Genomic DNA, 115,343 nt, shown 5'->3' with positions numbered 1-115,343 from the left:
GACATCGCCACCGTCTTTCACTGGCCGCCCTCCGTTACCGAGTCCATGACGCTGACCGAGGTTCTGGAGTGGCGGCACAAAGCAATCCTGAGACACAGGGCCAGCGATGAGTGATAAAAATCTGCGTTTACAGGTCTTGCTGGGCGCGGTCGATAAGCTGACGCGCCCCTTCCGCAGCGCCCGCGACAGCACGCGCGAGCTGGCCGGCACACTGCGCGACACGCGCAACACCCTCAAGGCGCTGGACGCACAGGCCGGGCGCATTGACGGCTTCCGTAAAACCCGCTCACAGCTTGCCATCACTGCTAACAACCTTAAAGCCGCCCGCGAAGAAGCGGCGCGGCTGGCCGTGCAGTTTGCGGAATCAAACAAGCCCACCGCTGCACAGGCCCGCGTGCTGGAGCAGGCAAAAAACCGCGCCAGCCAGCTGCAGCAGACTTACAACGGGCTGCGCCTGTCGGTGCAGCGTCAGCGTGAGGCGCTGGGCGCTGCCGGTATCGACACGAAGAAACTGAGCCAGGCACAGCGCGAACTTAAAAGTCAGTCGGACGAGGCGCGCGCCGCCATTGACCGGCAGCAGCAGTCGCTTAAAAAGCTGGGAGATCGGCAGGCAAAAATGCGCGCGGTACGTGAGCGCTATTCACGCTCGCTTGAGGTGCGCGACCGCGTGGCCGGTGCCGGTGCGGCAACATCCGCCGCCGGGCTGGCAATGGGCGCACCGGTGCTGGCCGCCGTGAAGTCTTCAGCGGCAATGGAAGACGCCATGAAGGGCGTGGCAAAGCAGGTCAACGGGCTGCGCGACGACAGCGGCAACCGCACAAAGCAGTTTTATGACATGCAGGCCGCCATCAAGGCCGCCAGTGAGCAGCTGCCGATGGAAAACGGCGCGATTGACTACGCCGCGCTGGTTGAGGGCGGCGCGCGCATGGGCGTGACGAACCAGAATGATTCTTATGAGGACCAGAAGCGCGACCTGATGGCCTTTGCCACCACGGCGGCGAAGGCGTCCACCGCGTTTGAACTGCCTGCCGGTGAGCTGGCCGAAGGGCTGGGCAAGATTGCGCAGCTGTATAAAATCCCCACGCGCAACATCGAGCAGCTGGGTGATGCGCTGAACTACCTGGACGATAACGCCATGTCCAAGGGTTCCGACATCATCGACGTACTGCAGCGCATGGGCGGCGTGGCCGACAGGCTGGACTACCGCAAGGCGGCTGCGCTCGGCTCAACCTTCCTCAGCCTGGGCGCAACGTCGGAAACCGCCGCCAGTGCGGCGAACGCGATGGTGCGCGAGCTTTCCGTTGCCACCATGCAGAGTGACCGCTTTATGGACGGCATGGATCTGCTGAAACTCGATCCGAAAAAGATTGAAAAGCAGATGACCACGGACGCCATGGGTACCATCCAGCGCGTGCTGGAAAAGGTCAACAACCTGCCGAAAGACAAACGCCTGACGGCTATGACAATGGTCTTCGGCAAGGAGTACGGCAAGGACGCGGCCAAACTCGCTAACAACATGCCGGAGCTGAGGCGACAGCTGCAGCTGACGCAGGGCGACGGGGCGAAAGGCTCCATGCAGAAAGAGTCAGATATCAACAAGGACTCGCTTTCTGCACAGTGGATGCTGACCAAAACCGGCGTTTCCAACACCATGAGCGGCCTGGGCGATTCGCTGCGCACGCCGCTGATGGACATCATGAACATGGTGAAGAAAGTCACCGGCGTAACCCGTCGCTGGGTGGAAAACAACAAGGAGCTGGCGGGCGCGCTGGTGAAGACTGCCGCCGTTCTCTCATTACTGGTGCTGGGTGCCGGGGCTTTTCTGGTGAGCCTCGCGGCTTTTTTTGGGCCGCTTGCGTTGCTCAGGTTCAGCTTTAACGTGCTGGGGATAAAAGCATTCAGTGCCTTCGGGCTGATTAAAAGCGCCATCGGCATCGTGGGGAACGGCGTGCTGTGGCTGGGGCGGCTGATGTTTGCAAACCCGATTCTGGCCGTTATCGGGCTGATTGCCGCCGGGGCGCTGCTTATCTGGCAGAACTGGGACACGCTGGGACCGAAACTTGCCGCCATGTGGGACGCTATCAGCACAAAGGTCAGCAGCATCTGGACCGCGATCCGCACCTACATCAGCACAAAGTGGGGGGAGATTGTTTCCGACGCGAAGGCGCTGCCCGCGCGTTTTCAGGAAGCGGGTTCACAGATGATTGACGGCCTGATGGCTGGTATCAGCCAGAAATGGGATGCGATTAAAAATAAGCTGTCGTCACTGACCGACTACCTGCCGGACTTCCTGAAGCCGGGCGCCGATAAGTCCGGCGGGCCGCAGCTGCCGCGTGCGGCGCAGGCAAAAACGGGCGGCGGTGTATCCCTGCCGCCGGGCGGGTTCCCCGGATTTGCGGGCATGTACGACAGCGGTGGCTTTATTCCGTCCGGGCAGTTCGGCGTTGCTGGTGAAAACGGGCCGGAACTGGTCAGCGGTCCGGCGAACGTGACCAGCCGCCGGAGCACTGCACGGCTGGCAGCACTGGCGGCGCTGACGCTGGGCGGTGCAGGAGCGACGGCGGAGGCTAAGCCACTGCACCCGCTCAGCCTGCCGGTTCAGGCGTACCGGCAGGAAGCACCGCGCATGAGAGGCAGTGCTGCACAGGGAGCTGCGCCGCAGATTCACGCCTCCTTCACCATTGTGCAGCAGCCGGGGCAGAGCCAGCAGGATCTGGTTGATGAGGTGATGCGCAGGCTGGAGGCAAAAGAGCGGCAGGCGCAGGCCCGCGCCCGCAGCAGTTACCGGGACAGGGGAGGATTTGAGGAATGATGATGACGCTGGGCTTATTTGTTTTCATGCTAAAAACGGTGCCCTATCAGGAACTGCAGTATCAGCGCAGCTGGCGTTTCCCGTCAAACAGCCGCGTGGGCGTGAGGCCGTCGCTGCAGTTTTTAGGCCCGGACAACGACACGCTGACGCTTTCCGGCGTGCTGCTGCCGGAGATTACCGGCGGCAGGCTGTCGCTGTTCGCGCTGGAGCAGATTGCGGAGCTGGGCCGTGCGTGGCCGCTTATCGAGGGCAGCGGGACGATTTACGGCATGTTCGTGATTGAAAGCCTGAGCCAGACCAAAGCGGAGTTCTTCAGCAGCGGTGTATGCCGCCGCATTGAATTCACGCTGACGCTGAAGCGCACCGATGAATCGCTGGGCGAGATGTTTGGCAGCCTCAGCGATCAGCTGTCTGCCATGCAGGGCGCAGCCGTCACCGCCGCCGGTAAGGTGAGCGCCGCAGCGGGAGGATTATTTTCATGATGACCATCCCGTGGATTAACGGCCAGCAGAACTCACCGGCGTTCCGGCTGACGATGGACGGCGCAGACATCACGCAGAAGCTGGAAAAGCGCCTGCTGAGCCTGACGCTCACTGACAACCGGGGCTTTGAGGCGGATCAGCTGGACATCGAGCTGGACGACGCGGACGGCCAGCTGCAGCTGCCGCGCCGGGGCGTCGTGCTGTCGCTGGCGCTGGGCTGGCAGGGTGAGGCACTTTTTCCGAAAGGCAGCTATGTGGTTGATGAAATCGAGCACAGCGGCACGCCTGACCGCCTGACGCTGCGGGCGCGCAGCGCGGACTTCCGGCAGACCCTGAACACGAAGCGGGAGAAGTCCTGGCACAAAACCACAGCGGGCGAAATTGTCCGGGATATCGCCGGGCGGCATAAGCTGAAGACGGCGATGGGTGAGGACATGGCTGCCGCAGAAATTGACCATATCGATCAGACCAACGAATCAGACGCCAGCTTTCTGATGCGCCTGGCTAAACAGTGCGGTGCGGTGGCCTGCGTCAAGGACGGAAATCTGCTGTTTATCCGGCAGGGACAGGGAAAAACGGCAAGCGGCAAGCCGCTGCCAGTGATGACCCTTCAGCGCAGGGACGGAGACAGCCACCGCTTCACCCTGGCGGACCGCGACGCTTACACCGGCGTGATAGCCAGCTGGCTGCACACACGCGAACCGGCAAAGAAGCCTGTGGCGAAGGTTAAGCGCAGACGACGAAAGACCACGACGAAGAAAAAGAAAGAGCCGGAGGCGAAGCAGGGGGATTACCTGATCGGCACGGACGAAAACGTGCTGGTACTAAGCCGCACTTACGCGAACCGGGGCAACGCCGAACGGGCGGCGAAAATGCAGTGGGAGCGCCTGCAGCGCGGTGCAGCGACGTTTTCCATTCAGCTGGCAAAGGGTCGCGCGGAGCTTTACACGGAAATGCCAGTGAAGGTCAGCGGCTTCAAGCGGCAGATTGATGATGGAGAGTGGATCATTACTACGCTGACTCACAGCCTTAGCGCGGATAGCGGCTTTACTACCAGTTTTGAACTCGAAGTGAAGATAGATTCATTGAATATGGAATAAGCCTTTAAAAAGTACGCAAAAACATTACAATCCATAGTAAAGTTCGTAAATGAGTTCAAATGCGAGGTGTATCAAAAATGATGAATTGTCCAATATGCGGGAATGCGGCACACACTCGCAGTAGCAGCCAAATTTCAAAGGAGACAAAAGAACGTTACAACCAGTGCCAGAATATAAACTGCAGTTGCACTTTCAAGTCCTTAGAAACTGTGTCATCAATCATTATGATGCCTGGAGAGGTAAAGCCTGTACCCCCACACCCTGGCCGAAATCATCAGCAAACGCTTTGGCTATGAGCGTTTGGCAAAAAAAAACACCCGCATATGCGGGTTTTTTTCTGTCAGAAAGCAATGAATTCTGCCGCCAATTTGCCGCCAATGGCGCTTTTTTGTTTACTTAAATTATTGTTTTAAATGGTTATAGTTGTGTCAGATTAAAATAGACCGATTTTCATGCAGATAACACTCTGTAAATACTGACTTTGGCGCAATTGTACCAGAAGCACCGCTGAATCAGGCATAATGAGCATGATTTTACACCAGACGGCGGAGATAACGTGCAGGACAGTGAACTGACAGAACAGTTTCTTGATGCGCTCTGGATTGAACGCAATCTGGCGCAGAATACTCTCTCCTCTTATCGTCAGGATCTTCAGACGCTGACCGGCTGGCTGACGCATCACCAGCTGACGCTGCTCAGCGTGACGCCGCTGGATCTGCAGCAGTTCCTGGCCGAACGGCTGGAGGGCGGCTACAAGGCGACCAGCTCAGCGCGGCTGCTCAGCGCGATGCGTCGCCTGTTCCAGTATCTTTATCGCGAAAAGCTGCGCCCGGACGATCCCAGCGCGTTGCTGTCCGCGCCAAAACTGCCGCAGCGTCTGCCGAAAGATCTCAGTGAAGCCCAGGTTGAGCGGCTGTTGCAGGCACCGGATACCAACATTCCGCTGGAGCTGCGCGACAAGGCGATGCTGGAGGTGCTCTATGCCACCGGCCTGCGCGTCTCTGAACTGACTGGACTGACGCTCAGCGACATCAGCCTGCGCCAGGGCGTCGTGCGGGTTATCGGTAAAGGCGATAAAGAGCGGCTGGTGCCGTTAGGTGAAGAAGCGGTTTACTGGCTGGAGCAATATATGGAACATGGTCGCCCATGGCTGCTCAATGGTCAGACGCTGGACGTGATGTTTCCCAGTAATCGGGCACAGCAGATGACGCGCCAGACCTTCTGGCATCGCATCAAGCATTACGCCACGCTGGCGGGGATCGACAGCGAAAAGTTATCGCCGCATGTGATGCGTCACGCCTTTGCGACCCATCTGCTGAACCACGGCGCGGATCTGCGTGTCGTACAGATGCTGCTGGGACATAGCGATCTCTCTACCACCCAAATTTATACGCACGTTGCCACTGAGCGCCTGCGTCAGTTGCATCAACAACACCATCCGCGAGCCTGATTCGCGGCCATAAGGATAAAAATGAACAAGCATTTTGCCATGCTGGCCCTGTTAGCCAGCGCCTTTTCCGGTCTGGCACAGGCCGATGACAGCGCCATTCAGCAATCTCTTAAAAAGCTCGGTCTGAACCAGACGGAGATCAGCCCGTCACCGCTGCCGGGATTTAAAACCGTGCTGTCGGAAAGCGGCGTGCTCTATGTGACCGATGACGGCAAACATATGATTCAGGGCCCGCTCTATGATGTCAGCGGCAAACAGCCGGTCAACGTCACCAACCAGCTGCTGGACAAAAAAGTCGAGGCGCTGGTGCCGGAAATGATCGTCTATAAAGCGCCAAAAGAGCAGCATGTGATCACGGTCTTCACCGACATCACCTGCGGCTACTGTCACAAGCTGCACGAGCAGATGGCGGACTACAATGCGCTGGGCATCACCGTGCGCTACCTGGCGTTTCCGCGTGAAGGGCTGAATGGTCAGATCGAACCAGCGATGAAAGCGATCTGGTGCAGCGCTGATCGCAATAAAGCGTTCGATGAGGCGATGAAAGGCAATGCACCGAAAATGGCCGCGCCGGACAGCTGCAAAATCGATATTGCTCAGCACTACAAACTGGGCGTGCTGTTCGGCATTCAGGGCACTCCCGCGATGCTGACCGACACCGGCATGATGATCCCGGGTTATCAGTCGCCGCAGGAGCTGAAGCAGGTGCTGGACAATCAGAAGCGTGGTGGTTAATCGGTGTTAAAACAGGAAGTGGAACTGCGTCGCCGGGAGGTGACGGTTGATGATGCGCTGCCGGCTACGCTGCCGCCGCTGCTGAAACGACTCTATCTGCAACGCGGCGTGTGCGACGCCGCGGAACTGGAGCGCGGTGCGAAAAACCTGCTGCCGTATCAGTCCTTAAGCGGGATTGAGAGCGCTGTGGCGCTGCTGCACCAGGCGCTGCTGGATGGGCGTCGCATTATGGTGGTGGGCGACTTTGATGCCGATGGCGCAACCAGTACTGCGCTGACGGTGATGGCGCTGCGCAGCATGGGGGGCGGCAACGTGCAGTATCTGGTGCCTAACCGCTTTGAAGATGGTTATGGCCTCAGTCCGGAAGTGGTTGAGCAGGCGCGCGCGCGCGGTGCCGCGATGATCCTGACGGTCGATAACGGCATCTCCTCTCATGCCGGTGTGGAATGCGCACATCAGCACGGTATTCCGGTGCTGATTACCGATCACCATCTGCCGGGCGAAACCTTACCGGCCGCTGAGGCGATCGTGAATCCCAATCTGCCGGACTGCAACTTTCCCTCACGTGCGCTGGCGGGCGTTGGCGTCGCGTTCTATCTGATGCTGGCACTGCGCGCCCATCTGCGTACCCAGGGCTGGTTTGGCGCTACCCGCGCTGAACCGAATCTGGCGGATATGCTGGATCTGGTGGCGCTCGGCACGGTAGCCGATGTGGTGCCGCTCGACGTTAATAACCGCATTCTGGTGTGGCAGGGGCTCAGCCGTATCCGGGCCGGAAAATGTCGGCCAGGCATCCGGGCGCTGCTGGAGATTGCGAATCGCGATGCGCGTCAGCTGGCGGCCAGCGATCTCGGTTTCGCGCTGGGGCCGCGGCTCAACGCCGCAGGCCGCCTCGACGATATGTCGGTGGGCGTAGCGCTGTTAATGACCGACGATCTCAGCCAGGCGCGCATGCTGGCCAGTGAACTGGATGCGCTGAACCAGACGCGCAAAGAGATAGAGCAGGGCATGCAGAGCGAAGCGCTGGCGCTGTGTCAGGCGCTGGAGCGTGAACAGAGCGATCTGCCGCTGGGACTGGCCTTTTATCATCCCGAATGGCATCAGGGCGTGGTGGGCATTCTCGCCTCTCGTCTGAAAGAGCGTTTCCATCGTCCGGTCATTGCCTTTGCGCCGGCCGGCGACGGCACGCTGAAAGGTTCGGGCCGTTCGATTGCCGGTCTGCATCTGCGCGACGCACTCGAGCGTCTGGACACGCTGAATCCAGGCCTGATGCTGAAGTTCGGCGGTCACGCCATGGCGGCCGGTTTATCGCTGGAAACCGCACGTTACGAGGAGTTTCGTCAGCGCTTTGCCGACCTTGTCGGTGAGTGGCTGGATGGCGAATCGCTGCAGGGCATCATCTGGTCCGATGGCGCGTTACAGCCGCAGGAGTTTTCGCTGCAGACCGCAGAGATGCTGCGCGAAGCCGGTCCCTGGGGCCAGGCGTTCCCGGAACCCGCGTTTGACGGCAAATTTAAGCTGCTGCAACAGCGTCTGGTGGGCGAGCGTCATCTGAAAGTGATGGTCGAGCCGCTTAATGGTGGGCCGCTGATCGATGGTATCGCCTTTAATGTCGATACCACGCTTTGGCCCGACAGCAGCATTCGTCAGGTCGAACTGGCGTATAAGCTGGATATTAATGAGTATCGCGGTAACCGCTCAGTGCAGCTGATCATCGACCATATCTGGCCGCTGAACTGAGTCAGACAGGCTGTCGCGACTCTCCGGCCACGGCAGATGCGCGACAGCCTGATTATCCCCTGCATTAACCCGCTACCTGCGAGCATGTCGACGCGCTGCAAGACGCAAATGCGACACGTCACACAACCCCGGCATCCGCCCGCTGTCTCAGCGCTACAATCTGCCGCCAGTTTCGGGTAAACTTGTGCGTTAATTTTCCTGTCCCATCGAACATAAGAAAGACGCTAAAGCCATGTTTGAAATCAACCCGGTCAAAAACCGTATTCAGGACCTCAGTGAGCGCAGCGACGTTCTTCGGGGGTATCTTTGACTACGATGCCAAGAAAGAACGCCTCGAAGAAGTAAACGCCGAGCTGGAACAGCCCGATGTCTGGAACGAACCTGAGCGTGCTCAGGCGCTGGGCAAAGAGCGCTCCTCGCTGGAAGCCATCGTGCAGACGCTGGAACAGATGTCGCAGGGCCTGGAAGATGTGCAGGGTCTGCTTGAGCTGGCCGTAGAAGCGGAAGACGAAGAGACCTTCAACGAAGCCGTTGCCGAGCTGGATGTCCTTGAGGGCAAGCTGGGCGAACTGGAATTCCGCCGCATGTTCTCCGGCGAGTATGACAGCGCCGACTGCTACATCGATCTGCAGGCGGGTTCCGGCGGCACCGAAGCGCAGGACTGGGCCAGCATGCTGATGCGTATGTATCTGCGTTGGGCCGAAGCAAAAGGCTTCAAAACCGAAATTATCGAAGAGTCTGAAGGTGAAGTTGCGGGCATCAAGTCGGTGACCATTCGCGTGTCAGGCGACTACGCCTTTGGCTGGTTGCGCACCGAAACGGGCGTGCATCGCCTGGTGCGTAAGAGCCCATTCGACTCCGGCGGCCGTCGTCACACCTCCTTCAGCTCAGCCTTTATTTACCCGGAAGTGGATGACGATATTGATATCGACATCAACCCAGCCGATCTGCGCATTGACGTCTATCGTGCGTCGGGTGCGGGCGGCCAGCACGTTAACCGGACCGAATCTGCGGTGCGTATTACCCATATTCCAACCGGTACCGTCACCCAGTGTCAGAACGACCGTTCTCAGCACAAGAACAAAGATCAGGCAATGAAGCAGATGAAAGCGAAGCTGTACGAGCTTGAGATGCAAAAGAAAAATGCTGAGAAACAGGCGCTGGAGGACAACAAGTCCGACATTGGCTGGGGAAGTCAGATCCGTTCTTACGTTCTCGATGATGCACGCATCAAAGATCTGCGCACAGGCGTAGAGACGCGTAACACCCAGGCGGTGCTGGACGGCGATCTGGATCGTTTCATTGAAGCTAGTTTAAAAGCAGGGTTATAGACATGTCTGAACAACAACCGCAGAGCGCTGATGCCGCCGTTGAGTTAAATAACGAACTGAAAACGCGCCGTGAAAAGCTGAGCGCGCTGCGTGCCAACGGTCTGGCGTTTCCCAACGATTTCCGTCGTGACAGCCTTTCGAACCAGCTGCTGGAAAGCTATGGCGAGAAGAGCAACGAAGAGCTGGAAGCGCTGGGTATCGAAGTCAGCGTCGCCGGCCGCATGATGACCCGCCGTATCATGGGTAAAGCCTCTTTCGTCACCCTGCAGGATGTGGGCGGCCGGATTCAGCTTTACGTTTCACGTGACGATCTGGCGGAAGGCATCTACAACGAGCAGTTTAAGAAATGGGACCTCGGCGATATCCTGGGTGCGCGTGGCAAACTGTTCAGAACCAAGACCGGCGAACTGTCGATTCACTGTTCAGAACTGCGTCTGCTGACCAAAGCACTGCGCCCGCTGCCGGATAAGTTCCACGGCCTGGCCGATCAGGAAACCCGTTACCGTCAGCGTTACCTTGATCTGATCGCCAACGAAGAGTCTCGCAACACCTTCAAAATTCGTTCGCAGATCATGGCCGGTATTCGCCAGTTCATGGTGGGCCGCGACTTTATGGAAGTGGAAACCCCGATGATGCAGGTGATCCCGGGCGGTGCCTCTGCGCGTCCGTTTATCACCCATCACAATGCGCTGGATATCGACATGTATCTGCGTATTGCGCCAGAGCTCTACCTGAAGCGTCTGGTGGTGGGCGGCTTCGATCGCGTATTCGAGATCAACCGTAACTTCCGTAACGAAGGTATTTCGCCACGTCATAACCCAGAGTTCACCATGATGGAACTCTATATGGCTTATGCGGATTACAAAGATCTGATCGAGCTGACCGAAAGCCTGTTCCGTACGCTGGCGCAGGATGTGCTGGGCAGCATGGTTGTGCCTTACGGCGAGCAGGAGTTTGATTTCGGCAAGCCGTTTGAAAAACTGACCATGCGTGAAGCGATTAAGAAATACCGTCCGGAAACGGATCTGGCCGATCTGGAAGACTTCGACAAAGCCGTGGCGATTGCACAATCCCTGCACATCAAAGTAGAGAAGAGCTGGGGTCTGGGCCGCGTCGTGACCGAGATCTTCGAAGAGACGGCAGAAGCGCATCTGATTCAGCCAACCTTCATTACCGAATATCCGGCTGAAGTCTCTCCGCTGGCCCGCCGTAATGACGAGAACCCGGAAATCACCGATCGCTTTGAGTTCTTCATTGGTGGTCGTGAAATCGGCAATGGCTTCTCCGAGCTGAACGATGCAGAAGATCAGGCTGAGCGTTTCCTGCAGCAGGTGAATGCCAAAGATGCGGGTGACGACGAAGCGATGTTCTACGACGAAGACTATGTCACCGCACTGGAACACGGTCTGCCGCCAACCGCGGGTCTGGGCATCGGTATTGACCGTATGGTGATGCTGTTTACCAACAGCCACACTATCCGTGATGTGATCCTGTTCCCGGCATTGCGTCCAGGCAGCAAGTAAGTCTGACTGTTCTCAGAAAAGGCCGGGCATCCCGGCCTTTTTTATATCTGCTGTTCGCCTCGCCATGCTTGAGTCATGCCGCTTCCTCTGCCAGGCTGAATGTCTCAACCTGGAGCCATCATCATGACGCAACGTCCCGACTGTATTCGCCACTGGCAGGCGCTGGAAGGCGAAGATAACGAACACTATGCCGACAGCGATGAGCGCATGTCGATTGGTGCGCCACTGGGGAGATTGCTGGGATTAACCCGCCTTGGCATTCACCATGAAAGGCTGTTGCCCGGACGCCGCTTGTCTTATCCCCACGCGGAGAGCGCGGAAGAAGAGTTCATTTTTGTGCTTGAAGGACATCCTGACGCCTGGATTAACGGCGAGCTTTATCCACTGTCGCCGGGCGATGCAGTGGCCTTTCCGGCGGGCACGGGCATTTGCCACACCTTTATCAATAACAGCGAGCACGAGGCACGCTTTTTAGTGGTGGGGGAGACCAGCAAGCCTGAAAATCGTATTACTTATCCTCTTAACCCGGATTACGAAGCAACCCGTAAAGACAGATGGCTGAATCCGCCCGAACATCCTATGGGCAACCATCCCGGTTTGCCCGACAAAAAAACTTAAGATTTTATCGCCTGATCCAGCCAGGTCTGGAACCGTGAATAGGGCACATAGAGCGCAACGTTCTTATACAGCGTCTTACCGCTGGCATTGTCATTGATGTTATTGCTGTAGCCAATAATTACACCTGCCAGCGTGTCGTCTGAGGCGTTATAGACCGCGCCGCCCGACATCCCTTTCACCACACCCGCATTCGCCGCGACGACGACACAGTCTGGCTTGTTCCAGCTGTTTGCCAGCGTGGTATTAATCAGGTTCTGTCCGCTGGAGCTGACCGGCATGGCCGAAATAAAACTGTAGCCGTAGAGATTCACCTGGTCGCCGATATGACTGTTGCGGAAGCTGGGTGGCAGGTTCATTTCGCTGTTTTTGTGGTAGACCACCGCCAGATCGCATTGCGGATGCCAGGCTTTGACGCGGTAAAGTGAAAACTTCGCCACGTGCGCGGCGGTCAGACTGTACTCCGGCGTCAGCGGGATAGTGGTACCGAGCGTACCAAAGCCCAGCACGGTGGGAATGCCGGTGACGGTCATATCAACCCGTTTTTCAGCCTCTTTACTGTACTCATAATGACCCACCGAGCAGCCGGTTAAGCCAAACACCATTAAGGCTATGAGTCGTTGCATTCTCTCTCCCTGCGTCAGAAGTTGATTACATCACCTGGCAATTGATTAGGGATATATCGGCAACGTTAAAGATTTATTAATTAATTCCGCATTAAAAAGCGTAACCGGTTAACAGAAAATGACAACCTGACAGTGGGGGAATGAGGCTGTGCGGGCCTGGCCTGCAGGCTGGAGACGAAAGATTTTTACGATAACGCGGCAGGATTATTGCGGCGGCGGCAATAATCCTTTGCTGCACGCAGGCTATGTCGCAAATCAGTGCTGTGCTGTAATACTCAACGTGACGCAGATCAAATTCTAACAAGCGTCGAGGGGCGGCGCGTCTGCGCGGTTCACCTGCAAATAAAACCGGGAGAGTGTTATGCCTGTAGCATTAATGGCGCTGGCGTTGAGTGCGTTCGCCATCGGAACCACCGAATTTGTCATTATGGGGTTGCTGCCGGAGGTGGCACGTGACCTTCAGGTGTCGATTCCGTCGGCGGGCTGGCTGATCAGTGGCTATGCGCTGGGAGTGGCGATTGGTGCGCCGATTATGGCATTGCTCACCGCCAGATTGCCGCGCAAAAAAACGCTGATCCTGCTGATGGTGATCTTTATTGTCGGCAACCTGCTGTGTGCGCTGGCTTACAACTACAACCTGCTGATGCTGGCGCGAATCGTCACCGCGCTCTGTCACGGTGCTTTCTTTGGTATCGGCGCGGTGGTGGCCGCCAGCCTGGTGCCGGCCGGTCGTCAGGCTTCTGCTGTGGCGCTGATGTTTACCGGGCTGACCCTGGCTAACGTGCTGGGCGTCCCGCTGGGAACCAGCTTCGGACAGATGTTTGGCTGGCGCGCTACGTTCTGGGGCGTAGCGGTGATCGGCGTGCTGGCGTTTATCGCCCTGATCGTGAGTCTGCCGAACAATAAAGAAGAGAAGCCGGTTCATCTGGCGAGTGAAATCGGTGCGCTGGCCAACGGCAAACTCTGGCTCTCGCTGCTGATGACGGTGTTCTTTGCCGCGGCGATGTTTGCCCTGTTCAGTTACATTGCGCCGCTGCTGTTAGAGGTAACGGGCATCAGCGATCGGGGGGTCAGCTGGACGCTGTTCCTGATTGGCGCGGGCCTGACAGTGGGTAACATTCTTGGCGGCAAACTGGCCGACTGGAAAGTCTCCTTCAGTCTGATCCTCAGCTTTTCTCTGATCGCCATCTTCTCGCTGCTGTTCAGCTGGACCAGCCATGCGCTGTGGCTGGCGGAGCTCACCCTGTTCCTGTGGGCAATGGCGACCTTTGCCACGGTACCGGGCCTGCAGATCAACGTGGTCCGTCACGGCAAAGAGGCACCGAATCTGGTCTCAACCCTGAACATTTCGGCGTTTAACGTCGGTAATGCGCTGGGTGCCTGGGTCGGCGGGGCAGTCATTGGCCGTGGTTTTGGCCTGACGGCGGTGCCGGTTGCGGCAGCTGCGCTTGCCGCTATCGGCCTGCTGATCTGCCTGATGACCTTCCGTAAATCGGGCAGCGCAGCCGCCAGAGTTCGCGCTTAAGCCAGGCGGGCGGCAATACGTGCCGGAAAGTCAGCCACCTGCTGCTGCAGATGGCTGACAAAGGCATCGACCAGCGCTGACGCGGGACGGTGTTGTGGCCTCACCAGGCTGACGGTAAACGGCACCGCCACGCTGAATTTTCGCATCACCACACCGCTGTCGGCGTAATCCAGCGCCGTCAGCGGATTTACAATCGAAATACCCACGCCCGCTCTGACCATCGCGCACACCGACGCGGCGCTGTGCGTCTCCATCACCAGCCGCCGTTCGACGCCCTGATCCTGAAACAGCGCATCCAGCAGTTGACGATAGCTGTCGTTGCGCGACAGGCTGACATACTGTTCGCCCGCAAAGTCGTGCGGTGTCAGTTCTGCACGCTGACTCAGAGGATGATGCTGTGGCAACACGCATACTTCATCACAGGTCAGCAGGGCGAGGCGGTCAGTGCCAGCCGGCGCGTGCTGGGTTTCGGTTAAGCCGATATCGTAGCGCTGTGCCGACAGCCACTCCTCCAGCAGCGGCGACTCCTGCGGAATCACATTCAGGCTCACATCCGGGTAGCGCTGTAAAAAAGGCTGACACAGCGGTGGCAGCAGCGACTGCGAAAAAACCGGCAGGCAGGCGATCGACAGCTCACCCTGACGAAACTGACGCAACCCTTCTGCCGCTTCCATGATGCGATCCAGCCCATACCAGGATCGCTGTACCTCTTCAAACAGACGTAACCCCTGCACCGTCGGCTGCAGGCGACCGCGTACCCGCCCGAACAACGCTAATCCCAGCTGCTGCTCCAGTCGTGCCAGCTCCCGGCTTACGGTCGGCTGTGAGGTATGCAGCAGCGTAGCAGCCTGGGTCAGGTTGCCGCTGGTCATCACCGCATGAAAAATTTCGATATGCCGCCAGTTAATGTTCGCCACGCCGCCTTCCTATATCTATTCTGAATAGATGCTATTAAAACAGATATTTTTCGCTATGGCATGATTCTGGCTTAATGCGGTTATCGCCACAGGAGAATTGCTATGCCACGTTCATTACAGAGTACCGACACCACCCTCAACGCCACTAACCTGCTGCCGCTGGCACGCCGTTATGCCGGTCCATTCTGGGCTTATGACGCACAGATTATTCAGGCGCGTATTGCTCAGCTGCAGGCGTTTGATGTGGTGCGTTTTGCGCAGAAAGCCTGCTCAAATATTCATATCCTGCGCCTGATGCGTGCAGCGGGTGTGAAAGTGGATTCGGTATCGCTGGGTGAGATCGAACGTGCGCTGGCTGCTGGCTACCAGTCTGGCGGTGACGAGATCGTCTTCACTGCGGATCTGTTCGATCAGCCGACACTGGCGCGGATTACTGCGTTGAAGGTGCCGGTCAATGCCGGTTCGATCGATATGCTGCATCAGCTCGGCGCGGTGTCACCGGGACATGCGGTGTGGCTGCGGGTCAACCCAGGTTTTGGTCATGGCCACAGTCAGAAAACCAATACTGGCGGCGAAAACAGCAAGCACGGTATCTGGCACGACGACTTAGACGAGGCGCTGGCGGCCATTAAACAGCACGGCCTGAAGCTGGTGGGTATTCACATGCACATCGGCTCTGGCGTGGATTATTCGCATCTGCAGCAGGTCTGTGATGCGATGGTGGAACTGGTGATGGCATCGGGTCAGGATCTGACTGCGATCTCTGCGGGCGGTGGCCTTTCTATTCCTTATCGCTACGGCGAAGAGGCGATCGATACCGATCACTACTTTGGACTGTGGGACGCGGCGCGTCAGCGTATCGCTCAGCATCTGGGTCATGCGGTCAAACTGGAGATCGAACCGGGCCGTTTCCTGGTGGCCGAAGCGGGCGTGCTGGTGTCGCAGGTGCGGGCAGTGAAATCGATGGGCAGCCGTCACTTCGTGCTGGTCGATGCCGGTTTCAGTGATCTGATGCGTCCCTCCATGTATGGCAGCTATCACCATATCTCGCTGATGGCAGGCGATGAACGGGCGATTGATGAGCAGCAGACCATCGACACGGTAGTGGCCGGTCCGCTGTGCGAATCGGGCGATGTCTTTACCCAGCTGGAGGGCGGCATGGTCGAACCGCGCGCGATGCCGGCAGCAAAAGTGGGCGATTATCTGGTGTTTCACGACACCGGTGCTTACGGTGCCTCTATGTCCTCAAACTACAACAGCCGTCCGCTGATCCCGGAAGTGCTGTTTGAGCAGGGCCAGCCGCGCGAAATCCGTCGCGCGCAGACGATTGAGTCGTTGCTGGCGCTGGAAATCGATTAACTTATGAAAATCGTCCCGCTCAGCGATGTGCCGCAGTTTGCCGATCAGATCACCGACTGGCAGTGGCGCGCTTTTGGCGAAGCCAGCAGCCAGGCGTTCTTCGCCAGTGTGGTAAACAGCAGCCTGACCGGCGCTGATTTTCCGGTCACCTTTGTCGCCGTAGAGGCGGGCAGGGCAATCGGCACGGCGGGATTCTGGCGCTGCGATCTGATCAGCCGTCAGGATCTCTATCCGTGGCTGGCGGCGCTCTATGTGGATGAGTCGGCGCGCGGCAAAGGTGTCAGTGAGGCGCTGCAGCAGCATGTCATTGCTTATGCACAGGCTCGCGGCTATCCACGGTTGTGGTTATGGTCAACGTTTGGAGGTTACTACGAACGGTCTGGCTGGCTGGCGCAGGGAGAGGCGCTGGAGTATCCCGATAAGCCGGTGAAACTCTATTATCGTGACCTGTGAGAGAGGCCAGCCGCCCTGCGGCAGCTGGCAACAGAGTATTTATGGCGCAGGATAGGTGTAACGGCGGTGGATCGCCTCAATACCTTCCAGAATCTCTGCATTTAAAGTCAGATTGAAACTGTCGATATTAATCTGCAGCTGCTCAAGCGTTGTGGCACCCAGCAGCGTGCTGGCCACAAACGGCTGCTGACGCACATAGGCCAGCGCCATCTGCGACGGGTCAATCTGATGCTGTTGCGCTAACGCTACATATTCGGCAATCGCCTTCTGAGACTGCTCGCCGCTATAGCGGGTAAAGCGGCTGAACAGCGTGTTACGTGCGCCCGCAGGCTGCGCACCGTTCAGATATTTGCCGCTCAGCGTACCAAACGCCAGGCTGGAATACGCCAGCAGCTCGACGCCTTCATGCTGGCTGATTTCGGCCAGACCCACTTCAAAGCTGCGGTTCAGCAGGCTGTAAGGATTCTGAATGCTGATAATGCGCGGCAGTTCATGCTTCTCCGCCAGCTGCAGATAGCGCATCACGCCCCACGCGGTTTCGTTCGACACGCCGATATAACGGATTTTACCGGCGCGCACCTGCTCGGTCAGCGCTTCCAGCGTCTCCAGCAGCGTCACCTGGGCCGTGGTCTCGCTGTACTGATAGCCCAGCTTGCCAAAATAGTTGGTCTGGCGCTGCGGCCAGTGCAGCTGGTAAAGATCAAGGTAATCGGTGTTCAGACGTTTCAGGCTGGCATCCAGTGCGGCGCGGATGTTTTTACGGTCCAGTGCCATATCCGGGCGAATCGACGCATCATTGCCGCGTGACGGACCCGCCACTTTACTGGCCAGAATGATTTTGTCGCGGCTGCCGCGCTGTTTAAGCCAGCTGCCAATGTATTGTTCGGTCAGACCCTGGGTTTCCGGGCGCGGTGGCACCGGATACATTTCAGCGGTATCAATAAAGTTGATGCCGGAACGGATAGCCAAATCCAGCTGAGCATGGGCGTCGGCTTCGCTGTTCTGTTCGCCAAACGTCATAGTGCCCAACCCCAGCTGACTCACTTCCAGCGTGCTGTGGGGAATACGATGATAGTGCATTGCCAGCTTCCTTTTTTTATGGAATGGAATGTTGTGTCCTCAGGGACTATAGCGCGAGCAACGGCGGGGAAGGAAGGGGCAAAAGTCGGGGAAATTACCTGCCAGCGCGGAATCGGTGGCAGGTAATTAAATCGGGCACTTAACGTTCAATGATCGTTGAGACCTCATCGCTGTTAATCTGCACCTCGTGACCCGTCTGGTCGGTGTACTGCACCAGGCCGGTCTCTTTATCAATGCTCGGCTTGCCCTCGGTCATGATCATCCGGCCATCTTTGGTCGCCATGACATAATCAGAACTGCATCCACTCAGTAACGCTGCGGTTACCATCACCAGTGCTACGCCTGCCAACCCTTTCATCACGCCTCTTCCTCACAAATCGTTAATTGCAAAAAGTGTAGTAATAAATGGTTTTGCCGGCAGGGTTAATCGTAGGATTCTGAAAATAATCGGGCGAGCAGGCTCGCCCTTGACTTTCTCAGGCGTGCTTTTTCTTACTGCGCATAAGGTTAAGGCACTCAACCGCCATGGAGAAGAACATAGCGAAATAAATGTAACCTTTGGGTACGTGGACCGCAAAACTCTCCAGAATCAGGGTAAAACCGACCAGAATCAGGAAGGAGAGTGCCAGCATTTTCACTGACGGATGGCGCTCGACAAACTCACCAATGGCGCGTGCGGCAAACATCATCATCAGCACCGCAATCACGACGGCTGCCATCATAATGAACAGATGATCGGAGAGACCGATAGCAGTGATCACCGAGTCGAGGCTGAAAATAATGTCGAGCATCATGATCTGCACAATCGCGCCAAGGAACGAATGAACGCGGGTGTTGTGTTCGCCTTCGCTGCCTTCAATCGTTTCATGGATCTCCATGCTCGATTTCCACAGCAGGAAGAGACCGCCAAACAGCAGGATCAGATCGCGCGCCGAGAACGCATGATCCATCAGCGTAAACAGCGGATTAGTCAGACGGGCGACCCAGGCGATGGAAGCCAGCAGGCCAAGACGCATTAACATCGCACCCATCAGACCAATGCGGCGTGCACTGGCTTGCTGGTGTTTTGGCAGTTTAGCGACCACCAGCGACAGGAAAATGATGTTATCAATACCCAGTACCACCTCAAGGATGGTCAGGGTGCCCAGCGCCAGCCAGGCGTTGGGATCGGAAATCCACTCAAACATACCGGCATTCAATCCTAAACGAAAAGTAAACGGCGATTATACGCATTGAATTCGCCAATCTCCCACAAAATTGCGACGATGGTCGCGCAGGATAAGCGATTTACAGGAGAAAATGGCGCGCCAGCAGGGGACCGGTGAAGCTCTTCTTCAGGTAGAAGCCGCGCGGCAGGGTCATGATGGGCTGGCCCTGATCGCCAATTCCCTCGGTCAGTGCCTTGCTGTTGGCGGCTTTGGGCCGGATTTGCAGCCAGGCACCATGCCGTGCGGTAATCTGCTCAACGCGCCCCAGCACGATCATATCCATTAGTTCTTCCCAGTCCTGACGCAGCATCTCATCTTCTTCCGCATTCGGGCTCCATAACAGCGGCGCGCCGACACGGCGTTCCCGCAGCGGAATCTCCCGCCCGCCTTCAACCGGGATCCACAGCACCCGCGCCAGCTTGTGACGCACATGGCTGGTGAGCCACGTCACGCCGCTGTTACCGGTCAGCGGTGCGACGCAGACAAAGGTGGTTTCCAGCGGTTTACCCTGTGCATCAATCGGGATGGTTTTCAGTTCGATACCCAGATGGGCAAAGTCCTGTTCCGCTTTGCTGCCCGCGCTCGCCCCAAGGTGCCACTCCAGCAGCATGCCGACCCACCCTTTATCGCGTTTAAGATCCGCAGGCATGGGCAGACCGGCACGCGCAGCCAGCGTTTCCATAGGTAATCCGGCTAAATCCTGCGCGCGTGCCAGCAGGCTGGCTTCATCTTCGGGTGGTCCTGGGGGATAACGCATGTTGATAACTCGCAATGGTTAAAATTTGTACAGCTGCGGGTGGCTAAGTTGTCCCGCTAAAATAAATCGTGTCCGTGATCGATAATAACATGATAGATCATGCTTTTTTAGATGGATTGCCCTTGCGCTATCCGCAGTGGGACAGGGTTATCCCAGCTTACCCTCAACAATGAACAGGATCTCCAGCCCGGTTATCCACAGAAAAGTGGGATAACCCCCTTATGTTTGCGGTACTGGTTCCATTTACAGCCTTGACTTTTCGCTATTTGACCAAATTTTCACCGCCATGACCTAACCCTGAGCAATTATCTGTGGATAAAAAGCACTGTGCTTATAATTTATCCAATTGTCAGTGGGCGTAAAAATATTCGCTGTTTATAAAAAGCCGATGAAGCGAGATTCTTTATTAATTTAATTATTAATCAATAAGATAATAAACTAACTCTTTTTGGCATTCCCAGGTGTGATGGCAGGGTTATTCAGTTAACTCCCGCGTTCTGCACAAAGCTATCCACAGAAAAGGTGAATAAGATCGATCTTTTTTGCGGTCTTTGTTTATAACTTTGCCCTTTTCTGTGAGTTATCCCGCTATTGATGGCTCAACCCCCCATGAATCCAGTGGTTTACCGCCTGTAAGGAGTGTGAAACAATCAGGCCATTCAAATTTTGCTTTGAGGTAGTCCGGTGATCGATGATGATGGCTACCGCCCGAATGTTGGTATCGTAATCTGTAACCGGCAGGGACAAGTGTTATGGGCCAGGCGCTTTGGACAGCACTCCTGGCAATTTCCTCAGGGAGGCATCAATCCCGGTGAAACCGCAGAACAGGCGATGTATCGCGAACTGTTCGAAGAGGTCGGATTACACCGGAAAGATGTTCGAATACTTGCCTCTACCCGTAACTGGTTGCGTTACAAGTTGCCAAAACGTTTGGTGCGTTGGGACACAAAGCCGGTATGTATCGGCCAGAAACAAAAGTGGTTTCTTCTGCAGTTAATGTGTAATGACGCGGATATCAATGTGCAGCACAGCAGCACGCCGGAATTTGACGGCTGGCGCTGGGTCAGTTTCTGGTATCCGGTGCGTCAGGTTGTCTCCTTTAAGCGCGATGTCTATCGTCGGGTAATGAAGGAATTCGCTGGCGTGGTGATGTCTATGCAGGAGAGTGCGGGGCAGCGAAATAATCCTGCCCATCGACGTAAGAGAGGATAGGCCACGCCCTTTATGCTCACTCAGTTGCGCGAAATTGTAGAAAAAGTGGCGAGTGCGCCGCGTCTCAATGAAGCACTCGACATCCTGGTCAATGAGATCTGTCTGGCGATGGATACGGAAGTCTGTTCCGTTTACCTCGCCGACCACGATCGTCGCTGCTATTACCTGATGGCGACGCGCGGCCTCAAAAAACCGCGTGGCCGCACCGTGACGCTGGCGTTTGACGAAGGTATCGTCGGTTTAGTGGGCCGTCTGGCCGAACCGATTAACCTTGCTGACGCCCAGAGTCACCCCAGCTTTAAATATATCCCCGCAGTCAAAGAGGAGCGTTATCGCTCCTTCCTCGGCGTGCCCATTATCAGCCGTCGCCAGCTGCTTGGCGTGCTGGTGGTGCAGCAGCGCGAACACCGTCAGTTTGATGAAAGCGAAGAGTCATTCCTGGTGACGCTCGCCACCCAGATGGCGGCGCTGCTGTCGCAGTCTCAGATGGGTCAGCTGTTTGGTCAGTTCCGGCAGACGCGCGTGCGCGCCATTGCGGCAGCGCCTGGCGTAGCGGTGGCACCCGGCTGGGTCGATGAGACGCAGCCTCTGCTCGATCAGGTTTCGGCCGCCTCGACGCTGGATGTGCAGCGTGAACGTGAGCGTCTGTCGCTTGCCATGAGCGAAGCGGCCAGTGAATTCCGCCGCTTCAGCAAACGTTTCAGCGCCAGCGCACAGAAAGAGAGCGCGGCCATTTTCGATCTCTACTCTCACCTGTTAACCGATGCCCGGCTGAAGAAAGATCTGTTCGACGAGATCGAGCGCGGATCGGTCGCGGAGTGGGCCGTTAAACAGGTGATCGAGAAGTTTGCTGAACAGTTCGCCAGCCTGACTGACAACTACCTGCGTGAACGCGCAGGCGATCTGCGGGTGCTGGGTCAGCGTCTGCTGTTTCACCTCGATGATACTCTGGTCGGCACGAATGCCTGGCCGGAACGCTTTGTGCTGGTCGCCGATGAGCTGACTGCCACTACCTTAGCGGAGCTGCCGCAGGAGCGGCTGGCGGGTGTGGTAGTGCGTGACGGCGCGGCTAACTCCCATGCGGCGATCCTGACCCGTGCCATGGGCATCCCGACGGTGATGGGCGCTGACATCCAGCCTCATCAGCTCAACAAACGCCTGCTGATCGTTGATGGCTATCGCGGTGAGCTGCTGATCGATCCCGAGCCGGTGCTGGTGCAGGAGTATCAGCGGCTGATCAGCGAAGAGAACGCGCTGAGCAAAATGGCGGAAGGCGTGGTCGATCAGCCGGGTGAGCTGAAAAGTGGCGAACGCGTGCAGGTGATGCTCAATGCCGGATTAAGCCCGGAACATGAACAGGCGCTGGGCAGCTGGGTGGATGGTATCGGCCTCTACCGCACCGAAATCCCGTTTATGCTGCAGAACGGCTTCCCGTCGGAAGAGGAGCAGGTGGCGCAGTATCAGGGCATGTTGCAGCTGTTCCACAACAAGCCGGTAACGCTGCGAACGCTGGATGTGGGGGCAGACAAACAGCTGCCCTACATGCCGATCAGTGAAGAGAACCCCTGCCTGGGCTGGCGTGGCATCCGCCTGACGCTCGACCAGCCGGAAATTTTCCTGGTACAGGTGCGCGCGATGCTGCGCGCCAATGCCGCCTCCGGCAACCTCAGTATCCTGCTGCCGATGATCAGTCATATCGACGAAATCGACGACGCAAAACAGCTGATCGATCGTGCCGGACGCGAAGTGGAAGAGATGCTGGGCTATGCGATTCCCGCGCCGCGTATCGGCATCATGATCGAAGTGCCGTCGATGCTGTTTATGATCCCGCATCTGGCGTCCCGGGTCGATTTTGTCTCGGTCGGCACCAACGACCTGACGCAGTATCTGCTGGCGGTGGATCGTAACAATACCCGCGTCGCGAACCTGTACGACTCGCTGCATCCGGCGATGCTGCGCGCACTGAATGCGATTGCGCAGGAAGCCCGCCTGGCCAATCTGGAATTGTGCCTGTGTGGTGAAATGGCAGGTGATCCGATGTGCGTCGCGCTGCTGGTCGGCCTGGGTTATCACCATCTCAGCATGAACGGTAAAAACGTACCGCGCGTTAAGTACCTGTTGCGTCATCTGGATCATGAAGAGGTACAGAAGCTCAGCGAACAGGGAATGAATGCCGACACTGCCACCGAAGTTCGCCATCTGGTCTCGGCCTTTATGGAGCGGCGCGGATTAGGTGGGCTTATCCGTGGTGGTCGTTAGACGCTGAAGCAGGCTTTACGCGTTATCCGCGTTTACATTTGCAAGACAATTCACAAAACCGGCTGTGCTATGATGCGCAGCCTTAATTTATGTGCCTGACAACGCCCCTTTTCAGGGTTGAAAAATAGACGGTGAATGATGAATAACGGCTATATTGCATTTCCGCAGTTCGATCCGGTGATCTTCTCGATCGGACCGGTTTCGCTGCACTGGTACGGTCTGATGTATCTGGTGGGCTTTGTTTTCGCCATGTGGCTGGCAGTACGCCGCGCCAATCAGCCTGGCAGCGGCTGGAAAAAAGAGGAAGTTGAGAACCTGCTTTACGCTGGTTTCCTGGGCGTCTTCCTGGGCGGCCGTATCGGCTATGTCCTGTTCTACAACTTACCGCTGTTCCTGGAAAATCCTCTCTATCTGTTCAAAGTCTGGGATGGCGGCATGTCGTTCCACGGTGGCCTGATCGGGGTGATTGTGGTGATGCTGATTTTTGCCCGCCGCACTAAACGTAATTTCTTCCAGGTTTCGGATTTCATTGCGCCGCTGATTCCATTTGGTCTGGGTGCCGGTCGTCTCGGCAACTTCATTAACGGCGAGCTGTGGGGACGTGTCGATCCGGGCTTCCGTTACGCCATGCTGTTCCCTGGCTCCCGCAGCGAAGATGTCGCGCTGGCCGCCACCAATCCGCAATATCAGGAACTGCTTAATACCTACGGCGTACTGCCACGTCATGCTTCGCAGCTCTATGAACTGGCGCTGGAAGGTGTGGTGCTGTTTATCATTCTGAACCTGTTTATTCGCAAGCCGCGCCCGATGGGCAGCGTCTCTGGCCTGTTCCTGATTGGCTACGGCGCCTTCCGTATCATCGTTGAGTTCTTCCGCCAGCCGGATGCCCAGCTTGGCCTGTTTGAAGGCGGAATCAGTATGGGACAGATCCTCTCTGTGCCGATGATTATTGCCGGTATTATTATGATGATCTGGGCGTATCGTCGTCGCCCGCAGCCACAATTTCGCGAGGAAAAATGAAACAGTATCTGGATTTAATGCAACATGTGCTGCACGAAGGCACACCAAAAGCTGACCGTACCGGCACCGGTACGCTTTCAATTTTTGGTCACCAGATGCGTTTCAATCTGCAGGATGGTTTTCCGCTGGTCACCACCAAGAAATGCCATATCCGCTCCATTATTCATGAGCTGCTATGGTTCCTGAAAGGTGACACCAACATCGGTTATCTTAAGGAAAATAACGTCTCCATCTGGGACGAGTGGGCAGATGAGAATGGCGATCTCGGCCCGGTGTATGGCAAACAGTGGCGCAGCTGGGGCACGGCCAGCGGTCAGGAAATTGACCAGTTAAGCCAGGTGATGGAGCAGCTGAAGCGCGATCCTGACTCACGCCGGATTATCGTTTCTGCCTGGAACGTTGGTGAGCTCAGCGAGATGGCGCTGGCACCGTGCCATGCGTTCTTCCAGTTCTATGTGGCGGACGGCAAGCTCTCCTGCCAGCTTTACCAGCGCTCGTGCGACATCTTCCTGGGTCTGCCGTTTAACATCGCCAGCTATGCGCTGCTGGTGCATATGGTGGCGCAGCAGTGCGATCTGCAGGTGGGCGACTTCGTCTGGACGGGTGGTGACACGCACCTCTACAGTAACCATCTGGAGCAGGCGCGCCTGCAGCTGACCCGCGAGCCGCGTCCGTTGCCAAAGCTGGTGATCAAACGCAAACCAGCATCACTGTTTGACTATCAGTTCGACGATTTCGAGATTGAAGGCTACGATCCGCATCCCGCGATCAAAGCGCCTGTCGCCATCTGATCCGCAGTAAACGATAACGCCCTGGCAACTTCGCCGGGGCTTTTTTTTGCCTGCATACCGGTAAATCTGCGGCACCCCTCGCACGCTTCTGCCACTGCCTGTGTGGGGGGGAAGATTCTCTGCGGCACGCTTTCCAGCCTGTCACAACACCTGTTGTTTCGACTGTTCATCACCCGCACTCTGACGCCATGAAAACAGCACACTTACGCGGTTTTACCCTGCCGGAGCTGCTGCTGGTAATGGTGATTGCCGGCATTCTAAGCCTTGCCGCGCTACACGGCTGGCAGCGCTGGCAACAGCGGCAGCAACTGCGCGACAGCGCTCAGCAATTGCAGGGATTCCTGCTACGACTGCGTGCCCAGGCCAACCGGCAAAATAGCGACCTGGTGTTATGGTCACTGCCTGGCGATCCCTGGTGCATCGGTGCCGGCAGCCACCCCATTGCGGGGTGCGTTCACGGGAAACGGCTGCATTTCATCGCGCCGCACACGGGCGTGGCGCTCTATGACATTCGGGGCGAGCCGGGTTTCTATGGCCGCCGCAATGTCGCTAAGGCGGGCAGTATAGAGCTGGGAAACAGCGCCGGACGCATGCGGCTGATTATCTCAGCCAGAGCCCGTATTCGCCTCTGCATGATGGATGAGGAGACGTGCCGTTGAAAATCGCCGGATTCAGCCTGCTGGAGATGCTAATCGCCATGGCAATCAGCGCGGTCGTCATGTTAAGTACCGGGCGTTTTCTGCCGCTGTTGCTGGCGGAGAGTGCTGGCGTACTGCAACAGGCGCAGCTGCGTCAGGAGTTACAGCAGATGATGGCCACGCTGGAAAAGGCAGTGCGGCGTGCCGGTTATTGTCACGGTGAGTGCGGCAGTGGTGCGCTGAAAATCAGCGAGAACTGCCTGCTGCTGCGCTGGGATGAGAACAGCAACGGTAAATGGGAACCGGTGGGCCATACGGAGAGTGACTATTACGGCTTTCGCCTGCGCCAGCAGCAGCTTGAGATGCAGCGCGGCGTTGACCAGTGTCAGTCAGCGGGCTGGGAACGGCTCTCCGATCCCGCATTCATGACAGTGGAGCAGTTCCGCATCAGCCAGCAGGGTACACAGGTCAGGATCGCGCTGCAGGGACGGGCCGGACGCTGGCTTGAAACGGTGGAGAGCTGGATAGAGGGCGTGAACCTGTGAAGCAGCGAGGCAGCAGTGCGCTGGGCATGGTGCTGATGATTATGGTGATCGGCAGCTTTACGCTGCATGCCAGCCGAAAGATGTCTGAGCAGGGAATGCGACTGCTGGCGGATGAGCAGCAGTTTATTCAGGATTTCTGGCGGGCGCAGTCGGCGCTGCAATGGGGTCTTTCTCTGAGTTGGCCAGCGACGGAGTCAGCACTGTGTCAGCAGGATGATCGTCAGGGCTGGCGCAGCTGTTTACAGCGAGGTGAAAGGGATGAAGGTCTGCTTAAAGGTGAGGCCAGCGGCAGTGGCATGGCGGTATGGCATTGGGTGCATTTACGGGGCAATCAGATTAGTGCGCTGCCGCACGGCTGGATTGATTACTGTCCGCTCACGTCCCCGGCAACCTGCCAGTAAATGCGGCGGATTCAGTCTGCCGGAAGTGTTGTTTGCTCTGCTGTTAATGGCATTAAGCAGCAGCACGCTGTTGCACTATCATCGCGCACTGGCGCTGGGATTCAGTCAGCAGTGGTATCAGCGCGAGGCATGGCGGGTGGCTGAGCAGCGCCTGGCAGGGCATGACGTTGCGGGCTGGACATCGACGCTGCAGCAGCAGAGCGGCCCTTCAGGCTGCACCCTGGAGCGGGCTGACGTGACGGGGCCTTATCAGCGCCGCGCTACTCTGACACGGCTGCGATGTTAAAGGTCGCGGGTCGCCCTTTTGATGGGTTTCAACCGCGATACGCGGTAAAGTGACAGAGCCGCAATACCGTAGTCACGTTCTGAGTTATCACAGGAGTTTTCATGTTTCACGTTTATCACTCAAATCAGCTTGATGTGCTGAAGATTCTGGCGGCGGCGGTGATTAAAGATGATCCTCTTGATGATCCTTTCGCCTCAGAAATGGTGCTGGTACAGAGCCCGGGAATGGCGCAATGGCTGCAGATGGAGCTGGCGCAAACCTTTGGCATTGCGGCCAATATCGAATTCCCGCTGCCTGCCAGTTTTATCTGGGAGATGTTCGTCCGCGTACTGCCCGATATCCCGGTAGAAAGTGCTTTCAGCAAGGCCAGCATGGGCTGGAAGCTGATGCACCGGCTGCCGGTGATGCTCGAACAGGAAGAGTTTGTCTCTTTACGCCACTATCTCCATGACGACGGCGACAAGCGAAAACTGTATCAGCTCAGTTCACGCGTGGCCGATCTGTTCGACCAGTATCTGGTTTATCGTGCCGACTGGCTCAACAGCTGGGAGCGTGGCGAAACCATTGACGGACTGGGCGAAGCGCAGCGCTGGCAGGCCGCACTGTGGCGCGATCTGGTAAGTTACACCCAGGCGCTGCGCCAGCCCGAATGGCACCGTGCCAACCTCTATTCGCGATTTATCCAGACGCTGGAGCAGGCGAAAACCACGCCGGAAAATCTGCCGAAACGGGTCTTCATCTGTGGTATTTCTGCGCTACCGCCGGTCTATCTGCAGGCGTTGCAGGCGCTGGGACGACACATCGACATCCATCTGCTGTTCACCAATCCCTGCCGCGACTACTGGGGCGACATTCAGGACTATGCGTTTCTGGCGAAACTGCAGAGCCGTCAGCGCCGACGTCATGGTGCCGATGAATCACGCGGACTTTTCCGGGATGCAGAGCAGGCTCCGGCGCTGTTTAACGACGCTGGTGAACAGCAGCTCACTAACCCGCTGCTTGCCTCATGGGGCAAGCTGGGGCGCGATAACCTTTTTCTGCTCAGTCAGATGGAGTCAAACGACGATATTGATGCGTTTGTGGATGTGGAGCCAGATAACCTGCTGCACTGCATGCAGCACGATCTTCTCAACCTGCAGGATAACGCCGTCATCGGGCTGAATGCGGCGGAACTGGCGCACAGCGATCAGAAGCGCTGTCTGGATCCGGAGGACCGCTCCATTGCGGTTCAGGTCTGCCACAGCGCCCAGCGTGAAGTCGAAGTATTGCAGGATCATCTGCTGGCGATGATGGAGGCCGATCCGACGCTGAAAGCGCGTGACATTATCGTCATGGTGGCCGATATCGACGCCTACGCGCCGTTTATTCAGGCGGTGTTTGCCAACGCACCCGCCGATCGCTACCTGCCGTTTGCGATTTCAGACCGGCGGGCCAGTCAGGCGCATCCGGCCATTGTGGCATTTCTGAATCTGCTGGCACTGCCGGACAGCCGATTTGTCTCAGAGGATGTTCTGGCGCTGCTGGATGTTCCGGCGCTGGCTGCTCACTTCTCTATTGATGAAAGCGGCCTGCGCTTACTCCGGCGCTGGGTCAGCGAATCGGGTGTGCGCTGGGGGCTGGATGATGCCAGCGTAGAAGCGCTGTCACTCCCGATTACCGGCCAGCACACCTGGCGCTTTGGCCTGCAGCGCATGCTGCTGGGTTATGCAATGGAGAGCCACAACGGTGACTGGGAAGGGATTCTGCCTTATGACGAGTCGAGTGGTCTGGTGGGGGAACTGGCGGGACATCTGGCTGAGCTGCTCTCCCGGCTTAATCACTGGCGACAGCTGCTGGCCGAACCCCGTCCGCTGGTCGCCTGGCTGCCACTGTGCCGGGAATTGCTGAACGCCTTTTTCAGCCCCGATGCAGAAACCGAGGCTGCCCTGCTGCTGGTGGAAGAGCAGTGGCAGCAATTGATCGAATATGGGATGGATGCGCGCTTTGAAGAGGCGATTCCGGTGGCGCTGCTGCGCGATGATCTGCGTAGCCGCCTTGATCAGCAGCGCATCAGCCAGCGTTTTCTGGCCGGACAGATTAACTTCTGCACCCTGATGCCGATGCGCTCCATTCCTTTTCAGCTGGTCTGTCTGCTTGGCATGAACGACGGCGTCTATCCCCGTACCCTGGCACCGTTGGGCTTTGACCTGATGCAGCAGCAGTCCCGCAAAGGTGACCGCAGCCGCCGTGATGATGATCGCTATCTCTTCCTGGAGGCGATGATTTCGGCACAGCAGCAGCTCTACATCAGTTATATCGGCCGGGCGATTCAGGATAATACGGAACGCTACCCGTCGGTGCTGGTCACAGAACTGCTGGATTACATTGGACAGAGTTTTTATCTGGAGGGCGACGGTCATCTTGAGCTGGATGAAAGTGCCGAACGGGTGCGGATGCACCTGCAGCACCTGCACAGCCGGATGCCCTTTGCTGCAGAGAATTTCCAGCCGACTGCCAGATTGCAGAGTTTTGCCCGTGAGTGGCTGCCTGCGGCGCAGGGAGCAGGGCAGCCGCAACCCGATTTTGTTCAGCCGCTGGAAGCGCCGTTAATTGATGCGCTGACGCTGGAAGCGTTTCTGCGTTTCTGGCGGCATCCGGTCCGCGCCTGGTTCCACCAGCGGCTCGGCGTGAGTTTCTGGCTGGAGGAGAACGAACTGCCCGACAGCGAGCCGTTTGCGCTCGACAACCTGGAGCGTTACCAGATCAACGCGCAGCTGCTGAATGCCCTGGTCGAAGGCGAGGACACCCAGCGGCTTTATGCGCACCATCGCTCGGCTGGTAATCTGCCTTACGGCGCGTTCGGTGAGCTGTTCTGGCAGGCGCAGCGTGATGAGATGCAGGAAGTGGCTGCTGAAGTGGTCACTCAGCGCAGTGATGGCGAGAGCTGGGAAGTAAACCTGCAGCTGGAGCAGGTCAGCTTAACCGGCTGGCTGACGCAGGTGCAGAGTGACGGATTACTGCGCTGGCGGCCGGGCGTGCTCAACATGAACGACGGACTGTTACTCTGGCTGGAGCATCTGGTCTACTGCGCGCTGGGCGGCACCGGCAGCAGCCGGATGTTTGGCCGGCAACAGAGCCGCTGGTGTTTCCTCGCCGTACCGCAGGCTGAGGCGATCGCTGCGCTGAATGAATATGTCGCAGGCTATCTCGCCGGTATGCGCCAGCCGCTGATGCTGCTTAACAAGAGTGGCGGCGCGTGGCTGACCGCCAGCTATGACAAAAAAAGCCAGCAGTTGCTGACCGATGAAGCGACGCAGCTCAAAGCGCGTAATCGACTGCTGACCGCCTGGCAGGGTAACTATCAGGTCGAGGGCGAGGGCGGCGATCCCTATCTGCAGCGTCTTTGCCGTGTGCTGGATGAGCCACAACTGCAGCAGATAACTGAGGCGGCACAGCGCTGGTATTTACCGGTGCTGGCTGCACATCAGGATGATGAATAGCAGGTCAGAAGGCATTTTTGCTAGCTGGCTTATTACACAGAAATTTTGCTCTGCTTTGAGCCGCCGTGTCAGAGATTGGCGGTTTATCGGGAAACGAGAGGGGTTTACATGCGGGTACATGCACGCTGGATAGCGGCGCTATTGTTAAGCCTGGTGGCTTGCACAACACAGGCGCAGACATCATCAGGCTGGCAGCCAGTTAACGACACTATTCGCAAAAGTGAACAGGATCCGCGCCACTATCAGGCGATCCGGCTCGACAACGGGATGACGGTGTTACTGGTTTCCGATCCTGTGGCACCGAAATCGCTGGCGGCGCTGACGCTACCGATAGGATCGCTGGACGATCCCGATCAGCAGGCGGGACTGGCACACTACCTCGAGCATATGGTGCTGATGGGCTCAAAGCGCTACCCGCAGCCGGACAACCTGGCCGAATTTCTGAAAAAGCATGGCGGCAGCCATAACGCCAGCACCGCTTCTTACCGCACCGCTTTTTACCTGGAAGTGGAAAACGATTCGCTGGAACCGGCGGTTGATCGCCTGGCGGATGCGGTGGCGGAGCCGCTGCTGGATCCGGTTAACGCCGATCGAGAACGCCACGCCGTGAACGCCGAGCTGACCATGGCGCGCTCGCGCGATGGCCTGCGCATGGCCCAGGTGGGTGCTGAAACCCTGAACCCGGCGCATCCGGCGTCACGTTTCTCGGGCGGCAATCTTGAAACACTGAAAGATAAGCCCGGCAGCAAACTGCATCAGGCGCTGCTGGATTTTTATCACACGCATTACTCCGCCAACCTGATGAAGGCGGTGATCTACAGCAACAAACCGCTGCCAGAGATGGCATCGATTGCGGCTAAAACCTTTGGCCGGGTGCAAAATCATGACGCCAGCGTGCCGGAGATTACGGTGCCGGTGGTGACGGATGCACAGCAGGGCGTCATCATTCATTACGTTCCGGCCCAGCCGCGTAAGCAGCTCAAAATTGAATTTCGCATTGCCAATAACAGCGACAGCTTCCGCAGTAAGACCGACACGCTGATTAGCTATTTAATCAGTAACCGCAGCAAAAACACGCTGACTGACTGGCTGCAAAAGCAGGGGCTGGCCGACGGGGTCAATGCGGGCGCTGACACGATGACCGAGCGTAACAGTGGGGTATTTGCGATTACCGCGTCACTCACCGATAAAGGCCTGGCACAGCGTGACGAAGTGGTAGCGGCCATATTCAGCTACATCAATCTGCTGCGTCAGCAGGCCGATGATAAGCGCTATTTCGATGAAGTTTCACATGTGCTGGCGCTCGACTTCCGTTATCCCTCTATCACCCGCGATATGGATTACATCGAATGGCTGGTTGATACCATGCTGCGCGTGCCGGTTGAACACACGCTGGATGCGCCCTATCTGGCGGATCAGTACGATGCCGCTGCGATCAAAGCCCGGCTGGACGAGATGACCCCGCAGCATTCGCGCATCTGGTATATCAGCCCGCAGGAGCCGCATAACAAAACCGCCTATTTTGTGGATGCGCCTTATCAGGTTGAGAAAATTACGCCACAAACCTTTGCCGACTGGCAGCAGCGCGCCAGCCAGATCACGCTGGCGATGCCCGTGCTGAACCCCTATATCCCGGATGACTTCACCCTGTTGCCGTCGGACGGAAAAACGTATCAGCACCCGGTGAAGCTGGATAACCATGATGGTATGCGCATTTACTGGATGCCCAGTCGTTATTACGCCAGCGAGCCTAAAGCAGCAATAACCCTGGCGTTACGCAATAAAAACGCCATCAGCGATGCCCGTCAGCAGGTGCTGTTTGGCCTGAATGACTACCTCTCCAGCCTGGCACTGGACGAGCTTAACTCGCAGGCCTCGGTGGGCGGCATCAGCTTTTCAACCGGTGAAGATCAGGGGCTGGTGTTCAGCGCCAACGGTTTCACACAACGTCTGCCGACGCTGCTGAAGAAACTGGTAGAGGGCTATGCCACCTTCCAGCCGACAGAACAGCAGCTGGAGCAGGCCAAATCCTGGTATCTGGAGCGTCTGGACGCGGCGGAAAAAGGCAAGGCGTTTGAGCAGGCAATTCAGCCGATGCAACTGCTGTCGCAGCTGCCTTATACCCAGCGCGAGACACGCCGCAAGCTGGTCAGCACAATCTCACTTAAGGATGTGACGACCTATCGCGATACGCTGTTCCGCGACGCGACGCCAGAGATGCTGGTGGTGGGTAACCTCAGTGCTGACAGCGTGACGCAGCTGGGACATGAGCTTAAGCAGCAGATGCAGAGTAATGCGACCCGCGACTGGCACAGCCAGTATGTGACGATTAAAAAACCGCTGAAAGCCAACCTGCAACAGCAGGGTAGCAGCACCGACTCCGCTCTTGCCGCTCTTTATGTTCCACTGGGATATGGTGAATATCAGAGCATGGCGCACAGCTCGATGCTGAGCCAGATCGTTCAGCCGTGGTTCTACAATCAGCTGCGTACTAAAGAGCAGCTCGGCTATGCGGTGTTTGCCTTCCAGATGCCGGTGGGCCGACAGTGGGGTGTCGGCTTCCTGCTGCAAAGTAACAGCAAACAACCGGACTGGCTGTTGCAGCGTTATAAGGCCTTCTATCCACAGGCAGAAAAACGATTACGCAGCATGAGTAAGGCAGATTTTGCCCAGTACCAGCAGGCGATGATCAACGATTTGCAGCAGCGTCCTCAGACGCTTTTTGAGGAAGCGGATCGTTTTAGCCGCGACTTTGATCGGCAGAATGATCACTTTAATACCCGGCAAAAAGTGATCGAGCAGGTTCAGCAGTTAACCCCGGCCAGCCTGGCAGACTTTTTCCGGCAGGCCGTGATTGAACACAAGGGCATGGTAATGACCTCGCAGATTGCCGGCACCGGCACTGGCAAAACTGAATTTGCCCGCCAGCCTGGCTGGAAAACCTGGAATGAAGTGGCGCAACTGCAGCAGTCGCTGCCGGTAAAGAGTGAGACCCAATGACGCAATTACCGCCCGTCTCGCTGAATCCTTTAACGCTGCCGCTCAGAGGCGAGCGGCTGATTGAGGCGTCAGCGGGCACCGGAAAAACCTTTACCATTGGTCTGCTCTATCTGCGCCTGCTGCTGGGGCTGGGCGGAGAAAACGCCTACAGCCGCCCGCTTTCGGTAGAAGAAATTTTAGTGGTGACCTTCACCGAGGCCGCCACTGCGGAGCTGCGCGGGCGCATCCGCGAGAATATTCATCAGCTGCGTCTGGCCTGTATCCGCGGCAAAAGCAGCAACCCGATGCACCAGTTACTGCTGGAGCAGATGCCCGATTTGAGTCAGGCCGCCGCGCAGCTGCTGGCTGCTGAACGGCAGATGGATGAAGCCGCTATCTTCACTATTCACGGTTTCTGTCAGCGGATGCTCAATCTCAACGCTTTTGAATCGGGCATGCTGTTTGAGCAGGAGTTAATTGAAGATGAGCAGGCGCTGCTGAAACAGTCGACCGCCGACTTCTGGCGTCGTCAGTGCTATCCACTGAGTCTGGATGTCGCGCGGATCATTGCCGCGGAGTGGAGTGGACCCGACAGCCTGCTGACCACGCTGCGTCCCTGGCTTCAGGGAGAATCACCCAGCCTGAAACGTCCGCCCGCAGCCGATGAGACGCTGGCATCACGTCACGCCCGTAACCTGGCGCGCATTGAGGCCATCAAGCAGCAGTGGCAGGCGCTTAGCGCCGATGTTGAAGGCATGATCAGTGCCTCGGGTGTGGATAAGCGCAGCTACAGCAGTAAACATCTGCCCAACTGGGTCGCAAAAGTCACGCAGTGGGCCAGCAGTGAGACGCTGGATTATCAGCTGCCGAAAGAGCTGGAACGCTTTGGTCAGCAGGTGCTGGATGAGAAAACCAAAAAAGGTGATGCTCCGCGACACTCGCTGTTTGAGGCGATCGATCAGTTTCTGGCAGAACCCTTGTCGCTGCGCGATGTGATTATCGCGCAGGCGCTGACCGATGTGCGTGCCACGGTACAGCGTGAAAAGCGGTTACGCGCGCTGTTAGGTTTTGACGATCTGCTCAGTAAACTGGATGAGGCGTTGCAGCAGCCCGGCGGCGTGTTGCTGGCAGAAACCATCCGGGCGCGTTTCCCGGTGGCCCTGATTGATGAATTCCAGGATACCGATCCACAGCAGTATCGCATCTTCCGCACGCTCTATATTAATCAGCCGGAGCAGGCGCTGTTTCTGATTGGCGATCCCAAGCAGGCAATCTACGCGTTTCGCGGCGCGGATATTTTTACCTATCTGCGGGCCAGAAGCGAAGTCAGTGCTCACTACACACTGGATACTAACTGGCGTTCTTCACCTGAGATGGTAGAGAGCGTCAACCGCCTCTTTTCTCAGCTCGATTCACCTTTCCTGTTTTCGGCGATTCCCTTTCTGCTGGTGAAACCTGCTGCGCCCAACGAGTCACTGAAGCTGATTTTTGATGAGCAGCAGCAACCGGCATTACGTTTCTGGCTGCAGCCTGGCGAGGGGGTCGGCAACAGTGACTACCAGCAGTTTATGGCGCAGCAGTGTGCCGCCGATATCAGCCGCTGGCTGGTGGCAGGACAGCAGGGACGAGCCTGGCTGGGTAAAGGTGAGGCGCTGCAGCCAGTGCGGGCTTCCGATATCACTGTGCTGGTGCGCAGTCGCAATGAGGCCGGCTTAATTCGCGACGCGCTGAATGCACTGTCGATTCCGTCGGTCTATCTCTCCAGCCGGGACAGCGTCTACACCACGCCGGAAGCGCGCGAATTACTCTGGTTGCTGCAGGCGATACAGGCACCGGAACAGGAACGGCTGCTGCGTAGCGCGCTGGCGACCTCTATTTTTGCCATCGATGCGGCGACGCTGGACGCGCTGACACAGAATGAGCGCGAGTGGGATGCGCTGGTGGAGCAGTTTGCCGTCTGGCAGCAGCTGTGGCATCAGCGCGGCGTGTTACCGATGCTGCGTGATGTGATGATCAAGCGGCAACTGGCGGAGAATATGCTGGCCTCGGAGAACGGTGAACGTCGCCTGACTGACCTGATGCATCTGGGTGAACTGCTGCAGGAGGCCTCGGTGCAGCTGGAGAGTCCGCACGCGCTGGTACGCTTCCTGGCGCAGCAGATTGCCCGGCCAAACAGCCAGGCCTCCAGCCAGCAGCTGCGTCTGGAAAGCGACCGCCATCTGGTGCAGATCATCACCATCCACAAATCAAAAGGGCTGCAGTATCCGCTGGTCTGGCTGCCGTTTGCTGCCGGGTTCCGCGAGGCGGCCAGCGCGCTCTATCACGATCGCGACAACTTCACGGCGCTGCTCGATGTGCAGGGTGATGCGCAGAGCCTGGCGCTGGCCGAAGAGGAGCGTCTGGCAGAGGATCTGCGTCTGCTCTACGTGGCGCTGACCCGTTCCGTTTATCACTGCAGCGTTGGCATTGCACCGCTGATCAAAGGCACCCGTAAAAAAGAGGGCGAAAGCGATCTCCACAAGAGCGCACTGGGCTACCTGGTGCAGCAGGGGCAGGCGGCCGATGCGCAGCAGCTCAGCCAGCGACTCAATGCATTAACCGGTGAAGGGATTGCACTGGTTGAAGAAGATCTGCTGCCGGGCGAAATGTGGCGGGACGCTGAGCAGGGTGATGAGGCGCTAAGCAGCCGCGACGTGACCCGCGCCCTGGCGGATGTCTGGCGGGTAACCAGTTACTCCGGTCTTCAACAGCATCACAGTTCGCCACTGCTGGATGCGCTCCCTAACTTCGATATCGACGCAGCGGGCGAAGAAGAAAATGGTGAAGAAGCGGCACTGACGCCGCATCACTTTCCTCGCGGAGCGGCACCCGGCACCTTCCTGCACGGTCTGTTTGAGTCGATCGACTTTACCGAACCGCCGGATCGCATCTGGCTGGAAGATCAGCTGCAGCACAATGGTTACCCGCTGAGCTGGTTACCGGTCATTGAACAGTGGATTGATCGGGTGTTACATACCCCGCTCAACGTCGAGGGGCTGACGCTGTCGGCAATCAAAAGCAGCGAACGGCTCATCGAGATGGAGTTTTATCTGCCGATCAACAATCTGCTGACGGCGGCGGATCTTGACGATCTGCTGCGTCGTCACGATACACTCTCTCAGCAGGCCGCTCCGCTGGATTTCCGCCAGGTGCGCGGCATGCTGAAGGGCTTTATCGATCTGGTCTTCCGCTGGCAGGGAAAATATTATCTGCTGGATTACAAATCGAACTGGCTGGGAGAGAGTCACGCCGCTTATACGCCCGAGGCGATGGCGCAGGCGATGATTGGCCACCGCTACGATCTGCAGTATCAGCTCTATACGCTGGCGCTGCATCGCTATCTGCAGCATCGCCTGCCGGACTATGACTATCAGCACCATTTTGGTGGGGTGTTTTATCTGTTTTTACGCGGGATGGATGGCAGCTCGGCGGACAACGGCATTTTTGCCACCCGACCTTCCGAAGCTTTTGTGGAAGAGATTAATGCGCTGTTTGGTGAAACCGGGGAGATGCTATGAGTGACATGCTGAGTCTGCTGCTGCAGGCGGTTGAGAAGCGTCTCCTGCGGCCGCTGGATATTCAGTTTGCCCGTCTGGTGGCGACAGAATCACAACCTGCGCTGCTGCTTGCCGCTGCCTGCATCAGCGCAGAGGCGGGAGAAGGTCACGTCTGTCTGCCGCTGAGCAACCTCTGTGAAGACAGTCTGTTTGCCGGGCGTCAGCCTGCGCTGGCCCAGGCCATCTGGCAGGCAGCGGGTAAGCCGGATGATTGGCCATCACTCCTGGCAGACTGGTCGGCGGTCAGTAATGGCAGTCGGGTGACGCCGCTGGTGCTGAGCAACCAACGTTTGTATCTGCATCGGCTATGGCACAGTGAAGGCCGGGTCGCCGACTTTTTTGCTGCTCAGGACGTGAAAACCGCGTTTGATATGCGTGCCGCGGGTGACGTGCTGAGCAGTCTGTTTGGTGACCAGCCGGAGAACTGGCAGAAAATTGCTGCGGCCGTGGCGCTGACCCGCAAGACAGCGGTAATTTCCGGCGGGCCGGGCACCGGTAAAACCACCACCGTGGCGAAACTCCTCGCCGCCCTGATTCGGCTGAATCCCGGCGCGCTGCGGATTCAGCTGGCAGCACCGACAGGCAAAGCCGCTGCGCGACTGACCGAGTCGCTGGGCAGGGCGCTGCAGGATCTGGCGGTCAGCGACGAAGAGCGGCGGCGTTTTCCCGCCGAAGCCACCACGCTGCATCGCCTGCTGGGCGCACAGCCCGATACCCAGAGATTGCGCTACCATGCCGGTAACCCACTGCATCTTGATGTGCTGGTAGTGGATGAAGCGTCGATGGTCGATCTCTCGATGATGGCAAAACTGATCGCCGCGCTGCCTGCCCATGCCCGCGTGGTGTTTCTGGGCGACCGCGATCAGCTCGCCTCCGTTGAAGCCGGTGCGGTGCTGGGCGATATCTGCCGCTGCACGGAAAGCGGCTACAGCCTGGCGCGGGCCGAACAGCTCGCCCTGCTGACCGGCTGTACGCTGCAGGGCAGTGACGATGGACAGGCACCGGTCGTGCGCGACAGCATCTGCCTGCTGCAAAAAAGTTATCGTTTTGACGCTTCATCCGGCATCGGCCAGCTGGCAAAAGCGATCAACCTTGGTGATGCAGAGCAGGTCAGGGCGGTATTTGCTGCGGCCCATGACGATGTCAGTTACCAGACGCTGAACAGCGCGGAAGCGTATCAGGTGATGCTGGATGAGGTCGCACAGGGCTATCAGCCCTTCCTGCAGCTTATCCACCAGCAGGCGGATCCTGCTGAGGTGATTGCCGCCTTTGGCCGTTATCAGCTGCTGTGTGCGTTACGTGACGGGCCATTTGGCGTGCAGGGCCTGAACCAGCGTATTGAGCAGCGACTGATGCAACTGCAGCGCATCCGGCGTCCTGGTATCGGCAGTCGCTGGTATGCCGGGCGTCCGGTGATGATCACCCGAAATGACAGTGCGCTCGGCCTGTTTAACGGTGATATCGGCATTACGCTGCGGGATGAAGAGGGTAACCTGAAGGTCTTTTTCCCGCTGCCGGATGGGTCAATCAAGGCGATCCAGCCGAGCCGGTTACCTTCACATGAAACGGCCTGGGTGATGACGGTGCATAAATCGCAGGGGTCGGAGTTCGACCACACTGCGCTGGTGATGCCGACGCAGTTTCTGCCGGTGCTGACCCGAGAACTGGTCTATACCGCGATTACCCGCGCACGTAAGCAACTGACCATTTACAGCGAACCGGGCGTATTTCAGCGCGCCGTGCAGCTGCAGACGCAGCGACGCAGCGGTCTGGTGGAACGACTGGGTGAAACCGGCTGAGAAGAAGGGGGACAGTCCACGCCAGGTGGCCTGTCCCTTCATGATTGAATCAGGTGAGGTCGGCCATCAGCACCTTGGAACGGCGCTGATAGTTGTACATCTCTTTTTTACTCTCGGGCAGTGACTCGATATCAACCGGCGTAAAGCCGCGCTCCTGGAACCAGTGGATGCTGCGCGTGGTTAACACAAACAGCTTTTGCAGTCCCATCTGCTTCGCCTGTAATGCCACGCGCTGCAGCAGCATTTCTCCGCGTGAGGAGCTGCGATAGTCAGGATGAACCGCCACACAGGCCATCTCGCCAATCTTCTCATCCATAAACGGATAGAGGGCGGCACAGGCGATGGTCAGATTGTCACGCTGAATAATCGTGAACTTATCGATCTCCATCTCCAGCTGCTCGCGTGAGCGACGCACCAGAATACCCTGCTGCTCCAGCGGACGGATCAGTTCGAGGATACCGCCGATGTCGTTGATATTGGCACGACGAATCTGCTCGGCCGACTCCATCACAATCTGCGTACCGATACCGTCGCGTGAGAAGAGCTCCTGCAACAGTGCGCCATCTTCCTGGTAGCTGATGAGATGGCTGCGGCGCACGCCACTGCGGCAGGCTTTCACCGCACCGCGCAGGAAGCGGACCGTGCCAGAAAGATAATCACCTTCTTTTTCAATCTCGTCGATGCGGGCCTGAGCATCGTTCGGGAACAGCTCGGAAATGATTTCACCGTCGCTGTTCAGCACACCCTGCTCGGAGCAGAAGCCGATCATTTTTTCGGCTTTGAGCTTAATCGCCAGTTGGGTAGCCACTTCTTCTGAAGTCAGATTAAAGCTCTCGCCGGTCACAGAGACCGCCACCGGTCCCATCAGCACGATGGCATCGTTATCCAGCTGGCGATGAATCGCCTCTTCATCGATACGACGGATACGCCCGCTGTGGCAGTAATCCACGCCATCATCCACGCCCAGCGGCTGCGAAATAATGAAGTTGCCGCTGACCACATTGATATGCGCGCCCTGCAGTGGGGTATTGTTAAGACTCATTGAGAGGCGGGCAGTGATATCGAGCTGCAACCGGCCGGCAGCCTGCTTCACTAACTCCAGCGATTGCGCGTCGGTCACCCGGGTAAATTTATGATAAACCGGTTCCAGCTGCTGCTGAGCCAGGCTGGCGTCTATCTGCGGCCGTGCGCCATAAACCACCACCAGGCGGATGCCCAGGCTGTGCAGCAGGCCGATGTCGTTAACGATGCCAGAGAAGTTCTCATGCTCAATCGCTTCGCCACCCAGCATGATGACAAAGGTTTTACCCCGGTGGGCATTGATATAGGGAACGGTATGGCGAAAACCCTGAACCAGTTCGGTACTACGTTCCTTCACGGCCAACCCTCAGTGAATGTTTATTCGTATTTTCTGTATTTTTATGCTTTTACGCCCGATTTTGCAAGTCTTAATCCTGACGAAAATTTACGTTTTTATGGGTGTCAAAGCCGCTAACAGCCTGCATTATTTAGGGTTTCCGGGGTGACATCATCCCGCGGATTGGATAAAGTTTTTGCCGCCATTTGATTAACTGGCGCTTTTTTAGACATAACACAGCAGCTGGAGCGGCATGTCAGACGGTAATTCCCATTTTTCACGCAGACGTTTTTTACAGGGGACAGGCGCCTTACTGCTGTTGAGCGTCAGCCGCACAGGCCTGGCGGCAAAAAACCACATTGTGGCGGTGCGTATCTGGCCCTCATCCACCTATTCGCGCATGACGCTGGAGTCCAGTGTCGCGCTGAAATACAAGCAGTTTGCGCTGAGCAATCCCGAACGTCTCGTCATAGATATTCAGGGCCTGCATCTTAATTCGGCCCTGAAAGGAGTGGATAAGCAGGTACGGGTCGACGATCCCTTTATCAAAAATGCCCGGGTCGGCCAGTTCGACAGCAACACGGTGCGCGTTGTTCTGGAGCTGAAGCGCAACGTCGCACCGAAGATCTTTAATCTGGCACCGGTCGCCGGGATCAACCACCGGCTGGTGGTCGATCTCTATCCGACCCAGAACCATGTGGAAGACGATCCGCTGCTGGCTCTGCTGAAAGATTATAATCAGGGCGATCTGGACAAGGATGAAGGGGTGCAGGCGCCGTTACCCGGCAAAGCGGGACGCGATCGTCCGATTATCATCATGATCGATCCCGGTCACGGTGGAGAAGATCCTGGCGCGCACGGCAAATATAAGACCCGCGAGAAAGATATTGTGCTGAAGATCGGACGGCGGCTCAAAGCGCTGATCGATAAAGAGCCCCATATGAAAGCCTATATGACGCGCAATGAAGATGTCTTTATTCCGCTGCGCGTCCGGGTCGCAAAAGCCCGTAAACAGCGTGCCGATCTCTTTGTGTCTATTCATGCGGATGCGTTTACCAGTCGGGCAGCACGCGGCTCTTCGGTATTTGCCTTATCCACCAGCGGTGCCACTTCAGCCGCCGCCCGTTTCCTGGCGCAGACCCAGAATGAATCAGACCTGATTGGCGGCGTCAGCAAAAGCGGCGACCGCTATCTTGATCACACCATGTTCGACATGGTGCAGCGGCAGACGATTCATGACAGCCTGAAGTTTGGTAAAGAGGTGCTGCATCGTATGGGGCGCATCAACCATCTGCACAAACGCACCGTGGATCAGGCTGGCTTTGCGGTGCTGAAAGCCCCGGATATCCCGTCAATCCTGGTAGAAACCGCGTTCATCAGTAATGTGGAAGAGGAGCGGAAGCTGCGAACCACCCGCTATCAGCATCAGGTGGCAGAGGCGATTCTGAACGGTATCAAAGCGTATGTAGAGAGTGGGGCGGCACTGGCCCATCGGTAAAGGTGTGCGGGTAGTCACGGCTATCCGCGCATTTATCTGCGGGAAAGAGGCTTAAGAGGAATTTACGAACGGCAGAAACAAAAAAACACCCTTTCAGGTGTTTAAATGATTGGTTGCGGGGGCCGGATTTGAACCGACGACCTTCGGGTTATGAGCCCGACGAGCTACCAGGCTGCTCCACCCCGCGTCCGTGGAAGCGCACTATACTCTCCGCGCTAATTCATGCAACCCCTTTTTAAAGATAAAAGCCAAATTAACAGCCAGTTGCTGAAGGATTCAGCCATCTGATTAATTATTGAACTGATATGCGCTGCGTCAAAGCGGATGCATTTCATTCTGTCGGGGGCTTTGCTATCGTCGCGGGGCGAACAGTTATAAAAAGAGAAGAGAATGAAATCACATTGGGTGAAGTATGCACTCACTGGCGCGTTAATCACGCTGCTGGCGGCCTGTAGCTCTAAACCGACCGATCGCGGTCAGCAATATAAAGATGGCAAACTGGAACAGCCGCTGGCGCTGGTGAATCAGCCCAATGCTAAAGGCGCGCCGGTTAATGGCAAAGACTTTGGCGATCAGGTGCGCCAGATTCAGTCCGCCTCATCCGCTCTTTATAGTCGTCAGAACGGCACTTACAGCGCCATTGAAAGCTGGCTGATGGCGGGTGCTGATACCCGGCAGCTTCGCCAGTATGGCCTGAATGCCTGGCAGATGGAGGGCACGGATAACTACGGTAATGTGCAGTTCACCGGTTACTACACGCCGGTCGTGGAAGCGCGCTACACCCGTCAGGGCGAATTCCAGTATCCAATCTACCGTATGCCGCCGCGCAAACGCGGAGAGAAATTACCGAGCCGCGCCTCTATCTATAGTGGCGGACTTGATGACCGTTACGTCATTGCCTACAGTAACTCCCTGATTGATAACTTCATGATGGATGTGCAGGGCAGTGGTTACGTCGACTTTGGCGATGGCCGCCCGATGACCTTCTTTGGTTACGCCGGTAAAAATGGCTGGGGCTACCACAGTATTGGTAAAGAGCTGATCGACCGTGGTGAAGTGAAACGCGAAGATATGTCGATGCAGGCGATTCGCCAGTGGGCGCAGGAGCACTCACCGCAGGAAGTGCGTGCGCTGCTGGAAACCAACCCGTCATTCGTCTTCTTTAAGGCTGAGCCGTTTACGCCGGTGCGCGGTGCCAGCGCCGTTCCGCTGGTAGCGAAAGCCTCGGTGGCTTCTGACCGCTCAATTATTCCGGCGGGCACGGTGCTGCTGGCAGAAGTGCCGCAGTTGAATGAGAAGGGCAAATTCAACGGCAAATATGAGATGCGCCTGATGGTGGCGCTCGATGTGGGTGGCGCGATTAAGGGACAACACTTTGATATCTATCAGGGTATCGGCCCGGATGCCGCGCATCTGGCGGGCTTCTATAATCACTACGGACGCGTCTGGGTAATCAAAGCCGCACCGGGTGCCGGACAGCCGCTGTTCTCCAGCCCGCAAAACGGTAATAATGGTTCACTGCTTCTCGGCTCTAACTAATGTCTTCTCTGCGGGCCTCCGGGCCCGCACGACGTAACAGGTTCAACTATGAAAGTGTTAAATGACGCCTGGCATCAGCGCTTTGGCGGCACGGCGCGTCTCTATGGCCAGGATGCGCTGCAACGTTTTGCTGACGCACACTTCTGCGTCATTGGTATCGGCGGCGTGGGTTCCTGGGCAGCGGAAGCGCTGGTGCGCACCGGCATTGGTAAAATCACCCTGATAGATATGGATGACGTCTGCATTACCAACACCAACCGACAGCTTCATGCGCTGCAGGGCAACGTCGGCAAAGCCAAAACGGAGGTGATGGCGGAGCGGCTACGGGCGATCAATCCGGACTGCGACGTGATCTGCATTGATGACTTTATTACGCCTGAGAACACCGCCGAACTGATGGCCGCCGGTTTCGACTATGTGATCGACGCGATCGACAGCGTACGCCCTAAAGCGGCGCTGATCGCGTGGTGTCGCCGGAATAAGATCCCGCTGATCACCACCGGTGGCGCGGGCGGACAGATTGATCCGACCCAGATTCAGGTCGCCGATCTGGCGAAAACCATTCAGGATCCGCTGGCGGCGAAGCTGCGCGAACGCCTGAAAAGCCTGGGCGTGGTGAAAAGCAGCAAGGGCAAACTTGGCATCGACTGCGTTTTTTCTACCGAAGCGCTGGTCTATCCGCAGGCCGACGGCAGCGTTTGTGCTTCACGCAGCACGGCAGAGGGTCCGAAGAGAATGGATTGCACATCCGGCTTTGGCGCGGCCACCATGGTGACCGCGACGTTCGGCTTTGTGGCCGTTTCGCATGCGCTGAAGAAGTTTCTGGCACGCGCCGCCCGTCAGGATGCGGTCAGCGCCTGACGCGCGGCATGCTCTACCGCAGCAGCCAGCGCCTGCAGGCCGCTGCTGCGTGAGGCGCTGAGCTGGGCGCGCAGCCCCAGCTCATCAAACAGGGTTAAGGGATCGGTGGCCAGTAATTGCTGCGGCGTCTGGCCCTCAACGGCGGTCAGCAGCACGGCCAGCAGGCCGCGCACGATCCGTCCTTCACTGTCACCATAGAAGTGCAGTGAGCCATCCTCACACAGCTGGCTGCCCAGCCAGACCCGGTTTTCACACCCGCTCAGTTCAATTTCCGCTGTTTTCAGTTCCTCCGGCAAGGCAGGTAACTGGCGGCTCAGCTGGATCAGCTGACGATAACGATCTTCCCACTGATGAAAGCGGCCAAAGCTCTCTTTCAGACTGGCAACGGTAATCTGTTCGCCAAACGGGTGTGGCGCTAACCGCGATGAACACATAGATCAAAACTCCGATAACAGCGCGATGGCGCTCTTCATGGCGCGCACCAGCGCATCAACATCCTGCAGATTATTATAGGGTGCAAAAGAGGCGCGCAGCGTGCCACTGACGCCCAGCGCCGCCAGCAAGGGCTGCGCGCAATGCTGACCGGCGCGCAGTGCGATTCCCTGCTCGGCCAGCAGCGTTACCAGGTCACTGTGATGCAGACCTGCGAATTCAAAGGCCAGCAGGCTGGCATTGCCACACCGGAAGCTGCGAAAGCCGGGCAGTTCTGCCAGTTGCTCTTCCGCCAGCGAGGCAAGCTGCTGACTCCAGCGCTCGGCTTCGGGCAGATCGTACTGCGCCAGCCAGCTCAGTGCCGCACTCAATCCCACCACTCCAGCCACATTCGGGGTGCCAGCCTCAAAACGCCACGGTACCGGCTGCGGCGTGAAACCATTGAAGTCGACATCCGTGATCATCTTACCGCCGCCCTGCCAGGGCGCCATCGCCTCCAGCAGCTCCACTTTGCCATATAACGCGCCAATGCCCATCGGGCCGTAAATTTTATGGCCGGAAAAAGCGTAAAAGTCGATATCCAGCGCCTGTACGTCAGGCGGGCAGTGCACCACCCCCTGCGCGCCATCGACCATCACTTTCGCGTCCACGGCATGTGCCAGTGAAATCGCCTGTGCGAGATCGGGGCATCCCCCGGTGACGTTCGACATCTGACCTACAGCCAGCAGGCGGGTGCGGCTGTTAAGCAGAGCGGGTAACAGGCTGATATCGGGCAGACGATCTGGCCCTAACGGCCATTTTACGACGCGGGCACCGCACGCCTGCGCAGCCATCAGCCAGGGAACCAGGTTGGCGTGGTGCTCAGCCTCACTCACCACGATCTCATCACCGGGCTGCAGGCGCGGACGCAGCCAGCTGTTCGCCACCAGGTTTATCGCTTCGGTGGTGCCACGCGTCCAGACAATCTCTCGATCGTCCGCGGCGTTAACCCAGCGGGCAACCTGATTGCGCGCCTGCTCATAGCGCTGGGTTAAGGCCTGCGCCGCAGCAAACTGGCTGCGATGAACCGTACCCGCGCTGAGGTAAAACTGCTGCGTGCTGTCAATCACGGCCTGCGGTTTCAGCGTGGTCGCGGCGCTGTCGAGGTAGACGCCGGCGTCGGCGAGCGCGGGAAACTGCTGGCGGAATGCGGTGGGATTAAATGCGGTCATGCCGGGTCCATGATAAGAAAAATTAGGACCACACTGAAAGAATGGTCTGCGTCTGGCAAAGCTGGAAAAGCGCGTTATGCTGAATATTGCAAGGTTTGAACCAAACCCGCATAACGATCGGACGTTTAATAGTCGATCTCACTTATCGGCTGCCTCTGGTTAGCGTAACGCGGGTGGTTTGATGCAATCAATCTACAAGGAGATAGCAGATGAAAAAACTTACCGCAGTCCTGGCCGTGTGTACTCTGGCTTTTACCCTGAGTGCCTGTTCAAGCAATTATGTCATGCATACCAACGATGGTCGCACCATCGTGGCTGCCGGCAAGCCAAAAGTTGATAACGATACCGGCATGATCAGCTATAAAGATGCGAATGGCAACGAGCAGCAGATCAATCGCTCTGATGTCAAAGAGATGGTCGAGTCAAAGTAAGCAGCAAAAAAAAAGCACCGCAATTTGCGGTGCTATTTAAAAATCACTATGGACAGACAGGGTAAATCTACAGGAATTAAGAGTTCGATCCGCAATCGTCGGATCAAAAATTGCAAACACAACATCACGACCACAAGCCAAAAGCTTTCAGAAAATCTGCGAACTCACTCACAAATCTAAAAACTTTTCGTTCCGGCTCAGGAAGTGCGGCAACTATAGGTATTTGCTGGAGGTTCCTCAACGGACAAATTATAATGCCTCGGATTAAAAATTCTAATACGTAAACGCTTTGTATAAGCCTGCGTATTTTTCGCCGATCCGGATACGGAAAACCATGTCGAAACGCCTTCCTCCTCTTAACGCACTGCGGGTTTTTGATGCCGCTGCGCGCCATTTAAGCTTTACCAAAGCCGCTGAAGAGCTGTTTGTCACCCAGGCTGCCGTAAGCCATCAGATTAAATCTCTGGAAGATTTTCTGGGGTTAAAGCTGTTTCGCCGGAGGAATCGTTCGCTGTTACTGACCGAAGAAGGGCAAAGCTACTATCTCGACATCAAAGAGATTTTCTCGGCAATTAACGAAGCGACCCGCAAACTGCAGGCGCGCAGTGCCAAGGGCGCGCTGACCGTCAGTTTACTGCCGAGCTTTGCTATTCAGTGGCTGGTTCCCCGCCTCTCCAGCTTTAATATGGCTTATCCGGGAATCGACGTGCGTATCCAGGCTGTTGACCGCGATGAAGAGAAGCTGGCCGACGATGTCGACGTGGCAATTTTCTACGGCCGTGGCAACTGGCCCGGCCTGCGGGTTGAAAAACTCTATGCCGAATATCTGCTGCCGGTCTGTTCGCCATCACTGATGACCGGCGATAATCCGCTGAAAACCCCGATGGATCTCTCGCGCTTTACCCTGCTGCATGATGCCTCCCGCCGTGACTGGCAATCGTATATCCGCCAACTGGGTTTACAGCATATCAATGTGCAGCAGGGGCCGATCTTCAGCCACAGCGCCATGGTGTTGCAGGCGGCGATTCATGGTCAGGGCGTGGCGCTGGCCAACAACGTCATGGCGCAGAGCGAAATAGAGGCCGGGCGATTAATCTGCCCCTTTAATGATGTATTAGTCAGTAAAAACGCTTTTTATCTGGTTTGTCATGACAGTCAGGCAGAACTGGGTAAAATAGCCGCCTTCCGACAGTGGATCCTGGAAAAAGCTGCAACCGAACAAGAAAAATTCCGCTTTCGCTATCAACAATAACATCTTGATTTATTTGCATTACGATGCAAAAGCATCCTGAGGATAGGTTAATGTCCAGTCGTGCCATGTTTGTTTTTGCGGCTATCAGCGGCTTTCTGCTGGTGGCTTTTGGCGCATTTGGTGCCCACGTTTTAAGTCAGTCGCTGGGTGCGGCTGAGATGGCCTGGATTCATACCGGGCTGGAATATCAGGCTTATCACACGTTAGCGGTGATGGGACTGGGTGCCGCGATGCTACGCCGCGCCAATATCTGGTTTTACTGGAGCAGTGCGCTGATGGCGCTCGGCACCGTTTTGTTTAGTGGCAGCCTCTATTGTCTGGCGCTGTCACATCTGAAGTTTTGGGTTTTTATCACACCGGTAGGCGGGATCTGTTTCCTCGCCGGTTGGGTATTGATGTTGATTGGCGCGCTGCGTCTTAAACGAAAGGCAGAACGCCATGAATAAAGTTTTACTCTATTGTCGTCCCGGTTTTGAAAAAGAGTGTGCGGCAGAAATCAGTGCCAAAGCAGCGGAACGTGAAATCTATGGCTTTCCGCGGGTTAAAGATGACTCCGGCTACGTGTTGTTTGAGTGCTATCAGTTTGAAGATGCTGAGCGTCTGGCGCGTGAGTTACCGTTTGACGAGCTGATCTTTGCCCGGCAGATGCTGGTTGTCGGTGAAATGCTGCGTGACCTGCCGCAGGAAGATCGCATCACCCCGATCGTCGGCATGCTGACCGGCGTGGTGGAGAAGGGCGGCGAACTGCGTGTTGAAGTGCCGGACACGAACGAAGCCAAAGAGCTGACCAAATTCTGCCGTAAGTTCACCGTGCCGCTGCGTTCAGCACTGCGTGAAAGCAAGATTCTGCTGAACTATGAAAGTCCGAAACGCCCTGTAGTGCATGTGTTTTTCATTGCGCCAGGTACCTGTTACGTCGGCTACTCGATCCGGGAAAACAGCTCGCCGTTTTACATGGGTATTCCACGGCTTAAGTTCCCCTCCGATGCACCAAGCCGCTCGACCCTCAAGCTGGAAGAGGCGTTCCACGTCTTTATTCCTGCGGATGAGTGGGATGAGCGTTTAGCCAGCGGCATGTACGCCGTGGATCTCGGCGCCTGCCCGGGCGGCTGGACCTATCAGCTGGTCCAGCGCAGCATGATGGTTTATGCGGTGGACAACGGACCGATGGCCCCGAGTCTGATGGATACCGGCCAGGTCATGCACGAGAAAGCCGACGGGTTTAAATTCCGTCCACCCCGCACCAATATCAGCTGGCTGGTGTGTGACATGGTCGAAAAGCCGGTGCGTGTGGCTAACCTGATGACCGACTGGCTGGTTAACGGCTGGTGCCGTGAAGCGATCTTCAACCTGAAGCTGCCGATGAAAAAGCGTTATGAAGAGGTGACGCAGAATCTGGCCATGATGCAGGAGCGCTTTGATGAGAATGGCATCAATGTGCAGATTCGCGCTCGTCAGCTCTATCATGACCGCGAAGAGGTGACGGTTCATGTGCGCCGTATGTGGGCAGCGACCGGTGGCCGTCGCGACGAACGTTAATCGCCGGGCTTAGTGCAACTGCACTCAGCTGGTATAACGCAGCGTATTCAGATTGCCCTGCAATACCAGATCCCGCTTTAGCGTGGCTACCTGACGGCTGATCTCAGCCATCTGCTGACCTTCTGCGAGCTTTTCCTGCCATTTGGCGGGCACCTTATCCAGTTGCTGATAGATTCCTTCAAGCGTATGAAACTCTGCCAGCAGTTGTTTCGCGCTTTTCGGGCCGATGCCGGTGATGCCTGGAATTTTACTGCTGCTGATGCCGCACAATCCCCAGTAGTCGGGGAGTAACTGGGGTGCCACGCCAAATTCAGCCTCGATAAAAGGCAGATCGAGCCAGCGTTTCTGGAAGTAGTCGCGGATGCGGATTTCGGGGGCCAGCAGCTGACAGTAACCTTTGTCGGTGGACACGATGGTGGCCAGGTGTCCGGCCTGCGCCATTTTCACCGCCAGCGTCGCCGCTAAATCATCTGCCTCATCCTCGCCCGCTATCCAGCAGCTTACACCTGCCGAACGAAAGGCCTCCTGCAACGCCGGCATCTCTGCCTGTAAATCGTCTGGCATCGGCGGGCGACCGCTTTTGTAATCGGGCAGCAGCTGATGTCGCCAGCCCTGATGACGTGCCTCGCCATCAAATACTGCGACAGCGTGAGTCGGACGGGCGTGACCCAGTACCTGGCGCAGCGCAGCCACGCAGCCGTCGACACAGGGTGAGCCCTGTACCGCATGCAGACGGCGAATCAGATTCAGCGCGTCAACAATAACAAGATGAAGAGCCATGAGCGTATCGGCAGCCCGGGGGCTGCCTCCTGGGTTATTTGATAATTTCGTAGCAGGGGATGTAGGCGGTGCCTGGCAGTTTCATGCGTTGCTGGGCAACGAATCCCTGTAGCAGCTCATCCATGCGGTGCATGATGTCGGGATCGCCATGCAGTCTGTAGCGTCCCTTCTCGCGGATTTCGCGGATGCCCATCTCTTTAACATTACCGGCGACAATACCTGAGAAGGCGCGGCGCAGGTCGGCAGCCAGCTTCTCGGGAGGCTGATTGGTATAGAGATTGAGGTTGGCCATATTTTCATGCGTTGGCATGAACGGCACCTGCAGATCGGGCTCAATGCGAATCGACCAGTTAAAGCTGTACGCATCGCCGGTTTCACGACGGTTCTCTTTCACCTGCGGCATCGCTTTCTTCATCAGACGCGCCACTTCTGCCGCGTCATCAATGATGATCTGGTAATGCTTACGCGCCTGTTCACCCAGGGTGTTAACGATGAAATCATCCAGCACGCGGAAGTAATCGGCGCTCTCTTTCGGCCCGGTCAGAATCAGCGGCAACACCTGATTGTTGTTCTGCGGATTCATCAGGATGCCCAGCAGATAGAGCAGCTCTTCAGCCGTACCGACGCCGCCAGGGAAAATGATGATGCCGTGGGCGATACGCACAAACGCTTCCAGACGTTTTTCAATGTCCGGCATGATGATCAGCTCATTCACCAGTGGATTTGGCGGTTCAGCTGCAATGATTGAGGGTTCGGTGAGGCCGATAAAGCGGCTGTCGCGATAGCGCTGCTGGGCATGGCCAACCGCTGCGCCTTTCATCGGTGCTTCCATCACGCCCGGCCCGCAGCCGGTACAGATATTCAGCTCACGCAGTCCAAGCTGCGTACCGACATTGCGGCAATACTGATACTCAACGGCGTTGATTGAGTGACCACCCCAGCAGACTACGGTGTTGGGATACTCGCCGATATGCAGAGCCCGCGCATTACGCAGAATGGAAAACACCGTGTTGGTAATGGTGGCGGAATCATTCTCTTCGGCTGCACTTAACCGGCCAGGTATGTTGAGCTGGCCGCTGACAAACAGGATGTCACGCAGCACCGCAAACAGGTTAGCCTGCAGTGAGCGGATGATGCGGCCATCCACGAACGCCTCTTCCGGCGGATTGATCAGTTCCAGTTTGACGCCGCGCTCCTGGCGCAGCACGTTGATGTCGAAATTCTCAAAGCGGGAGAGCAGTTCGTGGCTGCTGTCAGTCTGGCTGCCGGAGTTAAGCACGGCCAGAGAGCAATTGCGAAACAGCTGGTAGAGGTCGCTGCTGGCTGTGCGCTTGAGCATGTCGACTTCCAGCTGCGAGAGCAGATCCATTGAGCCAAGTGGGCTGATATGGGTAATCAAATGAACTCCTTTGCACCCGCCTGGGTGCTGATTGGCACTGCAATGGCAGTGACGAAAATCCCTGGTCGGCAACCCGCAGATTGCCGCCTTCACCAGAGTAGCCTTGTCGGCCCGCACAGCTCAAGCGGAACTGCGCTTACGGCGCCCAGCCTGAGAGAAGTCTCGCAAACTACTGACGGACCAGCCGCGAAAAACCGGGCGAGAAAGGCACATTGGTGCGCCACGGGTTAATATCCAGCCCGCCGCGACGGGTGTAGCGCGCATAAACGGTCAGCGCTTCCGGATGGCAGAATCGCATCACATCATTAAAGATGCGTTCAACACACTGCTCGTGAAATTCGTTGTGCTGACGGAATGAGACCAGATAGCGCAGCAGTGCTTCACGCGCGATACGCGGGCCTTTATAGCGGATCATCACCGAGCCCCAGTCGGGCTGGTTGGTAATCAGGCAGTTCGACTTGAGCAGATGGCTGACCAGCGTCTCTTCAACGATTTCGCTGCCTGCGGCATCCGCCAGATAGTCAGCATTGAAGCGGTAATCCTCTATGGCGATATCCTGCTCATCAATGCAGCAACCCTCAAAATGACCAATCGGCTGACCTTCTATTTCATTGAGACGGAACAACGCGACCCGCGCTTCCCCTTCAGCACAGGCACTCAGATCCCGCTCCAGCGTCTGACGAACCTCACCCCAGTCGGCAAAGCGGGTCTGATTGAAACTGTTCAGGTAGAGCTTGAAGCTTTTCGACTCGATAAGATTACGGCTTTGCGCATCCAGCACCACTTCGCCAACGGCAACCTGTGGCAGACCTTTGCTGTTGAGCCACGAGAGTTCATACAGGGTCCAGATATCGCTGCCGGTAAAGGGCAGACTGTCGGGAAACAGGCCAAGCGGTTCACGGTTCAGGCTGCGCGGCACCGCCTGCAGTAAGCTGTTGTCATACCGATCGTGATAGGCTGTGGGTTTGCCCAGCGTCAGGTTACTGAGCGCCTGATCCTGTTCGTGAGTAGTCATTGCGGTTACCACCAAAATTAATCAAAGTGGCTAAGTGTAACCTATCAGAAGTGAGAATATGAATGATGCAGCAAACTGCCGCCGCGTTGCGCGACTTTACTACCCGATACTGCCAGCACTGGCTTCAGCAGGCGGGACATGGGCCGGCCAGCAGCGATCTCTATGGCGTTCCTTCGCCCTGTGCACTGGAAGATCGCGAGCAGCGGGTCGTCTGGCAGCCGCAGCCGTTTAGTCTGCCAACGACGCTGGATGCGATTGAGCGGGCGGTCGACATCCAGCTTCAGCCGCCGATCACGGCGTTCTATACCACGCAGTTTGCCGGCGATATGCAGGCCCGTTTTGGCGAGAATCAGCTGACCCTTTTGCAGGTGTGGAGTGAAGAGGATTTCCTGCGATTACAGGAGAATCTGATTGGGCATCTGGTGATGCAGCGCCGCCTCAGACAGTCGCCTACGCTATTCATTGCCACCACCGATTCAGAGGAGGAGATCATCTCCCTGTCTAATCTCAGCGGCGAAGTAATTCTGGAGCAGCCTGGTCGTAAACAGCGCGTGGTACTGGCAGAAAGTCTTGAGATATTTCTTAAGTCATTACAACCGGTTATCATCTGAATTGCAGTGATTTGCCGCCTGGCTTGTGAGACATCTCTTACATATGCTGTGAGAGATCGCCATATAACAGTTGAGACATCCGGAAGGCCGTGATGTAAAAATATTGTGAATCATCAACTTAATGGCGTTAATCTGAATTTGTGCAGCACATTTCGTAAAGTTTCGCTGTAAGTACCTTGTGCGCGTAACGAGTTCTGTCAAAATGTTTCTCACTGCAGGATGCTCAGGAAACAGATATCGTCAGGATGACGATAAGCCATGAGGCAGGAACGTAACGGAGCTTACGGCACACGGAAGGTTTCAGGATGAAACAGGATCGCTCAGGAGTGAGCAAGGGACACCTCCAGGATGGAGAATGAGAACCCCCTCAGAAGAGGTGGCGGGCCAGGATGCTAAGGATACATCAGGACGATGCGCGACAGGAGTTCGCACTGGACAAGTTGTCATGGAAGAGCAGGGAGCAAAAACGTAGCAGGATGGCTGCAAACGAACCGGGAGCACTGTTTATACAGTGCTCCCTTTTTTTGTGCCTGTGCCAACAAGTGATATGCTTGCCGCCCATTTTTGACTGCTTGCCGGAGGTGGCGCATGACGCCTGAACAATTGATTACGCAACGGCTGGAGCAACTGGAAGCGGTGATGCGTGAGCACCATCTCTGGCAGAGTACCCCTCCGGCCGAAGACGCGCTCGAGAGCCGTGAACCCTTTTGCCTGGATACGCTGGAGCCGCTGCAGTGGCTCCAGTGGGTGCTGATCCCGCGGATGCATGCCCTGATTGCTGCTCAGCATCCGTTACCGCAAAATTTTGCGGTTGCTCCCTACTACGAGGTGGCGCTGGTGCCTGACCAGCCCGGTATTGCGCCGCTGCTGCTGACCTTGCGTCAGCTTGACGCGTTGATCAAGGATGCAGCCCACTGATGCTGGAGATACTCTATCAGGATGAGTGGCTGGTTGCCGTCAACAAACCCAGCGGCTGGCTGGTTCACCGCAGCTGGCTGGATCGCCATGAAACCGTGTTTGTGATGCAGACCGTTCGCGATCAGATTGGACAGCATGTGTTTACCGCACATCGTCTGGACAAACCCACCTCTGGCGTACTGCTGATGGGGCTTTCAAGCGAAGTCGGTCGTCTGCTTTCCCTGCAGTTCGAACAGCATCAGATGCAGAAAACCTATCATGCCGTGGTACGCGGCTGGCTGGAGAGCAGCGGAACGCTCGACTATCCGCTGGTGGAAGAGCTGGATAAAATTGCTGACAGGCACGCCACTGAAGCGCGCACCGCACAGCCCGCCGTCACCGATTATCAGTCACTGGCAACGGTCGAGATGCCGGTCGGCATTGGCCGCTATCCCACTTCGCGTTACAGCCTGGTTGAAATGGCCCCTAAAACCGGCCGCAAACATCAACTGCGTCGTCATATGTCGCACCTGCGTCATCCGATTATTGGCGATTCGGCGCACGGCGATCTGCGCCAGAACCGGGGGGCTGCTGAACACTTTGGCGCTAACCGGCTGATGCTGCACGCCAGCAGCCTGGCACTCACCCATCCGGTGACCGGTGAACCTTTACTGATCCGTGCCGGGCTGGATGGCGTCTGGCAGAACGTGATGAACCAGTTTGGCTGGCAGGATCGCATTCCTGAGGTGCCGCGGGTTGAGTTTAACGCAGCGCCAGGACAGGATAACGTTTCAGAATAAGGGAGAAAGCAGATGGCAAAGATTGGCATTTTTGTAGGGACGGTATACGGCAATGCGCTGCTGGTAGCGGAAGAAGCAGAGCCCCTTCTGCAGCAGCAGGGTCATAGCGTCACCGTGTTTGACGATCCGACGCTGGCAGACTGGCAGAACTATGCCAGCGACGTGGCGTTAATTGTCACCTCAACCACCGGACAGGGCGATTTTCCGGATACGATTTCAGGCCTGTTCCATGCGGTTAAAGATAAGCTCGGTCATCAGCCTGCGTTGCGCTACGGCGTGATTGCGCTGGGTGACAGCAGTTATGACCATTTTTGTGGCGCGGGTAAAACTTTCGATGCGCTGCTGCAGGAGCAGGGCGCACAGCGGGTCGGTGAGGTGTTACTGGTTGATGCCACCGAAAATCCTGAGCCGGAAGCGGTGACCTCTCCGTGGGTTGAAGCCTGGGGGGCGCAGCTCTGATGGCAACGCCAGGCTTATCTCTGCATAAGGATAAGCCTGGCGTGTGATATCAGGTCACCGGTGCCGGGTTAAACACCGCCAGCTGATTACGGATGCCCCAGCGATCGGACCAGGTCTGCTTCCTGCCACTGGCAATGTCCAGAATCAACTCAAACAATCGCCAGCCCACCTGCTCAATACTCTCTTCACCGGTCGCAATCGTGCCGGCATTAATATCCATCAGATCGTGCCAGCGCTCTGCCAGCGCATTGCGCGTTGCCATCTTGATGACCGGAATCGCAGCCAGACCGTAGGGCGTTCCGCGGCCGGTAGTAAACACCTGTAGCGTGATACCGGATGCCAGCTGCTGCGTACCGCAGACAAAATCGCTGGCGGGCGTCGCCGCGTAGATCAGGCCACGTCGCGTAGGTCGCTGACCGGGCGAGAGCACTTCGACAATGGCGCTGCGCCCCGATTTGGCGATCGACCCCAACGCTTTTTCCACCACGTTCGCCAGACCGCCTTTTTTATTGCCCGGCGACGGATTCGCGCTGCGATCGGTCTGGCCCTGGTCGAGGTAGTTGTCATACCAGGCCATCTCCTCCAGTAAGCGCTTACCGACTTCCTGATTAATCACCCGCGGCGTCAGCAGGTGAATCGCATCACGCACTTCAGTGACTTCCGAAAACATCACCGTCGCACCGCAGCGCACCAGCAAATCAGAGGCGAAGCCCACCGCCGGATTCGCCGTTACGCCTGAGAATGCATCGCTGCCACCGCACTGCATGCCGACAATCAGTTCTGCAGCAGAACAGGTTTCGCGCTGGCGCTGATTCAGCCGCTGGAGATGGCGCTCCGCTACCTGCAGAATCTCTTTTACCATCGCCCCAAAACCGACCAGCCTCTCATCCTGCAGGCGCACAATGTCATGATCGTCCAGCGAAATCGCCTGCACGTCGGGCGTGCCGGTCAGCAGACGCTCCGGCTGTAACTTCTCACAGCCCAGGCTGACGATCATCACTTCGCCACCGAAATTGGCATTCAGCGCCAGGTTATGAATGGTGCGAATCGGCACCACCGCCGCGGGTGCATTAATCGCCACGCCGCAGCCATAAAGGTGATTGAGCGCGACCACGCCATCCACATTCGGGTAGCGCGGCAGTAAATCCCGTTCAATGATCTGTACGACATGATCCACCACACCGGCCACGCAGTGGACGCTGGTGGTGATGCCGAGCAGGTTACGCGTGCCGACGCTGCCATCCGCATTGCGATAACCTTCAAAGGTATAGCCTTCCAGCGGCGGCAATTCAGGCGGAACCTGCGTGGCTAACGGCAGACTCGCCAGCGGAGGCGCTTCCGGCAACGCGACCAGCGACTCATCAATCCAGCTGCCCTGGGCAATATCCCGTAATGCATAGCCGATGACTTCGCCGTAACGCACGATCTCTGCACCCTGGTTAATCGCGCGCAGCGCGACTTTGTGACCCTGTGGCACATGCTCCGTGAGTGTCAGGCCATCCGCAAACTGCGTGCCAGCCGGCAGGCCCAGGCTGTTAACCACTATCGCCACATTGTCGTGCTCATGGACTTTGATATAGAGCGGTTGTTCATCTGTTTTGGGGTACATCGCTCACCTTCCCGTCTGTCGTGCCGTACTTGTGCGGCACGCTGTAATGTTCTGACCTGTCACACGTTTGTTTGCCAGCTTCAGTATAGGGAGGCGGAGCAAGGCGCGCATTGTGCAAATGACCACCATTGAGACAATTCGCCTTATCGATTTGGGGCGATTATCCAGAAGCAAGTGAAGAGCCTCACAAACAGCGGGGGAAAGCGTTACCTGAGGCGGTTATTGCTCGGTTATTTGCCGCTTTCGTGAGCCATCCCGCAGGGTTTTGTGCATCCGCCACACAATCACTTCTGCACGGGCATTATTCCAGGGCGATGTGCCAATGTGCTCGCTTCAGGCTGTTCTTATACTGGGTTCCGTTAGCCAAAGTCAGGTTATCTGTCACGACGTATTACTCATCCGCAGAGGTCGCAGAAGCGCATTGGCTGCCACCTCGCAGATGGATAAATAAAGGTTTGCCACAACAAAAAGATCGCCGTGTTTAACCCAACTTCTCTCTGATACCCAACGCGATGTGTATGCAGTCAGAGCGAATGTAGCTCACGCTATATTTCAGGAGTGCATCATGAATAGTTTCAGCCAGACCGCGGAAACGGTGCAGAAGCGCACCAATGCCCGCTACTGGATTGTGGTGATGTTATTTATCGTCACCTCATTCAACTACGGTGACCGCGCAACCATCTCGATTGCCGGTTCCGCGATGTCCAAAGATATCGGCCTCGATTCGGTCGGACTGGGCTATATCTTCTCTGCCTTCTCATGGGCGTACGTTATTGGCCAGATTCCGGGCGGCTGGCTGCTCGATCGTTTTGGCTCAAAACGCGTCTACTTCTGGAGCATCTTTACCTGGTCGCTGTTTACCCTGCTGCAGGGCTTTGTCGATCTGTTCAGCGGCTTCGGCATCATCATGTCGCTGTTTATCCTGCGTTTCCTGGTGGGTCTGGCTGAAGCGCCTTCCTTCCCAGGCAACAGCCGGATTGTAGCCGCCTGGTTCCCGGCGCAGGAGCGCGGCACGGCAGTGGCGATCTTTAACTCGGCGCAATACTTCGCCACCGTGATCTTTGCACCCATCATGGGCTGGCTGGTCTCTGAAGTGGGCTGGGCGCACGTATTCTGGTTCATGGGCGGCCTGGGCATCATCCTCAGCTTTATCTGGCTGAAAGTGATCCACGATCCCACCGATCACCCCGGCGTGAACAAAGCTGAACTGGAGTACATGGAGCAGGGCGGCGCGCTGATCAACATGGATGTCAAAAAAGATACCCGCAAGGTGAGCTGGAGCGAGAAGTGGTTCCAGATTAAGCAGCTGCTGACGTCACGCATGATGCTGGGTATCTACCTCGGTCAGTACTGTGTTAACGCCTTAACCTACTTCTTCATCACCTGGTTCCCGGTCTATCTGGTGCAGGCGCGCGGCATGTCGATTCTCAAAGCGGGCTTTATTGCTTCGATTCCGGCAGTGTGCGGCTTCCTGGGCGGCGTGCTGGGCGGAGTCATCTCCGACTGGCTGATGCGTAAAACCGGCTCGCTGAATATCGCGCGTAAAACGCCGATCGTGCTCGGCATGCTGCTCTCTATTTCGATGGTGATGTGTAACTACACCGAGACCGAATGGGTGGTGGTGTTCTTTATGGCACTGGCGTTCTTTGGTAAAGGCATTGGTGCGCTGGGCTGGGCGGTGATGGCGGATACCGCACCGAAAGAGATCAGCGGACTCAGCGGCGGCCTGTTTAACATGTTCGGTAACTTCTCCGGCATCGTGACCCCCATTGCTATCGGCTACATCATCGCCACCAGTGGTTCCTTTGAAGGTGCACTGGTCTATGTCGGCATTCATGCCTTTGTTGCGGCATTCAGCTTCCTGGTGATTGCCGGTGATATCAAACGTGTCGAACTGAAATCCTGGCACGGTAAGGATGCATCATGAATACGCAAAGTTCCCCGGTAATCACGGAGATGCGGGTTATCCCGGTCGCCGGTTACGACAGCATGCTGCTTAATATTGGCGGTGCCCACAACGCCTGTTTTACCCGCAACATTGTGATCCTCACCGACAGCGCCGGCCACACCGGCGTGGGTGAAGCGCCCGGCGGTGACACCATCTATCAGACGCTGGTGGAGGCGATTCCTCGGGTTTTAGGCCAGCAGATTGCCCGCATGAACCGTCTGGTGCAGCAGGTACATAAGGGGAATCAGTCGGCTGACTTCACCACTTTTGGCAACGGTGCCTGGACTTTTGAGCTGCGCGTCAATGCGGTGGCCGCGCTCGAAGCGGCGCTGCTCGATCTGCTGGGACAGTGTCTGGGCGTCCCGGTGGCTGAGCTGCTGGGGCCGGGCAAACAGCGTGATGAAGTGACGGTGCTGGGCTATCTGTTCTATCTCGGCGATCGGCGCAAAACCGATCTGCCCTATCTCACTGGTGAGCAGGCCAGTCACGACTGGTATCACCTGCGCCATCAGGAAGCGCTAAGCAGCGATGCCGTGGTGCGGCTGGCTGAGGCGGCACAGGATAGGTACGGCTTTAAAGATTTCAAACTCAAAGGTGGCGTGCTGCCGGGTGAGCAGGAGATCGCCACGGCGGCAGCGCTCAAGCAGCGCTTTCCCGACGCCCGTATCACAGTCGATCCCAATGGGGCCTGGCTGCTGGATGAGGCGATAGCGCTGTGTAAAGGGATGCAGGATGTGCTGAGCTACGCCGAAGATCCCTGCGGCGCAGAGCAGGGATATTCGGGCCGTGAAGTCATGGCCGAGTTCCGGCGCGCCACCGGCCTGCCGGTCGCCACCAACATGATCGCCACCAACTGGCGCGAGATGAACCACGCGGTGATGCTGAATGCGGTCGATATTCCGCTGGCGGATCCGCACTTCTGGACGCTGAGCGGTGCCGTGCGGGTCGCCCAGCTGTGCGATGAGTGGGGCCTCACCTGGGGTTGCCACTCCAATAATCACTTCGATATTTCCCTGGCGATGTTCACCCATGTGGGTGCGGCGGCGCCGGGTAATCCCACCGCGATTGATACCCACTGGATCTGGCAGGAGGGCGATCAGCGCCTGACGAAAAATCCGCTGCAAATCCGCAATGGAAAAATCGCCGTACCGGATGCCCCGGGTCTGGGCATTGAGCTCGACTGGGACCAGGTAAACAAAGCCAATCAGCTTTATCAGTCACTGCCCGCCGGTGCACGTAACGACGCGACGGCGATGCAGTATCTGATCCCCGGCTGGACTTTTGATCGCAAGCGCCCGGCATTCGGCCGGGAAACAGCATAAGGAGCAGGAGATGAGTTCAACACCGAAAGTGACCGCCATGCAGGTTATTCCGGTCGCAGGCTATGACAGCATGCTGCTGAACCTCAGTGGCGCTCACTCGCCATTCTTTACCCGCAACATTGTGATTATCAAAGATAACGCCGGACATACCGGCGTCGGTGAAATTCCGGGCGGCGAGAAAATCCGTCAGACGCTGGAAGATGCCGCCTCGCTGGTGATCGGCAAAACGCTGGGTGAGTACAAAAATACCCTCAGTCTGGTGCGCAGTACTTTTGCTGACCGCGATGCGAGTGGCCGCGGCAACCAGACCTTTGATCTGCGCACCACGATTCATGTGGTAACCGGCATCGAAGCGGCGCTGCTTGATCTGCTGGGTCAGCACCTGGGCGTCAACGTCGCCTCGCTGCTGGGTGACGGGCAGCAGCGTGACCGTGTTGAGATGCTCGGTTACCTGTTCTACATCGGCGACCGCACTAAAACCTCGCTCTCTTATCAGAACCAGCAGAATGATCCGTGCGACTGGTATCGCCTGCGCCACGAAGAGGCGTTAACGCCGGATGCGGTAGTGCGTCTGGCGGAAGCGGCCTATGAGAAATATGGTTTTAACGACTTCAAACTTAAAGGTGGCGTGCTGCGCGGCGGTGAAGAGGCCGAAGCGGTTACGGCGCTGGCAAAACGTTTTCCTGAAGCTCGCATTACCCTCGACCCCAACGGGGCCTGGTCACTCAACGAGGCGATCATGCTCGGCAAACAGCTCAAAGATGTGCTGGCCTACGCAGAAGATCCCTGTGGCGCAGAGCAGAGCTACTCAGGGCGTGAAGTGATGGCGGAGTTCCGCCGTGCGACCGGCATGCCCACCGCCACCAATATGATCGCCACCGACTGGCGGCAGATGGGGCATACCCTGTCGCTGCAGTCGGTGGACATTCCGCTGGCCGATCCGCACTTCTGGACCATGCAGGGTTCGGTGCGCGTGGCGCAGATGTGTCACGACTTCGGCCTGACCTGGGGTTCGCACTCCAATAACCACTTCGACATTTCGCTGGCCATGTTCACCCATGTTGCCGCCGCCGCACCGGGCGCGATCACCGCCATTGATACCCACTGGATCTGGCAGGAGGGCAATCAGCGCCTGACCAAAGAGCCGTTCCAGATTAAAGGCGGCATGGTGCAGGTGCCGCAGAAGCCGGGTCTTGGCGTAGAGCTGGATATGGATCAGGTGATGCAGGCCAATGCGCTCTATCAGAAGCAGGGGCTGGGCGCGCGTGACGATGCTGAAGCGATGCAATTTTTAGTGCCGGGATGGACTTTCGACAATAAACGCCCGTGCCTGGTACGTTAACCTTTCTGGCTCCCGCCGCGGAGCCACCGTCACAGGAGTTCAACCATGAGTAATGCAGCCTGGCCCAATGGATTTCGTCGTCGCCTGTTAGCGGGCGACACCCTGATTGGCAGCTGGTGTGCGCTGGCCAGTCCGATCTCAACTGAAATCCTGGGGCTGGCCGGTTTCGACTGGCTGGTACTGGATGGCGAACACGCGCCCAACGACATCACGACCTTTGTGCCGCAGCTGATGGCGCTGAAAGGCAGCCACAGTGCCCCCGTGGTGCGTCCGCCCTGCAACGAGCCGGTGATCATTAAGCGTCTGCTGGATATCGGCTTTAACAACTTCCTGGTGCCGTTTGTCGAAACCGAAGAAGAAGCTCTGCGTGCCGTCGCCTCAACCCGCTATCCGCCCGCCGGGATTCGCGGTGTCTCGGTGTCGCACCGCAGCAACATGTACGGCACGTTGCCGGATTACAACAGCACCATTAATGACAACATCACGGTGCTGGTGCAGATCGAAACCCAGCAGGCGGTCGACAACATTGACGCCATCGCGGCGGTGGATGGCGTCGACGGTATTTTCGTCGGGCCGGGCGATCTTTCCGCTGCGCTGGGCTATCTCGGCCAGCCTGCGCATCCTGAAGTGCTGAAAGTGATTAAACACATTTTTGAACGTGCCAAAGCGGCCGGTAAGCCGAGCGGCATTCTGGCGCCGGTGGAAGCGGACGCGCGTCGCTATCTGGAGTGGGGAGCCACCTTTGTGGCCGTCGGCAGCGATGTCGGAATGTTCCGCAACGCCTCGCAGGCGTTATGCGACAAATTTAAGCGCTAATCGATCAAGGAGAAACGCAATGAAAATTGGATTTATTGGCCTGGGCATTATGGGCAAACCCATGAGTAAAAATCTGGTGAAAGCCGGTTATTCGCTGGTGGTACGCGATCACAACGCCGAAAACGAAGCGGAGCTGACGGAACTGGGCGCGACCGTAGCGAAATCGCCTAAAGAGGTGGCGGAACAGTGCGACGTGGTGATTACCATGGTGCCTAACTCGCCGCAGGTGATCGAGGTCTGCCTGGGTAAAAATGGCATTGTCGAAGGGGCGAAGCCGGGCCTGGTGGTGATCGACATGAGTTCGATTGCGCCGCTGGCGAGCCGTGAAGTCCATGATGCGCTGGCAGAAAAAGGCATCAAAATGCTGGATGCGCCGGTCAGCGGCGGCGAACCTAAAGCGATTGAAGGCACGCTCTCTGTGATGGTCGGTGGCGATAAAGCGGTGTTCGATGCCTGCTACGACATCATGAAATCAATGGCGGGATCGGTCGTGCATACCGGCGACATCGGTGCAGGTAACGTCACCAAACTGGCAAACCAGGTGATTGTGGCGCTGAACATTGCGGCCATGTCCGAGGCGCTGTCGCTGGCGACGAAAGCGGGTGTGAATCCGGATCTGGTTTATCAGGCAATTCGCGGTGGCCTGGCGGGCAGCACGGTACTGGATGCCAAAGCGCCGATGGTGATGGACCGCAACTTCAAACCGGGCTTTCGTATCGACCTGCATATCAAAGATCTGGCGAACGCGCTGGATACCTCGCACAGCATCGGCGCGCATCTGCCGCTGACGGCGGCGGTGATGGAGATGATGCAGGCGCTGCGCAACGAGGGTCAGGGTACTGCCGACCACAGTGCGCTGGCCTGCTATTATGAGAAGTTAGCGAAGGTTGAAATCGCCCGCTAAAACCCGGTGCCGGTTTCCTGAAACCGGACTGGTTAAGAGCCGTTTCAATTACTCAACTGCGCTCGGATTGCCTATGAAAATCGTAATCGCACCGGATTCATATAAAGAGAGTTTATCCGCCCTGGATGTGGCATCGGCGATTGAAGCGGGTTTCCGTGACATTTTCCCCGATGCGCATTACGTGAAAATACCGGTCGCCGACGGTGGCGAAGGCACGGTAGAAGCGATGGTGGCGGCGACGAAGGGAAAGATCGTCAGGTTGAAGGTGACAGGTCCGTTAGGCACGCAGGTTGATGCCTTTTACGGTCTGTCGGGAGATGAACGTACCGCCTATATCGAAATGGCGGCGGCCAGCGGACTGGAGCGGGTGCCCGCTTCACAGCGTGACCCGCTGATAACGACGTCGTTTGGCACCGGCGAGTTGATCAGGAATGCACTGGATAAAGGCGTTGCTCACATCATTATTGGTATCGGCGGCAGCGCCACCAACGATGGCGGTGCCGGGATGATGCAGGCGCTGGGCGCCCGATTGCTCGACGCCCAGGGCAGCGAGATTGGTCACGGTGGCGGCGCGCTCTCTGACCTCGCCAGCATTGATATTGACGCCCTGGATGCCCGTATCCATCAGTGCCGCATCGAAGTGGCCTGTGACGTGACCAATCCGCTGACCGGCAAAGAGGGCGCATCGGCCATTTTCGGTCCGCAGAAAGGGGCGACCCCGGCGCTGGTGCAGCAGCTCGATCAGGCGCTGGCCCATTACGCCGCGATTATTCACCGCGATCTTGATATCGATGTGCTGCATATTCCCGGCGGCGGCGCAGCGGGCGGCATGGGCGCGGCGCTGCACGCCTTCTGTCAGGCGGAGCTGCGGCGCGGCATTGAGATTGTTACTGAGGCGCTGGGGCTGGCTGAAGAGGTCAAAGATGCGGACCTGGTGATTACCGGTGAAGGGCGTATCGACAGCCAGAGTATTAATGGCAAGGTGCCGATTGGAGTCGCCAGCGTGGCAAAGCGCTTTAACAAGCCGGTGATTGGCATCGCCGGAAGCCTGACGGCGGATGTCGGCGTCGTACATCACCACGGGATTGATGCGGTATTCAGCGTGCTCTACAGCATCTGTACGCTGGATGAGGCACTCGCGAATGCCGGAAAGAATGTCGAGATGACGGCGCGTAACGTAGCCGCGACGCTGAAACTGGCCGGATTCCACTGACCGTCAGGACTATCCGGCCATGCAATGCGGGCCGTGATCTGTAGAGGGTGATGCAGGTGGTCAGGCATAGTTTTACGGCATCAGTCCGTGACTTCGGCGGCAGGTGTGCGTCAGCGGAAGCTAAAGCACCTGCCGGTTAGCGTTTGCGCATATAGCTGGCGTGGCAGCAGGCCGGTCAGACTTCCCCGAACCCTAACAGTCGCCGGGCTTCTCTGGCGACGTTCTCCATCTCATCCTGCAGCTCCAGCAGTTCCGGCTCCAGCGCGGCGATATCACTGGCCTCCAGCAGCCCCCGTTCCAGCTGATGACAAAGTTGCTTCATGCGCGGCACGCCGCTATAGCTGGCACTGCCGTGCAGCTTGTGAATAATTTCACGCAGGGCGTTGACCTCATTGGTCGTCATAAACTGCGCCATCTTCGCATGCACTTCCGGTAAAAACTCCAGCAGCATTCGTAGCAGATCGCGCGCCAGCTCGGGTTTGTTCGCCGCCTGACGCAGCGCCAGCTGCCAGTCCAGCGTCGGTAATATTGGCTGCAGTTCCGGCAGGGAGACCACCGGCGGCGGCGTATAGCGCGCCAGCAGCTGTCTCAGCTTGCTCTCATCAATCGGCTTAGCAAGATAGTCATTCATACCCGCTTTGATCAGCTGTTCACGCTCGCCATCAATCGCATGTGCGGTCACCGCCACAATCGGTGTATTTGCGTGATGCGGCAGACCCCGGATAATTTCGCTGGCGCGAATGCCATCAATCTCAGGCATCTGAATATCCATCAGAATCACATCCAGCGACTGCTGACGCGCTTCGCGGATGGCGTGTTCGGCGCTGCTGCACAGCAGGATATTCTGCACCTGCTCCTCCAGCAGCGCGCCAATCAGCTTGAGGTTGGCGGGATTATCATCCACCGCCATCACCGTCAGCGGCAGTCGCGGTGACAGCGGCAGTTCGCTGACCTGGCGGGTATGGATATCCAGTAACATCGGCAGAAGCCGCGTCAGAGAGATCGGTTTAGCGATGCAGCCGTCAATGCCGCGTACCTTTAGTTCATCAGCCAGCAACATCATCGGGCTGGGAAGGGCCATCAGCACGTTGTCTGCCCGATCCAGCAGCCCATTGATCAGGCGCTCATTAAGCAGTTCAGGCTGGCTGATACCGACCGGCATCGCCATCAGGAGTAGCGGATAGTGAGACGCTTTCAATCCCTCCAGCGTTTCACTGTAGTCGATCTGCAATGGGGTGGCGCTCAGCATCTCCAGCGCGGCGCTGGCAACGTTAGCATCCGCTTCCACATAAGCAATACGCGCCTGGGACAGCGTTTCCAGCACGCGGGGCATACCGGGCGCATTGGGATTGAGATCCAGCTGCACGCGAATCATAAAGGTCGAACCCTGATCCGGCTGGCTGCTGAAGGTAATTTCCCCCCCCATCTCCCGCACCAGCTTCTGGGTGATGACCAGACCCAGCCCGGTGCCACCATGACGCCGCGAAATGCTGGCATCAGCCTGACGAAACGCCTGGAACAGCTGTGTCTGTTGCTGCTCAGAGATACCGATACCGCTATCCTCAACCTGAATCTCCAGCTCGACGCGCGACTGGGTAATCACCCGCTGTCCGACGCGCAGGCCGATGTATCCTTTCTCAGTAAACTTGATGGCGTTACCAATCAGGTTGATCAGAATCTGTTGCAGTCGCAGCGCATCGCCAATCACGTTGTCCGGCACGCTGCTGTCACACACCACCGTCAGCTCCAGCCCCTTTTCATGCGCCGACGGCGCCAGCAGCACCAGGGTTTCATCCAGCGTGGCGCGCAGCGGGAAGGGGATCGCCTCCAGCATCAGCTTGCCCGCTTCCAGCTTCGAAAAATCGAGCACGTCGTTGATAATACTGAGCAGGTTGTTAGCGGAGCGTTCAATGGTTTGCATATAGTCACGCTGGGTAGTGCGTAGCTGGGTTTTCAGCATCTGCCGGGTAAAGCCCAGCACGCCATTGAGCGGCGTTCGCAGTTCATGCGACATATTGGCCAGAAACTCAGATTTGATACGCGCGGCTTCCTGCGCGCGTTTCTTCGCCAGATCCAGTTCAACGTTCTGAATTTCCAGCTGTTCCAGCGTCTCTCTTAAATCGTAGGTTGCCTGGTCGATATTGTGCTGCATCTCTTCGTGATAGGCGGTCAGCGACATCGCCATCGCGTTAATGCCGTTTTTCAGAATGTTGAGTTCACCCAGCATGTAGCCCTCAACGCGGCTGTCGAGCTGGCCGCGACGGATGCGGTCAACGGTGGTGACCATATTGCGGATCGGGCCGGTAACATCGCGCATCAGACGATAAGCAAACAGCATGGCAAGACAGAGGCAAAAGAGCAGCATCAGCGTGGCAACAAACACCTCTTTGTACTGCTGCAGGCGCACCGACTGCAGATCCAGTTCAATCGCCACATAGCCCAGCGGATTGCCCGCGGGCTTGGCATCTTCATCCGGTAATTCGTCTACATCGTAACGCTCGGAGGTAATCGGCGTGCGCAGAATTAATAGGCTGCCGTGGCGCTCCATTGAGACATCGTCAGGCAGGGCGCGGATATCATCCTGTTGCAGCAGGCTGAGGTTTTGCTTGTGGTTCGAGGTGACATAGAGCTGATTATGATTATCAAACACCGAGATGGCCCGGACGATGCCGGAGTGGCGGCGGTGCAGCAGGCTGACCAGCTCACGCATGGCATCCCGATTGTGCCAGGTCATGCTGTATTCGCTGGAGATTGCCAGTGGTTCGATGATGTTAGCCCCGGCATCGATCACCTGGCGCTGCAGTTCGTTGTAGCGGTGCACAACAAAAAATGAGCTGAGCAGCAGGCCAACCATCAGCGTGGGTGCCAGGATTAAAATCATCATTCGCGCCCGCAGGCTGTATTTGGTCATAATAGTCGCCTGGCTACTCCGGCATTAACGTCCCTGTGCATGCGGTCGACAAAACGATGCAGGCCGTTTTCGATAAAGAGAATGAATAACACTATGGCGCAATTTTACGTTGCAAAACAGCGCGTGACGACGCAACAACGGATCACCGTCACCATTGATGAGCTCGATCCGTTCGGACAGGGCGTGGCGCGTCACAAGGGCAAAACCCTTTTTGTCACGGGTGCTCTGCCGGGTGAACAGGCGAAGGTCGTACTGACAGAGGATAAACGTCAATTTGCCCGGGCGAAAGTGACACGACTGATTAGCCGCAGTCCGGACCGCGTTACGCCGCGCTGCCCGCACTATGAACGCTGCGGTGGCTGTCAGCAGCAGCATGCGGATGTGGCGCTGCAACAGCAGAGCAAAGCCCAGGCGCTGAGCCGGATGCTGAGCAGGGCCGCAGCACAGAACGTGGCGGTAGATGAGGTGATTGCCGGTCAGCCCTGGGGCTACCGCCGTCGCGCCCGTCTGGGTCTGCAATGGCAAAATAAAGCGCAACGCTTACAGATGGGCTTCCGCCAGGAAGCCAGCAACGATCTGGTCGATATTCAGCACTGCCCCATTTTAGCGCCCGAACTTGAAGCGTTACTGGTTCCGCTGCACCAGTGCCTCAGTGCGTTGCGCGCCGTCAGGCGTCTCGGACATGTGGAACTGGTGCTGGCGGATAACGGCCCGCTGATGATTCTGCGCCATCTTGATGCGCTGCATGCCGATGATCGTGAAAAACTGGAACAGTTTTCGCATAAGCATCAGCTGATGCTGTTCCTGGATGCGGGGGAAGAAAAACTGACGGCGTTGAGTGAGTCGGTGCCGTTTTATCACTCGCACCAACTTAAGCTCACCTTCAGCCCACAGGATTTTATCCAGGTTAACGATGCCGTTAATCAGCAGATGGTCGCGAAGGCGATCGCCTGGCTCGACCTGCAGCCGGAAGACCGGGTGCTGGATCTGTTTTGCGGCATGGGAAACTTCACACTTCCTGTAGGAATCTTCGTACAAAATGTAGTTGGTGTGGAGGGGATTGCAGCATTAGTGCGGCAGGCAGCGTATAATGCTGATTTGAATAATCTTAAAAATGTCAGTTTCTTTCAGCATAATCTGGAAGAAGAGGTGTCGCGCCAGCCGTGGGCGGCACAGGGATTTAACAAGGTATTACTCGATCCGGCACGCGCCGGGGCTGCGGGCGTCATGGCGCATGTGGTTAAACTTGCACCAGAACGCGTGGTCTATGTTTCGTGTAATCCCACAACACTCGCCCGCGACAGCCAGACATTGCTGTCGGCAGGCTACCAATTGGAAAGGGTCGCGATGCTGGATATGTTCCCACATACCCGTCATCTCGAATCCATGGTGCTGTTCAGAAAAACATAAGCGATGAATGTCGTTGTGCAGGAGAGGTTATGGTTGCGGTCAGAAGTGCGCATTTAAATACTGAGGGGGATTTCGCCCTCGACCAGTGGATCGCCAGTCTCGGTATTGCCAACCCGCAATCCTGTCAACGCGTTGCTGAGACCTGGCGCTACTGCGAAGCGCAGACGCAGGGCCATCCCGATCAGTCGCTGCTCCTGTGGCGCGGTATCGAGATGGTGGAAATCCTCTCCATGCTCAGCATGGATATTGAAAGCCTGTGTGCGGCGCTGATTTTCCCGCTGGCTAACGATGAAGTGGTGAGTGAAGAGGAGCTGGAAACCGCCGTCGGTAAAGGCATCGTCTCGCTGGTTCACGGCGTGCGCGATATGGACGCCATCCGCCAGCTGAAAGCGATCCACAACGACTCCATGGCCTCTGAACAGGTTGATAACGTCCGCCGCATGCTGCTGGCGATGGTGGAAGATTTCCGCTGCGTGGTGCTCAAGCTGGCCGAACGCATCATGAACCTGCGCGAAATGAAAGATGCGCCGGAAGATGAGCGGGTGCTGGCCGCCAAAGAGAGCACCAACATCTATGCGCCCCTGGCCAACCGTCTCGGTATTGGACAGCTCAAATGGGAGCTGGAAGATTACTGCTTCCGCTATCTGCATCCCGACGAATATAAGCGCATTGCTAAATTATTGCATGAGCGTCGCATCGATCGTGAGCAGTACATCGATAACTTCGTTAACAATCTGCGCAAAGAGATGGTTAAAGAGGGCGTGCGCGCCGAAGTCTACGGACGTCCGAAACACATCTACAGCATCTGGCGCAAGATGCAGAAAAAATCGCTGGCCTTCGATGAGCTGTTTGACGTGCGTGCGGTGCGCATCGTGGCGGATCGCCTGCAGGATTGTTACGGCGCGCTGGGCACGGTGCATACCCTCTATCGTCATCTGCCCAGCGAATTCGATGACTACGTCGCTAACCCAAAACCCAACGGCTATCAGTCGATTCATACGGTTGTGTTAGGGCCGCAGGGCAAAACGGTGGAGATCCAGATCCGTACCCGCCAGATGCATGAAGATGCCGAGCTGGGCGTGGCGGCGCACTGGAAATATAAAGAGGGGCCAACCTCCAGCAGCGCGCGCGGCGCAGCAGGTCACGAAGAGCGTATCGCCTGGCTGCGTAAGCTGATTAGCTGGCAGGAAGAGATGGCTGACTCCGGCGAGCTGCTGGAAGAGGTCCGTAGCCAGGTGTTCGACGACCGGGTTTACGTCTTTACCCCGAAAGGTGACGTGGTGGATCTGCCGGCCGGTTCGACGCCGCTCGACTTTGCCTATCATATTCACAGTGATATCGGTCACCGCTGCATCGGTGCAAAAATCGGTGGTCGCATCGTGCCGTTCACCTATCAGCTGCAGATGGGCGATCAGGTCGAAGTGATTACCCAGAAACAGCCGAACCCGAGCCGCGACTGGCTCAACCCGAATCTGGGCTATATCACGACCAGCCGTGGACGCTCAAAGATCCACAACTGGTTCCGCAAGCAGGATCGCGACAAGAACATTATCGCCGGACGGCAGATTCTGGATAACGAACTGAATCAGCTTGATATCAGCCTGCGCGAAGCAGAGAAACTGCTGCTGCCGCGCTACAACGTGACCTCACTGGAAGAGCTGCTGGCGGCGATTGGCGGCGGCGATATTCGTCTTAACCAGATGGTTAACTTCCTGCAGGTGAAGCTGAACAAGCCGAGTGCTGAAGAGGAAGATCGCGAAGCGCTGCGGCAGCTGACCCAGAAATCGTACTCGCAGCCTGCACGCAAAGAGAGTGGGCGCGTGGTCGTCGAGGGTGTGGGCAATCTGATGCACCACATTGCCCGTTGCTGTCAGCCGATTCCGGGCGATGATATTGTCGGCTTCATCACTCAGGGGCGCGGCATCTCCATTCACCGCGCCGACTGCGACCAGCTCTCTGAACTGATTTCACATGCGCCGGAACGTATCGTCGATGCCGTATGGGGCGAGAGCTACTCCAGCGGTTACTCGCTGGTGGTGCGCGTCACCGCCAACGATCGCAGCGGCTTGCTGCGTGACATCACCACCATTCTTGCCAACGAGAAAGTGAATGTACTGGGCGTCTCAAGCCGCAGCGACACTAAAAAGCAGCTGGCGACCATCGACATGGATATTGAGATCTACAACCATCAGGTACTGGGACGTGTCCTGGCGCGCCTGAACCAGGTCTCTGATATTATTGACGCCCGCCGCCTGCACTGATATTCAGCTGCAGTGCGGCAACCGGAGGTTGCGCGGGCGTTTTCTGCGGTACCTGAGCGTGCCGGACGCGGTTCACCCCGTCCGGCACTGTTATACGCCTCGCCTCCTTGCCCGCTGCCTGTCACCTGACTACTCAAGGACCCGTCTGAATGAACGCTATTGAGCGCCTGCTTGGCATCATGAAAACTCTGCGCGATCCCCAACATGGCTGCCCGTGGGACCGTGAACAGACCTTCACCTCTATCGCGCCCTATACGCTGGAAGAGACCTATGAAGTGCTGGACGCCATCCAGCGCGAAGATTTTGACGATCTGCGCGGCGAACTAGGCGATCTGCTGTTTCAGGTGGTGTTCTACGCGCAGATGGCCAGCGAACAGAGTCGCTTTAATTTTGAGGATATCTGTCACGCCATCAGTGACAAGCTGGAGCGCCGTCATCCGCACATTTTTGGCGATGCCACGGCAGAAACCAGCAATGACGTGCTGAAAAACTGGGAAGCGATTAAAACCGCCGAGCGGGCTGATAAAGCCCAGCATTCGGCGCTGGATGACATTCCTAAAGCGCTGCCCGCACTGATGCGTGCCCATAAGATTCAGAAGCGCTGTCACAATGTGGGATTCGACTGGACCACGCTGGGGCCGGTAGTGGCAAAAGTGCATGAAGAGATTGATGAAGTGATGCACGAGGCGCAGCAGAGCGTGGTGGACGGCGAAAAGCTGGAAGAGGAGATTGGCGACCTGCTGTTTGCCACGGTTAACCTGTCGCGTCATCTTGGCAGCAAAGCGGAAACGGCGCTGCAAAAGGCGAATGACAAGTTCGAGCGCCGGTTCCGTGAAGTCGAGGCAATCATCGCAGCACAGGGGTTAAGCATGCCGGGTGCCACACTGGAGCAGATGGAAGCGGCCTGGCAGCAGGTGAAACAGGGCGAGAAGCGCTGATTATTCCAGCGCTGTGCATAAAGTCGCCAGATATGCTTACTCGTTTCAGCGTGGGTACAACTTTGTGACGCACATCAACATTTCATTGGCAGCTATCCGTTATGTTAGGACGCAGCAATGCGTTGGAGGATGGCTGTGATTCATCAATTGTGGCTGATAGCGGTTTCCAGTATACTGTTTTCCCGTCCTGGTTATTCCACCGTCTTTAAACCTAAACTCTCAGGTTCAGCATGACAACGAATTATATTTTTGTGACCGGCGGGGTCGTTTCCTCTCTGGGTAAAGGCATTGCCGCCGCCTCCCTCGCAGCCATTCTCGAAGCTCGTGGTCTGAACGTGACCATCATGAAGCTGGACCCGTATATCAACGTGGATCCAGGCACCATGAGCCCGACCCAGCACGGCGAAGTTTTCGTCACTGATGACGGCGCTGAAACCGATCTCGATCTGGGTCACTACGAGCGCTTCATCCGCACCAAAATGTCGCGCCGTAACAACTTCACCACCGGCCGTATCTACTCAGAAGTCCTGCGCAAAGAGCGCCGTGGCGACTATCTGGGCGCAACCATTCAGGTTATCCCGCACATCACCAACGCCATCAAAGAACGCATTATTGAAGGCGGTGAAGGTCATGATGTAGTGCTGGTCGAAATCGGCGGCACAGTAGGGGATATCGAATCACTGCCGTTCCTGGAAGCGATTCGCCAGATGGCCGTGGATGTGGGCCGCGAACACACCATGTATATGCACCTGACGCTGGTGCCTTACATGGCGGCGGCCGGTGAAGTGAAAACCAAACCGACTCAGCATTCCGTAAAAGAGCTGCTGTCGATTGGTATCCAGCCAGACGTGCTGATTTGCCGTTCTGATCGTGCCGTTCCGGCCAACGAACGTGCCAAAATAGCGCTGTTCTGTAACGTCCCTGAAAAAGCGGTTATCTCGCTGAAAGACGTGGATTCCATCTACAAGATTCCTGGCATGCTGAAATCGCAGGGCCTGGATGACTACATCTGCAAGCGCTTCAACCTGAATGCACCGGAAGCCAACCTGGCCGAGTGGGAGCAGGTAATCTACGAAGAAGCCAATCCGGGTGGTGAAGTCACCATCGGTATGGTGGGCAAGTATGTTGAGCTGCCGGATGCCTATAAGTCCGTCATCGAAGCGCTGAAACATGGTGGCCTGAAAAATCGCGTCACCGTGAACATCAAACTGATCGATTCGCAGGATGTTGAATCCCGCGGTGTCGAATTACTGAAAGATCTGGATGCGATTCTGATCCCAGGCGGCTTCGGCTACCGTGGTGTGGAAGGCAAGCTGATGACCGCCCAGTACGCACGTGAAAACAACGTGCCGTACCTCGGCATCTGTCTGGGCATGCAGGTCGCGCTGATGGAGTTCGCGCGCAATGTCGCGGGCATGCCGGGCGCCAACTCCACTGAATTTGTGCCAGACTGTAAATACCCGGTGGTGGCATTAATCACCGAATGGCGTGACGAAGAAGGCAACGTCGAAGTCCGCAGCGAGCAGAGCGATCTGGGCGGCACCATGCGTCTGGGCAGCCAGCAGTGTCAGTTAACGCCGGGCAGCCAGGTTCGCCAGCTCTACGGCTCTGACACCATCGTTGAGCGCCATCGCCACCGCTATGAAGTAAACAATATGCTGTTAAAGCAGATTGAAGCAGCCGGTCTGCGCGTAGCAGGTCGCTCGGGTGATGATCAACTGGTTGAGATTATCGAGATCCCGAACCATCCGTGGTTTGTGGCCTGCCAGTTCCACCCTGAGTTTACCTCGACCCCACGCGACGGCCATCCGTTGTTTGCCGGCTTTGTTAAAGCCGCGCATGAGCATCAGAAGCGTTTAGCGAAGTAAGTTTCACAGACAACGCGCGAACTTTTCGCGCGTTGTCTGTCTTAGGATTGACTAACTTGTACTGAGGAAAATCGTAATGTCCAAAATCGTAAAAGTCATCGGTCGCGAAATTATCGACTCACGTGGTAACCCGACTGTTGAAGCTGAAGTGCATCTGGAAGGCGGTTTTGTAGGCCTGGCAGCTGCACCATCAGGTGCCTCTACCGGTTCACGCGAAGCGCTGGAACTGCGTGACGGTGACAAATCACGTTTCCTGGGCAAAGGCGTAACCAAAGCCGTTGCTGCAGTAAACGGTCCGATTGCTGAAGCGGTAAAAGGCAAAGACGCGAAAGATCAGGCGAACATCGATAAGATCATGATCGACCTGGACGGTACTGAGAACAAATCTAACTTCGGTGCTAACGCCATTCTGGCTGTTTCACTGGCAGCGGCTAAAGCAGCGGCAGCTTCTAAAGGTCAGGCGCTGTATGAGCACATCGCTGAGCTGAACGGCACCCCAGGCAAATACTCTATGCCACTGCCTATGATGAACATCATCAACGGCGGCGAACATGCCGACAACAACGTCGACATCCAGGAATTCATGATCCAGCCGGTTGGCGCTTCTAACGTTAAAGAAGCTATCCGTATGGGTTCTGAAGTATTCCACAACCTGGCAAAAGTGCTGAAAAGCAAAGGCATGAGCACGGCAGTGGGTGACGAAGGCGGCTACGCGCCTAACCTGGGTTCCAACGCCGAAGCGCTGGCAGTTATCGCTGAAGCGGTAAAAGCAGCAGGCTACGAGCTGGGCAAAGACATCACCCTGGCGATGGACTGTGCGGCATCTGAGTTCTACAAAGATGGCAAATACGTTCTGGCCGGTGAAGGCGGTAAAGCGTTCACCTCTGAAGAGTTCACCCACTTCCTGGAAGATCTGACTAAACAGTATCCGATCGTCTCTATCGAAGATGGCCTGGATGAATCTGACTGGGACGGCTTCGCTTACCAGACCAAAGTACTGGGCGACAAAATCCAGCTGGTGGGTGACGACCTGTTCGTAACCAACACCAAAATCCTGAAGGAAGGTATCGATAAAGGTATCGCTAACTCCATTCTGATCAAATTCAACCAGATCGGTTCTCTGACCGAAACCCTGGCTGCGATCAAAATGGCGAAAGACGCGGGCTACACTGCCGTGATCTCTCACCGTTCAGGCGAAACTGAAGATGCAACCATCGCTGACCTGGCGGTAGGTACTGCAGCGGGCCAGATCAAAACCGGTTCAATGAGCCGTTCTGACCGTGTTGCTAAGTACAACCAGCTGATCCGTATCGAAGAAGCGCTGGGTTCTAAAGCGCCATTCAACGGTCTGAAAGAAGTTAAAGGTCAGTAATGACCCTGTGCTGATGGCGCATTAAGCGGCATCGCATACGCTGAAAGCCCCGCCTTGTGCGGGGCTTTTGCTTTTTCGTGTCACGCAGCTGTTGTTGTGCGACACACGCTGGCATAATCAGCGCCCCGATTTATCCAGGCGAGTAAAAAATGTTCTACCCGATTAACGAAATGTTCCAGACACTGCAGGGCGAAGGTTATTACACCGGCGTGCCTGCCATTTTCATCCGCCTGCAGGGCTGCCCGGTGGGCTGTAGCTGGTGCGATACCAAACACACCTGGGAAAAGCGGGCAGATCGGGAAACGTCTCTGGGTGATATTTTGATCAAAACGGTGGAGAGCGACGCCTGGGGCGATGCCGATGCCGTCACACTGCTTCGTAGCATCGAACAGCAGGGCTGGACGGCGCGTCATGTGGTGATCACCGGTGGTGAACCGGCGATTTACGACCTGCGTCCGTTAACCACGATTCTGGAACAGCACGGTTTCCAGTGCCAGATTGAGACCAGCGGCACTCACGAGATCCACTGTTCTGAGCAGACCTGGGTCACCGTCTCGCCGAAGGTCAACATGCGCGGCGGCTACGATGTGCTGCCCCAGGCGCTGAGTCGGGCCGATGAAATTAAACATCCGGTGGCACGTCAGCGTGATGTGGACGCACTGGATGGGCTGCTGGCGGGGATTGACGACACCAAAGCCCGAATCATCGCTCTGCAGCCTATCAGTCGTAAAGACGATGCTACCCGACTCTGCATTGAGACCTGCATTGCACGTAACTGGCGTCTGTCGATGCAGACCCACAAATATCTCAATATCGCCTGATAGAGTGTGCTGAGCGGTTAACCACAGGGAAGGGGCTTGATGCGGGATGGAAGCGAAACAGCGTCGGATCGAAAGGCTCGATCCGACAGGCTTAGCCGCGGTAAACGCAGCCTGCGGTGCAGGTTTCTTTGATCATGACCGCGCTTAACAGCGGCAGTTGCGGCTTCATCTGATCCCAGATCCATTTTGCCAGCACTTCGCTGGTGGGATTTTCCAGGCCAGGAATATCATTCAGATAGTAGTGGTCCAGCCGATTGTACAGAGGCTTAAACGCCGCCTTCAGTTCAGCAAAATCCATAACCCAGCCGGTATGCGCATCCACTTCGCCGGTAATCTCCAGACGAACCAGGAACGAATGACCGTGCAGACGGCCACATTTGTGTCCGGCCGGCACATTCGGAAGATGGTGCGCGGCTTCGAACTGGAACTCTTTAAACAAGGTGGTAGACATAATGGTTCTCAGACATTAAAAAACCGCTGAATTCTACCTGATTACCGCTTTTTTCGCACCCGCGCCGCACAAAGCGATACTTTCACATCCGATTGCCGGATCGTGTCCAGCTAATTAACTGATAAATCACCCGTTTACTTACCAGTTTTAACGATTACCTCTACCAGGAAAACCACTTAGTCATTTTGGTTATTTGATATGTCGAAGGCGTATTTAATCGTTAATATACAGCCCGGTAACCTACGCACTCTTCCGCCACTTTACGGTCCGGACTTCTGATACTGGAATTTTTAACGCGATGACGACTCAGGCACCTGGTTCACTGCTTCCGCTCTCCCCGGAACAACTCGCCCGCTTACAGGCGGCGACGACAGATTATTCCCCGACTCAACTGGCGTGGCTGTCAGGCTATTTCTGGGGCCGGGTAGAGCAGACGCCGGGTAGCGCCGTCGCCAGCAGCGCACCGTCCGCGCCCGCCGCTGAAACGCCGGTTATTACCCTGCTTTCTGCTTCCCAGACCGGCAATGCCCGTCGTCTGGCTGAGCAGCTGCGTGATGACCTGCTGGCCGCGAAGCTGAATGTAAACCTGGTGAATGCCGGTGATTACAAGTTTAAGCAGATTGGCCAGGAAAAAATGCTGGTGGTCGTAACCTCTACTCAGGGCGAAGGCGAGCCGCCGGAAGAGGCGGTAGCGCTGCATAAATTCCTGATGTCGAAGAAGGCACCGAAAATGGAGGGTGCGGCCTTTGCGGTGTTTGGCCTGGGCGACACCTCTTATGAATTCTTCAGTCAGGCGGGCAAAGATTTTGACAATCGTCTGGCTGAGCTGGGCGGCGAACGCCTGCTGGATCGCGTTGATGCGGATGTCGAGTACGCAGAGCAGGCTTCGGCCTGGCGCAGTGCGCTGACCGACATTCTGAAACAGCGCGTGCCGACCGAATCCCCGGCGCAGGCTGCGGCGACAGCGGCAGGCAGCGTCAACGAAGTGACCACCAGCCCCTACAGCAAAGAGTCTCCACTCAGCGCCAGTCTGGCGGTGAATCAGAAAATTACCGGACGTGACTCAGACAAAGATGTGCGCCATATCGAAATCGATCTGGGCGACTCCGGTCTGCGCTACCAGCCTGGCGATGCGCTGGGCGTCTGGTATGAAAATGACGCGGCGCTGGTCAGTGAACTGCTGGAGCTGGTCTGGCTGAAAGGCGAGGAGCCGGTAGAGATTCAGGGCAAAACCCTGCCGCTGGCGGAGGCGCTGCAAAAGCATTTCGAGCTGACGGTGAACACGGCGCAGATCGTCGCGCAGTACGCCCAGCTGTCCCGTAATGCGGAGCTGCTGTCGCTGGTGGATGATAAAGCCCGGTTGCAGCACTATGCGCAGAACTATCCGATTGTGGATATGGTGCGTCTGGCTCCGGCTGAACTCACGGCAGAACAGCTGACCGGCCTGCTGCGACCGCTGACGCCGCGACTCTATTCTATCGCCTCTTCGCAGGCCGAAACCGACACCGAAGTGCACATCACCGTGGGTGCAGTGCGCTTCGATATTGAAGGTCGCCAGCGCGGCGGCGGTGCATCGACCTGGCTGGCCGATCGCATTGAAGAAGAGGGCGAAGTCCGTGTCTTCATTGAGCACAACGATAATTTCCGCCTGCCGGCTAATCCGGACGCGCCGGTGATCATGATTGGCCCGGGTACCGGCATCGCGCCGTTCCGCGCCTTTATGCAGCAGCGCGACAACGACGGTGCCAGCGGCAAAAACTGGCTATTCTTTGGTAATCCGCACTTCACCGACGATTTCCTCTATCAGGTGGAGTGGCAGAAATATGTGAAGGATGGCCTGCTGACCCATATCGATCTCGCCTGGTCACGCGATCAGGCAGAGAAGATTTACGTACAGGATAAGATCCGCGCGAAAGGGGCTGAAGTCTGGCGCTGGATTGAAGAGGGCGCGCATCTGTATGTCTGTGGCGACGCGAATCGTATGGCAAAAGACGTCGAGCAGGCCCTGCTGGATGTGGTGGTCGAACACGGCGGAATGGATCGTGAAACGGCCGACGAATTTTTAAGTGAGCTGCGCATTGAGCGCCGTTATCAGCGAGACGTTTACTAATGAGCGATAAACACCCTGGACCGCTGGTTGTAGAAGGCAAATTAGCAGACGCTGAGCGTCTGAAGAAGCAGAGCAACTATCTGCGCGGCACCATCAAAGAAGATCTGGAAGAGGGTCTGACCGGCGGCTTTACCGGCGATAACTTCCTGCTGATCCGTTTTCACGGCATGTACCAGCAGGACGATCGCGACATTCGTGCCGAACGTGCCGAGCAGAAGCTGGAACCGCGCCACGCCATGATGCTGCGCTGCCGACTGCCGGGCGGGATCATCACGCCGACGCAGTGGCTGGCCATCGACAAATTTGCCACCGATAAAACCATTTATGGCAGCATCCGTCTGACCAACCGTCAGACCTTCCAGTTTCACGGTATTCTGAAGAAGAACGTCAAGCCGACGCATCAGATGCTGCATGAAGTGGGGCTGGATGCGCTGGCGACCGCCAACGACGTCAACCGTAACGTGCTCTGTACGTCGAACCCGGTTGAGTCGGAACTGCATCAGGAAGCGTATGAGTGGGCGAAGAAGCTCTCCGAGCATCTGCTGCCGCGCACCCGTGCCTATGCAGAAATCTGGTGGGATAAAGAAAAAGTCGCGACAACAGACGAAGAGCCGATTCTCGGTGAAACCTATCTGCCGCGTAAATTCAAAACTACCGTGGTGATCCCGCCGCACAACGATGTGGATCTACACGCCAACGATCTGAACTTTGTCGCCGTCGCCGAGAATGGCAAGCTGGTGGGCTTCAACCTGCTGGTGGGTGGCGGCCTGTCGATTGAGCACGGTAACAAAGCGACTTACGCGCGTACCGCCAGCGAATTTGGTTACTTCCCGGTTGAGAAGATCCTTGATGTTGCCGAGGCGGTCGTGACGACGCAGCGTGACTGGGGTAACCGTACTGATCGTAAAAACGCCAAAACCAAATACACCCTTGAGCGTGTTGGCGTCGAGACCTTTAAAGCGGAAGTCGAAAAACGCGCTGGCCTGACGTTTGAGCCGATCCGTCCCTATGAGTTCACCACCCGTGGCGATCGCATTGGCTGGATCAAAGGCATCGACAACAAATGGCACCTCACGCTGTTTATTGAAAATGGCCGCCTGCTCGACTATCCGGGCCGACCGCTGAAAAGCGGTATCGCGGAAATTGCGAAAATCCATCAGGGCGACTTCCGCCTGACTGCCAACCAGAACCTGATTGTGGCGGGCGTGCCGGAAAGCGAAAAAGCGCAGATTGAAGCGATCGCCCGCGAACATGGTCTGATGGATCATGTGACGCCACAGCGCGAAAACTCCATGGCCTGCGTTGCGTTCCCGACCTGTCCGCTGGCGATGGCAGAAGCCGAACGCTTCCTGCCCGCGTTTGTGACCAAAGTTGAGGGCATCATGCACGCGCATGGCGTTGGTGATGAGCACATAGTGTTACGCGTTACCGGTTGTCCGAACGGTTGCGGCCGTGCCATGCTGGCTGAGCTGGGTCTGGTGGGTAAAGCGCCAGGCCGCTACAACCTGCATCTGGGCGGAAACCGCAGCGGAACGCGTATTCCCCGTATGTACCGTGAAAACATTAACGAAAGCGAAATTCTCGCCACCATTGATGAGCTGGTGGGACGCTGGGCCACCGAGCGCCAGGCCGCTGAAGGCTTTGGTGACTTCACCATCCGCGCAGGCATTGTTGCGCCGGTGCTGGACCCGGCACGCGACTTCTGGGAGGAAGCAAAATGAGTCAGCCCGACCTCGCAGCACTGAATGAGATGTCCAAAGTCCAGCGTGCGATGGCGCTGGCCGCGACCAATGCACAGCTGGAAAAGTCATCAGCAGAAGAGCGGGTCAGCTGGGCGCTGGAGAATTTACCGGGCGCCTACGTGCTCTCCTCCAGTTTCGGTATTCAGGCGGCGGTGTCGCTGCATCTGGTGACGCGTCAGCAGCCCGATATTCCGGTGATCCTCACCGACACCGGCTATCTGTTCCCGGAGACCTATCGTTTTATTGATGAGCTGGCGGACCAGCTCAATCTCAACCTCAAAGTGTTCCGCGCCGAAACCTCACCGGCCTGGCAGGAAGCGCGCTACGGCAAGCTGTGGGAGCAGGGCGTCGATGGGATTGAGAAATATAACGAGATCAATAAAGTCGAGCCGATGAACCGGGCTATCGAAACCCTGGGTGCTCAGACCTGGTTTGCCGGCCTGCGCCGTGACCAGTCCGGCAGCCGGGCAAATTTGCCGGTGCTGGGCGTGCAGCGTGGCGTCTTTAAGCTGCTGCCGATTATTGACTGGGATAACCGCCAGATTCATCAGTACCTGGAACAGCACAAGCTGAAGTACCATCCGCTGTGGGATGAAGGCTATCTTTCAGTAGGTGATACCCATACCACCCGCAAATGGGAGCCGGGTATGGCAGAAGAAGAGACACGCTTCTTCGGTCTCAAGCGTGAGTGTGGTCTGCACGAAGGCTGATGACGTTCTTCTCTCCCCCGCGAGGGGGAGAGAAGTGCTTCGCCAGAGTCAGTCAGGAAGCTAAACGCCTTTTAATCCGGCAAACGCCTCCGTTTCGCGCGTCACATTCACCTTCGTCACCTCATACTCCGCCACGGCAACAAACGGATCTTCCGCTAATATCGCATCCAGCTTTTCACGTTCCATCTCCCTGACCAGCAACATGCCGCCCGTGCGTGGGTCTTTACGTCCCGCGGCAATAAAAAAGCCCGCATCAAAATAGCGATCGAGCCAGTCGATATGGCCTGCCAGCAGCGCTTCAACCTCTTCTACCGGACGAACATAATTCAGAAAAACTACGTACATGTCAGATCCTCACACTTTAGGATTGGTCAGTTCGCTGATCAGCGGCAGCAGCACGCGGACGCTGTCGCGGGTTCGCAGGGCTATCTGGCCCGGCAGCCAGCGGTCGAGATAGCTCAGATTATCCAGGTCAGTCTGATGACGGGTCACGCCATCCGGAAAGTGGTGGCTGCGATGACGCTGTAATGCGCCATCTTTATTCCCCAGCGTCCAGTTGCTGGCGGTCACATCGAGCAGCGGAAAGCCCGCCCTGTCGAAGGCATTCAGACCGTTGAAGTCTTTGCGAGTCAGCTGATGACTGGCAGCGGGAATGCCCTGCTGACGGGCCAGTAGCAGCGCGCGATCGCTGGTCTGCTTGCGCACTGCCCGGGGCGTGTTCATGCCGCTGTTGAAATAGAGATGATCGCCGGTGATCAGGCTATTGAGATCGATGACCAGCAGCGTGTTCTTCTTTTCACGCGTGCTCATCCGCTCAACGTAATCATCCATGCCGTGCAGGTCGGTTTCTCCGGCGCTGAGTGCCACAAAGCGGATGCCGTAGTGCAGCGGTTTACGACTCAGCTGCTGCGCCAGCTCCAGCATCACGCCAAGACCCGACGCATTATCGTCGACGCCCTGCAGACGTAAGCCACCCAGATTATGATGGACCTGGCTGCTGTTCTGCGGCGTCCAGGTATCCAGATGTGCCACGATCAGAATCTCCTGCGGCACGCTGCCGGCGCGCGCAGCAATCACCGAGGTGGCCGTGAGCTTATGCCAGCGCTGCGTGCCGTCATCTTCCTGCCACTTATAGCCGGTGTTGAACTGGCGGGTATCGGTTTTATACCCCAGCGCGGTAAATTGCTGTTGCAGATAGTCAGCGGCCATCAACTCAGCCGGACTACCACTCATGCGACCAGGAAAATAAGTGGCGATGTGCCGGACCTGCTGTTCGGCAAACTGACCCGCTGGCGCGGCCAGGGCCAGCGGGGAAATGAGTGCGCTCAACAAAACTGTCGCGACCCTCAGGCGGAGGGAATAAAACATAGTGCATCCTTTTTTACATTATCCGGGAGCTAACAGGCATGCGGGCCAGGCCTGCTCATGCCGCGCGCATTATACCCCTTTTGTTCTGCGAGCTGGTTAGCGGAATCGGGCGCTGCTGAGTGGGAAAGTACCCACGCACATTTATCGCTGGCACTTATCTGCTTTTGCGGGCGCAGGCGCGGACTGGAATGTGTGAGCCTGTTCACGAAAAAGCCATTAAATTTCATCTGTTAAGATCAAATTGTTCTGCGCTTTGCGGTGTCGTTATTCCATTCGGTAACTACTCATTCCAATTCGTAATTTCATCTGGATAAACTCAGCGACGTATAGTCGCGTTAATACAAAGTTAAATCATCAGGGTTAACGTGGACTATTTGCCTCTTTTTGCCGATCTCTCTGGCCGCCCGGTTCTGGTTGTCGGCGGTGGAGATATTGCGGCGCGAAAAATTGAACTGCTGCGTCGCGCGCGCGCGCGCGTTCAGATCGCCTCTCGTGAACTCTGCCCGGAACTGCAGGCACTGCTGGATAAGCAGGAGCTGGAGTGGGTGGCGACCGAATTTGATCCGTCCCAGCTGGATGGCGTTTTCCTGGTGATTGCTGCCACCGACGATAACCATCTCAACACCCAGGTTTTTGAAGCCGCAAACGCGCGGCATAAGCTGGTTAACGTGGTCGACGACCAGCCCAAATGCACCTTTATCTTCCCGTCGATTGTTGACCGCTCACCGCTGGTAGTGGCGATCTCCTCCAGCGGCACCGCGCCGGTGCTGGCACGCATGTTGCGCGAAAAAATCGAAACGCTGCTGCCTGCCAGTCTTGGTCAGATGGCGGAGGTAGCCGGACTCTGGCGCGATAAGGTCAAACAGCGCTTCAGCCGCATGTCCGATCGTCGGCGTTTCTGGGAGCGGGCCTTCGACGGTCTGTTCGCCAGTCAGATGTCAGCTGGTAACGTCGAAGAGGCGAAGCGCACGCTGGATCGTGAACTGCTGGAAGAGCCAACCCGTCAGGGCGAGATCTTTCTGGTCGGTGCCGGGCCGGGCGACAGCGGCCTGCTGACGTTGCGTGGCCTGCAGGTAATGCAGTTAGCTGATGTGGTGCTCTACGACCATCTGGTCAGCGAAGAGGTGCTGGACCTGGTGCGTCGCGACGCCGACCGCATCTGCGTCGGTAAACGCGCCAGCGCGCATACGTTACCGCAGGAAGAGATTAATCAGTTGCTGGTTTCACTGGCGCTGAAAGGTAAGCGCGTTGTCCGCCTCAAGGGTGGCGATCCCTTTATCTTTGGCCGCGGCGGCGAAGAGCTGCAGGCGGCACAGCAGGCGGGCGTGCCGTTCCAGGTGGTGCCGGGCGTGACCGCGGCTGCTGGTGCGACGGCCTATGCCGGGATTCCGCTGACCCATCGCGATTACGCGCAGAGCGTGATGTTTATTACCGGTCACTGCCGTCCCGATGGCGATGATATCGACTGGCCATCGCTGGCGCGCGCGCGTCAGACGCTGGCGATCTACATGGGCACGGTTAAGGCGGCTGCTATCAGCGCGGCGCTGATTCAGCACGGTCGCGCGCCATCAACGCCAGTGGCGGTGATCAGTCGTGGCACCCGTCAGGATCAACAGGTGCTGACCGGCACCTTAGAACAACTTGAGGCGCTGGCCGCCTCGGCACCTACTCCGGCGCTGCTGGTGATCGGAGAGGTGGTTAATCTGCACGGGCAACTCGCCTGGTTTAAACATTCAGCACAGCAGGGGACTCGCGAGTCCGCCGTTGTCAATCTGGCTTGAGGGAAAATCATGGACCAAAAACGACTCACTCATCTGCGTCAGCTGGAGGCGGAGAGTATCCACATCATTCGCGAAGTGGCGGCGGAGTTCAGCAATCCGGTGATGATGTATTCCATCGGCAAGGACTCCTCGGTGATGCTGCATCTGGCGCGTAAAGCCTTTTACCCGGGCACGCTGCCGTTCCCACTGCTGCATGTGGATACCGGCTGGAAATTCCGTGAAATGTACGCGTTCCGCGACCGCACCGTGAAAGCGATGGGCGCAGAGTTGCTGGTTCACCGCAACCCGGAAGGCGTGGCGATGGGGATTAACCCCTTTGTCCACGGCAGTGCCAAACACACTGACATCATGAAGACCGAAGGGCTGAAGCAGGCGCTGAACAAATATGGTTTCGATGCGGCCTTTGGCGGCGCACGTCGTGATGAAGAGAAGTCACGCGCCAAAGAGCGTATTTACTCCTTCCGTGACCGCTTCCACCGCTGGGATCCGAAAAACCAGCGTCCTGAGCTGTGGCATAACTACAACGGCCAGATCAACAAGGGCGAAAGCATCCGCGTCTTCCCGCTGTCGAACTGGACTGAACTGGATATCTGGCAGTACATCTTCCTGGAAAACATCGAGATCGTGCCGCTCTATCTCGCCGCGCCGCGTCCGGTGCTGGAGCGTGATGGTATGCTGATGATGATCGATGACGATCGCATTAACCTGCAGCCGGGTGAAGAGATCACCCAGCGGATGGTCCGTTTCCGTACGCTCGGCTGCTGGCCGCTGACCGGTGCGGTAGAGTCCGAAGCGCAGACGCTGCCGGAGATCATCGAAGAGATGCTGGTCTCCACCACCAGCGAGCGTCAGGGCCGCATGATCGATCGCGATCAGTCCGGTTCGATGGAACTGAAAAAACGCCAGGGTTATTTCTAAGGAGACGCCAGATGAATACCGTAATTGCACAACAGATTGCCGACCAGGGCGGCGTTGAAGCCTGGCTGACCGCTCAACAGCATAAGAGCCTGCTGCGTTTTCTGACCTGCGGCAGCGTTGATGACGGAAAAAGTACCCTGATTGGTCGTCTGCTGCACGACACCCGTCAGATCTATGAAGATCAGCTTTCATCACTGCACAACGACAGCAAACGTCACGGCACCCAGGGCGAGAAGCTCGATCTGGCGCTGCTGGTGGATGGCCTGCAGGCGGAACGTGAGCAGGGCATTACTATTGATGTGGCCTACCGCTACTTCTCGACCGAAAAGCGTAAATTCATTATTGCGGATACGCCGGGACATGAGCAGTACACCCGCAACATGGCGACCGGCGCGTCAACCTGCGATCTGGCGATCCTGCTGATCGATGCGCGTAAGGGCGTCCTGGATCAGACCCGCCGTCACAGCTTTATCTCGACGCTGCTGGGCATCAAGCACCTGGTGGTGGCGATCAACAAGATGGATCTGGTGGAGTACGAGCAGACACGCTTCGAGCAGATCAAACAGGATTACCTCGACTTTGCTGCCCAACTGCCGGAAGACCTTGATATCCGCTTTGTGCCGATGTCAGCGCTGGAAGGGGATAACGTCGCCTCTGCCAGCCAGACTATGCCGTGGTACAGCGGCCCGACCCTGCTGGATGTGCTGGAAACCGTGGAGCTGAAGCGCGTTGTCGATCATCAGCCGATGCGTTTCCCGGTGCAGTATGTCAACCGCCCGAACCTGGATTTCCGTGGCTATGCCGGTACCCTGGCGTCAGGCAGCGTGCAGGTCGGCCAGCGCGTAAAAGTGCTGCCGTCTGGCGTGGAGTCGACGATTGCCCGCATTGTCACCTTTGATGGCGATCTGCAGGAAGCGGGTGCAGGTGAAGCGATCACCCTGGTGCTGCAGGATGAGATTGATATCAGCCGTGGCGATTTGCTGGTCGATGCCAGCGAAGCGCTGTCGGCGGTGCAGTCTGCCAGTGTTGATGTGGTCTGGATGGCGGAACAGCCGCTCCAGGCCGGTCAGAGCTATGATCTGAAAATCGCCGGAAAGAAAACCCGTGGTCGCGTTGAGAAGGTGCTGCATCAGGTTGAGATCAACTCGCTGGAGACACGTCAGGTCGATTCGCTGCCGCTGAACGGTATTGGTCGCATTGAGATCACCTTTGACGAACCGATGGTGCTCGACAGCTATCAGCAGAATCCGGTAACCGGCGGCATGATCTTTATCGATCGCCTGAGCAACGTCACCGTGGGTGCCGGTATGATCCATCAGCCAAATCATGATGCGCCGGTTAACAGTGGTGAATTCAGCGCGTTTGAGCTGGAACTGAATGCGCTGGTGCGTCGTCACTTCCCACACTGGAACGCGCGCGACCTGCTGGGCGGTCAATAATGGCGCAGCACGATGACAACGTGGTGTGGCATGACCATCCGGTAACACGCGCTTCTCGCGAGCAGCAGCACGGCCATCAGGGCGTGGTGCTGTGGTTCACCGGGCTTTCGGGCTCGGGGAAATCCACCGTCGCAGGTGCGCTGGAGCAGGCGCTGCACCGCATCGGTGTCAGCACCTATCTGCTGGATGGTGACAATGTGCGCCACGGCCTCTGTCGTGACCTCGGCTTCAGCGATGATGACCGCAAGGAAAACATCCGCCGGGTCGGTGAAGTGGCGAAACTGATGGTGGATGCCGGACTCGTGGTGCTTACCGCCTTTATTTCGCCGCATCGCGCCGAGCGTCAGATGGTGCGCGACCTGCTGGAGCCAGGGCAGTTTATTGAGGTGTTTGTCGATACGCCATTAGCCGTGTGTGAAGCGCGCGATCCGAAAGGGTTATATCGCAAAGCGCGCGCCGGTGAGCTGCGTAATTTCACCGGCATCGACAGCGTCTATGAGGCGCCAGACAGCCCGGAAATCCAGCTGGATGGCGAACAATTGGTTACAAAACTGGCCGCCCAATTGTTAGATCTGCTGCGCGACCGCGATATCATCAGATCCTGAAGAGACATCGGCAGATCGTCTGATCTGCCGCCCTCGCGCCAACAGGATGCCTATGCAGAACATTACCCCAATGCTCGCCCGTAAAGATGACTCCGCCCCGGATGAGCCACGCTCACTGCTGCCGGGCGGCGTTATCGGTTTTCTTGCTTACGGGTGTGCGCTGGCGATCCCTTTCCTGCTGTTCGGCTCTAACACGCTGTTTTTCTTTCTCTATACCTGGCCATTCTTTCTGGCGTTGTTGCCGGTCGCTGTGGTTACGGGTATTGCACTGAATACGCTGCTGAGCGGACAGTGGCTCTGGGCCGCGCTCGCCACTGTGATTATGGTGGTCACGCTCTTCTGGTTAATGTTCTCCTTTCTCTCCGGCTGGTAGCCATCACTGCGCCCGTGCTGATGTGCAAACGCATCGGCAGGTTACAAATCTTTTCCCGCCAGAATCGGGACTCATTACGCATACGCGCAGCAAAGCATGCCATTTTCGCCGCTGGTGTGGAGTCCTGTGCAAAGTTATGGGATGATTGGGCCGTTTTTAGGGGGCGGGATGGGAAAACTGACGTTACTGTTATTGGTGCTGCTAGGCTGGCTGCAATATTCATTGTGGCTGGGGAAAAATGGCATCCATGACTATACGCGTGTCAATGATGATGTCGCGGTGCAACAGGCAAACAATGCCAAACTGAAATCGCGAAACGATCAGCTGTTTGCCGAAATTGACGACCTCAATGGTGGCTCGGAAGCGATAGAGGAGCGTGCACGCAATGAACTGGGCATGATTAAGCCTGGTGAGACTTTCTATCGTCTGGTGCCTGACCAGAACAAACGCAACGCGCAACAAGCAGCGCAAAACCAACAACGATAAAACATGAACACTCTGGCCTCCCTTGCGGATGTGATTGCCGTGGTGCCCGCTGCCGGGATTGGCAGCCGCATGCAGGCAACCTGTCCGAAGCAGTATCTGACAATTGGTCAGCACACCCTTCTGGAACACAGCATTGCACGTCTGTTTTCCCATCCCGCCATCAGACAGGTGATTGTTGCCCTCAGCCCCGATGACGAGCACTTTGCTTCCCTGCCGCTGGCGCGCGATCCGCGTGTGCTCAGGGTGACAGGCGGAGAAACCCGTGCCGAATCGGTGCTGGCCGGACTGCAGGCCGCACAGGGTTCCGCCTGGGTGCTGGTGCATGACGCTGCGCGTCCCTGTCTGCATCCCGACGATCTCCAGCAACTGCTCAACGTGCGCGAACAGAGCCACGTAGGCGGAATTCTGGCTGCGCCCGTGCGTGACACCATGAAGCGGGGCGAGCCGGGCAAAGCGGCAGTAGCCCATACCGTAGAACGTGACGATCTCTGGCACGCCTTAACGCCGCAATTTTTCCCTCATGCGCTGCTTACCGCCTGCCTGACGCGGGCGCTGACAGAAGGCGCGACCATCACCGATGAAGCCTCGGCGCTGGAGTATTGCGGCTACCATCCGCTGTTAGTCAGCGGACGCAGTGATAACATCAAAGTCACCCGGCCAGAAGATCTGGCGCTGGCGGCTTTTTATCTGAGTCAGATTCAATTAAAGGAGAGCGCATGATGCGTATCGGTCACGGTTTTGACGTTCACGCCTTTGGCGGAGAAGGTCCGTTAGTGATTGGCGGTGTGCGGATCCCGTTTGAACACGGTTTTATCGCCCATTCGGATGGCGATGTGGCGCTGCATGCGCTGACTGACGCGCTGCTGGGCGCAGTAGCGATGGGCGATATCGGCAAGCTGTTTCCCGACACCGATCCGGCCTTTAAAGGGGCGGACAGCCGCGGCCTGCTGCGTGAGGCCTGGCGTCGTATCGAAGCCAAAGGCTATCGTATCGGTAATGTCGACGTCACGATTATTGCTCAGGCACCGAAAATGCTGCCGCACGTGCCACAGATGCGTATCAACATTGCAGAAGACTTAGGCTGCCACATGGATGCAGTCAACGTCAAAGCGACCACCACCGAGAAGCTCGGCTTTACCGGGCGCGGCGAAGGGATCGCCTGTGAAGCGGTCGCATTAGTCCTGAAAGCTGACAGCCAATGACGCTGAATTACCTGCACGGCACGCCCACAGCCGTCGGCGTGATCAAAGCCAACCCGGAAGATTTCGTGGTGGTGGAAGACCTCGGGTATGGCGCGGATGGGGAAGGTGAGCACTTACTGGTGCGCATCCGCAAAGTCGGGGCCAATACCCGCTTTGTGGCGGAGGCGCTGGCTAAGTATCTTGGTATTCATCAGCGCGACATGAGCTATGCCGGGATGAAAGACCGCCATGCGGTCACGGAGCAGACTCTCTGTTTTCGTCTGCCAGGTAATGCGATGCCCGATCTGCGCGGTTTTTCGCTTGAGGGCGTCGACATTCTGCAGGTGGTGCGCCACAAGCGTAAGCTGCGCATCGGCGCACTGGCGGGGAATGCATTCCGGCTGGTTATCCGCCAGATCAGCGACCGCGATGCGGTTGAAACGCGTCTGGTGCAGGTTCGCGATGCGGGAGTGCCCAACTATTTTGGTGAACAGCGTTTTGGTCGCGGCGGCAATAACCTGGTGATGGCAGAGAAGTGGGCACGCAATGAAATTATCATTCGCGACCGCAACAAGCGCAGCCTGATGCTCTCTGCTGCACGCAGTGCGCTGTTTAATCAGGTGACCAGCGCGCGTCTGCAACAGCAGAGCAGCCTGACGCAGGTGCTCAACGGCGATGCTTTGCAGCTGACTGGCCGTGGCAGCTGGTTTGTCGCCCAGCCTGATGAACTGGCAGAGTCACAGCGCCGGGTTGAACAGCATGAGCTGCGCATTACCGCGCCGCTGCCGGGACGCGGCCAGCCTGGCCCGCAGGCTGACGCGCTGGCCTTTGAACAGCAGGCGCTGGCGGATGAGTCGCTGCTGCTGGGATTGATCGAACGTGAGAAGGTCGATGCTGCCCGCCGCGCTATGCTGGTGGTGCCGCGCGATATGCAGTGGGGCTGGTGGGATGACGTCACGCTGGAACTGTCGTTCTGGCTGCCTGCGGGCAGCTTTGCCACCAGCGTGGTCCGGGAGCTGCTGACTCAAACGGATTCGCCCGATCAGCCTGATGAGTAATCTTCGCTGCAACATGACCCGACTTGTGGGTAATGTTGCGGCAAACCCCCACCGTCGTGTGATTTACGCCTACCACTTCCTTGCGTGCCTCGCTAGAATGCAAAAATCGCTGTCCATTCATCACCTGTTGCCATGCCGTTCAAACAGGTCCAGTCACGGCGACCAGTCGAATAAAAAAAGGTCAGAACGAAATGCGGATATTGCTCAGCAACGATGACGGCATTCATGCGCCAGGCATTCAGACTCTGGCAAACGCTCTGCGGCAGATTGCTGACGTGCAGGTTGTTGCTCCCGATCGTAACCGAAGCGGTGCCTCTAACTCCTTAACGCTGGAAACACCCCTGCGTACTTTCACCCATGAAAACGGCGATATCGCGGTTCAGATGGGTACCCCGACCGATTGCGTCTATCTGGGGGTGAATGCGCTGATGCAGCCGCGTCCCGATATTGTCGTGTCAGGCATCAACGCCGGCCCCAATCTGGGCGATGATGTCATCTACTCCGGCACGGTGGCGGCGGCGATGGAAGGGCGGCATCTTGGTTTACCGGCGATAGCGGTTTCACTTAACGGCCATCAGCACTATGCCACCGCGGCAGCGGTGACCTGCGCGATCCTCAGGGCGCTGACGCATGAACCGCTGCGCACCGGCCGCATTCTCAACATCAATGTCCCCGATCTGCCGCTGACCGAACTCAAAGGCATCCGCGTGACGCGCTGTGGCAGTCGCCATCCGGCGGATCAGGTGATTGCGCAGCAGGATCCGCGTGGCAATACCCTCTACTGGATTGGCCCGCCGGGCGAAAAACTGGATGCGGGCCCGGATACGGACTTTGCCGCCGTGGATCAGGGTTACGTTTCTGTCACCGCACTGCATGTCGATTTAACGGCACACAGCGCGCAGAACGTGCTTAGTGACTGGCTGGCTAAAGCTGAGGTGAACCTGGCATGGTGAATCGGCGTATTGAGACACTGCTGTCACAACTGCGTCAGCAGGGTATTGATGATGAAAACCTGCTGAAAGCCATCAGCGAGGTGCCGCGCGAACGGTTTATCGACGAGGCGTTTGAGCATAAAGCCTGGGACAATGTGGCCTTGCCTATCGGCTCCGGTCAGACGATTTCACAGCCTTATATGGTCGCGCGGATGACCGCGTTGCTCGGGCTGAATCCGCATTCGCGTGTACTGGAGATTGGTACGGGTTCCGGGTATCAGACAGCGATTCTTGCCCATCTGGTCGACCATGTCTATTCAGTGGAACGCATCAAAGGGCTGCAATGGCAGGCCAAACGCCGTCTGAAACAGCTGGATCTGCATAATGTATCAACCCGCCATGGCGATGGCTGGCAGGGCTGGCCATCTCGCGGTCCGTTCGATGCCATCATTGTTACCGCCGCTCCACCGGAAATTCCGATTGCGCTGATAGCACAACTGGCAGAAGGCGGCATTATGGTGCTGCCGGTTGGCGAAGATCAGCAGGTACTGAAGCGCCTGCGCCGTCAGGGCGAAGAGGTCACGGAAGAGATCATTGAACCGGTGCGTTTTGTTCCGCTCGTACAGGGCGATCTCGCCTGACCCTCTTCGTATTTCTTCACAACTGTTTCATGGCACCACCTGGTTGATATTGTTACTATCCAGTTCATTCAACGAAAACACAGATTTTATCGCGCCGCGCAGAGCATTCTGCTGGCGGGTACAGTGAAACAGATAGATCAGCGTTGCCATCACGGGGGATTAATGAGCACGGGAAGCACACTTTTTCAGTTACGCCGTCTGGCGGCACTTTCACTGGTAGGATTCTGGCTGGCAGGCTGCAGCTCTGGCGAAAACTCACAGGCACCGATCAGCCGCGTTGGCGATGATGGCGGCATGATGAACAGCCAGGCTGGCGCAGGCCCGGTTTCGGGTGGTGTGCCTGCCGCGCCGTCTCAGGGACAAATGTTAAGCAGAAATTCAGCATCCGTCCCCAGCAATGGCGGAATGGTTAGTACCAACAGTAATGTTGAGACGCAGAACGGCCGGATCGTGTACAACCGCAGTTACCAGAATATTCCTAAGGGTAGCTACTCCGGTGAAACGTATACCGTTAAGCGCGGAGACACCTTGTTTTATATTGCCTGGATTACCGGCAATGATTTCCGTGATTTAGCCCAGCGCAACAACGTTGCTGCGCCATACAGCCTGAATGTGGGTCAGACTTTACAGATTGGTAACGGGTCGGGTCAGCCGATTACCGGTGGCAATCCCATTACCGTTGCTGATGCAACGCAGGGCGGCGTTCCGGCGGCGCCACAAATTAAATCGCCTGCTGTTGCACAGCAACCTGTTATTACGTATTCTGATGATTCAGGTAATTCGGGTGGCAGCAAATTGTTGCCTTCGAAAGGAGCAAATGTTGCAACGACAACAGCTCCGGTGGTTACCGCACCCCCAACGGTTAGCAGTACTACCAACAGTTCAACGCCGGTCGGAAGCTGGCGCTGGCCGACTGACGGGAAGATTATCGATAACTTCTCTGCCGCCGAAGGTGGCAATAAAGGTATCGATATCGCCGGGACGCGCGGACAATCTGTGGTTGCCACTGCTTCAGGACGAGTGGTTTACGCAGGTAACGCACTTCGGGGTTACGGTAATTTAATCATCATTAAACACAACGATGATTACCTGAGCGCCTACGCCCACAACGATACAATGCTGGTTCGGGAACAACAGGAAGTTAAGGCGGGGCAAAAAATCGCTACCATGGGTAGCACCGGAACCAGTTCAGTCAGATTACACTTTGAAATTCGTTACAAGGGGAAATCCGTAAACCCGTTGCGTTATTTACCGCAGCGATAATCCGGCAGAACAAACCCTTTTTATGTTCTGCCCTGGAATCACGGGTAGGAGCCGCTTATGAGCCAGAATACGCTGAAAGTAAACGAGTTACATGAGAACGCGGAATTCGATGAGAACGGAGCTGAAATTTTTGACGAGAAGGCTCTTGTTGAAAATGAAGCCAGTGATAGCGACGTAGCGGAAGAAGAGTTGCTATCACAGGGTGCGACGCAGCGTGTATTAGATGCGACGCAGCTCTATCTTGGGGAGATTGGCTATTCTCCGTTGTTAACGGCAGAGGAAGAAGTTTTCTTCGCTCGCCGTGCATTGCGGGGTGATATACCTTCCCGTCGTCGCATGATCGAAAGTAACTTACGCCTGGTGGTGAAAATCGCCCGTCGTTACAGCAATCGTGGTTTAGCACTGCTGGACCTGATTGAAGAAGGTAACCTCGGCCTGATTCGCGCCGTAGAGAAATTTGACCCGGAGCGTGGGTTCCGTTTCTCGACGTACGCCACCTGGTGGATTCGTCAGACTATTGAACGGGCGATCATGAATCAAACCCGTACCATTCGTCTGCCGATTCACATTGTTAAAGAACTGAATGTTTATCTGCGTACCGCGCGTGAACTTTCCCACAAGCTCGACCATGAGCCAAGTGCGGAAGAGATCGCCGAGCAGCTTGATAAACCAGTTGATGACGTAAGCCGTATGTTACGTCTCAACGAACGCATTACCTCAGTTGATACGCCATTAGGCGGTGATTCTGAAAAAGCGCTGCTGGATATTCTGGCCGATGAGAAAGATAACGGCCCGGAAGACACCACGCAGGACGATGATATGAAACAAAGCATCGTCAAGTGGCTGTTCGAACTGAACGCCAAGCAGCGTGAAGTGCTGGCGCGTCGTTTCGGCCTGTTGGGCTATGAAGCGGCAACGCTTGAGGATGTGGGTCGTGAAATCGGCTTAACCCGTGAGCGTGTACGTCAGATTCAGGTTGAAGGTTTGCGCCGTCTGCGCGAAATCCTGCAGGCGCAGGGTCTCAACATTGAAGCACTGTTTCGTGAATAATCGTCTGTAAGATGGTCTGAGTTCGAATGCAAAAAGCGGTGGTGAAAACCACCGTTTTTTTTATGCCTGCAGAAAAGTGATTTACAAAGAAATGCCAGTGCCGCACCGTGCTTTTACACGATACGGCGTGCTATCACACTAGCGATTTAAGCCGATAAATCCAGTCAAGTGCCTGACGCGGTGTCAACGTATCCGGATCCAGCGCCTCAAGCGCCTCCACCGCTGGCGAGGTCTCTTCAACCAGCAGCGGAAGCTGAGAACCATCTACCGTTGATGATGCCGAGTGGTTTGAAACGGTCTCCAGCTCTTTCAGCTTGTTGCGCGCCCGCTTGATCACCTCTTTAGGCACGCCGGCCAGCGCGGCGACGGCCAGACCATAACTCTTGCTCGCTGCACCTTCCTGAACGCTGTGCATAAAGGCGATGGTGTCGCCATGCTCAACCGCATCCAGATGAACGTTGACCACGCCTTCCATTTTTTCCGGCAATGTTGTCAGCTCGAAGTAGTGAGTGGCAAACAGTGTCATTGCCTTGATGCGGTTCGCCAGGTTTTCAGCACAGGCCCAGGCCAGCGATAAACCGTCGTAGGTCGAGGTGCCGCGTCCAATCTCATCCATCAGCACCAGACTGTTTTCAGTGGCGTTGTGGAGGATGTTAGCGGTCTCGGTCATCTCCACCATAAAGGTCGAGCGCCCGGAGGCGAGATCGTCAGCTGCACCGACGCGGGTAAAGATGCGATCCAGCGGGCCAATCAGCGTCTCATCAGCAGGAACAAAACTGCCGATCCATGCCATCAGTGCAATCAGTGCCGCCTGTCGCATATAGGTACTTTTACCGCCCATGTTGGGACCGGTAATGATCAGCATTCTGCGCTGTGGTGCCAGTGACAGCGGGTTAGCAATAAACGGCTCTTTCAGAACCTGCTCAACCACCGGATGGCGACCGCCGCTGATTTTAATTCCGGCTTTATCCTGCAGCACCGGACGGCAATAGTTCAGGGTCCAGGCACGTTCGGCCAGGTTGCTCAATACGTCCAGTTCGGCCAGCGCGGCGGCACTCAGCTGCAGCGCTTCAAGGTGCGGCAGCAGCTGATCGAACAGCGCCTCATACAAGCTCTTCTCCAGCGACAGCGCTTTGCCCTTCGAGGTGAGGACTTTGTCTTCGTACTCTTTCAGTTCCGGGATGATATAGCGCTCAGCATTTTTCAGCGTCTGACGACGGACATAGTGCATCGGCACCTGATGGCTCTGTCCCCGGCTGACCTGGATGTAATAGCCATGCACACCGTTAAAGCCGACCTTCAGCGTATCCAGTCCCAGCTTCTCGCGTTCGCGGATCTCCAGCCGGTCAAGGTAGTCGGTTGCGCCATCGGCCAGCGCGCGCCACTCATCCAGCTCCGCGTTGTAGCCGGGCGCAATCACCCCGCCGTCGCGAATCAGCACCGGCGGTGACTCAATCACCGCCTGCTCCAGCAGCTCGCGTAGAGCGGTGAACTCACCCATCTGCGTGCGCAGCTTTTGTAGCTGTGGCGCTTTTACGTCGGCCAGCAGCTGGTTCAGTTCTGGCAGTTGCTGAAACGCATGGCGCATGCGGGCCAGATCGCGCGGACGGGCGGTGCGCAGTGCGAGTCGCGCCAGGATACGTTCCAGATCGCCAACCTGACGCAGCACCGGTTGCAGGACTTCGCTGAGATTCTGCAGCTCAGCAATCGACTCCTGACGCTGGTTAATGATGCGCACATCGCGCAGCGGCATATGCAGCCAGCGCTTCAGCATCCGGCTGCCCATTGGCGTGACGGTTTTATCCAGCACGGCCGCTAAGGTATTGTCGGTGCCGCCTGCCAGGTTCTGGGTGATCTCCAGATTACGGCGGGTGGCGGCATCCATGATGATGCTGTCCTGCTGCCGCTCCATGCTCAGCGAGCGGATATGGGGCAGCGTGGTGCGCTGGGTATCTTTGACATATTGCAGCAGGCAGCCCGCCGCGCTCAGCCCGAGGTGCGCGTTCTCCACGCCGAAGCCATTGAGGTCGCGGGTGCCAAACTGCAGGTTCAGCTGCTGGCGCGCGGTATCGATCTCAAACTCCCACAGCGGACGACGGCGCAGGCCACGACGCTGATCGATCAGCGACATTGCCTGAAAATCCTCGGGATAGAGCAGCTCGGCGGGGTTGGTGCGCTGCAGCTCTGCCGCCATGGTTTCAGCATCCGCCGGTTCGCTTAAGCGAAAACGGCCTGAGCTGATATCCAGCGTGGCGTAGCCAAAACCGCGCGGACTTTGCACAATCGCCGCCAGCAGATTGTCATGCCGCTCCTGCAACAGCGCCTCATCACTGATGGTGCCGGGTGTTACGATGCGCACCACTTTGCGCTCCACCGGGCCTTTGCTCAGCGCCGGATCGCCTATCTGCTCACAGATGGCAACCGATTCGCCCAGCTGCACCAGCTTAGCCAGATAGCCTTCAACCGCATGATAGGGCACACCCGCCATCGGGATCGGTTCGCCCGCGGACGCCCCGCGTTTGGTAAGTGAAATCTCCAGCAGCTGCGAGGCGCGTTTGGCGTCGTCATAAAACAGCTCGTAGAAGTCACCCATCCGGTAAAACAGCAGAATATCAGGATGCTCCGCCTTGAGGCGCAGGTACTGCTGCATCATGGGCGTATGGGAAGGAAAGTCCTTTTCGGTTGGCTCTTGCATAAGGTTTTAACTCATCTTTAATGCGGTGAATTTCTGGCGGTCAACGCCCATGAAACCGAAAGGAATTCCAGGCGCGCAGGATAACCAGATGATAACGAATAGGGCAGGGCATATGCCAGCCTGATAATCGCCCTGATCCTGACCGGGGGTAACCTGACAGGCATCCTGGCAAATGTGGCGACGGCTGGCGACAGAAAAGTGGCGTTTTTCATGACGCTGGCGCGGTGCTGCGAGGCGGCTCGCGATTTCTGCGTCAGTTTACGGTGTGCGGGGCGGCGCTATAGCGCACAGCAGAAGAAAAATGCTCAGTGCAGCCCGTTCTGCAGCGCCCAGACGGCGGCTTCAAGGCGGGACTTGAGGTTCATTTTTTTCAGCAGATATTTGACGTGAACCTTAACCGTGCTTTCACTGATGTCCAGTTTGCGGGCAATGGCTTTATTGGTCATTCCATCGCTGATCAGTTGCAGGATGTCGCGTTCACGTCGGGTTAGCTGGCTGATATCGCGCGTCTGTGCAGGCTGCGATTCGCGCAACCGCGCAACCAGAATCGGGGTTAACGCTTCGCTGAGTACGATCTGCCCGGCGGCCGCCTGATGCAGCGCTTTCAGCAAGGCTTCCGGTTCCATATCTTTCAGCAGATAACCATCCGCGCCGCGCTTCAGTGCGCTGACCACATCCTCTTCATTATCGGAAACGCTGAACACCACCACGCGGCCAGAAAGGGCGATTTCGCGCAGCTGGGTCAGGGTATCCAGCCCGTTCAGACCCGGCATATTAAGATCCAGCAGGATCAGGTCGGGATCGTGCTGTTGTGCCAGCGCCAGACCATCAATGCCGTTACCCGCTTCGGCCACCACCTGCAGTCGTTCATCCAGCGCAATCAGCTGCTTCAGCCCGTTGCGCAGCATGGGGTGGTCATCGATTAATAAGAGCGTAAATTTCTCTGCCGTCACAATCTTTCCTGTCCTGTACGCCGGCCCTGTGCGGGCGAAGGTGCCTATCTTACCGGTGAAGCGGGGTTGCTATATACCCCCAAAGGACTACTCCTTTATTTCCATTCAGATGCCCTTTTGCTGAAGGGGTTCGCAGCAGTAATTAAACCGCATGATTTATAAGGGTTATCTGCACTCAGTTAACTACTTAACCGGGATGATCAGAGATTGCCACGCCTTTATAACCTGCATTGCCGTTGATTTGTATCAAGCAAGCCGCCAGGCCGGATGCGCAGGATATGCACAATTATTATTCTGCTGATGAGAGATTTATGACCCAATCTGCCCCACTGCAAACCCCGACGCGCGGCGCATTAATCCAGGACTGGCAACCGGAAAACGAGGCGTTCTGGCAGGCGCGCGGCAAGCGTATCGCCAGCCGTAATCTGTGGATTTCTGTTTTTTGCCTGCTGCTGGGCTTCTGCGTCTGGATGCTGTTCAGCACCGTCGCGGTTAACCTGAATAAAGTCGGCTTTAGCTTCACAACGGAGCAGCTCTTTTTGCTGACCGCGCTGCCGTCGGTGTCCGGCGCGCTGCTGCGTGTGCCTTACTCTTTTGTGATCCCCATCTTTGGTGGCCGCCGCTGGACCGCCTTCAGCACCGGTATCCTGATCATTCCCTGCCTGTGGCTCGGCTTTGCGGTACAGGACAGCCAGACCTCATTCGCGACATTTATGGTGATCTCCCTGCTGTGCGGATTTGGTGGCGCTAACTTCGCGTCAAGCATGGGCAACATCAGCTTCTTCTTCCCTAAAGCCCATCAGGGCGGCGCGCTGGGTATCAATGGTGGTCTCGGTAATCTTGGCGTCAGCGTGATGCAGTTTGTCGCACCGCTGGCAATCTCCTGTGCCATTTTTGGCTTTGCCGATGTGGGTCATACCACCGTCACCGGTGACAGCCTCTGGCTGGAAAATGCGGCCTGGATCTGGGTGCCGTTCCTGGCGGTCGGCACGCTGGCGGCCTGGTTCGGCATGAACGATCTCGCAGCGGCGAAATCCTCGCTGCGTGAGCAGTTGCCGGTGCTGAAACGTCCACACCTGTGGATCATGGCGCTGCTCTACCTGGCGACCTTCGGTTCCTTTATCGGGTTTTCTGCCGGTTTCGCCATGCTGACGAAAACGCAGTTTCCGGATGTGGTGATCATGCATTACGCCTTTTTCGGCCCGCTGATTGGTGCGCTGGCCCGTTCAGCAGGCGGCATCGTTTCTGACCGCCTCGGCGGGACCCGCGTCACGCTGGTCAACTACATCCTGATGGCGCTGTTTGCCGCGCTGCTGTTTCTCACGCTGCCGGGGGACGGACATGATGGCTCGTTTATCGCCTTCTTCGCGGTGTTTATGGGCCTGTTTCTGACTGCCGGTCTGGGCAGTGGCTCCACCTACCAGATGATTGCGGTGATCTTCCGCAAGCTGACGCTGGAACGTATTAAAGCTGAAGGTGGCGACGATGCGCATGCGCAGCGTGAAGCGGCGACAGAAACCTCGGCTGCGCTGGGCTTTATCTCCGCTATTGGCGCACTGGGCGGCTTCTTTATTCCACAGACCTTTGGCCTGTCGCTCGCCATGACCGGTTCACCCGCTGGCGCGATGAAAATCTTCCTGGTCTTTTATCTCTGCTGCATCGCCGTGACCTGGCTGGTTTACGGACGAAAAGCCCGCGCCTGATAACGACAAAGCCGGTGTGGCGCACCGGCACCATTTTACTTTCTGTGTCGCGACAGATGCAGAGTCAGCAATGTCATACCAGGCCTTCAGGAGTATTCCGGATGAGCAAGTTTCTTGATCGATTTCGTTATTTCAAACAGCTGGCTGAGCCTTTTTCCGGCCAGCATGGGCAGACCTTAAACAGCAACCGCGACTGGGAAGATGGCTACCGCAGCCGCTGGCAGCACGATAAAGTTGTGCGCTCTACCCACGGTGTTAATTGTACCGGCTCCTGCAGCTGGAAAATCTACGTCAAAAATGGACTGGTCACCTGGGAGACCCAGCAGACCGACTATCCACGTACCCGTCCCGATCTGCCCAACCATGAGCCGCGCGGCTGTCCACGCGGAGCCAGCTACTCCTGGTATCTCTACAGCGCTAACCGCCTGAAGTATCCGCTGATGCGTAAGAAGCTGATCCAGCTGTGGCGCGACGCGAAAGCGCAGCACAGCGATCCGGTAGAGGCCTGGGCATCCATCATCAGCAATCCAGAGAAAGCGAAAAGCTATAAGCAGGCGCGCGGACGCGGTGGCTTTGTGCATTCCAGCTGGCAGGAAGTGAACGAGATGATCGCTGCTGCGAACATCTGCACCGCGAAGACCTACGGCCCTGACCGTATTATGGGATTCTCGCCGATTCCGGCGATGTCGATGGTCTCCTACGCTGCGGGCGCACGTTACCTGTCACTGATCGGCGGAACCTGCCTGAGCTTCTATGACTGGTATTGCGATCTGCCGCCAGCGTCACCGATGACCTGGGGCGAGCAGACCGACGTGCCGGAATCGGCCGACTGGTACAACTCCTCATACATTATTGCCTGGGGCTCGAACGTGCCGCAGACCCGTACCCCGGATGCGCACTTCTTCACGGAGGTCCGCTATAAAGGAACAAAAACCGTGGCCATTACCCCGGACTATGCCGAAGTCGCGAAGCTGTGTGACCAGTGGCTGAGTCCGAAGCAGGGCACCGACAGCGCGATGGCGCTGGCGATGGGCCATGTGATGCTGAAAGAGTTCCATCTTGATCGCGAAGTCGGCTATTTCCGCGACTACGTGCGCCGCTACACCGATATGCCGATGCTGGTCATGCTGGAGCCACGCGAGGGCGGTTACTACGCCGCAGGCCGTCAGCTGCGTGCCAGCGATCTGGTGGATGGTCTGGGTCAGGAGAATAATCCGGAGTGGAAAACCGTGGCGCTGGATCAGGCGACCGGTGAATTGATTGCCCCGCAGGGCTCTATCGGCTTCCGCTGGGGTGAAAAAGGCAAATGGAACCTGGAGCAGCGCGACGGCCTGTCGCAAAAAGAAGTGGAGCTGCAGCTCAGCCTGCTCGGCAGCCACGATGAGGTGGTTGAGGTCGGTTTCCCTTACTTTGGCGGCATCACCCGCGAGCATTTTAACAGCGTCGCGCTGGATGAGATTCTGCTGCACAAGCTGCCGGTGAAACGGCTGCAGCTGGCGGATGGCAGTGAAGCGCTGGTTACCAGCGTCTACGATCTGACGCTGGCGAACTATGGTCTGGCTCGTGGTCTGGATGATGCCAACTGCGCGCAAAGCTATGACGAGATTAAAGCCTACAGCCCGGCCTGGGCAGAGCAGATTACGGGCGTTTCCCGTCAGAACATCATCCGCATTGCCCGCGAATTTGCCGAAAACGCTGAAAAAACCCGTGGCCGCTCAATGATCATCGTCGGTGCCGGTATGAACCACTGGTATCACATGGACATGAACTACCGTGGCCTGATGAACATGCTGATTTTCTGCGGCTGCGTCGGTCAGAGCGGCGGGGGCTGGGCGCACTATGTCGGTCAGGAGAAACTTCGTCCGCAGACCGGCTGGACACCGCTGGCCTTTGGCCTGGACTGGCAGCGTCCGCCACGTCAGATGAACAGCACCTCTTTCTTCTACAACCACTCCAGTCAGTGGCGCTATGAAACCCTGGCCACCAGCGAACTGCTGTCACCGCTGGCGGACAAAAGCCGCTACAGCGGCAGCCTGATCGACCTTAACGTCCGTTCCGAACGCATGGGCTGGTTACCTTCCGCGCCGCAGCTCAACGTCAACCCGCTGCATATCGCGGCGAAGGCGAAAGCCGCCGGCCAGTCACCGCTGGATTACACCGTGGAGAGCCTGAAGCAGGGCACTATCCGGTTTGCCGCTGAACAGCCGGACAACCCGCAGAACTTCCCGCGCAACCTGTTTGTCTGGCGTTCCAACCTGCTCGGCTCCTCAGGCAAAGGGCATGAGTACATGCTGAAATATCTGCTGGGCACCGAAAACGGTATTCAGGGGAAAGATTTAGGTCAGCAGGGTCGCGTGAAACCCGAAGAAGTGGAATGGCTGGATCAGGGTGCCGAAGGCAAGCTGGATCTGGTGGTCACACTCGACTTCCGCATGTCGAGCACCTGTCTCTACTCTGACGTCGTGCTGCCAACCGCCACCTGGTATGAAAAAGACGATATGAATACCTCGGATATGCATCCGTTTATTCATCCGCTTTCGGCGGCTGTCGATCCGGCCTGGGATTCAAAAAGCGACTGGGAGATCTACAAAGGCATTGCCAAAGCCTTCTCCGATCTCTGCCCTGGCCATTTAGGTGTTGAAACGGATGTGGTGACGCTGCCGGTGTTGCATGACTCACCTGCCGAACTGGCGCAGCCGTTTGAAGCCAAAGACTGGAAAAAAGGCGAGTGCGACCTGATTCCGGGCAAAACCGCGCCACACATCATGGTGGTGGAACGCGACTATCCGGCGACCTGGGAACGCTTTACCTCGCTGGGGCCGTTGCTGGATACCCTGGGTAACGGCGGCAAAGGGATCAGCTGGAACACCAGCAAAGAGGTCGATTTCCTCAAACAGCTTAACTATGTCAAAGCGGATGGCCCGGCAGCGGGACGGCCAAATATTGACACGGCGATTGATGCAGCCGAAGTGATCCTGGCGCTCGCTCCGGAAACCAATGGTCAGGTGGCGGTGAAAGCCTGGCAGGCGCTGGGCGCGATTACCGGTCGTGACCACACGCATCTGGCGCTGAACAAAGAAGATGAGAAGATCCGCTTCCGCGATATCCAGGCGCAGCCGCGCAAAATTATCTCCAGCCCGACCTGGTCAGGTCTGGAAGATGAACATGTCTCCTACAACGCCTGCTACACCAACGTTCATGAGCTGATCCCGTGGCGTACCCTGAGCGGTCGTCAGCAGCTCTATCAGGACCATGAGTGGATGCGCGCCTTTGGCGAGAGCCTGATGGTCTACCGTCCGCCAATTGATACCCGTGCGGCGAAGCCGTTGCTGAACAGCAAGCCTAACGGTAATCCGGAGAAGGCGCTTAACTTCCTGACGCCACATCAGAAGTGGGGCATCCACTCTACCTACAGTGACAACCTGCTGATGCTGACGCTGTCGCGTGGCGGACCGATTGTCTGGATGAGTGAAGATGACGCCCGCGAGCTGGGCATTGTGGATAACGACTGGATCGAGGCGTTCAACGCCAACGGTGCACTGACCGCGCGTGCGGTGGTGAGCCAGCGTATCCCGGCCGGTATGACCATGATGTACCACGCTCAGGAACGCATCGTGAATATTCCCGGCTCGGAGATCACCAGCCAGCGCGGCGGCATCCATAACTCCGTGACGCGAACCTGTCCGAAACCGACCCATATGATCGGCGGTTATGCCCAGCTCTCCTGGGGCTTTAACTACTACGGCACCGTCGGCTCTAACCGCGATGAGTTCGTGGTGGTGAGAAAAATGAACAACGTTAACTGGTTAGATGGGGAAGGCAACGATGCCTGCCAGGGCAGCCAGCAGGAGGTAAAACCATGAAAATTCGTTCACAGGTCGGCATGGTGCTGAACCTCGACAAATGTATCGGCTGCCACACCTGCTCGGTGACCTGTAAAAACGTCTGGACCAGCCGCGAGGGCATGGAATACGCCTGGTTTAACAACGTCGAAAGCAAGCCTGGCGTCGGCTATCCGCACGCCTGGGAAGATCAGCAGAAGTGGAAGGGCGGCTGGATCCGTAAGATCAACGGCAAGCTGGAGCCGCGTATGGGCAGTCGCGTCGGCCTGCTGTCGAAGATCTTCGCCAACCCGGATGTGCCTGCGCTGGATGAATACTACGAGCCGTTCGATTTCGATTATCAGCATTTGCATAACGCGCCTGCCGGTAAACATCAGCCGATTGCGCGTCCGCGCTCGCTGATCACCGGTCAGCGGATGAAAAAGATCGAAAACGGCCCGAACTGGGAAGAGATCCTCGGCGGCGAGTTTGCTAAACGCTCACAGGATAAGAACTTCGACAACGTCCAGAAGGAGATTTACGGCCAGTTTGAGCACACCTTCATGATGTACCTGCCACGCCTGTGTGAGCACTGCCTCAACCCGGCGTGCGTGGCGACCTGTCCGAGCGGCGCGATCTACAAGCGCGGTGAAGATGGCATCGTGCTGATCGACCAGGATAAATGTCGCGGCTGGCGGATGTGTCTCACCGGCTGTCCGTACAAGAAGATCTACTTCAACTGGAAAAGCGGCAAGTCAGAAAAATGCATTTTCTGTTATCCACGCATCGAAGCGGGCCAGCCCACCGTCTGCTCGGAAACCTGTGTCGGCCGTATCCGTTATCTTGGCGTGCTACTCTATGACGCGGATCGCATTGAACAGGCGGTCGCAGCGGAAAGCGAGAAAGATCTCTATCAGCGCCAGCTGGATATCTTCCTTGATCCCCACGATCCTGCCGTGATCGCCCAGGCACTGAAAGATGGCGTCGCGCAGAGCGTGATCGACGCCGCGCAACGTTCACCGGTTTATAAAATGGCGATGGAGTGGAAGCTGGCGCTGCCGCTTCACCCTGAATACCGCACGCTGCCGATGGTCTGGTATGTGCCGCCACTGTCACCGATTCAGTCGGCGGTAGATGGCGGGGCGCTGGCGCACACCGGCGTGCTGCCGGATGTGGAAAGCCTGCGCATTCCGGTGGAGTACCTGGCGAACCTGCTGACCGCAGGCGACACCGCGCCAGTGCTGCTGGCACTGAAACGTATGCTGGCGATGCGCCATTACAAGCGCGCAGAAAGCGTGGAGGGTGAGCATGATATCCGGGCGCTGGAGCAGGTCGGTCTGACCGAAGCACAGGCGCAGGAGATGTACCGCTATCTGGCGATCGCCAACTATGAAGATCGCTTTGTGGTGCCTTCAAGTCATCGTGAACTGGCGCGTGAAGCCTTCCCGGAAAGCAAAGGCTGTGGCTTCAGCTTTGGCGATGGCTGCCACGGCAGCGACAGCAAATTTAACCTGTTCAACAGCCGCCGAATTGATGCCATCGACGTCAGCAGGAAGACCACGCGTCCGGAGGATGCCTCATGATCACGCTGCGTATTGTGTCGCGCCTGCTGGACTATCCGGACGAGGCGCTGTTTACCCACTATCCCGATCTGATCGCGGCTCTGGAAGAGGCCAGCGAATTCAACCTGCAGCAGAGCGCACGGCTGGTGCGCTTTATTAATCAGCTCTGCACCCGGCCCTTGCTGGACGTACAGGCTGACTACTGTGAACTGTTTGATCGCGGCCGCGCCACCTCGCTGCTGCTGTTTGAACATGTGCACGGAGAGTCCCGCGATCGCGGTCAGGCGATGGTTGATCTGCTGGAACAGTACCGGGCCGACGGTCTCGAGCTGGACAGCAAAGAGCTGCCCGATTATCTGCCGCTCTACCTGGAATATCTCGCCTGTAAAAGCAATGAGGCGGCGCGTCAGGGGCTGGACGACATCGTGCCGATCCTGGCGTTGCTGGCCGCGCGACTGGAAGCGCGCCAGAGTCCTTATGCCGATCTCTTCACGGTGTTACTGACGCTGTCCGGCAGCGCGGTCGATCCTGCGGCACTCAAGCCCCAGGTGGCGCAGGAAGCGCGCGACGATACTCCGGCCGCACTTGATGCGGTCTGGGAAGAAGAGCAGATTAAATTTCTCGGCGAACAGGGCTGCGCCTCAGCGCAGCAGGCGATGCATCAGCGTCGCTTCGCCGATGCGGTCGCGCCGCAGTATCTGGATATCGCCGCGGCGGCGGCGCGCACCACAGGAGAATCAGCATGAATTTTATTAACACTTTCTTCTTCGATATTTACCCTTACCTGGCCGGAACGGTTTTTCTGGTCGGGAGCTGGCTGCGCTATGACTACGGGCAGTACAGCTGGCGGGCCGGTTCCAGTCAGATGCTGGACAAAAAAGGAATGCGGCTTGCCTCTAACCTGTTCCACATCGGCATCATCGGGATCTTCTTCGGTCATATCGTCGGGATGCTCACCCCGCACTGGATGTATGAATCGTTCCTGCCGATCGACGTGAAGCAGAAGCTGGCGATGATTGCCGGTGGCCTGTTTGGTGCGATGACGCTGGCGGGCGGCGCGCTGCTGCTGAAACGCCGTCTGACCAATCCTCGGGTGCGGGCGACGAGCAGCGTCGGCGACATTCTGATCCTGACGCTGCTGGTGGCTCAGGCCACGCTGGGTCTGCTGACTATTCCGTTCTCCGCCCAGCATATGGACGGCAGTGAGATGATGAAGCTGGTGGGCTGGGCGCAGGCGGTGGTGACCTTCCACGGTGGTGCATCGCAGCATCTTGAGGGCGTCGCGTTTATCTATCGCATGCATATGGTACTGGGCATGACGCTGTTCCTGCTGTTCCCGTTCTGCCGTCTGGTGCATATCTGGAGTGCGCCGGTTGAGTATCTGACCCGCCGTTATCAGCTGGTGAGAAACCGCCGCTAAACGCCGGATGGCTGCGGGGGAGATACTGCCCCGCAGCCCTTTTCACCCCACGGCTGCGTTGACGTTTTTTTAAGATTCCGGACTGTATGTCAATGCGCTGAACGACTACTATTACCGCATCTGAATTTACCCCTCGTTTATGGATAACCGATGCGTCTTAAGCTAGCCCTCCTTGCGTTCATCCCGCTTCTGGCCTCCTGCAGCAGCAAACCTGACGTTCCGTCCCAGCAGAAGATGCTGGCTGCGCCGCAGGGCGGTTTTTTACTGCAGCCGTCGCACAGCGGACAGGCGATGTTCGGCGACTTTGCCGGTAACCCGGCCGCAGAGCAGTTTATCGATAAGATGGTTGAGAAGCATGACTTCGACCGTGAGCAACTGCACAACATCATTGGTCAGGCTAAGCGACTGGATTATGTGCTGCGGCTGATGGATCGTCAGGCACCGAGCTATACGCCAGCGCCGGGCCCTAACGGGGCCTGGATCCGCTATCGGAACAAGTTCATTACGCCGGATAACGTGCAAAACGGCGTGGCGTTCTGGAACCAGTATCAGGATGCGCTGCAACGCGCGCAGCAGGTCTATGGCGTGCCGCCGGAGATCATTGTCGGCATTATTGGCGTAGAAACCCGCTGGGGCCGCGTGATGGGGAAAACGCGGATTCTGGATGCGCTGGCAACCTTATCGTTTAACTATCCGCGCCGTGCGGCGTACTTCAGCAGCGAGCTGGAAACCTTCCTGCTGATGTCGCGTAAAGAGCAGGATGACCCGCTGGCGCTGAAAGGTTCTTTCGCCGGAGCGATGGGCTATGGCCAGTTTATGCCTTCCTCTTACAATGATTACGCGGTTGATTTCAATGGCGACGGCCATGCAAACCTGTGGGATCCGGTAGATGCGATCGGCAGCGTGGCGCACTACTTCCAGAAGCATGGCTGGCGCAGCGGTGAAAATGTGGCGGTCCCGGCCAGCGGTCAGGCACCGATGCTGGAAGATGGCTTCAAAACCAGTTACAGCGTGAGCATGCTGGCGGCGTCAGGCCTGTCACCGCAGGGCTCGCTGGACGGTAATAATCAGGTCAGTCTGCTGCGTCTTGATTTAGGCACCAGCTATCAGTACTGGTACGGCTTACCCAATTTCTATGTGATTACCCGCTACAACCACAGTACCCATTATGCGATGGCGGTATGGCAGCTGGGCGAGGCGGTGAGCAAGGCACGGCAGAGCGGCCTGTTATAAAGGCTATCCTTGTTAACTGTAAGGTTATATGATGACGCCCTTTTTCAGGCCACACAGCCACTGATATCTCTGGAGTCGTTATGTCTTTACCTGCCTGCCCAGCCTGTCACGCCGATTACACCTGGCAAGATGGCGAAAACCTCAACTGCCCCTCCTGCGGTCATATCTGGACCGAGGGAGAGGGTGACAGCAGCAACGGATCGCTGGAAGTGCGTGATGCCAACGGTAATCTGCTGGCCGATGGCGACAGCGTCACGGTGATCAAAGATCTTAAGGTGAAGGGCAGTTCCTCATCGCTGAAGATCGGCACCAAAGTGAAAAGCATTCGCCTGGTTGAAGGGGACCACAACATCGACTGTAAAATCGACGGTTTTGGCCCGATGAAATTAAAATCTGAGTTCGTGAAAAAGAACTGAGATCCGGGGCGCAGGGATGCGCCCGCCTTTCTTTTAATTGAACAGCCGATCAATTGCGGCGCACTGTTCCGCGTTCAGATCACCACCGTAATTACGCGAGTTACTGCTCATTGAGTCATAACGTCGCGCTACGGCCGTTTTAATCGTGGTCACAAAATCATCGCCAATACTGTAAATCGCCATCAGCCGGCCGATCTGCTGCTGCAGCCGCGTCAGCTCAGGCAGATTGCCTGTTCGCCATGCCGCCATCATCTCGGCAAAGTATTCCGGCACAATATTATTCAGGCCTGAAATCACCCCGGCACCTCCCGCCAGCAGATTGGGAAGCAGGTATTCGTCATACCCTGATAGCACGGCAAAATCACTGCGTACCTTGCGGGTCTCTTCGATCATCACCCGGTTATGCGACAGGCAATCCACCGTATCTTTGATGCCGATAAAGTTGGGCAGCTTTGCCGCCAGAGCGGCTATCAGCGTGGGCGTCAGATCGCAGCCGGTGCGAGCCGGGAAGTTGTAGGCAAACCACTTGCCACCCAGTTGCGCGTCGAGCGCTTCGAAGTAGTGCATCATCTGCTGTTGCGTCTGGCCGTAGTAGTAGGGCGGCAAGACCATTACCGCATCAAAATCGTTTCTCCACGCGGCTTCAGCCAGCGCCAGCATGTCGGGGATGCAGGTTGCCGAGACGTTCGCTACCATCTTCAGCGGTGACAGGGGCCTGGCTTCCTGAATCAGCTGTAAACGTTCCTGTTGCGTCAGGGAGGCAAACTCGCCAATGCTGCCCATCACCAGCAGGGTGTCGATACCGGAGTCATTAAGGCGGGAGAAGTGTCGCCCGAGCGCGTCGATATCAAGGCCGCCCTGTGCATTGAACGGGGTGACGGTAGGGCACCAGACACCGGCAAAGGCCGATTTTTCACGCATAGCTGACTCCTGAAGCAAATGTTAAAAATGAAACAGTGTTTTAACTTAATGGCTCCAGTCAGTCTCTGCCAGCGCATGATTCAAAAGTGAGCAACGGGTCGCACTTTTTCGTTTTTCGTTCGTCTCAGTAAGCGGATGCTTCTGACAACTGAACGAGAGGTGATGATGAAAGAGTGGGATCCCGTGCTGTATCGCAAATTTGAAGCGGAACGAACCCGTCCGGCCCGCGAGCTGCTGGCGCGCATCAGCCTGGAACAGGTTGAGCAGGTGACCGATCTGGGCTGCGGACCCGGCAACAGCACCGAGCTGCTCGCCGATGCCTGGCCGCTGGCGCAGATTACCGGACTCGACAGTTCTGCGGCGATGCTAACTCAGGCGGGTGAACGCCTGCCGCACTGCCGCTTTATCCAGGCAGATATCCGCACATGGCAGGCGGATGCGCCGCAGCAGGTGATTTATGCCAACGCGTCTCTGCAATGGCTGGATAATCACGTCACGCTGTTTCCTCATCTGGTCAGCCAGCTGGCACCCGGTGGCGTGCTGGCGATCCAGATGCCTGATAACCTCAATGAGCCGTCGCACCAGCTGATGCGCGAGGTGGCGGCTGACAATCGCTGGTCGTCACGCATTAATGCCAGTGCCGCTGAACGTACACAGCTGCTTTCTACGGGCGAATATTATGCTCTGCTGACCCAGGCCGGCTGTGAGGTGGATATCTGGCGAACCACCTATTATCACGTGATGGCCGACGCACAGGCCATTATCAGCTGGCTGCAGGCGACTGGCCTGCGACCTTTCCTGGCGATGCTGAATGAGTCTGAACAGACGGCTTTTCTGTCTGATTATCATCAGCGCTTACTTACCGCTTATCCGGCTCAGGCCGATGGTCAGGTTCTGCTCGCCTTCCCGCGACTTTTTATGGTTGCAGTGAAAAAAAGGTGAGGGCGCTGGAAAGCAGGTCGCAAAATCAGGGCAATAATGATAAGAGCCCTTGAAAAAGTGGTTTTTCTGCACCACCTTCAACCCACGACCAAAGGGAGAGTCGAAATGGACGATCAGCAATTGCAGGCGTTAAGCGCGCAGATAGGTGAGAAGCTGAAGCAGCGTAATGCCACCGTAACCTGTGCGGAATCCTGCACTGGCGGCTGGATTGCCAAAGTCTTTACCGATATCAGCGGCAGCTCCGCCTGGTTCGAACGCGGTTTTGTCACCTACAGTAATGAGGCGAAACAGCAGCTGGTGGATGTGAAGGCCGACTCGCTGGCGCAGTATGGCGCGGTGAGTGATGCGGTGGTGCGTGAGATGGCGCTGGGTGCCCGCAAGGGGGCCCATGCTGACTACGCGATCTCCGTCAGCGGCATTGCCGGCCCGGATGGCGGCAGTGAAGAAAAACCGGTCGGCACGGTGTGGTTTGGCTTTGCCGGGCCGCAGGATAACGTATTGACTTTTCAGCAGCATTTTAGCGGCGATCGTGATGCCGTCCGCCGCCAGTCGGTGGCATGGGCCCTGCAGAAACTGTATGGCGAATTTCTGACAAATTAAACTTGATACTGTATGATTATACAGTATAATTGTCGGCAGCAGAAAGAGTGCAGGCACCCTGAGTGCGTGTTTACCCGGCTTGATTAGGAGTTGAAATGGCGATTGATGAAAACAAACAGAAGGCTTTAGCTGCCGCGCTGGGCCAGATTGAGAAACAATTTGGTAAAGGCTCCATCATGCGCTTGGGTGAAGACCGCTCAATGGATGTGGAAACCATCTCTACCGGTTCGCTCTCGCTGGACATCGCATTAGGCGCAGGCGGTCTGCCAATGGGACGTATCGTTGAGATCTACGGACCAGAGTCTTCCGGTAAAACCACGCTGACCCTGCAGGTTATCGCATCTGCACAGCGTAAAGGCAAAACCTGTGCCTTTATCGATGCTGAGCATGCGCTTGATCCGGTTTACGCCAAGAAACTGGGCGTAGATATTGAAAACCTGCTCTGTTCTCAGCCCGACACCGGTGAGCAGGCGCTGGAAATCTGTGATGCCCTGGCGCGCTCTGGTGCCGTTGATGTCATCATCGTTGACTCCGTTGCGGCGCTGACGCCGAAAGCGGAAATCGAAGGTGAAATCGGTGACTCACATATGGGCCTCGCGGCACGTATGATGAGCCAGGCGATGCGTAAACTGGCCGGTAACCTTAAGCAGTCCAATACGCTGCTGATCTTCATCAACCAGATCCGTATGAAAATTGGTGTGATGTTTGGTAACCCGGAAACCACGACCGGTGGTAACGCGCTGAAGTTCTATGCGTCTGTCCGTCTTGATATCCGCCGTATCGGTGCCATCAAAGAGGGCGATAACGTGGTGGGCAGTGAGACCCGCGTTAAGGTAGTGAAAAACAAAATCGCTGCGCCATTTAAACAGGCTGAATTCCAGATTATGTACGGCGAAGGTATCAATACCTTTGGTGAGCTGGTCGATCTGGGCGTGAAGCACAAGCTGATTGAAAAAGCGGGTGCATGGTACAGCTACAATGGCGACAAGATTGGTCAGGGTAAATCGAATGCCGGCAACTTCCTGAAAGAGAATGCTGCTGTGGCAAACGAAATTGATCTGAAGTTACGTGAGATGTTGCTCAACGGCGCGGATGAGAAACTCGCAGCAGCAGATAAGTCTGCTGAGAAAGAAGACGCGGCAAGTGAAGCGAACGAAGACTTCTGATTTATGATGCGGGAGGGGCAAAAGCCTCTCCCGCTGTTTTATCCCCCCTGATACCTTTCCTGCCTTCCCTCTGTCCTGTTCTGTCGCCATAATCTCCCTCTGTTTGTAGAAGGTGCGCAGTATGACTGAATCCTCTCAGCCCCAACCCAATGTTGTCTCTTATTCTCGTCTGCTTGACCGTGCGATGCGCATTCTGGGTCAGCGCGATCACAGCCGTGCAGAGTTATCCCGTAAGCTGCAACAGTCAGCTCAGCGCGCCGCGTGGGCGCAGAAAAAAGAGCCTGAAATTATCACTGAAGCGCTGCTGGAGCAGGTACTGGACTGGTGTCAGGAAAGCGGCTGGTTAAATGACGAGCGTTTCACCGATCGGTTTATTCAGAGCCGAAGCCGTAAAGGTTTTGGGTCGCAGCGCGTACGGCTTGAACTGGCCCAGAAAGGCATCGATCGTGAAGCTATTGATATTGCGATGGAAGAGACGGATGTTGACTGGGCAGCCTGCGCTGCACAGCTGGCTGAACGAAAATTCGGACATCCGCTGCCCACAGAGTGGAAAGAGAAAGCGAAAGTACTACGCTATCTGCAGTCAAAGGGCTTTCAGACCGACGATATCCAGTCTATTTTCAGAAATTTTGATGACTAAAAGCCGATGTAATTTTACTTCCCACTGAAGAAAATTTATCTTATTCCCACTTTTTGTTCCGCTAATCAGGCACCACAAGAATGTGGCCGCGCCGATCAGAGGGAACGTTCGTTAGCGTGATTCCAGGACATTTATGAGCAAGAGCACTGCTGAGATCCGTCAAGCGTTTCTCGACTTTTTTCATAGCAAGGGACATGAGGTTGTAACCAGCAGCTCCCTCGTACCGAATAACGATCCAACGTTGTTGTTTACCAACGCCGGGATGAACCAGTTTAAAGATGTGTTCCTCGGTCAGGACAAACGTGATTACACACGTGCGACCACGTCACAGCGCTGCGTTCGCGCAGGCGGTAAACACAACGATCTTGAAAACGTCGGCTACACCGCGCGTCACCACACGTTCTTTGAAATGCTGGGTAACTTCAGCTTTGGTGACTACTTCAAGAGAGAGGCGATTGGTTTTGCCTGGGAACTGCTGACGAGCGAGCAGTGGTTCAGCCTGCCGAAAGAGCGTCTGTGGGTGACGGTCTATGAAACCGATGATGAAGCCTACAATATCTGGGCGGATGAAATCGGCGTGCCACGCGAGCGCATTATTCGCATCGGCGACAACAAGGGCAGCGCGTACGCGTCAGATAACTTCTGGCAGATGGGCGATACCGGTCCTTGTGGTCCATGCAGTGAAATTTTCTACGATCATGGCGATCACATCTGGGGTGGCCCGCCAGGCAGCCCGGAAGAAGATGGTGATCGTTATATTGAGATCTGGAACATCGTCTTTATGCAGTTCAACCGTCAGGCTGACGGCACTATGCTGCCGCTGCCAAAACCGTCGGTTGATACCGGAATGGGCCTTGAGCGTATTTCTGCCGTTCTGCAACACGTCAACTCCAACTATGAAATCGACCTGTTCCAGAAACTGATTCAGGCTGTGGCACAGGTTACCGGCGCAACCGATCTGAGTAATAAATCGCTACGCGTGATTGCCGACCATATCCGCTCCTGTGCTTTCCTGATTGCCGATGGTGTGATTCCATCGAATGAGAACCGTGGCTATGTGCTGCGTCGTATCATTCGTCGCGCCGTACGTCATGGCAACATGCTGGGCGCCAAAGAGGCCTTCTTCTATAAGCTGGTTGCGCCACTGGTTGAAGTCATGGGTGCTGCGGGCGAAGAGTTACAGCGCCAGCAGGCTCAGGTTGAGCAGGTGCTGAAAAGCGAAGAGGATCAGTTTGCCAGAACGCTGGAGCGTGGACTGGCGCTGCTGGACGAAGAGCTGGAAAAACTGCAGGGCGACACGCTGGATGGCGAAATCGTCTTCCGTCTTTACGATACCTTTGGCTTCCCGGCTGATTTAACGGCTGACGTCTGCCGCGAACGCAATCTGAAAATTGATGAAGCGGGCTTTGAGCAGGCGATGGAACAGCAGCGTCAGCGTGCACGTGAAGCAAGTGGCTTCGGCGCTGACTACAGCAACGTTATCCGCATTGATGCCGCCTCTTCCTTCAAAGGTTACGACCAGCTTGATTTGGCTGCCACGGTGAAAGCGCTCTACGTTGCGGGCGAGGCGGTTGATGAAGTGACCGCAGGTCAGGATGCCGTAGTCGTGCTGGATGAAACCCCATTCTATGGCGAATCCGGTGGTCAGGTCGGCGATACCGGTCTGCTGAAAGGGAAGAATGCTGAATTTAGCGTCCAGGATACACAAAAATATGGTCAGGCAATCGGTCATGTCGGTAAGCTGACCGCAGGGCAGTTGCGTATTGGAGATCGCCTTGAGGCCCAGGTTGATGCGGCACGTCGTGCGCGCATTCGTCTTAACCACTCTGCGACCCACTTATTGCATGCCGCATTGCGTCAGGTTTTAGGTGAGCACGTGGCGCAGAAAGGCTCGCTGGTTAATGACAAATACCTGCGTTTCGACTTCTCGCATTTCGAAGCGATGAAACCTCATGAGATTCGTCAGGTCGAAGATATTGTCAATGCGCAGATTCGTCGCAACCTGCCGGTTGAAACTGAAGTGATGGATCTTGAAGCGGCGAAGTCTAAGGGTGCAATGGCACTGTTTGGCGAGAAATATGATCAGCGCGTACGCGTTCTGACCATGGGTGATTTCTCGGTTGAGCTGTGCGGGGGTACGCATGCTGCGCGCACCGGTGATATCGGCCTGTTCCGTATTCAGGCTGAATCAGGAACGGCAGCCGGTATCCGTCGTATCGAAGCGATTACCGGTGAAGGCGCGCTGGCGCAGGTCAATGCGCAGAGCAGCCAGCTGCAGGATCTTGCGCAGCTGGTTAAAGCAAACAGCAGCAACCTGAACGAGAAAGTGCGTGGTCTGGTCGATCACGTGCGTGCTCTCGAGAAAGAGTTGCAGCAACTGCGCGATCAGCAGGCCGCGCAGGAGAGCGCCTCACTGAGCAGTAATGCCATCGACGTTAAGGGTGTGAAACTGCTGGTCAGTGAGCTCAACAACGTCGAGCCTAAAATGTTGCGTACCATGGTTGATGATCTTAAGAATCAGCTGGGATCGGCGATTATTGTGCTGGCGACAGTTGCTGAAGGTAAGGTGTCGCTGATTGCGGGTGTGACCAAAGATCTGACTGACCGTGTTAAAGCGGGTGAGTTGATTGCCGGTCTGGCACAGCAGGTTGGTGGGAAGGGCGGTGGTCGTCCTGATATGGCACAAGCTGGTGGTACTGATGCTGACGCGCTGAAAGGCGCTCTGGCAGGGGTCGAGAGCTGGGTTAACAGCCGCCTGTAATGTAAACAGAACAAGGCATTGTCTGAAGCGTCAGAACCCCGGTTCCGGCGCTTTTTAATACGATGCTAAAGCAACAAATGACAAAGTCAGGTTGATGTAGTGTATTTCGGCTAAACTAACTATCAGCAGAATGTATTGGCGCATCGATGTGCATTGGTGTATTTCTCATAGTCAATGTGCAGCGTTAAATGATGGATAATGCCGGGAGCCTGTACAAGCCCGACTCTTTTAATCTTTCAAGGAGCAAAGAATGCTTATTCTAACTCGTCGAGTTGGTGAAACCCTCATGATCGGTGATGAGGTAACTGTAACGGTGCTGGGTGTTAAGGGTAACCAGGTTCGCATAGGGGTTAACGCGCCGAAAGAAGTGTCTGTGCATCGCGAAGAGATCTATCAACGCATCCAGGCTGAAAAAACGCAACAAACCAGCGTTTAACGGATTCAGCGTCTCGCACCTGTGCGAGGCGCTACCGCTTTCTGTAAAAATCCTGCCTTTTCTTTTCTGCTTTCTCTTACCTGTTTCGTTAACGACATCATCTTTCATTGTTGATAATTCACTCTTTTTGTCGCCATTTTGTCCCAATTGTGTGTGATTTGCTCAATCAAACAAAGTTTCGGAAAAATTGTTTGACTTAAAAGTCCGGGAAAGTAATATGTGCGCCACGCAGTGCCGATGAGCAGAAACAAGTTCAGAAGCACGGTTCGAAAGAAAGCGTAAGGTGAGGTGGCCGAGAGGCTGAAGGCGCTCCCCTGCTAAGGGAGTATACGGTCAAAAGCTGTATCGAGGGTTCGAATCCCTCCCTCACCGCCATTTTCGATGCATCCATAGCTCAGCTGGATAGAGTACTCGGCTACGAACCGAGCGGTC

Annotated in this window: 98 protein-coding genes and 2 tRNA genes (1 of these 100 running past the window's edge); 79 read left to right on the top strand and 21 right to left on the bottom strand. The window is 56.8% G+C overall.

Going from position 1 to position 115,343, the window contains the following annotated elements; genetic code table 11:
• The 11 genes from IBT54_RS20480 to IBT54_RS20430 all read left to right on the top strand — a co-directional run.
• On the top strand, positions 1-114 hold the 3' portion of the coding sequence (locus tag IBT54_RS20480; protein ID WP_033786692.1) for a GpE family phage tail protein. The gene continues 6 nt to the left of window position 1, outside the view; only the last 114 of its 120 coding nucleotides appear in the window; the start codon falls outside the window, past its left edge; its stop codon occupies positions 112-114.
• Positions 107-2,812, top strand: a complete 2,706-nt coding sequence (locus IBT54_RS20475) for a phage tail tape measure protein (RefSeq protein WP_201252838.1) — start codon at positions 107-109, stop codon at positions 2,810-2,812. The genes IBT54_RS20480 and IBT54_RS20475 overlap by 8 nt, the downstream gene beginning before the upstream one ends.
• Positions 2,809-3,294: a phage tail protein gene (locus tag IBT54_RS20470; protein ID WP_187512336.1), complete on the top strand. Its 486-nt coding sequence runs from the start codon at positions 2,809-2,811 to the stop codon at positions 3,292-3,294. The genes IBT54_RS20475 and IBT54_RS20470 overlap by 4 nt, the downstream gene beginning before the upstream one ends.
• Positions 3,291-4,394, top strand: coding sequence for a phage late control D family protein (locus IBT54_RS20465; protein ID WP_201252837.1), 1,104 nt, complete (start codon positions 3,291-3,293; stop codon positions 4,392-4,394). Before IBT54_RS20470 ends, IBT54_RS20465 begins: the two co-directional genes overlap by 4 nt.
• Positions 4,395-4,471: 77 nt before the next feature.
• Entirely contained in the window at positions 4,472-4,690 is a 219-nt protein-coding gene (locus tag IBT54_RS20460) for an ogr/Delta-like zinc finger family protein (protein ID WP_073970567.1), read from the top strand.
• A gap of 260 nt (positions 4,691-4,950) precedes the next feature.
• Positions 4,951-5,844 (top strand): site-specific tyrosine recombinase XerD, encoded by an 894-nt coding sequence (gene xerD / locus IBT54_RS20455; protein ID WP_013358934.1) that lies wholly within the window; start codon positions 4,951-4,953, stop codon positions 5,842-5,844.
• Positions 5,845-5,865: 21 nt separating this feature from the next.
• Positions 5,866-6,579 carry a bifunctional protein-disulfide isomerase/oxidoreductase DsbC gene (dsbC, locus tag IBT54_RS20450; protein WP_013358933.1) on the top strand — a complete coding sequence of 238 codons (714 nt, stop codon included), beginning with the start codon at positions 5,866-5,868 and terminating at the stop codon, positions 6,577-6,579.
• A gap of 3 nt (positions 6,580-6,582) precedes the next feature.
• On the top strand, positions 6,583-8,319 hold the full coding sequence (recJ, locus tag IBT54_RS20445; protein ID WP_147790018.1) for a single-stranded-DNA-specific exonuclease RecJ: 1,737 nt from the start codon (positions 6,583-6,585) through the stop codon (positions 8,317-8,319).
• A gap of 232 nt (positions 8,320-8,551) precedes the next feature.
• A protein-coding gene (gene prfB, locus IBT54_RS20440) for a peptide chain release factor 2 (protein ID WP_098052461.1) occupies positions 8,552-9,650 on the top strand; the annotation gives its coding sequence in 2 pieces (ribosomal slippage) (positions 8,552-8,626 and positions 8,628-9,650; 1,098 coding nt in all).
• 2 nt (positions 9,651-9,652) lie between these two features.
• A complete protein-coding gene (lysS, locus tag IBT54_RS20435) occupies positions 9,653-11,173 on the top strand; it encodes a lysine--tRNA ligase (protein WP_201252836.1) in 1,521 nt (506 codons plus the stop codon).
• 123 nt (positions 11,174-11,296) lie between these two features.
• Positions 11,297-11,791, top strand: coding sequence for a cupin domain-containing protein (locus IBT54_RS20430; protein ID WP_110330843.1), 495 nt, complete (start codon positions 11,297-11,299; stop codon positions 11,789-11,791).
• On the opposite strand, the gene IBT54_RS20425 is transcribed toward IBT54_RS20430, so the two are convergent.
• Positions 11,788-12,414, bottom strand: coding sequence for a serine protease (locus tag IBT54_RS20425; protein WP_013358928.1), 627 nt, complete (start codon positions 12,412-12,414; stop codon positions 11,788-11,790). The two genes, IBT54_RS20430 and IBT54_RS20425, sit on opposite strands and share 4 nt — an antisense overlap.
• Positions 12,415-12,775: 361 nt before the next feature.
• Between IBT54_RS20425 and IBT54_RS20420 the strand changes: the two genes are divergently transcribed.
• Positions 12,776-13,939, top strand: coding sequence for an MFS transporter (locus tag IBT54_RS20420; protein ID WP_201252835.1), 1,164 nt, complete (start codon positions 12,776-12,778; stop codon positions 13,937-13,939).
• On the opposite strand, the gene IBT54_RS20415 is transcribed toward IBT54_RS20420, so the two are convergent.
• A complete protein-coding gene (locus IBT54_RS20415) occupies positions 13,936-14,856 on the bottom strand; it encodes a LysR family transcriptional regulator (RefSeq protein WP_013358926.1) in 921 nt (306 codons plus the stop codon). The two genes, IBT54_RS20420 and IBT54_RS20415, sit on opposite strands and share 4 nt — an antisense overlap.
• A 102-nt stretch (positions 14,857-14,958) precedes the next feature.
• On the opposite strand from IBT54_RS20415, the gene lysA reads away from it, so the two are divergent.
• Both lysA and IBT54_RS20405 read left to right on the top strand, forming a co-directional pair.
• Positions 14,959-16,215: a diaminopimelate decarboxylase gene (gene lysA, locus IBT54_RS20410; RefSeq protein ID WP_201252834.1), complete on the top strand. Its 1,257-nt coding sequence runs from the start codon at positions 14,959-14,961 to the stop codon at positions 16,213-16,215.
• Between the two features lie 3 nt (positions 16,216-16,218).
• Complete coding sequence (locus tag IBT54_RS20405; RefSeq protein ID WP_201252833.1) at positions 16,219-16,668, top strand: GNAT family N-acetyltransferase; 450 nt, start codon at positions 16,219-16,221, stop codon at positions 16,666-16,668.
• 39 nt (positions 16,669-16,707) lie between these two features.
• Here IBT54_RS20405 and IBT54_RS20400 read toward each other — a convergent pair whose 3' ends face one another.
• The 4 genes from IBT54_RS20400 to mutH all read right to left on the bottom strand — a co-directional run bounded on the left by IBT54_RS20400 (position 16,708) and on the right by mutH (position 19,713).
• The gene (locus IBT54_RS20400; protein ID WP_061063274.1) at positions 16,708-17,748 is read right to left on the bottom strand and encodes an NADP(H)-dependent aldo-keto reductase; all 1,041 of its coding nucleotides are present in this window, start codon (positions 17,746-17,748) and stop codon (positions 16,708-16,710) included.
• 139 nt (positions 17,749-17,887) lie between these two features.
• The gene (locus tag IBT54_RS20395; protein ID WP_013358922.1) at positions 17,888-18,106 is read right to left on the bottom strand and encodes a YgdI/YgdR family lipoprotein; all 219 of its coding nucleotides are present in this window, start codon (positions 18,104-18,106) and stop codon (positions 17,888-17,890) included.
• A gap of 118 nt (positions 18,107-18,224) precedes the next feature.
• Positions 18,225-18,935 carry a TerC family protein gene (locus IBT54_RS20390; protein WP_003853954.1) on the bottom strand — a complete coding sequence of 237 codons (711 nt, stop codon included), beginning with the start codon at positions 18,933-18,935 and terminating at the stop codon, positions 18,225-18,227.
• A 100-nt stretch (positions 18,936-19,035) separates the two neighbouring features.
• Positions 19,036-19,713 carry a DNA mismatch repair endonuclease MutH gene (mutH, locus tag IBT54_RS20385; RefSeq protein ID WP_110330840.1) on the bottom strand — a complete coding sequence of 226 codons (678 nt, stop codon included), beginning with the start codon at positions 19,711-19,713 and terminating at the stop codon, positions 19,036-19,038.
• 684 nt (positions 19,714-20,397) lie between these two features.
• Between mutH and rppH the strand changes: the two genes are divergently transcribed.
• The 12 genes from rppH (at position 20,398) to recD (ending at position 38,718) form a co-directional block, all read left to right on the top strand.
• Positions 20,398-20,925, top strand: coding sequence for an RNA pyrophosphohydrolase (gene rppH, locus IBT54_RS20380; protein ID WP_009087042.1), 528 nt, complete (start codon positions 20,398-20,400; stop codon positions 20,923-20,925).
• A 12-nt stretch (positions 20,926-20,937) separates the two neighbouring features.
• Complete coding sequence (ptsP, locus tag IBT54_RS20375; RefSeq protein WP_033783993.1) at positions 20,938-23,184, top strand: phosphoenolpyruvate--protein phosphotransferase; 2,247 nt, start codon at positions 20,938-20,940, stop codon at positions 23,182-23,184.
• 138 nt (positions 23,185-23,322) lie between these two features.
• Positions 23,323-24,204, top strand: a complete 882-nt coding sequence (lgt, locus tag IBT54_RS20370) for a prolipoprotein diacylglyceryl transferase (RefSeq protein ID WP_041457257.1) — start codon at positions 23,323-23,325, stop codon at positions 24,202-24,204.
• Positions 24,201-24,995: a thymidylate synthase gene (gene thyA / locus IBT54_RS20365; RefSeq protein WP_013358917.1), complete on the top strand. Its 795-nt coding sequence runs from the start codon at positions 24,201-24,203 to the stop codon at positions 24,993-24,995. Before lgt ends, thyA begins: the two co-directional genes overlap by 4 nt.
• Before the next feature lie 188 nt (positions 24,996-25,183).
• Positions 25,184-25,654, top strand: coding sequence for a prepilin-type N-terminal cleavage/methylation domain-containing protein (locus tag IBT54_RS20360; RefSeq protein WP_201252832.1), 471 nt, complete (start codon positions 25,184-25,186; stop codon positions 25,652-25,654).
• Positions 25,651-26,178: a prepilin peptidase-dependent protein gene (locus IBT54_RS20355; protein ID WP_147790014.1), complete on the top strand. Its 528-nt coding sequence runs from the start codon at positions 25,651-25,653 to the stop codon at positions 26,176-26,178. The genes IBT54_RS20360 and IBT54_RS20355 overlap by 4 nt, the downstream gene beginning before the upstream one ends.
• Positions 26,175-26,579, top strand: coding sequence for a DUF2509 family protein (locus tag IBT54_RS20350; RefSeq protein ID WP_013358914.1), 405 nt, complete (start codon positions 26,175-26,177; stop codon positions 26,577-26,579). The genes IBT54_RS20355 and IBT54_RS20350 overlap by 4 nt, the downstream gene beginning before the upstream one ends.
• A 46-nt stretch (positions 26,580-26,625) precedes the next feature.
• The gene (locus IBT54_RS20345; RefSeq protein WP_033733820.1) at positions 26,626-26,865 is read left to right on the top strand and encodes a prepilin-type N-terminal cleavage/methylation domain-containing protein; all 240 of its coding nucleotides are present in this window, start codon (positions 26,626-26,628) and stop codon (positions 26,863-26,865) included.
• A gap of 101 nt (positions 26,866-26,966) precedes the next feature.
• The gene (gene recC, locus IBT54_RS20340; protein WP_201252831.1) at positions 26,967-30,344 is read left to right on the top strand and encodes an exodeoxyribonuclease V subunit gamma; all 3,378 of its coding nucleotides are present in this window, start codon (positions 26,967-26,969) and stop codon (positions 30,342-30,344) included.
• A 108-nt stretch (positions 30,345-30,452) separates the two neighbouring features.
• Positions 30,453-33,344 (top strand): pitrilysin, encoded by a 2,892-nt coding sequence (gene ptrA / locus IBT54_RS20335; protein WP_201252830.1) that lies wholly within the window; start codon positions 30,453-30,455, stop codon positions 33,342-33,344.
• Positions 33,341-36,880, top strand: a complete 3,540-nt coding sequence (gene recB, locus IBT54_RS20330) for an exodeoxyribonuclease V subunit beta (RefSeq protein WP_201252829.1) — start codon at positions 33,341-33,343, stop codon at positions 36,878-36,880. The genes ptrA and recB overlap by 4 nt, the downstream gene beginning before the upstream one ends.
• Positions 36,877-38,718 (top strand): exodeoxyribonuclease V subunit alpha, encoded by a 1,842-nt coding sequence (recD, locus tag IBT54_RS20325; RefSeq protein WP_201252828.1) that lies wholly within the window; start codon positions 36,877-36,879, stop codon positions 38,716-38,718. Before recB ends, recD begins: the two co-directional genes overlap by 4 nt.
• A 49-nt stretch (positions 38,719-38,767) precedes the next feature.
• Here recD and argA read toward each other — a convergent pair whose 3' ends face one another.
• Positions 38,768-40,096, bottom strand: a complete 1,329-nt coding sequence (gene argA / locus IBT54_RS20320; RefSeq protein WP_013358908.1) for an amino-acid N-acetyltransferase — start codon at positions 40,094-40,096, stop codon at positions 38,768-38,770.
• Positions 40,097-40,328: 232 nt separating this feature from the next.
• On the opposite strand from argA, the gene amiC reads away from it, so the two are divergent.
• Complete coding sequence (gene amiC / locus IBT54_RS20315) at positions 40,329-41,573, top strand: N-acetylmuramoyl-L-alanine amidase AmiC (protein ID WP_013358906.1); 1,245 nt, start codon at positions 40,329-40,331, stop codon at positions 41,571-41,573.
• A gap of 110 nt (positions 41,574-41,683) precedes the next feature.
• On the opposite strand, the gene IBT54_RS20310 is transcribed toward amiC, so the two are convergent.
• Positions 41,684-41,760 (bottom strand) — tRNA-Met (locus IBT54_RS20310).
• A 203-nt stretch (positions 41,761-41,963) separates the two neighbouring features.
• Between IBT54_RS20310 and mltA the strand changes: the two genes are divergently transcribed.
• Together mltA and tcdA are read left to right on the top strand one after the other, a co-directional pair.
• Complete coding sequence (mltA, locus tag IBT54_RS20305) at positions 41,964-43,112, top strand: murein transglycosylase A (protein WP_013358905.1); 1,149 nt, start codon at positions 41,964-41,966, stop codon at positions 43,110-43,112.
• Positions 43,113-43,160: 48 nt separating this feature from the next.
• Positions 43,161-43,973, top strand: coding sequence for a tRNA cyclic N6-threonylcarbamoyladenosine(37) synthase TcdA (tcdA, locus tag IBT54_RS20300; protein ID WP_013358904.1), 813 nt, complete (start codon positions 43,161-43,163; stop codon positions 43,971-43,973).
• Here the strand turns inward: tcdA and csdE are convergent.
• Positions 43,952-44,407, bottom strand: a complete 456-nt coding sequence (gene csdE / locus IBT54_RS20295; protein WP_095706740.1) for a cysteine desulfurase sulfur acceptor subunit CsdE — start codon at positions 44,405-44,407, stop codon at positions 43,952-43,954. The two genes, tcdA and csdE, sit on opposite strands and share 22 nt — an antisense overlap.
• A gap of 3 nt (positions 44,408-44,410) precedes the next feature.
• Positions 44,411-45,616, bottom strand: a complete 1,206-nt coding sequence (csdA, locus tag IBT54_RS20290; RefSeq protein WP_201252827.1) for a cysteine desulfurase CsdA — start codon at positions 45,614-45,616, stop codon at positions 44,411-44,413.
• 209 nt (positions 45,617-45,825) lie between these two features.
• On the opposite strand from csdA, the gene IBT54_RS20285 reads away from it, so the two are divergent.
• The 4 genes from IBT54_RS20285 to rlmM all read left to right on the top strand — a co-directional run bounded on the left by IBT54_RS20285 (position 45,826) and on the right by rlmM (position 48,838).
• The gene (locus IBT54_RS20285; protein WP_003854643.1) at positions 45,826-46,047 is read left to right on the top strand and encodes a YgdI/YgdR family lipoprotein; all 222 of its coding nucleotides are present in this window, start codon (positions 45,826-45,828) and stop codon (positions 46,045-46,047) included.
• Between the two features lie 334 nt (positions 46,048-46,381).
• Positions 46,382-47,299, top strand: a complete 918-nt coding sequence (locus tag IBT54_RS20280) for a transcriptional regulator GcvA (RefSeq protein WP_003854641.1) — start codon at positions 46,382-46,384, stop codon at positions 47,297-47,299.
• Positions 47,300-47,349: 50 nt separating this feature from the next.
• The gene (locus IBT54_RS20275; RefSeq protein WP_013358901.1) at positions 47,350-47,745 is read left to right on the top strand and encodes a DUF423 domain-containing protein; all 396 of its coding nucleotides are present in this window, start codon (positions 47,350-47,352) and stop codon (positions 47,743-47,745) included.
• A complete protein-coding gene (gene rlmM, locus IBT54_RS20270) occupies positions 47,738-48,838 on the top strand; it encodes a 23S rRNA (cytidine(2498)-2'-O)-methyltransferase RlmM (protein WP_033783981.1) in 1,101 nt (366 codons plus the stop codon). The genes IBT54_RS20275 and rlmM overlap by 8 nt, the downstream gene beginning before the upstream one ends.
• A 24-nt stretch (positions 48,839-48,862) precedes the next feature.
• On the opposite strand, the gene xni is transcribed toward rlmM, so the two are convergent.
• The 3 genes from xni to queF all read right to left on the bottom strand — a co-directional run bounded on the left by xni (position 48,863) and on the right by queF (position 52,032).
• Positions 48,863-49,618 carry a flap endonuclease Xni gene (gene xni / locus IBT54_RS20265; protein WP_201252826.1) on the bottom strand — a complete coding sequence of 252 codons (756 nt, stop codon included), beginning with the start codon at positions 49,616-49,618 and terminating at the stop codon, positions 48,863-48,865.
• Positions 49,619-49,652: 34 nt separating this feature from the next.
• A complete protein-coding gene (gene ppnN / locus IBT54_RS20260) occupies positions 49,653-51,017 on the bottom strand; it encodes a nucleotide 5'-monophosphate nucleosidase PpnN (protein ID WP_201252825.1) in 1,365 nt (454 codons plus the stop codon).
• 169 nt (positions 51,018-51,186) lie between these two features.
• Entirely contained in the window at positions 51,187-52,032 is an 846-nt protein-coding gene (gene queF, locus IBT54_RS20255) for an NADPH-dependent 7-cyano-7-deazaguanine reductase QueF (protein ID WP_013358897.1), read from the bottom strand.
• A 62-nt stretch (positions 52,033-52,094) separates the two neighbouring features.
• On the opposite strand from queF, the gene syd reads away from it, so the two are divergent.
• The 4 genes from syd (at position 52,095) to IBT54_RS20235 (ending at position 54,799) form a co-directional block, all read left to right on the top strand.
• A complete protein-coding gene (gene syd / locus IBT54_RS20250; RefSeq protein WP_013358896.1) occupies positions 52,095-52,643 on the top strand; it encodes a SecY-interacting protein in 549 nt (182 codons plus the stop codon).
• A 588-nt stretch (positions 52,644-53,231) separates the two neighbouring features.
• Complete coding sequence (locus IBT54_RS20245) at positions 53,232-53,561, top strand: YqcC family protein (protein WP_013358895.1); 330 nt, start codon at positions 53,232-53,234, stop codon at positions 53,559-53,561.
• Complete coding sequence (gene truC / locus IBT54_RS20240) at positions 53,561-54,340, top strand: tRNA pseudouridine(65) synthase TruC (protein ID WP_110330826.1); 780 nt, start codon at positions 53,561-53,563, stop codon at positions 54,338-54,340. Before IBT54_RS20245 ends, truC begins: the two co-directional genes overlap by 1 nt.
• Positions 54,341-54,352: 12 nt before the next feature.
• The gene (locus tag IBT54_RS20235) at positions 54,353-54,799 is read left to right on the top strand and encodes a flavodoxin (RefSeq protein WP_013358893.1); all 447 of its coding nucleotides are present in this window, start codon (positions 54,353-54,355) and stop codon (positions 54,797-54,799) included.
• A gap of 49 nt (positions 54,800-54,848) precedes the next feature.
• On the opposite strand, the gene garD is transcribed toward IBT54_RS20235, so the two are convergent.
• Entirely contained in the window at positions 54,849-56,408 is a 1,560-nt protein-coding gene (garD, locus tag IBT54_RS20230) for a galactarate dehydratase (protein ID WP_201252824.1), read from the bottom strand.
• Between the two features lie 565 nt (positions 56,409-56,973).
• Between garD and IBT54_RS20225 the strand changes: the two genes are divergently transcribed.
• The 6 genes from IBT54_RS20225 to IBT54_RS20200 all read left to right on the top strand — a co-directional run bounded on the left by IBT54_RS20225 (position 56,974) and on the right by IBT54_RS20200 (position 63,953).
• Complete coding sequence (locus IBT54_RS20225; protein WP_201252823.1) at positions 56,974-58,335, top strand: MFS transporter; 1,362 nt, start codon at positions 56,974-56,976, stop codon at positions 58,333-58,335.
• A complete protein-coding gene (locus IBT54_RS20220; RefSeq protein WP_201252822.1) occupies positions 58,332-59,678 on the top strand; it encodes an enolase C-terminal domain-like protein in 1,347 nt (448 codons plus the stop codon). Before IBT54_RS20225 ends, IBT54_RS20220 begins: the two co-directional genes overlap by 4 nt.
• 10 nt (positions 59,679-59,688) lie before the next feature.
• Positions 59,689-61,020, top strand: coding sequence for a glucarate dehydratase (gene gudD / locus IBT54_RS20215; protein WP_201252821.1), 1,332 nt, complete (start codon positions 59,689-59,691; stop codon positions 61,018-61,020).
• 45 nt (positions 61,021-61,065) lie between these two features.
• Entirely contained in the window at positions 61,066-61,836 is a 771-nt protein-coding gene (gene garL, locus IBT54_RS20210; protein ID WP_013358888.1) for a 2-dehydro-3-deoxyglucarate aldolase, read from the top strand.
• Positions 61,837-61,855: 19 nt separating this feature from the next.
• Entirely contained in the window at positions 61,856-62,740 is an 885-nt protein-coding gene (gene garR / locus IBT54_RS20205; RefSeq protein WP_013358887.1) for a 2-hydroxy-3-oxopropionate reductase, read from the top strand.
• 73 nt (positions 62,741-62,813) lie between these two features.
• On the top strand, positions 62,814-63,953 hold the full coding sequence (locus IBT54_RS20200; RefSeq protein ID WP_013358886.1) for a glycerate kinase: 1,140 nt from the start codon (positions 62,814-62,816) through the stop codon (positions 63,951-63,953).
• 175 nt (positions 63,954-64,128) lie between these two features.
• Here the strand turns inward: IBT54_RS20200 and barA are convergent, their stop codons facing one another.
• The gene (barA, locus tag IBT54_RS20195; protein ID WP_013358885.1) at positions 64,129-66,864 is read right to left on the bottom strand and encodes a two-component sensor histidine kinase BarA; all 2,736 of its coding nucleotides are present in this window, start codon (positions 66,862-66,864) and stop codon (positions 64,129-64,131) included.
• Positions 66,865-66,957: 93 nt separating this feature from the next.
• Between barA and rlmD the strand changes: the two genes are divergently transcribed.
• The 6 genes from rlmD to queE all read left to right on the top strand — a co-directional run bounded on the left by rlmD (position 66,958) and on the right by queE (position 75,534).
• A complete protein-coding gene (rlmD, locus tag IBT54_RS20190) occupies positions 66,958-68,274 on the top strand; it encodes a 23S rRNA (uracil(1939)-C(5))-methyltransferase RlmD (protein ID WP_201252820.1) in 1,317 nt (438 codons plus the stop codon).
• 29 nt (positions 68,275-68,303) lie between these two features.
• Complete coding sequence (gene relA, locus IBT54_RS20185) at positions 68,304-70,535, top strand: GTP diphosphokinase (RefSeq protein WP_201252819.1); 2,232 nt, start codon at positions 68,304-68,306, stop codon at positions 70,533-70,535.
• A 149-nt stretch (positions 70,536-70,684) separates the two neighbouring features.
• Entirely contained in the window at positions 70,685-71,473 is a 789-nt protein-coding gene (gene mazG, locus IBT54_RS20180) for a nucleoside triphosphate pyrophosphohydrolase (RefSeq protein WP_095706748.1), read from the top strand.
• A 230-nt stretch (positions 71,474-71,703) separates the two neighbouring features.
• On the top strand, positions 71,704-73,341 hold the full coding sequence (gene pyrG / locus IBT54_RS20175) for a glutamine hydrolyzing CTP synthase (protein WP_013358881.1): 1,638 nt from the start codon (positions 71,704-71,706) through the stop codon (positions 73,339-73,341).
• Between the two features lie 76 nt (positions 73,342-73,417).
• Positions 73,418-74,713, top strand: coding sequence for a phosphopyruvate hydratase (gene eno, locus IBT54_RS20170; protein WP_013358880.1), 1,296 nt, complete (start codon positions 73,418-73,420; stop codon positions 74,711-74,713).
• Positions 74,714-74,862: 149 nt separating this feature from the next.
• A complete protein-coding gene (gene queE, locus IBT54_RS20165; RefSeq protein ID WP_107320067.1) occupies positions 74,863-75,534 on the top strand; it encodes a 7-carboxy-7-deazaguanine synthase QueE in 672 nt (223 codons plus the stop codon).
• A gap of 91 nt (positions 75,535-75,625) precedes the next feature.
• Here queE and queD read toward each other — a convergent pair whose 3' ends face one another.
• Positions 75,626-75,985, bottom strand: a complete 360-nt coding sequence (gene queD / locus IBT54_RS20160; RefSeq protein WP_013358878.1) for a 6-carboxytetrahydropterin synthase QueD — start codon at positions 75,983-75,985, stop codon at positions 75,626-75,628.
• A gap of 298 nt (positions 75,986-76,283) precedes the next feature.
• On the opposite strand from queD, the gene cysJ reads away from it, so the two are divergent.
• Genes cysJ through IBT54_RS20145 form a run of 3 tightly spaced genes read left to right on the top strand, consistent with a single transcriptional unit; the run spans position 76,284 to position 80,547 of the window.
• A complete protein-coding gene (gene cysJ / locus IBT54_RS20155) occupies positions 76,284-78,095 on the top strand; it encodes an NADPH-dependent assimilatory sulfite reductase flavoprotein subunit (RefSeq protein WP_201252818.1) in 1,812 nt (603 codons plus the stop codon).
• A complete protein-coding gene (cysI, locus tag IBT54_RS20150; RefSeq protein ID WP_013358876.1) occupies positions 78,095-79,816 on the top strand; it encodes an assimilatory sulfite reductase (NADPH) hemoprotein subunit in 1,722 nt (573 codons plus the stop codon). The genes cysJ and cysI overlap by 1 nt, the downstream gene beginning before the upstream one ends.
• On the top strand, positions 79,813-80,547 hold the full coding sequence (locus tag IBT54_RS20145) for a phosphoadenylyl-sulfate reductase (protein ID WP_201252817.1): 735 nt from the start codon (positions 79,813-79,815) through the stop codon (positions 80,545-80,547). Before cysI ends, IBT54_RS20145 begins: the two co-directional genes overlap by 4 nt.
• A 60-nt stretch (positions 80,548-80,607) precedes the next feature.
• On the opposite strand, the gene IBT54_RS20140 is transcribed toward IBT54_RS20145, so the two are convergent.
• Both IBT54_RS20140 and IBT54_RS20135 read right to left on the bottom strand, forming a co-directional pair.
• The gene (locus tag IBT54_RS20140; RefSeq protein ID WP_201252816.1) at positions 80,608-80,892 is read right to left on the bottom strand and encodes a YciI family protein; all 285 of its coding nucleotides are present in this window, start codon (positions 80,890-80,892) and stop codon (positions 80,608-80,610) included.
• A gap of 9 nt (positions 80,893-80,901) precedes the next feature.
• Positions 80,902-81,915 carry an aminopeptidase gene (locus tag IBT54_RS20135; protein ID WP_201252815.1) on the bottom strand — a complete coding sequence of 338 codons (1,014 nt, stop codon included), beginning with the start codon at positions 81,913-81,915 and terminating at the stop codon, positions 80,902-80,904.
• Positions 81,916-82,280: 365 nt separating this feature from the next.
• Between IBT54_RS20135 and cysG the strand changes: the two genes are divergently transcribed.
• The 13 genes from cysG to rpoS all read left to right on the top strand — a co-directional run bounded on the left by cysG (position 82,281) and on the right by rpoS (position 93,642).
• A complete protein-coding gene (cysG, locus tag IBT54_RS20130) occupies positions 82,281-83,696 on the top strand; it encodes a siroheme synthase CysG (RefSeq protein ID WP_013358872.1) in 1,416 nt (471 codons plus the stop codon).
• A gap of 9 nt (positions 83,697-83,705) precedes the next feature.
• Positions 83,706-84,614 (top strand): sulfate adenylyltransferase subunit CysD, encoded by a 909-nt coding sequence (gene cysD, locus IBT54_RS20125; RefSeq protein WP_013358871.1) that lies wholly within the window; start codon positions 83,706-83,708, stop codon positions 84,612-84,614.
• Between the two features lie 11 nt (positions 84,615-84,625).
• The gene (gene cysN / locus IBT54_RS20120) at positions 84,626-86,053 is read left to right on the top strand and encodes a sulfate adenylyltransferase subunit CysN (RefSeq protein WP_033783965.1); all 1,428 of its coding nucleotides are present in this window, start codon (positions 84,626-84,628) and stop codon (positions 86,051-86,053) included.
• A complete protein-coding gene (gene cysC / locus IBT54_RS20115; RefSeq protein WP_013358869.1) occupies positions 86,053-86,658 on the top strand; it encodes an adenylyl-sulfate kinase in 606 nt (201 codons plus the stop codon). The genes cysN and cysC overlap by 1 nt, the downstream gene beginning before the upstream one ends.
• A gap of 52 nt (positions 86,659-86,710) precedes the next feature.
• Entirely contained in the window at positions 86,711-87,031 is a 321-nt protein-coding gene (locus IBT54_RS20110) for a DUF3561 family protein (protein ID WP_013358868.1), read from the top strand.
• Between the two features lie 168 nt (positions 87,032-87,199).
• Entirely contained in the window at positions 87,200-87,517 is a 318-nt protein-coding gene (gene ftsB / locus IBT54_RS20105) for a cell division protein FtsB (RefSeq protein WP_013358867.1), read from the top strand.
• Between the two features lie 3 nt (positions 87,518-87,520).
• On the top strand, positions 87,521-88,237 hold the full coding sequence (ispD, locus tag IBT54_RS20100; RefSeq protein WP_033783964.1) for a 2-C-methyl-D-erythritol 4-phosphate cytidylyltransferase: 717 nt from the start codon (positions 87,521-87,523) through the stop codon (positions 88,235-88,237).
• Positions 88,237-88,719: a 2-C-methyl-D-erythritol 2,4-cyclodiphosphate synthase gene (ispF, locus tag IBT54_RS20095; protein ID WP_008927107.1), complete on the top strand. Its 483-nt coding sequence runs from the start codon at positions 88,237-88,239 to the stop codon at positions 88,717-88,719. The genes ispD and ispF overlap by 1 nt, the downstream gene beginning before the upstream one ends.
• Positions 88,716-89,756, top strand: a complete 1,041-nt coding sequence (gene truD, locus IBT54_RS20090) for a tRNA pseudouridine(13) synthase TruD (RefSeq protein ID WP_201252814.1) — start codon at positions 88,716-88,718, stop codon at positions 89,754-89,756. The genes ispF and truD overlap by 4 nt, the downstream gene beginning before the upstream one ends.
• 191 nt (positions 89,757-89,947) lie before the next feature.
• Positions 89,948-90,709 (top strand): 5'/3'-nucleotidase SurE, encoded by a 762-nt coding sequence (surE, locus tag IBT54_RS20085; protein WP_013358863.1) that lies wholly within the window; start codon positions 89,948-89,950, stop codon positions 90,707-90,709.
• Positions 90,703-91,329, top strand: coding sequence for a protein-L-isoaspartate(D-aspartate) O-methyltransferase (locus IBT54_RS20080; protein ID WP_013358862.1), 627 nt, complete (start codon positions 90,703-90,705; stop codon positions 91,327-91,329). Before surE ends, IBT54_RS20080 begins: the two co-directional genes overlap by 7 nt.
• Positions 91,330-91,491: 162 nt before the next feature.
• On the top strand, positions 91,492-92,592 hold the full coding sequence (gene nlpD, locus IBT54_RS20075) for a murein hydrolase activator NlpD (RefSeq protein WP_201252813.1): 1,101 nt from the start codon (positions 91,492-91,494) through the stop codon (positions 92,590-92,592).
• Positions 92,593-92,649: 57 nt separating this feature from the next.
• Positions 92,650-93,642, top strand: a complete 993-nt coding sequence (rpoS, locus tag IBT54_RS20070) for an RNA polymerase sigma factor RpoS (RefSeq protein WP_009086923.1) — start codon at positions 92,650-92,652, stop codon at positions 93,640-93,642.
• 133 nt (positions 93,643-93,775) lie between these two features.
• On the opposite strand, the gene mutS is transcribed toward rpoS, so the two are convergent.
• Positions 93,776-96,337, bottom strand: coding sequence for a DNA mismatch repair protein MutS (gene mutS, locus IBT54_RS20065; RefSeq protein ID WP_033783961.1), 2,562 nt, complete (start codon positions 96,335-96,337; stop codon positions 93,776-93,778).
• A 305-nt stretch (positions 96,338-96,642) separates the two neighbouring features.
• Positions 96,643-97,290 carry a two-component system response regulator NarL gene (narL, locus tag IBT54_RS20060; protein ID WP_081917160.1) on the bottom strand — a complete coding sequence of 216 codons (648 nt, stop codon included), beginning with the start codon at positions 97,288-97,290 and terminating at the stop codon, positions 96,643-96,645.
• Positions 97,291-97,601: 311 nt separating this feature from the next.
• Between narL and IBT54_RS20055 the strand changes: the two genes are divergently transcribed.
• The 7 genes from IBT54_RS20055 (at position 97,602) to IBT54_RS20025 (ending at position 107,445) form a co-directional block, all read left to right on the top strand.
• Positions 97,602-98,993: a NarK family nitrate/nitrite MFS transporter gene (locus tag IBT54_RS20055; RefSeq protein WP_201252812.1), complete on the top strand. Its 1,392-nt coding sequence runs from the start codon at positions 97,602-97,604 to the stop codon at positions 98,991-98,993.
• A 101-nt stretch (positions 98,994-99,094) separates the two neighbouring features.
• Positions 99,095-102,856 carry a nitrate reductase subunit alpha gene (locus tag IBT54_RS20050; protein ID WP_201252811.1) on the top strand — a complete coding sequence of 1,254 codons (3,762 nt, stop codon included), beginning with the start codon at positions 99,095-99,097 and terminating at the stop codon, positions 102,854-102,856.
• Positions 102,853-104,397, top strand: coding sequence for a nitrate reductase subunit beta (narH, locus tag IBT54_RS20045; protein WP_201252810.1), 1,545 nt, complete (start codon positions 102,853-102,855; stop codon positions 104,395-104,397). Before IBT54_RS20050 ends, narH begins: the two co-directional genes overlap by 4 nt.
• The gene (gene narJ / locus IBT54_RS20040; RefSeq protein ID WP_201252809.1) at positions 104,394-105,122 is read left to right on the top strand and encodes a nitrate reductase molybdenum cofactor assembly chaperone; all 729 of its coding nucleotides are present in this window, start codon (positions 104,394-104,396) and stop codon (positions 105,120-105,122) included. Before narH ends, narJ begins: the two co-directional genes overlap by 4 nt.
• Positions 105,119-105,796: a respiratory nitrate reductase subunit gamma gene (gene narI / locus IBT54_RS20035; RefSeq protein WP_013358834.1), complete on the top strand. Its 678-nt coding sequence runs from the start codon at positions 105,119-105,121 to the stop codon at positions 105,794-105,796. Before narJ ends, narI begins: the two co-directional genes overlap by 4 nt.
• Positions 105,797-105,946: 150 nt before the next feature.
• Positions 105,947-107,029, top strand: a complete 1,083-nt coding sequence (gene mltB / locus IBT54_RS20030) for a lytic murein transglycosylase B (RefSeq protein WP_201252808.1) — start codon at positions 105,947-105,949, stop codon at positions 107,027-107,029.
• A gap of 80 nt (positions 107,030-107,109) precedes the next feature.
• Positions 107,110-107,445: a zinc ribbon domain-containing protein YjdM gene (locus IBT54_RS20025; RefSeq protein WP_013358832.1), complete on the top strand. Its 336-nt coding sequence runs from the start codon at positions 107,110-107,112 to the stop codon at positions 107,443-107,445.
• Between the two features lie 33 nt (positions 107,446-107,478).
• On the opposite strand, the gene IBT54_RS20020 is transcribed toward IBT54_RS20025, so the two are convergent.
• Positions 107,479-108,366, bottom strand: a complete 888-nt coding sequence (locus IBT54_RS20020) for a dihydrodipicolinate synthase family protein (RefSeq protein ID WP_013358831.1) — start codon at positions 108,364-108,366, stop codon at positions 107,479-107,481.
• Between the two features lie 165 nt (positions 108,367-108,531).
• On the opposite strand from IBT54_RS20020, the gene tam reads away from it, so the two are divergent.
• The 7 genes from tam to IBT54_RS19985 all read left to right on the top strand — a co-directional run bounded on the left by tam (position 108,532) and on the right by IBT54_RS19985 (position 115,286).
• Positions 108,532-109,308, top strand: coding sequence for a trans-aconitate 2-methyltransferase (tam, locus tag IBT54_RS20015; RefSeq protein WP_095707694.1), 777 nt, complete (start codon positions 108,532-108,534; stop codon positions 109,306-109,308).
• A gap of 105 nt (positions 109,309-109,413) precedes the next feature.
• Positions 109,414-109,908, top strand: coding sequence for a nicotinamide-nucleotide amidase (gene pncC / locus IBT54_RS20010; RefSeq protein WP_095706759.1), 495 nt, complete (start codon positions 109,414-109,416; stop codon positions 109,906-109,908).
• 95 nt (positions 109,909-110,003) lie between these two features.
• A complete protein-coding gene (gene recA, locus IBT54_RS20005) occupies positions 110,004-111,074 on the top strand; it encodes a recombinase RecA (protein WP_013358828.1) in 1,071 nt (356 codons plus the stop codon).
• A 121-nt stretch (positions 111,075-111,195) separates the two neighbouring features.
• A complete protein-coding gene (locus IBT54_RS20000) occupies positions 111,196-111,714 on the top strand; it encodes a regulatory protein RecX (protein WP_013358827.1) in 519 nt (172 codons plus the stop codon).
• A gap of 133 nt (positions 111,715-111,847) precedes the next feature.
• A complete protein-coding gene (gene alaS, locus IBT54_RS19995) occupies positions 111,848-114,475 on the top strand; it encodes an alanine--tRNA ligase (RefSeq protein WP_095706760.1) in 2,628 nt (875 codons plus the stop codon).
• Positions 114,476-114,725: 250 nt separating this feature from the next.
• Positions 114,726-114,911, top strand: coding sequence for a carbon storage regulator CsrA (gene csrA, locus IBT54_RS19990; RefSeq protein ID WP_008927091.1), 186 nt, complete (start codon positions 114,726-114,728; stop codon positions 114,909-114,911).
• Between the two features lie 282 nt (positions 114,912-115,193).
• Positions 115,194-115,286: transfer RNA gene (locus IBT54_RS19985), tRNA-Ser, on the top strand.
• Positions 115,287-115,343 lie beyond the last annotated feature (57 nt).

It is taken from the genome of Pantoea sp. S62, assembly GCF_016658625.1.
GTDB classification, from domain to species: domain Bacteria; phylum Pseudomonadota; class Gammaproteobacteria; order Enterobacterales; family Enterobacteriaceae; genus Pantoea; species Pantoea vagans.
This window is presented reverse-complemented; position numbering and strand designations above follow the sequence as displayed.

What these genes read in the sequence shown, in the direction of transcription:
- barA (WP_013358885.1), bottom strand. Translation starts at nt 66,864, where the DNA reads ATGACCAAATACAGCCTGCGGGCGCGAATGATGATTTTAATCCTGGCA.
- ptrA (WP_201252830.1), top strand. Translation starts at nt 30,453, where the DNA reads ATGCGGGTACATGCACGCTGGATAGCGGCGCTATTGTTAAGCCTGGTG.
- recD (WP_201252828.1), top strand. Translation starts at nt 36,877, where the DNA reads ATGAGTGACATGCTGAGTCTGCTGCTGCAGGCGGTTGAGAAGCGTCTC.
- csdE (WP_095706740.1), bottom strand. Translation starts at nt 44,407, where the DNA reads ATGTGTTCATCGCGGTTAGCGCCACACCCGTTTGGCGAACAGATTACC.
- IBT54_RS20405 (WP_201252833.1), top strand. Translation starts at nt 16,219, where the DNA reads ATGAAAATCGTCCCGCTCAGCGATGTGCCGCAGTTTGCCGATCAGATC.
- IBT54_RS20395 (WP_013358922.1), bottom strand. Translation starts at nt 18,106, where the DNA reads ATGAAAGGGTTGGCAGGCGTAGCACTGGTGATGGTAACCGCAGCGTTA.
- mutS (WP_033783961.1), bottom strand. Translation starts at nt 96,337, where the DNA reads ATGCAAGAGCCAACCGAAAAGGACTTTCCTTCCCATACGCCCATGATG.
- tam (WP_095707694.1), top strand. Translation starts at nt 108,532, where the DNA reads ATGAAAGAGTGGGATCCCGTGCTGTATCGCAAATTTGAAGCGGAACGA.
- lysA (WP_201252834.1), top strand. Translation starts at nt 14,959, where the DNA reads ATGCCACGTTCATTACAGAGTACCGACACCACCCTCAACGCCACTAAC.
- garR (WP_013358887.1), top strand. Translation starts at nt 61,856, where the DNA reads ATGAAAATTGGATTTATTGGCCTGGGCATTATGGGCAAACCCATGAGT.
- mltB (WP_201252808.1), top strand. Translation starts at nt 105,947, where the DNA reads ATGCGTCTTAAGCTAGCCCTCCTTGCGTTCATCCCGCTTCTGGCCTCC.
- IBT54_RS20420 (WP_201252835.1), top strand. Translation starts at nt 12,776, where the DNA reads ATGCCTGTAGCATTAATGGCGCTGGCGTTGAGTGCGTTCGCCATCGGA.
- IBT54_RS20000 (WP_013358827.1), top strand. Translation starts at nt 111,196, where the DNA reads ATGACTGAATCCTCTCAGCCCCAACCCAATGTTGTCTCTTATTCTCGT.
- syd (WP_013358896.1), top strand. Translation starts at nt 52,095, where the DNA reads ATGATGCAGCAAACTGCCGCCGCGTTGCGCGACTTTACTACCCGATAC.
- dsbC (WP_013358933.1), top strand. Translation starts at nt 5,866, where the DNA reads ATGAACAAGCATTTTGCCATGCTGGCCCTGTTAGCCAGCGCCTTTTCC.
- rlmD (WP_201252820.1), top strand. Translation starts at nt 66,958, where the DNA reads ATGGCGCAATTTTACGTTGCAAAACAGCGCGTGACGACGCAACAACGG.
- ispD (WP_033783964.1), top strand. Translation starts at nt 87,521, where the DNA reads ATGAACACTCTGGCCTCCCTTGCGGATGTGATTGCCGTGGTGCCCGCT.
- pyrG (WP_013358881.1), top strand. Translation starts at nt 71,704, where the DNA reads ATGACAACGAATTATATTTTTGTGACCGGCGGGGTCGTTTCCTCTCTG.
- relA (WP_201252819.1), top strand. Translation starts at nt 68,304, where the DNA reads ATGGTTGCGGTCAGAAGTGCGCATTTAAATACTGAGGGGGATTTCGCC.
- mltA (WP_013358905.1), top strand. Translation starts at nt 41,964, where the DNA reads ATGAAATCACATTGGGTGAAGTATGCACTCACTGGCGCGTTAATCACG.
- IBT54_RS20135 (WP_201252815.1), bottom strand. Translation starts at nt 81,915, where the DNA reads ATGTTTTATTCCCTCCGCCTGAGGGTCGCGACAGTTTTGTTGAGCGCA.
- csdA (WP_201252827.1), bottom strand. Translation starts at nt 45,616, where the DNA reads ATGACCGCATTTAATCCCACCGCATTCCGCCAGCAGTTTCCCGCGCTC.
- IBT54_RS20475 (WP_201252838.1), top strand. Translation starts at nt 107, where the DNA reads ATGAGTGATAAAAATCTGCGTTTACAGGTCTTGCTGGGCGCGGTCGAT.
- alaS (WP_095706760.1), top strand. Translation starts at nt 111,848, where the DNA reads ATGAGCAAGAGCACTGCTGAGATCCGTCAAGCGTTTCTCGACTTTTTT.
- IBT54_RS20020 (WP_013358831.1), bottom strand. Translation starts at nt 108,366, where the DNA reads ATGCGTGAAAAATCGGCCTTTGCCGGTGTCTGGTGCCCTACCGTCACC.
- IBT54_RS20245 (WP_013358895.1), top strand. Translation starts at nt 53,232, where the DNA reads ATGACGCCTGAACAATTGATTACGCAACGGCTGGAGCAACTGGAAGCG.
- tcdA (WP_013358904.1), top strand. Translation starts at nt 43,161, where the DNA reads ATGAAAGTGTTAAATGACGCCTGGCATCAGCGCTTTGGCGGCACGGCG.
- surE (WP_013358863.1), top strand. Translation starts at nt 89,948, where the DNA reads ATGCGGATATTGCTCAGCAACGATGACGGCATTCATGCGCCAGGCATT.
- ptsP (WP_033783993.1), top strand. Translation starts at nt 20,938, where the DNA reads ATGCTCACTCAGTTGCGCGAAATTGTAGAAAAAGTGGCGAGTGCGCCG.
- cysC (WP_013358869.1), top strand. Translation starts at nt 86,053, where the DNA reads ATGGCGCAGCACGATGACAACGTGGTGTGGCATGACCATCCGGTAACA.
- IBT54_RS20400 (WP_061063274.1), bottom strand. Translation starts at nt 17,748, where the DNA reads ATGCACTATCATCGTATTCCCCACAGCACGCTGGAAGTGAGTCAGCTG.
- rlmM (WP_033783981.1), top strand. Translation starts at nt 47,738, where the DNA reads ATGAATAAAGTTTTACTCTATTGTCGTCCCGGTTTTGAAAAAGAGTGT.
- recB (WP_201252829.1), top strand. Translation starts at nt 33,341, where the DNA reads ATGACGCAATTACCGCCCGTCTCGCTGAATCCTTTAACGCTGCCGCTC.
- IBT54_RS20080 (WP_013358862.1), top strand. Translation starts at nt 90,703, where the DNA reads ATGGTGAATCGGCGTATTGAGACACTGCTGTCACAACTGCGTCAGCAG.
- IBT54_RS20470 (WP_187512336.1), top strand. Translation starts at nt 2,809, where the DNA reads ATGATGATGACGCTGGGCTTATTTGTTTTCATGCTAAAAACGGTGCCC.
- IBT54_RS20275 (WP_013358901.1), top strand. Translation starts at nt 47,350, where the DNA reads ATGTCCAGTCGTGCCATGTTTGTTTTTGCGGCTATCAGCGGCTTTCTG.
- amiC (WP_013358906.1), top strand. Translation starts at nt 40,329, where the DNA reads ATGTCAGACGGTAATTCCCATTTTTCACGCAGACGTTTTTTACAGGGG.
- IBT54_RS20025 (WP_013358832.1), top strand. Translation starts at nt 107,110, where the DNA reads ATGTCTTTACCTGCCTGCCCAGCCTGTCACGCCGATTACACCTGGCAA.
- IBT54_RS20360 (WP_201252832.1), top strand. Translation starts at nt 25,184, where the DNA reads ATGAAAACAGCACACTTACGCGGTTTTACCCTGCCGGAGCTGCTGCTG.
- narJ (WP_201252809.1), top strand. Translation starts at nt 104,394, where the DNA reads ATGATCACGCTGCGTATTGTGTCGCGCCTGCTGGACTATCCGGACGAG.
- IBT54_RS20465 (WP_201252837.1), top strand. Translation starts at nt 3,291, where the DNA reads ATGATGACCATCCCGTGGATTAACGGCCAGCAGAACTCACCGGCGTTC.
- garD (WP_201252824.1), bottom strand. Translation starts at nt 56,408, where the DNA reads ATGTACCCCAAAACAGATGAACAACCGCTCTATATCAAAGTCCATGAG.
- IBT54_RS20225 (WP_201252823.1), top strand. Translation starts at nt 56,974, where the DNA reads ATGAATAGTTTCAGCCAGACCGCGGAAACGGTGCAGAAGCGCACCAAT.
- lysS (WP_201252836.1), top strand. Translation starts at nt 9,653, where the DNA reads ATGTCTGAACAACAACCGCAGAGCGCTGATGCCGCCGTTGAGTTAAAT.
- queD (WP_013358878.1), bottom strand. Translation starts at nt 75,985, where the DNA reads ATGTCTACCACCTTGTTTAAAGAGTTCCAGTTCGAAGCCGCGCACCAT.
- ispF (WP_008927107.1), top strand. Translation starts at nt 88,237, where the DNA reads ATGCGTATCGGTCACGGTTTTGACGTTCACGCCTTTGGCGGAGAAGGT.
- pncC (WP_095706759.1), top strand. Translation starts at nt 109,414, where the DNA reads ATGGACGATCAGCAATTGCAGGCGTTAAGCGCGCAGATAGGTGAGAAG.
- narH (WP_201252810.1), top strand. Translation starts at nt 102,853, where the DNA reads ATGAAAATTCGTTCACAGGTCGGCATGGTGCTGAACCTCGACAAATGT.
- recA (WP_013358828.1), top strand. Translation starts at nt 110,004, where the DNA reads ATGGCGATTGATGAAAACAAACAGAAGGCTTTAGCTGCCGCGCTGGGC.
- queE (WP_107320067.1), top strand. Translation starts at nt 74,863, where the DNA reads ATGTTCTACCCGATTAACGAAATGTTCCAGACACTGCAGGGCGAAGGT.
- IBT54_RS20390 (WP_003853954.1), bottom strand. Translation starts at nt 18,935, where the DNA reads ATGTTTGAGTGGATTTCCGATCCCAACGCCTGGCTGGCGCTGGGCACC.
- IBT54_RS20285 (WP_003854643.1), top strand. Translation starts at nt 45,826, where the DNA reads ATGAAAAAACTTACCGCAGTCCTGGCCGTGTGTACTCTGGCTTTTACC.
- IBT54_RS20220 (WP_201252822.1), top strand. Translation starts at nt 58,332, where the DNA reads ATGAATACGCAAAGTTCCCCGGTAATCACGGAGATGCGGGTTATCCCG.
- IBT54_RS20425 (WP_013358928.1), bottom strand. Translation starts at nt 12,414, where the DNA reads ATGCAACGACTCATAGCCTTAATGGTGTTTGGCTTAACCGGCTGCTCG.
- eno (WP_013358880.1), top strand. Translation starts at nt 73,418, where the DNA reads ATGTCCAAAATCGTAAAAGTCATCGGTCGCGAAATTATCGACTCACGT.
- IBT54_RS20145 (WP_201252817.1), top strand. Translation starts at nt 79,813, where the DNA reads ATGAGTCAGCCCGACCTCGCAGCACTGAATGAGATGTCCAAAGTCCAG.
- cysD (WP_013358871.1), top strand. Translation starts at nt 83,706, where the DNA reads ATGGACCAAAAACGACTCACTCATCTGCGTCAGCTGGAGGCGGAGAGT.
- csrA (WP_008927091.1), top strand. Translation starts at nt 114,726, where the DNA reads ATGCTTATTCTAACTCGTCGAGTTGGTGAAACCCTCATGATCGGTGAT.
- queF (WP_013358897.1), bottom strand. Translation starts at nt 52,032, where the DNA reads ATGACTACTCACGAACAGGATCAGGCGCTCAGTAACCTGACGCTGGGC.
- recC (WP_201252831.1), top strand. Translation starts at nt 26,967, where the DNA reads ATGTTTCACGTTTATCACTCAAATCAGCTTGATGTGCTGAAGATTCTG.
- lgt (WP_041457257.1), top strand. Translation starts at nt 23,323, where the DNA reads ATGAATAACGGCTATATTGCATTTCCGCAGTTCGATCCGGTGATCTTC.
- IBT54_RS20110 (WP_013358868.1), top strand. Translation starts at nt 86,711, where the DNA reads ATGCAGAACATTACCCCAATGCTCGCCCGTAAAGATGACTCCGCCCCG.
- thyA (WP_013358917.1), top strand. Translation starts at nt 24,201, where the DNA reads ATGAAACAGTATCTGGATTTAATGCAACATGTGCTGCACGAAGGCACA.
- ftsB (WP_013358867.1), top strand. Translation starts at nt 87,200, where the DNA reads ATGGGAAAACTGACGTTACTGTTATTGGTGCTGCTAGGCTGGCTGCAA.
- IBT54_RS20140 (WP_201252816.1), bottom strand. Translation starts at nt 80,892, where the DNA reads ATGTACGTAGTTTTTCTGAATTATGTTCGTCCGGTAGAAGAGGTTGAA.
- IBT54_RS20345 (WP_033733820.1), top strand. Translation starts at nt 26,626, where the DNA reads ATGGCATTAAGCAGCAGCACGCTGTTGCACTATCATCGCGCACTGGCG.
- IBT54_RS20460 (WP_073970567.1), top strand. Translation starts at nt 4,472, where the DNA reads ATGATGAATTGTCCAATATGCGGGAATGCGGCACACACTCGCAGTAGC.
- truD (WP_201252814.1), top strand. Translation starts at nt 88,716, where the DNA reads ATGACGCTGAATTACCTGCACGGCACGCCCACAGCCGTCGGCGTGATC.
- IBT54_RS20235 (WP_013358893.1), top strand. Translation starts at nt 54,353, where the DNA reads ATGGCAAAGATTGGCATTTTTGTAGGGACGGTATACGGCAATGCGCTG.
- mazG (WP_095706748.1), top strand. Translation starts at nt 70,685, where the DNA reads ATGAACGCTATTGAGCGCCTGCTTGGCATCATGAAAACTCTGCGCGAT.
- IBT54_RS20055 (WP_201252812.1), top strand. Translation starts at nt 97,602, where the DNA reads ATGACCCAATCTGCCCCACTGCAAACCCCGACGCGCGGCGCATTAATC.
- IBT54_RS20280 (WP_003854641.1), top strand. Translation starts at nt 46,382, where the DNA reads ATGTCGAAACGCCTTCCTCCTCTTAACGCACTGCGGGTTTTTGATGCC.
- truC (WP_110330826.1), top strand. Translation starts at nt 53,561, where the DNA reads ATGCTGGAGATACTCTATCAGGATGAGTGGCTGGTTGCCGTCAACAAA.
- IBT54_RS20430 (WP_110330843.1), top strand. Translation starts at nt 11,297, where the DNA reads ATGACGCAACGTCCCGACTGTATTCGCCACTGGCAGGCGCTGGAAGGC.
- mutH (WP_110330840.1), bottom strand. Translation starts at nt 19,713, where the DNA reads ATGCGTTATCCCCCAGGACCACCCGAAGATGAAGCCAGCCTGCTGGCA.
- IBT54_RS20050 (WP_201252811.1), top strand. Translation starts at nt 99,095, where the DNA reads ATGAGCAAGTTTCTTGATCGATTTCGTTATTTCAAACAGCTGGCTGAG.
- cysI (WP_013358876.1), top strand. Translation starts at nt 78,095, where the DNA reads ATGAGCGATAAACACCCTGGACCGCTGGTTGTAGAAGGCAAATTAGCA.
- cysN (WP_033783965.1), top strand. Translation starts at nt 84,626, where the DNA reads ATGAATACCGTAATTGCACAACAGATTGCCGACCAGGGCGGCGTTGAA.
- garL (WP_013358888.1), top strand. Translation starts at nt 61,066, where the DNA reads ATGAGTAATGCAGCCTGGCCCAATGGATTTCGTCGTCGCCTGTTAGCG.
- gudD (WP_201252821.1), top strand. Translation starts at nt 59,689, where the DNA reads ATGAGTTCAACACCGAAAGTGACCGCCATGCAGGTTATTCCGGTCGCA.
- narI (WP_013358834.1), top strand. Translation starts at nt 105,119, where the DNA reads ATGAATTTTATTAACACTTTCTTCTTCGATATTTACCCTTACCTGGCC.
- rpoS (WP_009086923.1), top strand. Translation starts at nt 92,650, where the DNA reads ATGAGCCAGAATACGCTGAAAGTAAACGAGTTACATGAGAACGCGGAA.
- xni (WP_201252826.1), bottom strand. Translation starts at nt 49,618, where the DNA reads ATGGCTCTTCATCTTGTTATTGTTGACGCGCTGAATCTGATTCGCCGT.
- IBT54_RS20200 (WP_013358886.1), top strand. Translation starts at nt 62,814, where the DNA reads ATGAAAATCGTAATCGCACCGGATTCATATAAAGAGAGTTTATCCGCC.
- nlpD (WP_201252813.1), top strand. Translation starts at nt 91,492, where the DNA reads ATGAGCACGGGAAGCACACTTTTTCAGTTACGCCGTCTGGCGGCACTT.
- cysJ (WP_201252818.1), top strand. Translation starts at nt 76,284, where the DNA reads ATGACGACTCAGGCACCTGGTTCACTGCTTCCGCTCTCCCCGGAACAA.